Here is a 115343-nt window from a genome sequence, read left to right as displayed (position 1 = left end):
CTGGGCCAGTGGCAGGCCGACACGCAGCGCACCCTCTACCTGTTCGATGTGCGTACGACCGAGGAATACAGCGCCGGTCATCTGCCGGGCAGCCGCCCGGTGCCCGGCGGGCAACTGGTTCAAGAGACCGACCACGTCGCCAGTGTGCGCGGGGCGCGCATCGCGCTGGTGGACGACGATGGCGTGCGCGCCAACATGAGCGCCTCGTGGCTGGCACAGATGGGCTGGCAAGTCGCTGTGGTCGACGGGCTGACTGCAGCGGACTTCAGCGACCGGGGCGAATGGCAACCGCCGCTGCCCGAATTGCCGGAGGCCAGCGAAATAACCGTCGAGCAACTGGCCAGCTGGCTGCAGGAAGACGGCACCGTAGTACTGGACTTCACCGCCAGTGCCAATTACGTCAAGCGCCATATCCCGGGCGCGTACTGGGCGATCCGTGCCCAGCTGGCCGACGCCCTGGAACGGCCGCCCGAGGCCCGCCGTTATGTGTTGACCTGTGGCAGCAGCCTGCTGGCGCGTTTCGCCGCGCGCGACCTGCAGACGCTGACCCGCACGCCGGTTTACGTGCTCGCAGGAGGCACCGCACGCTGGATCGCCGCCGGTCTTCGATTGGAAGGCGGTGAGGCCCGCCTTGCCGTACCGCGCAGCGATCGCTACCGGCGTCCCTATGAAGGCACAGACAACCCACACGAGGCGATGCAGGGCTACCTGGACTGGGAATTTGGCCTGATTGCGCAGCTTGAGCGCGATGGCACTCATGGTTTCAGGGTGCTTTGAACCGTATCCACGGTGGTATCTGAAACGACGCGCTGGATCGAAAGCGGGCCTGGACGGCCGAAAGCTTTCGAACCAGACGCGTTACAACGGTAATAACCGTTGCTGGTCGGCTCTCGTCGATACACAACGCTTGATGAGTGATGATCAACGGAGCCTGTACCAGATACTCAGTGGTGGGTCTGAAACATCACATTAGAAATGCACCTTGATCAATGCACTCAACGCGTTCTGATCGGTCGGAAAGCCGTGGCTGTCTTCGATGCCATATTTGTCGGACCAATAGTCCCATTCGATCCCGGCATAGAAACGCGCCGGCGCTTGCCCCATCGCCTTACCGACGTCGTACTTGATCTGGGGGTTGAAGTGGAAACTCTTGGCTACGTAGTTCGAGGTACCCTTCGTCCCCACATCATTGACGTACCACTCCAGATAACCGTCGAACAAAATGTCTGAGCGGCCGAGCGGTATCGTCATGGCCCAGGTCGGGTTGATCTGCCACTGTCCAGACGCTTTACCGGTTACCCCATCGGGCTTGCGGTAGTAAGTGTTGAGTGAAAAACGATCAAATCCAGGCAGGCTCAGGTCAACAGCGGGCCCAAGCAGGTACTTTCGATTGCGCCCTTCTCCGCGCTCATAGGTGGCAGCGATCAACACATCCTTGACGATGCCATAGCTGAGACGGTGACCACTGATTTTGCCGAGCGACAGTCGCGGTGAAAACTCGCCGTAATAGGTGTAGCCATCGTTGCCGGACAAGCCGTTGGACCACTTGTTATCAACGAACAAGAACATGTCGCCCCACGTCCAGCCACTGGCGTGCTCGAAGGTGATGGTTTGCTGGATATCGTTGCCGGTGCCATCGACTTTATAACCGTGACCGTAGAGGTAGCTGAGGCTGTTGTTGCTCCACATCAGCGGATTCGCCTGGGCACTGCCAGTGGCCAACGCGCAGAGTGGGACGACGCTGTGAAGCAGCCAGGAAAGAGCGTTCGGTTTCATTTGCATCCCTTGGGTCGTGATTGTTGGTTTTCGCCAGCAAGGGGATGCAGCAGCGGACGACCTCTCCTCTGGCCCCGGCTCATGCCGAGGCGCCACCCTTGCCGGGGGAGCGGCGCAAGGCCGCCAGAGCAATGTCCCATGCCATGCCTGGCACTGACCGCTTCTACTCGAGTTAGCGCAAAGCAGGGCGCGTGCCAACTAATCGGATACACGTAAATTGCTTATTGTGAGCAATCCCAAGCATCAATGAACACCATCCCACCAGAACATTGCGCACTTTATTAGTGCTCAATCGGTACGTTCTGCACCTTCTCAACTCACGCGTCAGTGCCGGCCCCCTCGGGTGCGGGTCGCTACACCGCAAAGTCAGCGGTTTCATGAAATTGGCATGCTTCTGGCTTCTTGTATCAGCGAGTAGAAGCGGTCAGTGCCAGGCATGGCATGGGGCATTGCTCTTGCGTCCTTCGGGGCGTACATCCGAGCGGATGTTTGAACGAGGCTATGGCAGCCCCGGGCAAGAGAGCAATGTCAGTCGCCAGTTCACGCCCTTTTGCTTCGCGACGCCATTCTCTTCCCCCGTTCTCTCCGCCCGGCTCCTTCGCTGTCGCGCTATCCGGCGCACGGCGGTTTTTTGAATCGGGGTGAAGAACACATGATGAAAACGCGTTTTGCCTTGGCTCGCCCGTTACGCTCGCTGTTGGCAGCAGCGTTGCTCCCCACCACGCTGACGATTGCTCCGCTGGCGATCGCTGGCGACAAAGTCGTGTTGCTGACCTCCTGGTATGCTCAGGCCGAACAGGGCGGCTTCTACCAGGCACTGGCCGATGGGTTGTACGAAAAGGAAGGCCTGGATGTGTCCATCCGAATGGGTGGACCACAGGTCAATGGCATGCAACTGCTGGTCAGCAAGCAAGCTGATTTCATCGTCAACTATGACCTGCAGATTCTAAAAAGTGTCGAGCAAGGCCTGCCAGTGGTCGCAGTGGCTGCGCCCTTCCAGGGAGACCCGCAAGGGTTGATGACCCACGCGGACGTCAGCGGACTTGATGGGCTTGGCGGCAAGCCTGTGCTGGTGTCCACCTCGGGCCAGCAAACCTGGTGGCCTTGGCTGAAGGGTAAGTATCAATTGGCTGACAACCAGGCGCGGCCTTACACCTTCAACCTGCAACCCTTTCTAGCCGACCCGCAAACCACACAACAGGCGTATGCCAGCTCGGAACTGTTCCAGGCGATAAAGGCAGGCGTGACCCCTAACTTTTTCCTCTTCGCAGATGCCGGTTATCCACCCTACGGATCCACCGTGGTCACCCGTCAAGACATCATCGCTGAGCACCCGGAGCGGGTAGCAGGTTTCGTGCGCGCGTCCATGGAGGGTTGGAAGCGCTATCTGGATGACCCCAGCGCCGGCAATGCACTGATCAAGCGCGACAACCCCAACATGACCGATGAACTGCTGGCCTGGGGCGTCTCGACCCTCAAGCAGTACCGCCTGATCACCGGTGGAGAGGCCGCAACCCAGGGGATCGGCACCATGACTGACAGCCGCTGGCAAGCGACCCGCGACTTCATGGTCGAGGCGGGTCTGCTCGGTCCCGACGCACCTTGGCGCAACGCGTATACCACGCGCTTTGTGCAAGACCTGAAGGTACTCCCTGAGGCCGAGCAGGTCGGCAGCCGCTGAACACCATAACAAGCTCAACGCTGTGAGGAATCCTGATTATGTTGGTTACCAAACAACCTGTATTGCGCCGTTTCTGGTATGCCCTGCTCCCCATGACAGCCCTCGAAGACGGCCCCAAACCATTCACCCTGCTGGGTGAAGCGCTGGTGTTGTGGAAGCGTCCCGATGGTACCCCGGTGGCAATGCGGGACCGCTGCTGCCACCGCACCGCCAAACTGTCCAAAGGCTTCGTCAGTGCTGAAGGCAATATCGCCTGCGGGTATCACGGCTGGGAATACGACTGCACCGGCACGTGCGTGAAGATCCCGCAGAATCCCACCGGCGCTATTCCTCCGGGTGCCGTGGTGAAGGCTTATCACTGCCAGGAAAAGTACGGCTATGCCTGGGTCAGCCTGGACGACCCGCTACAACCGATCCCTGAGTTCCCGGAAGACGGCGCCCCCGGTTACCGACGCATCTTCCAGTTTTACGAAGAGTGGAAGACCAGCCCGCTGCGGGTCATGGAGAACTCCTTCGACAACTCGCACTTTTCCTTCGTGCACAAGGCCAATTTCGGCTTGTTCGACCAGCCGCAACCGGCCAGTTACGAGTTTCGCGAAACCGATTATGGCTTCGAAGCCGAGACCCGTGTGCCGATCCGCAACCCCGAGGCAAGCTTCCGTATCACCGGTACGACCGAGCCGATTACCCAGCGGCACCTGCTCAACCGCTATTACCTGCCCTTCTCCCGGCGCTTCGGCTGCATGTATCCGGACAGCGGTATCCATCACATCATCTACAACTGCGCCACGCCCATCGACGACAACCGACTGATGCTCGTGCAGTGGTTGTATCGCAACGACAGCGAAGAGCAATGCTCGACCCAGGAACTGATCGACTGGGACGCAGCGATCACAGCCGAAGACCGCGACATCCTGGAGGCTACCGATCCTGACGCATGTGTCGACACCAGGCGCAGGGTGGAACTGCACATGCCATCGGACAAGCCTGGGTTGGTTATCCGTCGGCAACTACTGGGTCTGCTTGAAGCCCATGGCGAAAGCGAAGTGTTCCTCAGCCACTGACACTTGCCCAACGCCCCGGTGCGCCGGGGCATACACCACCGCTCATGACCCACGGGGAGAGCGCTATGTTGATGCAGACCCTATCCAAGGCCGACGTCCAGCCGCAGGCCCTGCCGAACACCATCGGTGTGGACACCCCTTTGTTCGCCAATCAGGTGGAAAAAACCTACAGCAATGGCACCCATGCCTTGAGCCGCGTGAAACTGGCGATCGAACGCGGCGAGTTCGTCTCGCTCTTGGGCCCGTCGGGGTGTGGCAAAAGCACCCTGCTGAAAATGTTCGCCGGGCTCGAACAGCCCTCCGCCGGCCATGTGCGCTGGTGGGGCAAGGATGCCCCGGGTACGGACCACCACGCAGGCACACCGGGGCGCAGCCTGGCCATGGTGTTCCAGGAAGCCACCCTGATGCCATGGGCCAAAGTGCACGACAACGTGCGCTTGCCCCTGGACTTGGCCGGCGCCCCCAAGGCCCAGAGCCAGCCCAAGGTGCAAGCCGCCCTGGAACTGGTGGGGCTGGGCAAGTTCGGCGACGTTTACCCGCGGGAGCTCTCCGGCGGTATGCAGATGCGCGCCTCCATTGCCCGGGCATTAGCCACCGAACCCAATCTGCTGCTGATGGACGAACCCTTCGGCGCCCTGGACGAGTTCACCCGCAACAAGCTCGATAGCGACCTGCGCCAGCTCTGGCTCCAGCGCGACCTGACGGTGGTATTCGTGACCCACAGCATCTTCGAGGCGGTGTACCTGTCTTCGCGGGTGATCGTGATGGGCGCGCGTCCCGGTCGAGTGATCGCCGATGTAATCATCGACGGCCCACTGGAGCGCGACGAGGCATACCGCACTTCACCGGCGTTCATCGAGCAATGCGCGCACCTGTCCCGACTCCTGGCCCAGGCCAATGGCGACCCTTCCTGAGAGCATCATCATGAGCCGACCCTCTACTCCCTGGCTACGCCACCCTTCTGTACTCCGCATCGTTTCACCGCTACTGGTTGGCGCCTTGCTGCTCGGCGTCTGGCAACTGGCATGCATCGCCTGGAAAGTCCCGGTGTACCTGGTACCGTCACCAGCCGATATCGGCCGCACCCTGGTCGCCGATGGCCCGATGCTGCTGGGGGCACTGTGGATGACCCTGAAGATCACTTTCCTGTCATTCGCCCTCGCCGTGGTCATCGGCACGCTGGCGGCGTTCGTGTTCGTGCAGAGCCGCGTCGTGGAGGCCAGTCTGTTTCCCTACGCGATCCTGCTGCAGGTAACGCCGGTGGTGGCCATCGCGCCGCTGATCATCATCTGGTGCAGCGACACGACCTTGGCGTTGGTGATCTGCGCCACGCTGGTGGCGATCTTCCCGATCATCGCCAACACCGTCCTGGGCCTGCGCAGCGTCAACCCTGGCCTGCTCAACCTGTTCCACCTGAACCGCGCCAGCCGCTGGCAAGTGCTGTTGCGCCTGCGCATTCCCAGCGCCTTACCGTGCTTTTTCGCTGGCCTGCGCATCGCCAGCGGCTTGGCCTTGATCGGCGCGGTGGTGGCCGAGTTCGTCGCCGGTACGGGTGGCACGGGCGCGGGCCTGGCGTATCAGATCCTGCAAGCGGGATTCCAGCTCAACATTCCCCGCCTATTCGCCGCCCTGGTGTTGATCGCCCTGACCGGCGTGGCGCTGTTCAGCCTGATGGCTTTGCTGGCTCGGTTGAGCCTGCGCCACTGGCACGAAAGCGAACTGGGCTGACTTCCCTGCGAAACGCTGTACTGGCTATGGAGACGAACATGAAACACACCAACAGCTGGCTGATCCGTAACGCCAGCGCCATCCTCACTGGCCTGCGTGGCGGCGCCGCGCGCCATGTGGGGCCGGACATCCGCATCACCCAAGGGCGTATCGCTGCCCTGGGCTCGCTGCAACCGTTACCCGGTGAGCAAGTGCTCGATGCCACCGATTGCGTGGTGTATCCAGGCTGGGTGAACACCCATCATCATCTGTTCCAGTCCTTGCTCAAGGGCATTCCCGCTGGCATCGACCAGAGCCTTGGTGCCTGGTTGGGGGCCGTGCCCTATCGCTATCGCGGGCTGTTCGATGAGCACAGTTTCCGCTTGGCCGCACGGGTCGGGCTGGTGGAGCTGGCCCGCTCCGGCTGCAGCACGGTGGCCGACCATCATTACCTGTACTTGCCAGGCATGGCCTTCGACAGCGCACAGATCCTCTTCGAAGAGGCCAAGCGCCTGGGGCTGCGCTTCGTCCTTTGCCGGGGCGGCGCAACCCAGGTACGTCAGGCTGAAGGCCCCGCGACAGCCGGACCTGAGACCCTCACGCAGTACCTGGACGATGTTCAGCGCTTGGTACAGGTCTACCATGATCCCGCCGACGATGCCTGGCGCCGTGTGGTAATGGCACCGACCAGCCCGCCCTACTCCATGCCGCCCGAGCACCTGCGCGAGACCGCCCGCGCCGCACGCCGCCTGGGCATCCGCCTGCACAGCCATTTGAGCGAAACCGTGGAGTACCAGAACGAAGTCCATGATCGCCACCGCCTCTCGCCCGTGGTGTTCTGCGCGGAGCAGGAATGGCTCGGGCCGGACGTGTGGTTCGCGCACCTGGTCAAGCTGAGCGCCGAAGAAATCCAGCTGCTGGGCGCCACCGGCACCGGCATCGCCCACTGCCCACAAAGCAATGGCCGGCTTGGCAGTGGTATCGCAGATATCGTTGCCATGGAGGCCGCAGGCATGTCGGTCTCGATCGGCGTGGATGGCGCTGCCTCCAACGAAGCCTGCGACATGATCAGCGAAACCCACGCCGCCTGGCTGATGCAAAGGGCCAAGGCTGGCGAACGCGCCATGGCCCGCCATGCTGGCGGCGATCTGGAGGGTGGTGCCCATGTCACCAGCGTGGAGGACGTTGTGCGCTGGGGCACAGCAGGTGGCGCCCAGGTGCTGGGCCTGGACGCCATCGGCACGCTGCAGGTCGGCATGGCGGCGGACCTGGCGATCTACCGCCTCGATCAACCCCGCTACTTCGGTCTGCACGATCTGGGTATCGCGCCAGTGGTAGGCGGTGGCCGTCCGACGCTGCGGGCATTGCTGGTAGGCGGCCGCCTGAGCGTGGAAAACGATGCGATTCCTGGCCTGGACCTCGCCGAATTGGGCAGCCAGGCACGCCAGGCTGTACTTCATCTGCAACAGGCCGCGGGGGTACGCGCATGAGCTGGACACCTCTGCAGGTGCGGGCCCTGCGCCTCGAAGCCGAAGACGTGCTGGGTGTCGAACTGGCCCCGCCGGGTCCAGCTTCCCTGCCCTTCGACTGGGCACCCGGTGCTCATGTGGACCTGCGCCTGGGCAATGGCGTGGTACGCCAATACTCAGTGGTCAGCCTGCCCGAGGACGGTCATGTATACCTGGGCATCAAGCGCGAAAAAGCCTCCCGCGGCGGCTCGCAATGGCTGCACGAGCACCTGCGGCTGGGTGCCCGGGTGGAGGTGGGCCTGCCGCGTAATCTCTTTAGCCTGCAACCTGGCACAGGACAGGTCGTCTTGGTGGCCGCAGGCATAGGAATCACGCCACTGCTCGCCATGTACCGGCAATGCCAAGCGCAAGGTCGGTCGGTGCGCTTGCTGTTTTTCACCCGCGATGCCAAACAGGTGCCTTTTATCCAGTACCTCGATGCGAATACCGAGGTTCATGCAGGCTTGCGCGCCCCGATGATCGCCGGGTACCTGGAGGAACACCTGCCGGCCTGGGACGGCAGCGCAAGCCTCTATTGCTGTGGCCCTGCCGGTTTCATGGCGTGTGTCGAACAGGTCGCGCTGGCAAGCGGCTGGCCAACCACGGCGCTTCACCGCGAACATTTCCAGGCCACAGAGCCCACCTTGCACGTCGAGCGTCACTGCACACTGGTGCTACAGCGCAGTCGTCTCCAGGTCGAGGTGCAACCGGGTGAAAGTTTGGTACAGGCGGCATCGCGGGCGGGCGTGGAGCTACCCGTGTCATGTGGAATGGGTATCTGCGGCGCCTGTGTCAGCCGGGTCATCGAGGGGGCGCCTGATCACCGCGACGAGTACCTCAGCGATGCCCAGCGCAACAGCGGAGAATGGATAACGCCCTGCGTATCGGGCTGCCACAGCGCCCGGTTGGTGCTGGACGTTTGACCATCGCCCGCAGCTGCCCGAGGGCCAACGGCTGACGGCAGCTGCGCACGTGCCCTCCTCGCGGCCCATGGCTTTGTCCCTAATCGAAGATCGCTACCGCCCGGACGAAGCCGGCTGAGGCATGCCGGATCTTGTAAGGGAAGCAACTTACCTGAAACCCATCCGCCGGTAGCTGCTCCAGATTGGCCAGCTTCTCCATCTGCCCATAGCCGATATCACGCCCGGCCTTATGGCCCTCCCAAATGATCGAGGCGTCGCCCGTTTCACTGAAGCGTTCGCGGGTGAACTTGAATGGCGCATCCCAACTCCAGGCATCGGTACCGACCACCCTCACCCCGCGCTCCAGCAGGTACAACGTCGCCTCGCGGCCCATCCCCACTCCTGCTTCGAGATAGCCAGGCTGGCCGAACAAGCTGCCCGCGCGGGTGTTCACAAGCACGATGTCCAGCGGCTGCAGATCATGCCCAATACGCGCAAGCTCGGCCTCTACCTGGGCCGCAGTGACCACGTGGCCATCCGGCAAATGACGAAAATCCAGCTTCACCCCCGGCTGCAGGCACCACTCCAGCGGCAGTTCGTCGATGCCGAAGGCCGGCTTGCCACCGTCGGTGGTGGATGCGTAGTGCCAGGGCGCGTCCATGTGAGTACCGCTGTGAGTGGTGATCTGCAGGCGCTCTGCCGCCCAGGACTCGTCGCCCGGCAGGTCCTCCTTGCGCAGCCCGGGAAACATCGCGGCCATCTCCGGCCAACCCTGCTGATGATCCATATAATCGATCTTCGGCAGCAAAGGTGGCGGATCAGTGTAAGGGTTGTTGTCCAGGGTGACAGACAGGTCCAGCAAGCGACGTGTGTTCAAGCTCATACGAGGATTCCTTTGCGGATGGCCGCGCGACGGGTGTGGCGCGGCGGCAAGTCGAGGGCATTACGCAGCAGACCGGCCACTGAACCGTCGTGGCAGAAGCCCAGTTCGCGGGCGAACGAGGTACGCAACGGTGGGTAGCGGCCAAACAGGCTTTCGAGCTGGGGATCGGGGGCGAAGGCGATGCGCTCACGGTTGGCCTCGCCAACAACAGCCGCCAGCCCGGTCAGCACCTGGGCGATGGTCAAATGCAACACAGGCAGTTGCCAGACCCGCTGGCTGCCCGGCGCTTCCAGCTCGGCGGCGTGCAGCAGGTTGTCCACGCAACAACGGGCCGACATCCACCAGGCGCTCGCTTCGGGTGACACCGGGCAGGTGTAGGCCTCCCCGGCCACATAGGCGTGCAATAGGTCGCTCATGAACGCCGAGCGCAGACCATTCGGCTCGCGCGGGCGAGCAACGATACCGGGCAAACGCAAGGCGCGGCCGTCAACCTCGCCACGCCGGGCAAGGTCTTGCAACGCGATCTCCACCATGCGTTTGTGCGCCGCATAGGACAGTTGCGGCGACGCTGGCTGGCCTTCGTCCATGCGCGTCGGCAACTTGCCGCCGTACACCGCGACGCTGCTGGCGTACACCAGCACCGGTGGACAGAGGGGATTACGCAGTTGGTCGAGCAGCTCCAGGCTTGCTTGCAGGTTTACCTGGTAACCCCGTTCGTACTGCGCCTCGGCAGCGCCGCCAGGTACGCTGACGAGATGGAAGACTACATCGACACCGTCAGCCAGCACCCGACGCAGCAAGGCCGCGTCGGTGACGCTACCGTGATGACGACGCAGGCGCGCGTCTTCGGGCAGGCCATCCAGTGCCTGATCCAGCACCAGCAATGCCTCGATTCGCCGCCCGCGCAGCTCGCCCAGGTCCAGCAGGCGCTGCACCAACTGGCGCCCGACGAAGCCATTGGCGCCGGTGACCATCACTCGCATGGCCAGCCTCCCCGCACCACGCGCTGGTCAATGGCCCCGAACAGCACCTCGCCCTCGGGCCCGCGAGCCTCCATGCGCACCCGGTCGCCAAAGCGCATGAAGGCCGTGCGCGGCGCACCGCAGGCGATGGTTTCGATGGCGCGGCGCTCGGCGATGCACGCCGAGCCCACGCTGCGCTCGTCGTTGGACACGGTGCCGGAGCCCAGTAGCGTGCCCGCACTCAAGCGTCGCGTCAGCGCCGCATGGGCAATCAACTGGTGGAAACCGAAGTGCATGGCGCCGCCATGGGGATGGCCGAACCACTCGCCATTCCAGTGCACGTGCAGCGGCAAGTGCACCCGGCCGTCGCGCCAGGCCTCGCCGAGTTCGTCCGGGGTGACCGCGACGGGCGCGAAACTGCTGGCGGGCTTGGCCTGGAGAAAGCCGAAGCCGGTCTTCATTTCCCGCGGTGCCAAGGCCCGCAGGCTGACATCGTTGAGTTGCAGGATCAGGCGAACATGCTGCAAGGCCTGCTCCGCCGGGCATCCCATGGGTACGTCATCGAGCAACACCGCGAACTCGCCCTCGAAGTCGATGCCGTGGGCCTCGCTGGGCAAGGGTATGTCCGCGAGTGGCCCGAGAAAGTCATCGCTGGCACCCTGGTAAATCAGTGGGGTGTGCTCGACGCCCTCGATCGGGTCCAGGTTGAAGGCCTTCTGCATCAACGCGCCATGGCTGAGGAAGCACGAGCCATCCAGCCACTGGCTGGCACGCGGCAGGGGCGCAGCCAGTCGAGCGAGGTCGAGCGCGAAGGCACCCGCAACCGCATCGTCGTTGAGCTGCTGATACAGCGCCTGCAAGCGGGCTTCGACCTGGGGCCAGTTTTCCAGCGCGACCTGCAAGCTGGTGGCGATGTCGCTGGCATCGACCGCATGCCCGAGGTCACGGGCCACCACCAGCAGGCGACCATCGCGGCTGCCGTCGTCGAACGTGGCGAGCTTCATGGCAGCAGCTCCTTGAGCGTCTCGGCATAACGCCCATCGAGCAGGATGAAGACCATCCGGGCCATCTGTTCGCTGCGGTTGCTCCAGGCATGGTTGGTACCGCGCTGGACCACGATGTCGCCCCGTTTGAGGTGGACTTCGCCATCGTCCAGCACCAGCCAGACCTCGCCCTCGGTAACGATGCCGTAGTCCAGGGTTTCGGTGCGGTGCATCAGCTTGTGCTTCGAATCGGCTTTGCCCGTGCCGGCACTCGCCTCGCCGATCTCGGCGAAGGCAGCGGCTGCATCTTCGGCACTGACCTGGTTCTGCACGCTGTCGGGCGGTATGTCCACCACGCGAATCACGCTGCCCAGCGGGCCAGGGCTCAATTGCAGCGGCTGCGCTGTCGGATCATCGCCGTTGTCCAGTGTCGCCGGGCTGCCGACACTGTTCCAGACTTCGTAGAACAGGGTGCCAGGCACCGCCTTGAGTGGGAAGTTGTTCGGTGTCGGGCCGCAACTGGCGACGACCGCCTGGCCCTCGGCATCGTGGCCGGTGACTACACGTTTGAATGCAGGAAGCGATTGCATGCTGTCTCCTTTCAATTGCCGTCGCCGATGGTCGAGCCACCGTCGACAATAAGATTCTGTTCGCTGATGAACGCTGCGCCTTCAGCCATGGCCGGTAGGCGCGTGCTGGTCAGCCACATGGCGCTGCGCAGAGAGCGACTGGCACCGGCTCGCCCGCCAAGGAAAATTTCGTTCATCGTGCACCTGCCACCGTCACCGCACGCCGGTGGCGCATCAAGGACAGGCACACAGGCGCCAGCAGCAGTTGTCCGATGGCGACCAGCAGCAGTGCATGCGGCAGTTGCGTAGCCACACCAGCGGTCAATGCCAGGACGATCAATGGACTGACGAACTCACCCGCGAAAATCGCCGAAGTGAACCCACCCGTGGCACGGCCGCGCTGATCGAAGCCAACCTGCTGCATCACCAGGGTGATCAGCGTCGGCAGCAACAGCCCAACACCCAGGCCGTTGATCAGCACCGCCAGCACCACTGGCGCATGGCTGCTGGCCAGCGCCATCAGGCCGCCACCGAGCCCCGCCGTGGCAAAGCCCAAGGCCAGCAACCGCCCAGCCGGCAAGCGCGCCAGTAAGCGAAAAGCCAGTGCGCCGGCCAACACGCCGAGCTGGTTGGCGCCCATGGCCAGGCCGACCTGACGGGGCGCATCTATGTGCAGTAACTGCAGCACGTAACCGGCCTGTACCGGGACGATGAACAGGCTGACGCCAGCCAGCACGGTGAGCAGGTATAACGGCGTCAGGGCCGCCCATGGAAAACGTGAATCGACGGTGGCTTCGCTGGCGGCCTGGCAGGCACGCGGCTCCCACAACAGCAGGGCCATCAAGGGCAGGCACAGCGCACCCACCGCATAGAGGGTGAACGGTGTCCGCCAGTCGCTTTCCCCCAGCGCACCGCCCACGCCCATGAACAACGCTGCCGCCAATGAGGTGACCACCATCTGCAAAGCGAACAACCGCGCCCGGCGCTGGCCGTCGAAGTAGTCACCCATCAGCGTGGTGCAACAGGTCATGATGCCGGCTTCGGCCAAGCCGATGCCGGCGCGGCTGGCGACAATCAGCACCAGCGAGTCCAGCCACAACGGCAACAAACCGCACAGGCTGTAGAGCAACATGCTCGCCAGCAGCAGTGCTCGCCGCCCCACTCGGTCTGCCAACACCCCGGCCAGCGGCGCCAACAAGGCTATGACCAGTGCCGGCAACGTCAGGGCCACCGGCACCAGCACGGCCACGCCCGGCGTCTCGGCAAAATGCGCGTGCATGCGGGGTAGCACCGGTGCGATGAGCACCGCCCCCAGGACGGGCAGGCAACTGCCGAACAGCAACAAGGCAGCCTGGGCGCTTCCGGCGGTGCGTTCAGCGGCCATGGCTCACCTCCTCCAGCGGGCGAAAACTGGCGCCCTGCTCCAGCATCCCGCTACTGCGCTCGCGCCTTGTGTGCTCATGCGCCGGCAATGCCAGCTGCTCGGTACAGGCCTTGCGGTGCGGCAACAGGAAGTAGGCCAACGCCGGCAGCAGGATCAATGCACCGACCATGTTCCAGACGAACATGAATGCCAGCAGCACGCCCATGTCGGCCTGGAACTTGATCGGCGAGAAGATCCAGGTACCAACGCCGATGGCCAGGGTGATACCGGTGAGCATGACCACCTTGCCGGTGAACAGCAGCGCGCGGTAATACGCCTGGGACAGGCTCGCGCCTTGGCGCAGCTGGGCCAGCACTATGCTCATCACATACAGCGCGTAGTCCACGCCGATGCCGACCCCAAGGGCGATCACCGGCAGGGTCGCCACCTTCACGCCAATACCCAGCGCCACCATCAGCGCTTCGCAGAGGATCGAGGTGAGTACCAGCGGCAGCACCGCGCAGAGCACCGCGCGCCAGGAGCGGAAGGTCACCAGGCAGAGCACGATCACCGCGCCGTAGACACACCAGAGCATGTCGCGGTTGGCCTGCTTGACCACCTGGTTGGTGGCAGCCTCGATGCCTGCACTGCCGGCAGCCATGAGGAAGCTGGCCTGCTCGCTGTCGTTGGCCTGGGCAAACGCCTGGACGCTGTCGACCACCCGCGCCAGGGTGTCGGCCTTGTGATCGGTCAGGTAGGCATAGAGCGTCAGCAGGCTGCAGTCGTCGTTGTACAGCCCGCGCGGGGCACCGGCGGTGACCATGTTCAGGGTCGCCTGGTTGTTGACCAGGTCATACCACTTCGGGCTGCCTTCGGAGAGGCCGACCAGCACCCGGCGGTTGAGCAGCGCCAACGAGTTTGTCGAGTCCACGCCCTGCAGGCCACGCAGTTGCCAGTCCAGGTCATCCACGTGTTTCAAGGTGCCGTAGGCCGAACAGCCACCGGGGGCGGTGCGCACCATCACCGCGAACACATCGCTGCTGGCGCCGTAGTGCCGGGTGACGAAGGCATTGTCGCGGTTGTAGCGCGAATCGGCGCGCAGCTCGGGAGCGCCGGCGTCGAGGTCGCCTACCTTCAGGTGCAGGCTCACGGCGTAGCCCCCGGCAGCCATCAGCGCAGCGACGGCGATGCACGCCGCCGCCCAGCGTCGGCGGGTGAACAGATCGAGGAAGCGCCACACCGCATGCTTGCCCGCCCCGCTGGCCTCGGCCTCTTCGGCGCGCAGGCTGCGCCGTGCCGCACGGGCACTGACGCCCACGTAGGAGAGCAGCACCGGCAGCAGAATCAGGTTGGTGAAGATCAGCACCGCCACGCCCAGGCTGGCGATGACGGCCAGGTCCTGGATCACCTGTATCTGAATGATCATGAGCACGGCAAAACCGACCGCATCGCAGAGCAGCGCGGTGAGCCCGGCCAGAAATAACCGGCGGAAGGTGAACCGCGCTGCCACAAGGCGATGCATACCGCGGCCGATGTCCTGCATGATGCCGTTCATTTTCTGGGCGCCATGGCTCATGCCAATGGCGAACACCAGGAACGGTACCAGCACCGAATACGGGTCGAGCTCGTAACCCATCAGCGGCAGCAGGCCGAGCTGCCAGATCACTGCCACCAGCGAACACACCACCACCAGCGCGGTGCTGCGCACACAGCGGGTGTACCAGTACAGCACGGCGGCGGTGATGGCAATGGCGGCGGCAAAGAACAGCAGGATCTGCCGCAGGCCGTCCATGAGGTCGCCGACGACCTTGGCGAAACCGGTGATGTGGATCTCCACCCCCTGCGCCTGGAAGCGCTCGCGCAGGGTTTCCAGCTCATGGGCGAAGGCCGTGTAGTCGAGGGCCTGGCCGTCCGGGGTCTTCTCCAGCAGCGGCACGTAGACAATGCTCGAACGCTGGTCGAAGGCCACAAGTTGACCAATCTCGTTGGAGCGTTCCACGTTGCGCTTGAGCGCTTCCAGGCTAGCGGCAGCGCCATCGTAGCCGTCGGGCACCACCGGGCCACCTTCCAGGCCCTCCTCGGTGACTCCGGTCCAGCGGGTGGACGGCGTCCACAGCGACTTCATCGCCGCACGGTCGACGCCAGGCAGCAGGTATACCGCATCGTTGAGCTGCTGCAGGCTGTGCAGGTAGTCCTTGTCGTAGATGCTACCGCGCGGATTGGCCACGGCGATGCGCACCGCGTTGCCCAGGCCGGCGAGTTCCTGACGGTGCTCCAGGTAGTTGTGGATGAACGGATGATCGCGCGGGATCATCTTCTCGAAGCTGGCATTGAGGGTCAGGCGCGAGGCCTGCCAGCCGAGCAGCAAGGTCGCCGCCAGGCACAGCAGCAACACCAGCACACGGTGGTTGAAGAGCGCACGTTCCAGCAGCGAGCCGGACGCGCTGTCGAAGTCGTCGAGATGGCCGCTGGAAGGCGCAGATGAATTCATGACGTGCATGGTTCAGTCCGTCGTGGTGGAAAGAGAGGAAGGTTCCAGGCGGCGCGCACCGGCCATGCCGACGGCGACGATGGAGCCATCGGCGGCGGCAGTAGCGGCGGTCAGTGGCAGGCCATCGGAGACCGCCACGGGCTGGGCGGCAAAGGCGCCGAGGCCGCTGCGCAGGAGCATCCCTGCCTGGTTGGCGAGCAACAACTGGCCATCGGCGACACGCAGGCCGTTGATCGATGCCGGAATCGGGTTGGCTAGCGCCTGGAAACTGTCGCCACCGTCGTCAGAGGCGAACAGCGAACCGCGCAGGCCGCCGAGCAGCAGACGGCCATCGGGCAACACGGTGGCGGCGAAGTAGCTGCCATCGTAGGGCCCGTGCAGCGCCTCGTAATGCTCACCGCCATCACGCGAGCGAAGCAGCAGGCCCTGCTCGCCGGCGACATACACCTGGTTGCCTTGGCGCGCCAGGGCATACAGGTGCAGTCCACGCCCGTTCGGCAGTCGGCCGATCTCCGACTGCCAGCTGCGCCCGCCGTCGGCGGTGCGCATGGCCACCCCGTAGGCACCCACGACCAGGCCGTTGCGGGCATCGGTGAAATTCAGGGCCAACAACGGCTTGTCCGCGCCGTCAGCCAGCAGCCGTTGCGCCGCCGCCAGGCGACGCTCGTCTGCGGCAGCCTCGGCTGCCTGCACCTCCAGGGCGGCGGCGCGCTTGCCGTCGAGCTGCACGCTCCAGTGCTCACCACCGTCCTGGCTGTGCAAGACCACGCCGGCATGGCCGACCGCCCAGCCGTTGCGGGCGTCGATGAACTGCACGGCGGTCAGGCTGACACTCACCGGCACGGCAGTGGCCTGGCGCCAGGTGGCACCATTGTCATCGGACAGCAGTACCACGCCACGTTCACCCACCGCGACCAGGCGTGCATCGGCCCGGGCCACATCCTGCAATACCGCACGCAGGGCCTGGGGGCCGTGCAGCGCGGGCTGCGCGAGCACATCCACGCTGTCACCGGCGAACGCCGGCGGCAGCCCGCAACAGGCTGCCAGCAGCCAGCCGTAGAGCATCTTGTTCATCGCACGCAACCTTTTGTTCTTAGAGTCGGTACAGCACCTGCGCAGCGCGCCTGCTCAGCGCACGCCCTCGCCGGCCATGGCGTCGGCGGTGAACACCGAGTCCTTGTAGGGCGGCACGATGCGGTACTGTTCGTTCTTGCCTGCGAACAGGTCACCGGCGAACCAGGCACCGGAGAGCAGGTCGTAGAAGCCGTTGGTCAAGGTCACCACGCCCGGCAGGTCAGGCAGCACCACCGGCGAGGTCCAGACCACCTTGGCCAACTGGTTGCGGGCGTCATAGCGCTCGCCCAGCACGGCAGCCCAGGTGTCTTCGTCGAGGTAGTAGGTGCTACGCGGCATCACATGGCGCTGGCCATTCTTCAGCGTCGCCTCCACCACCCACACACGGTGCAGCTCCCAGCGGATGGAGTCGGGGTTCAGGTGATGGGGGGCCAGCAGCGCCTCGGCGTTGCTGGCGGTGAACACCTTGTTGGCGTTGTAGGGGATGTACATCTCCTTCTTGCCCACCAGCTTCCAGTCGAAGCGGTCGAGACGACCGTTGAACACGTACAGCTCATCGAAGCTCATGACGCCGGCGGTGGCCGGGGTCGGCGTGTCGCAGCAGGCGTTGGGCAGGCGACGCACACGGCGCTGACCAGGCAGGTAGGTCCAGACCGCAGCTTTGTCGGCGTTGAGGTTCTCCAGGCCGGTAATGGCCTCCCCGGCACGCAGGGGCGGGCCGTCGTTGGTCATGCGGATGGACCAGAACACACCCTTGTCGCCACTACCACCGGGCAGGTACCAGGGCATCTGCAAATCGGCCCGCGAGTCATTGGTGAGCACGTGCTTGCCGTCGGCGGTGGTCAGGTACTGATTGAAGCTGGCGTGCCAGGACGCACCCCGCCAACGCAGCAGGTGGTTCCACATGGCTTCCACGCCATTGGCCGGGATCGGGAACGGGATGCCGCCGGATGCGCCTTCGGGCATGGGGCCGGCGGGGCCGTCCACCAGCTTGCCGCTGGTGGCGTTGGCGAGGGTAGCGTCGTACACCGACTGCGGAGCGGCAGCGCTGCGGCGCGTCGGGTAGACGTCGAGACGATAGCTGTCCGGGTACTTCTTCAGCATCGCCTGGATGCCCGGCGTCAGCTTGTCGGCATACTGCGCCATGTTCTGCGCGGTGATGCTCAACAGCCGCTTGTCGCTGGCGAACGGATCGCCACGCTTGCCGCCTTCCTTGTAGGCCGGGTCGGCCTGGATGTAGCCACCGGTCCAGGCAGGAATGCTGCCATCCGCGTTGCCGGCCCGCTCGCCACCGAGCGGGGTCAGGCTGGTCTTGAGCATGGCCGCCTGCTCGGCGGGCACTGCGGCAACGGCGCCGTGGGCCAATAGCAGCGAGGCACTCAGGGCAGTGAGCAGGGAAACGACTTTATTATTGTGTTTCATCGGGTGGTCCTCGGTCAGAAGGTGCGGCTGACAGTGAAGGCGATGAAGTCGCGGTCTTTGAGCGACTGTTCGAAGGTGTAGTGGTTATCGGCGTCGAGGAAGGTGTTCTCCGGGCCGTAGTAGTGCGTGTAGGTCAGGCCCAAACTCCAGGTGTTGAGGTAGTTGCCTTTCAGGCCGATGTTCAGGTCACCGCCATGATCGGTGCCAAAACCGGTGCCCAGCGCCATCGACGCGCCGTTGGTGTAGCTCGCGCCGATCGGCACCGACAGGTCGAGCCCCGGTAAGATCTGCCGGTACATCGGTTCGAACACCAGGCGCAGGCTGGTGGCGTCACGGTCGGCGTTAGGGTCAACGGCATCGGCGTTCTTGCTCACGCTCATCACCCGGTTCCAGGCGATTTCGCCGAGGAAGCTCGACTCGGCAGCGATGAAGTTCGGCTCCAGGCTGGCAAGCCAGGAGACGTTGGCGTGCAGCGTGCGGCCGGTGGCGTAAACCGGGTTATCGTCATTGTCGATCGCCTCGCCCACGGCCAACGCATGCTGGTTGGTCGAGGCCAACGGCTGGTTCCAGCGGGTTGACAACTCACCGGCGAGGTTGAAGTTGCCAACGGTGGTGGAGAAGCTCGCACCGAACGCCTCGATACCCTCGGGATACACCCAGTAGAACTCGCCGGCCTTGCCGCTGACCGGGTCGAGGTTGGCGAAGTTCGGGCGTACGTTGAGTTGCGGCGACTTGTCGTGGAAGCGGATGGCGTACAGGCCCCAGTCGACCGTCTCGGTGCGCCAGCGCACCTGCATGCCGCCCTGCCCTGAGTCCTTGGCTTGCTTGTCGTTGCCGTGGAAGAACGCCAGAGGTTGGCCACCGGGGAACACCGGCGCGCCGACGAACATGCGCTCGGCGCCATCGCCGAAGAAGTCGTCTGTGGAGAAATAGCTACCCGCTGCCGGCAGGCGGTTGGCCTCCCACTCGAACTGGTAGTAGGCCCCCACCGACACATCCGGCGTCAGTTGGAGTTGTCCGGAAATCTGCTGTACCGGACGGATCAGTTCCTTGAACTGCGTGTTTGGTACCGACAGCCCCTTGACCACGTCCACCGGAGCCATGCCGCCAGCAATGCCGTTCATGCCAAAGAACAGGCTCTCGCCCCACTGCATGGCGTATTGACCCAAACGGCCGGACAGCGGCATGTCGCCGATCTCGGTCTTGCCGAAGATAAAGGCGTCGAGCAGCTCGCCCTTGCGTCCATGCAGCTTGCGCGTGTCGTCGGTGAACGCGTCGTAGTCGACCGAATAACTGTTGGCACGGCCAGGGTCGTTGTTGTCAGTCCCTTGGTTGTAGACATCGTCGTACCAGGCCGCGCCGCTGACCCGTGCGCCGACGTTGTTGTAGGTAATGTCCAGTTCCGACAGCAGGTCGAGGCGGTTGGAGATCAGGCCTTTGTCGAAGTTGCGGTCACCATCGTCCAGGTTCAGCGCGGTCTGCCCTTCGGTGAGCTTGCTGCTCGCGTCCTGTGTACGCCAGGCGGCGCTGTATTTCAGCGTATTGTCCCAGCGCACCCGCAGGTCGGGGTTGCCGGTATCGAATTCGAAGGCCTGCGCCTGGCTTGCGGCCAGCGCGACAAGCGCCAGGCTGAGGGGCTTGAGCGCCGGTAACGGCCGTGTGAATGCACCTTTGCGAGTCAACATCGGGGTTTCCTCTTTCTTTTTATTGTGCGTCGGTGTTGGCATAGGGCCGGCGCGCCGACAAGGCAGGGCGTACCGGGTACGGGGAGTCAGATCGGCTGCGCGGTGACCTCCAGCATGCGCTTGACCAGGCCGATGCGGTCGAAGGAGGGATCGCGCTGGATCTCCTTCACACCTGCCAGCAGGGACATTTCGCTGATGAACTTGCAGCGCTCGAAACGTCGGCCCATGAACCGCTGCAATTGCGCGTCGAGGCTGCCACCCGCGGTGAGCTCCTCGGCGAGCACCACGGCGTCCTCAATGGCCATGCCTGCCCCCTGCCCCAGGTGTGGCGTGGTGGCATGGGCGGCATCGCCGATCAGCAGCACTCGACCGCAGTACCAGGGTTCGTCGACAAACACCGCTTCAAGCGGCTTGTAAACGACCCCGGCGTTGTCGACGATCTGCTCGCGCAATTCGCCGATCAGCCCGCCGAAACCGGCCAGGCGCTGGCGAAGGCCATCAGCCAAAGCAGCCGGTTCCATCCAGGGGTTACCCGGCTCGTGGGAGGTGGTGAAGAGGTACATCAGGTCATCGGCCAGCGGAACCAGCCCCGCGTTGCCAGAGGGCCCTTGGTAGTTGGCAAGGTGGTCGATACCTGCCGCACGCGGGAAGTTGTAGCGCCACACCGACTGCCCGGTGAAACGCGGCTGATAACGATCACCGAACAGCACGCTGCGGACTTTCGAGAACAACCCGTCGGCGCCGACCATGAGACCGTAGCGCCCCTGGCTGCCATCGGTGAACAACACGTCCACTGCGCTGTCGTCTTGCTCGAAGCTTTCCACCGAGGTGCCCAGGCGCACCTGGGTGCCCAGTTCGATGGCAGTTTCGCTCAACACCTTGTGCAGGGCGCGGCGCGAGATACCCACATTGGCCGGATACTGCGGACCGGCCAGGCGCTGGCCTGGGATGCGCGCCAGTTGCTGCCCTTCGGTGGTATAGATGGCCACGTCCTCGAAGGCGTAGGCGGCATCAAGGTAGGCTTCGAGCAGGCCCAGCCGGTGCATCTCGCGCACCACATTGCTCTGTTGAATGATGCCGACACCGTAGACGGTCCACTCGGTTTTCAGCTCGACCAGATCGACGGCGATGCCCTTGCGGCGCAAGGCGATGGCGGCACACAGCCCGCCAATTCCGCCGCCCACGATCAACACGTTGTTCACAGTATTCATGGCATGTCTCACGTTTTGTTCTTGTTGTGCGCCCCGTCATGCGGGGCGGCCGTTTCCTGTGCCTATGCACAGCTTCCCGCCTGCGCCGGTCCATGACCAATCGCGTCGCGGGATGCGACCTATCGCGCGGCGCGATAGGTCAGCGATCGAGCTGCTCCAGCGGCAATAGCAGCCAGCCGTCCGCTTCCTTGTGATCGAGTGCCTCCAAGGCTTCGCCTCGGCAGGGGCCGTGAACGCAAGTGCCGTCTTCGGGCGTGAAGCGCGCACCGTGGGCGTAGCAGACGATCCACTGGCCATCGGCGCTCAAAAAGCGGTTCTTGCGGTACTCCATGGGCACCATCAAATGCGGGCACAGGTTGCGGTAGACGCGTACCTGGCCCAGGTACCGAAGGGCGAACAGGCTGTCCGCGCCCCTGCCCTGTGGGTCGAAACCGCGCGCTTGACCCTCGCCCAGCTCATCGAGCCGGCACAGCTCCACCCACGCCATGTTTCAACCCTGCTTCGCAGGTGGGCCGCTGGGTGCCCATTTCTCCCGCGAGGCGAACAGGAACAGCTGCGAGTTGTCGGCCGACATCGGCGCCTGACGCGCCGCCCATGCGTCATCGTGCTTGTCCATGTCGGCGTCGTACTCGATGTGGCAGCCCAGCGGGCTGTTGAAGTACCAGAACCAGTTGGAACCCAGCAGGTGTCGGCCCGGGCCCCAGAAGCTGGTCCAGCCCTGCTGCTGGAAACGCGTACCGGCCAGCAGGACCTCGGTGCCGCTGCCCATATGGAAGGTGAAGTGCTCGCAACCCTGCATGTGCGGTGGGGTCTGGATCATGAACAGGCAGTGGTGATCGTCCATGGCGGCGGTGCGCATGAACGGGCCGACGCCGATGAAGCTGTCGGTGGTGACGAAGCCCAGGCGATCGCGGTAGAACGCTTCGCCCTTGGCCGCATCGGGTACGAAGTACACCACGTGGGACAAAGTGCGCGGCAACGCCGGCATGTCCGGGGCAATGCCCAGCTGGTTGATCGGGCGCTGCGGTGCGCTACCGGGGGCGTTGGTAAGGTCGGCCGGCGCGTCGAAGGGGCGACGGCAGGTCACCTGGAAGGCAATGGCAAAGCCCAGGTCGTCGAAGGTGTGCAACGCGCCGCTGGCATCGCGCCGCACTTCGCGATCACGGCCCAGCTCGTCGGCGATGGCCGCCAGATCGGTGCTCGAAGCGACGCCGTAAACGGTCTCGCGCAGCGATGGAGTCGGCCCCAGCGCTGGCGGCAGGCCAGGGTCGTCGCCGCGGCGGATAATGATCGAGGTGCCGTCCAGCGCCTCGAAACGGCCACCGTCGCCGTCCAGTTGAACGGCATCGAGGCCATAGTCACGCAGGCAATCGGCACAGGCCTGGATATCGTCGACGCCAAACACCAGCGCGTCGAGACCAAGAATATTCATGGCTACCACTCCATTGAAATTGTTATTCGGCGAGGCAGGTCACCGGTAGTGGGTCGCGGCGGCACATCGGCCGTACGACTGGCGTGCAGGTTGCTCGGTGGCGGGGTGGCGTGACCAATCGCGAGTCAGAATGCGAGGCATCGGCAATCGCGATACCTGGGCCAAAGCCCATGTGCTGTGGCGTTGGCTCGGTATCGTGGCTTGAAGGTCTTGACGTATCGGCAATGCAGCGGGAAGGTATCGCGAAAATAACTACAAGAACCGAGAGCTATCACCATGCGCTTTCACCACCTGGACTTGAACCTGCTGGTTGCCCTGGACATCCTGCTCGAGGAGCAAAACATCACACGCGCCGCCGAGCGCCTGCACATGACTCAATCGGCCACCAGTGGCGTGCTGGGGCGTTTGCGAACGTTTTTCGAGGATGAGTTGCTGGTGCAGGTCGGCCGCAAGATGCAGCCCACCCCCTATGCTCTGGAACTGGCCAAGCCGGTACGCGAGGTGCTGCTGACCATTCGCGCCTCGATAACGGCCAAGCCGGTGTTCGATCCGGCCGCCAGCAAGCGACACTTCCGCCTGGTGGCCTCGGACTACCTGATCAGTGTGGTATTCGCTCAGGTCATCCAGAAAATCCATCAGGAGGCGCCGCACATTACCTTCGAGATGATCGGCCCAGGCGACAGTAGTGCCGAATTGCTGATGCGAGGCGAGGTCGACATGATGATCGTGCCCGAGCGCTACCTCATCGAGGGCCATCCAGCGCAGCTGCTGTTCGAGGAAGATCATGTCTGCGTGGTGTGGCGCGACAACCCCGAGGTGGGCGAGCATCTGACACTTGAGCAGTACATGCAGATGGGCCACATCTCGGTGGGCTTTGGCCGCAACCGCCACTTGAGCATCGAGGACTGGTTCATGAACCAGTACGGCTTCAATCGGCGGCTGGAAGTCATCACCAACGACTTCAACACCCTGCCCCAGTTGTTGGTGGGCACCGTGCGGGTCGCCACCATGCACCGCCGACTGGCCGAACTCTATGCCGGCTACCTGCCGCTGCGCCTGTTGCCACCGCCAGTGAAGATCCCGGTTATGCGTGAATTCATGCTGTGGCACCGCAGCATGGACGGCGACCCCATGCACAGATGGCTTCGCGAGCGCATCAGCGATGTCATTCAGTGCGCCAGCACGCAGCCAGATGCTCTGCGCGCCACCGCCTGAGCGGCGGTCATCGCCCCAGACACCGCGACGGTGCTGGGGCATCGCGTTTCGCGATACCTCGCATCCCTGATCACGATTGGCCCCACCCTGCCCTGCCTGCGTACCTTGCCTTCAAACCGCGCCCTGCCTGCCTGTCGCTCAAGTGGGCGCCGGACTCCACGACCGCAGAAGGACAACAAGAATGTTCCGTTACTTCCCCACCAATTACGTCTGGAACCTCTCGGTGGACCTGGCCATTGAAATGGGTGCCCGCATGGGTGAAATCGAGGAAATGTGCGCACCGCTGCAGGAAGCCGCCAAACAGCCCGACGCCGCCGGCACCCAGGCCTTCCGGGAAATATGGTCGACCATGGCCGACAAGCTGTGCGGCTTGGCCGAAGAGGACGAAACCGCCGGCCGACGCTTGTCCGCCGGCGAAAAATACAACCGCGCGGCCACCTATTACCTCACCTGCGAACGCTTGCAGGCCCACGGCGCGCCGGGTCGTGCGGCCTTGTATCAGCGCTTCCTCGACACCTTCGCCCGTGGCATCGATTTGGCCAAGGAGAACTGTGAGCGCGTAGAGATCCCGTATGAAGGCAAGCACCTCTCGGGATTGCTGGTGCGCGCAGAAGGCGTGAGTGGCCCGGCACCGCTGCTGGTGCAAGTCAACGGGCTGGATTCGACCAAGGAAATGAAATACCGCGTAGGCCTGCCTGCCTGGCTGGCCAGGCGAGGTGTGTCGTCGCTGATTGTCGACCAGCCTGGCACCGGCGAAGCGCTTCGCCTCCACGGCATGACGGCACGCCATGACAGCGAACACTGGGCCAGCCGCATAGTGGACTGGCTGGAAACCCGCGCTGATGTCGATGCCAGGCGCATCGGCCTGGAAGGCGTTTCCCTGGGCGGCTACTACTGTCCGCGCGCAGTGGCGTTCGAACCGCGCTTTGCTTGCGGCGTGGTGTGGGGCGCCAACCACGACTGGCGCGACGTGCAGAAGCGTCGCCTGGAGAAGGAAGGCAACTTCCCGGTGCCACACTACTGGGCGCATGTGCAATGGGTCTGGGGGGCGAAGGACCTGGACGACTTCATGCGCATCGCCGAAAACGTACACCTCGACGGTGTACTCGACCGCATCCACGTACCTTTCCTGGTTACCCACGGCGAGAAAGACTCGCAGATCCCGCTCAAATGGGCACACCGCACCTACGAGCAACTGGTCAACAGCCCGAAACGCGAACTGAAGATTTTCACTGACCGTGAAGGCGGCGTGCAGCACTCGAGCTTCGACAACAGCATCAATGCCGGGCACTACATCGCCGACTGGATCGCCGAAACCCTTGGCGGCCACACGGCCTGATCGGCGCTGCCGGCCCTGGCTTGGGCGGCGCCGATTGGCGCCGTTCTCGTTTCTGCGCCAGAGAGCGCCAGGTATCGATGCCATCGATACCTGGCCATCAATAGCATCTGTTGGTGCCGGGCAGTCACCACGGCCTAGCCTTGCACCACCCTCACGATGAGAGAGCTCACCAATGAGTGCCCTGCACCTGCACTGCTCTACCCTGTTCGACGGTACTGGCCTGCACACCCGCCAACGACAGACATTGATCATCGAAGGCGGCGTGATCCGCCATGTCGGGCCATCCGCCGAGGCACCCCGTCCGCAACCCGGCGACCGTGAAGCCCACGGCCAGTTCGTCATGCCCGGGCTGGTGGACGTGCACACCCACCTGGCGTTTGGCAATGCCCAGAGCGAGGAAGACATCGACATCTGGACCAGCGACGAGTTTCGCGCCCTGCGGGGGCTGTTCTTCGCTCAGCACGTTCTGGCTGCCGGCGTGACGTCCATGGTCTGCCCTGGCGACAGTGGCCAACTCAGCATTGCCGTGCGCAATACGGTCAACGCCGGACTGTTCGAAGGCCCCCGTATCGCTGCAAGCAGCCGAGTGATCACCAATCGACAGAGCCTGAACGACTGGTTCCCCACCCGCGTCGGCGCCCCGGAGTACTTCACCGCCGCGCTGGTCACCAGCCGTGACGATGCCATTGCCCAGATCCGCAAGCAGGCCAAGGACGGCGTGGACCTGATCAAGATTGCCATGGACGGCACCCACCGTCGCCCCAACGGCGAAATCATCGCCGCTTTCACCGCCGACGAGACCCGTGAGATGGTCTACGAAGCTCATCGCCTCGGCTGCCGGGTGGCTACCCACGCCTATGGCCGAGAAGCGGTGATGTACGCGGCCAAGGCTGGCGTCGACCTGGTGTTCCACGCCTTCTACATGGATGACGCCTGCATCGAAGCGCTGCTTGAGGCTGGCAGCGTGCTCGCTCCGACCATGACCTTCCCGCAGAACACCGTGGACTTCTGCCAGCCCCATGACCCCGCGATCAGCACCGGCTATGCCGCCTACTGCGCCCGGACCCTCGAGCTCGGCGCGCCGGTACTCAAGCGCGCCAAGGCCGCCGGCGTACCCTTCGCCTGCGGCAGCGACAGCGGCTTTGCTGTGACACCCTATGGCGAATGGCATGCTCGCGAACTGGAGCTGCTGGTACGGCACCTGGACTTCACCCCGGCCGAAGCATTATTCGCCGCAACCCATGTCGGCGCACGCTTGATGCCGCGCGGCGAGACGCTCGGCACCCTGGAACCGGGCAAACAGGCCGATCTGCTGGTGCTCGACGGTTCGCCCCTGGACGACATCCGCATCCTTCAAGACCGCGCTCGGCTGCAGGCGGTGTACAAGGCCGGCGAGCCGGTACGGCTGCAACGCACCGCCTACAACCCCAAGCAGGTGTCGGACTTCAATTCGCTGAAATGGACCGACCTCTACACCCGCGACCGCGTGTCAGAACTCGGCAAATGGAGGCTGTGAACATGACAACGCTCAACTTCGAACTGGCAGTGCAACTGGCCGTCGCGACCCTGCACCAGGCACGCGCTTTGAACCTCAAGCCTATGGCCGCAGCGGTGCTCGACAGCGCCGGCCACCCGTTGGCGGTGCTGCGCGATGAGCAGGCCAGCTTCCTGCGCCCGCAGATCGCCACCGGCAAGGCCCGCGGCTGCCTGGGCCTGGGCTTCGGCGGCCGCGAACTGGCGCGCCGCGCCCAGACCATGCCGGCGTTCTTCGATGCCATCAACAGCCTCACCGGTGGCGAGGTGATTCCGGTCGCCGGCGGCGTTCTTCTGCGCGATGCAGAAGGCCGCCTGCTGGGCGCCATCGGCGTCAGTGGCGATACCTCGGACAACGATGAGCGGTGCGCGCTGCTGGCCATCGAAGCGCTAGGGCTGATCGGCGACAGCGGCGATCTTCAGCCCTGAGCCAACGCCTTGGCCTGTTCCACCAGCAATTGGCGGAGCCAGGCCAAGGCGAGGTCGCTCCGCTGCTGCGGATGCCTCTGGAGGACCTGGGATGCTGCTGACGCAGTAATGGCCGAGGCGAACGGCTCGCAACCAGGCCTTGATCCCGACCCGGTAAAGATCCGTCTTGTGCCCAGTATTCTCCAGGGCCACCATAGGCATTCTTCAACAGACCATTGGCTAATGCATGACACTGGAAAATTACCAGGCAATCGCTGAAAGCATTGCCTTGCTGCTGTACCCCCACGCGGAAGTCGTCATTCATGAGATACGCAGCCAGACAATCGTTCATATCGCCAATAATTTCTCACATCGCAAGCTCGGCGATGATTCGGCACTCGGTCCAGAACTGGGGGACCTTTTGAAGGGTACCAACCTTGGTCCCTACGAGAAGCTCAACTGGAACGGTCAGAAGGTCCGCTCGATCAGTGCTGTGCTGCACAATCCGCAAGGCGAAGCCGAGTATCTGATGTGCATCAATCTGAACGTGTCGGTGCTGGAACAGGCGCGTGTGGCATTGGATGCGTTCTTCCAGATGAGTCGGCTGGAGCCGCAACCGGATGCGTTGTTCCGCAACGATTGGCAGGAGCGCATCAACACCTTCCTGCAAGCGTGGCTGCAAGCGCATAACCTGTCGCTGCAGACCTTGAAGATGAAAGACAAACGCAACCTTGTCCTGGCCTTGCATGCCGAGGGTGCATTCGAGGGGCGCAGCGGCGCCGATTACGTTGCCAACGTCCTCAGCATGGGGCGGGCCACCGTGTACAAATACCTGAAGGAAGTCAGGGCCTAGGCGGTATTGCCTGGCTGTAGGCACACGCTCTTGCTATTGGTGGAATATAATTCTATTGTGGACAAATTATCCACATGCCTGCAAGGACCCGTCATGCCAGCCACCCCGTCCGTTGATGCCCAGTTCCTTGATACATTGCACCAAAACATTCAGGACGCCCATGCGGCGCTCCGCCCGGCCGTCAGCATTACCCCGCTCTTGCACAGCCCTCGTTTGTCGGCACTGACCGGCTGTGAAGTGCTGCTCAAATGCGAACACCTGCAGCACACCGGTTCGTTCAAGTTTCGCGGTGCCAGCAACAAGATGCGCCTGCTGCCGGCCGAGGCGCGCAAGCATGGGGTGATAGCTGCCTCTTCCGGTAACCATGGGCAGGCCCTGGCTCTGGCCGGCAAGATGGCTGGCGTGCCAGTGAAGGTCTACACCACCACGGGCGCATCGGCATACAAAACAGAGGCAATGCGCGCGCTGGGCGCCGAAGTGGTCTGCCTGCCCACCGACCCGCTGAGTGCAGAGCTGGAAGCAGCCAGGCAAGCCAAGGCCCAGGGCGTACCTTTCGTGTCACCTTACAACGACCTGCAAGTCATTGCTGGCCAGGGCACCATAGGCATGGAGTTGTTCGAGCAGGCGCCAGACCTGGACGCGGTGTTCGTCGCCGTGGGCGGTGGCGGGATGATTTCCGGTATCGGCGCCGCCCTGCGCGTACTCAAGCCGGGCACTGAGATCATCGGCTGCTGGCCGGCAAATGACCCAACCCTGCAACAATCACTCAAGGCCGGTGAAATCATCGAATTGGATGCCTGCGAAACGCTGTCGGATGGCACGGCTGGCGGCGTCGAGCCAGGCTCCATCACCTTCCCGCTTTGCCAGGCGCTGCTCACCGATACCGTGCTGGTCAGCGAGGACGAAATCCGCTGCGCCATGCGCGACATCGCCAGCAGTGAGCGCTGGATCATCGAAGGCGCTGCTGCGGTTGCGGTCGCCGGCATGCAGAAGCTCGCCCAACGCTATCAGGGCAAGCGTGTCGCGGTGATCCTGTGTGGTCGTAACATCCTGCTGGAAAAGTTCCTCGAGGCCGTTCAATGAGGGTCTTCAGCAAGGCGCAGATCATCGCCCGCTTCAACCCGGAGCTCGCGGTCAGCCAACTGGAGGAAGGCTTCATCGCCTACTCCGAAGGCAAGGTGCAGGTGCCGCCCGTGCAGGGCTTCGCATTCAAGGGCGCGAACGGTGACTGTTGCGTGAAGTCGGCCTACATCGAAGGCAGCCCGACCTTCACCGTCAAGCTTTCGACAGGCTTCTACGACAACCCGTCCAAGGGCCTGCCTAGCAATGATGGCTTGATGCTTGTGTTGTCTGCACACACCGGTCAGCCGTTGGCACTGCTGCAGGACCAAGGCTGGCTGACTGCCATGCGCACCGCGTTGGCCGGGCGTATCGCCGCCCGGCTGCTGGTGCCATCCCAGGTTAAGGCCATTGGCATCCTCGGCACCGGCATGCAGGCGCAGATGCAGCTTGAGCAGCTTCGCGCGGTGACCGATTGTCGCCAGGTGATTGTCTGGGGCCGGCATGAACGCGGGCTTGCGGCCTATACCGCATTTGCCCGCGAACTGGGCTTCGGGGTGCACAGCACGCAGGATGCGGCCGAGGTTGCGGGCGCGGCAAACCTGATCGTCTGCACCACGCCTTCTCGCCAGGCGCTGTTGTACAGCGATTGGGTCCAGCCGGGTACGCATATCACCGCCGTCGGTGCCGATGCGCCCGGCAAGCAGGAACTGGACCCGGCACTGGTGGCAAGGGCGGACCGCATCATCGTCGACTCCATCGCCCAGTGCAGCCAGTACGGCGAAGTGGCCCATGCCCTCGGCAGTGGCCGCATCGACGCTAACCAGCTGATCGAGCTGGGTACGCTGCTGGCTGGCCGTGCCAAGGGGCGTGAGCACGACAGCCAGATTACCTTGGCGGACCTGACCGGTGTGGCAGTGCAGGATGCACAAGTCGCAAGCCACGCCTTGGCCGCCCTGTGCACCTGAGGCGACAACAGCGTCAGCGCAAACGTTGCACCTGCGCTGGCCTGCGCTGCATCAGCACCTTGCCATTGCGTACCGACACCAACGCGTGTCCCTGGCTGCGCACCATCTCGTAATCATCTGGCGCCGACAGCAGCAACAGGTTCGCCGGCCGCCCCACCTCGATGCCATAGCGCTCGCCCAGGTTAAGGGTGCGGGCGCTGTTGTCGGTAATCAGGTCCAGGCAGCGCTGCAGGTCTTCATACCCAAGCATGTGACAGATGTGCAGGCCGGCTTCGAGAATGCGCAGGATATTGCCATTGCCCAGTGGGTACCACGGGTCGACGATGGAGTCCTGGCCGAAGCACACGTTCATGCCGGCGCGGTCGATCTCGGCCACGCGGGTCACGCCACGACGTTTCGGGTAGTTGTCGAAGCGCCCTTGCAGGTGAATGCTCTCGGTCGGGCATGACACGAAGTTGATGCCCGACAGCTTGAGCAGGCGGAACAGCTTGTAGCAATACGCATTGTCATACGAGCCCATGGCCACGGTGTGGCTGGCCGTGACCCGGGGCCCCATGCCGCGTACCCGTGCTTCTTCGGCCAACACTTCGAGGAAGCGTGATTGGGGGTCGTCGGTCTCGTCGCAGTGCACATCCACCAGGCAGCCGGTACGCTCGGCCAGGTCCATCAGGAACTTCACCGACGATACCCCCTGGTCGCGGGTATTTTCGAAATGCGGAATGCCGCCGACGACGTCTGCGCCAATCGCCACGGCCTCAGTCATCAGCGCCCGGCCGTTGGCGTACGACTCGATGCCCTCCTGCGGGAAGGCGACAATCTGCAGGTCGATCAGCTCACGCACTTCGTCGCGTACCTCGACCATGGCCTTGAGCGCGGTGAGTTTCGGGTCGGTCACATCGACATGGGTGCGCACATGCTGGATACCGTGGTCCACCAGCATGTCGATGGTTTTTTTCGCACGGGTCTTGATGTCGTCGTGAGTGGTGATTTCCTTGCGCTCCGACCAGCGCTCAATGCCTTCGAACAACGTGCCGCTCATGTTCCACTTCGGCTCACCCGCGGTCAGCGTGGCATCAAGATGAATGTGCGGCTCGACAAAGGGCGCGACCACCAGGTTTTGCCCGGCGTCCAGGTCATTGGCCGTAGCAGGCGCCACGACGTCGGTCTGGGGCACGATGGCGGCAATGCGCTCGCCGTTCAGTTCGACGCGGAACAGGCCAGGCTTGCCGCGCAGGCGTGCGTTGATGATGTTCATGCAGTTACTCCTTGCCGTGGGCTTCGCTCATGCGCCATACCAGCATGGCGACCGAAGCATTCATGCGAAAAAGCGGGTCGTCCAGCGACTGCCCGCTCAGTTGTTCGATGCGCTGGATGCGCTGATTGATCGTGTTGCGGTGCAGCCCCAGACGCTGTGCGGCCTTGAGCCCGTTGCCATTTTCCATGAGCAAGGCGTCGAGGGTATGCACCAAAGCATGGGCGTGTTTGCGCCCAGGGGCGATCAGCGGGCCGAGGGTGCGGCTGACGAAATCATCGACCAGCGAGCGGTCGACAATACCTTGCAGCAGGCGCAATACGCCGAGCTCGCTGAAGTTGCAATAGCCGTTGGCCGGGCGCAGATGCTGCGCCACATCCAGCGCCTGGCGTGCTTCGTTGAGGGCCTGGCGATAGTGCGCGCAATCGTCAGCGAGGCTCGACAGGCCCATGTAAAGGCCCAGGTCACCTGTCGCGGCTTGCAACTGCCGGTACAGCGCACCCAACGTCTCGGGTAAGTCGTGTGTATCGGCCAGCAGCACCACGAACAGGTCGCCCGGTAACTGCGCCGTCACACTGCCTGGCCGCTGGCGGCACCAGGCTTCGAGCTGGTCTTCCAGGGCCTGGCGGGTGGCTTGCCAGGTACGCTCGCCGTGCGCCAGGCCGTGGCGCTCGAACAAGCCGTCCACGCCCGTCAGGCGCAAAGCCAGCAGGCGCCGCGGTTTATCCAGCGCCAGTTGCAGGTGTGCTGCCCGCTGCCGGGCAATTGCCAGGCTCGGGTAGTCGCCTGTGAGCAGTTGGCCAAGGATGTCGTTGCGCGAGCGGCGTACCTGGCTCATCTGCACCAGTGCAGTGCCGATCAGGTGGGTGACCACCACCATCTTCAGCGCGTAGGGCTGTTCGATCAATGGCAAGCCCAGTTGCTCGGCGCGCGCGACAACGGGCGCCGGGATGCTCTGGATGAAACTGCCGCCGGTGAGAATCACCATGCCGGCAATGCCCACGGCGTCGCCATCCTCCACCAGGCTCAGCAGGTTGGCTTCGCCGCGCGGGTGGTTGATGCCGGTGACGAATACCAGTTCACCGCCCATCACCCATTCGGCGATACCCTCGTTCTCCGCCACGTAAGGCCAGCGTACCCGCCGCTGCAGGTTGCGCGCTCCGGCCCGCACCTGCATTTCGTGCAGACCGGGCAAATGCAGGATCTCGTCCAGCGCCAGGCTCACGGCTCGACGCCCGCCTGGCCCGGCGCGCGGCGGCGTGCGCCCAGCTCCAGAATGACGATGTAGCACACTGCCGAGGCAGCGATGCCCACCAGCGGCGCGACCCACGGTGAGGCATAGGCCAGTACAGCGCCCACGGCATAGGCAAACAGCCCGGTGAGGTTGTAGCGAGGCAGGTTTGCCGTACCCAGTGCCGGGTATTTGCCGCGGTGGCGGTACCAGAAATCAGCCATGATCACCCCACCCACCGGCGGAATGATCGACCCCAGCAGCACCAGGAACGGGATCAGCATTTCGTACATGCCACCCATCGCCAGCACAATGCCAACCCCGGCCGCCACCAGCGTTGCCGTGCGCCGGCGCTCGCTGCGCAACAAGTGGCAGGCGGCGGCCGACACGTTGTAGATGGTCGGACCCTGAATGGTCCACAGGTTCAGGCACAGCATCACCACGGCCGCGAACGACAGGCCCTGCAGCATCATCACGTCGACGATATCGGCCTGCTGATAAACCATCGCGCACCACGCCCCGGCCACCACCATCAGGCCGTTGCCAAGGAGGAATGCCACCACGCTGGCGATCACCGCTACCCGGCCACTGCGTGCCAGCCGTGTCCAGTTGGTGGCTTGGGTGGCGCCACTGGCGAAGGTGCCGAAGACCATGGTCACTGCCGCCGAAAAGGTCATGGTTTCATGCGGTACTACTGCAGCCAGGCCGGCAAAGCCACCGGCATCGCGGGTGGCGATGTACATGGACACCAACAGCAGCACGAACATCAATGGCACCGACACCCGCGACAACACGTCCAGCCCTTTGAAACCGATAATGGCCGTAATGCTGAAACCCAGCCCGAACAGCACCATCAACGGCATGCCGAAGCCATCCGCCAGCCCCAGCAGCTTGACCAGCACGATGGCCACCGTGGCCGTACCCCAGGCATACCAGCCCAGTTCGGCAAAACCCAGCAGAAAGTCCGAGAGCCGGCTCCCCGCTTCACCGAAACAGAAGCGTCCCATCAACACGGTATTCAGCCCGCTGCGCGAGGCAATGAAGGCCAACACTGCGGCATACAAGGCAAGCAAACTGTTGCCGAGGGTAGCCACCCACAGCATGTCGACAAAACTGAATGCCATGCCCAGCTTGCCGCCGGCGAACATCGTGCCGGTAAAGAAGGTGAAGCTGAACAAGACCATCGCGATCGGCAGCAGGCCCTTGCGGGCGGACTGGGGGGCTTCGCTGAGGGGAAATTCGCTGGGTGAGCTCATTGCACGGGGGCTCCGGGTGTGTAGTTGGGAGCAGAAAGAGCAATATGCGGGCCGCTTTTCCCTGCGCCGCCACCCGGAAGAAATCGGGCTGCTCGCCCAGAAATCCATATGCACTGTGCACATTAAAGCTGCGATCTGACGATCTGAAGTGTGCGGGACGACTTATTTTGAGGCGCCCATGCACCAAAGCGGGCCTGGGCTGGGTAGTAATCACCCAGCCCACGGCGGTTTACACGGTCCCGTCCAACCCCATTTGCCAGAAATCAGCCTCCAGGCTAGAGGCCTGTCCAAAAATCCCTGCCAGTTCGGCGAACCGCTGCTCGGTCATGCTGCGCGCTGCCAGTTCGTCCAGGTGCTTGCGCGCTGCTGCGGCCACCCCTTGGTAGCCCTCCCCGGCATACTCGCCAATCCACTCGCGGTAGGGGTGATTGCTCAAGTCGCCAATGCGCCCGGCCAGGGTCCGGCCGATTTCGGCATAGCCGATCACGCAAGGTGCCAGTGCCACATGCAGCTCCAGCAGGTCGCCGGCTGCGCCGCAGTCCAGCACATAACGGGTGTATGCCACCGTGGCCTGATGCTCTGGCGCGGCCTCGATGTCTGCCTGGGTCAAGCCCCAGCGCGCGCACAGGCGCAAGTGCAGCTCGGTTTCATCCAGGATCGCCGACAGCCCGGCCTGCGCTGCACGAATGTCGGCCGGGCGGCGGCTTTTGTAGGCGGCCAGCGCCCAGGCGCGGGCGAACTGGATCAGGAACAGGTAATCCTGCACAAGGTAGGTCCGGAACGCTTCCTCGCTCAGCGTGCCCTCGCCCATCTGCCGCACGAAATCATGGTCTACGTAGCGGTTCCATTGTGGTGTGGCAGCAGCCTTGAGGCGCTCGAAGATATCCATGCTCATTTGCCCTCCGGATAAACTGCATCGAAGAAAGCCAGCTCCAGCGCCACCGTGCGCTGGTAGAAGTCACTTGCCAATGCGGCCTCCTGCGGGCCGACGCGGTCCAGCTCGGCCTGCAGGAAAGCGACGAATGCCTGGAATGCCGGGTTGTCATGCAGGGTAATCCACTCGGCATGGACGAAGTTGTCCGGCATCGGTTTCGGCGCCTTGAGCGCCCAGTCCAGGTACAGGCCTTCGGCAACGTTCAGCACCGCCAGTGCCGCTGCATAGGAACGGGTGGCTGCCGCTTCGCGCATGATCGCCTTGAAACCTGCGGTAGGCGCGGTATCGGCCGGTTCACTGCGTTGCGCCGGGCTGACACCCAAGGCCTCGAAGGCACGCAGGAAGTATGTGTTCTCGTCACTGCAGATCATCCCGGCAAAGCGGCCGAAACGCAGGCGGGCTTCAAACGTGTCAGCGGTGGCGATGGCCGCGCCTAGCAGGGTCACGAAGCTGTCGAGGAAACGGTGGTCCTGAACCAGGTAGTCGACCATGATCGGGTCAGGCAGGCTGCCGTCGCACAATCGGGTCACGAAACGGTGGCCAACGGCCGCCGACCAGGTCGGCTCGCTCTGGCGGCGCAGGGACTGGCTGAAACGTTCGGTCATGTTGCTGTCCTTGATGAGGGTGACAGCGAGACCTTGGCAATTGACATGGACTGGCCTCGCAGTGAGGCCGGCAAAAAGGCAGGTTACAAGCCCCATCCCTTCGCCGGCATGATCCGGATCAGGTTCGAAGGGTCACCGCGCTGTGGCGTTCAGCGGTTTCTCAGCCCATTGCCGGGCTCCCCTTGGTAGCGCTCAGGTATACCCGAGGGCGCCGCGCATGTCACTCCCCAAACTGTGGGCAATGCTGACCCGCTAATGGGTATCTGTCCCCATTCTTGACGCTCCATTTTTTAGTGCACGCCAGACACTGCAAGGTTTTGTATGTCAAAGCATTACTGAAATATCTGTTGGCATAGCTGTTGCTGATGGCCATTTAACGGGCAAAACGCCATTGATGGCTTAAGGCCCTACGGCCGCAAAAGAGGCTTAAGCCAATGAAAACACCTGCTGCGAGTCACGCGTCCAGACGCGCGTTCCATCTATCCTCCGTCACTGCGCTGATGATCAGCCTCGGGTTGATCACGGCCATGGCAGCCCCCCTCGACGACAACAGCATGCCACCGCCGACCGACCCGTCGGCCTACACCGACCAGCCGGACGACCCGACCGCTGCCTTGCTTGAGCTGAACACCATGCCGGAGGCCAACGAAGGCTCGCTGGAGCTGACCGATGGCGTGTATGGCGACCGCAACACGGTACGCACCGACAACGTGCTGCCGCCTGCCCTGCAAACGTCGGACAAGTACCCTACCAACGGCAAACCCAGCCCGTTGTTCGGTGCGCAACCTTTCACCCAGCAACTGTTGCTGTTCGAAGAATTCGGACCAGAGAAGCTCGACCCGACCACGCCGGTGCCCGATCTGAGCTTCCCGGTACCGACCCTCGGCGCGGCCCCCGCCCAAGACCCCAACGTGGTGGCACGCAGCGGCCCCAGTGGCAACGCACTGGAAGCGTTTCTCAAGCAACCCGGGCTGTACCCGTTCCCGACCCAGTACGCCAACGTGCTGGACCGCAACCCATGGAAGGCGCAGATCGAGATGTTCCTCAACCGCCAGCCGGTCGGCTCGCCCGCTGAAGGCCGGCCACCAGGAAAAGGCTGGTCGCACCAGCGCTGGAACGAGTTCTACCCGCAGGCAGCGTTCAAGACCGCCCAGGCCGGTGCGCGCATCAACCTCGGCCTGCGCGACCGCAAGCAACTGCACAACTATGCCGTCGGTGAATTCGCCCCGGGAGGCCTGTACTACCAGACCTCCGACATTCCGACCACGCTGGGCACCACCAAGGGCATCGACACACGCTTCCATCCGAACATGCCGCTGCAAAACCACAAATCGCTGTGGACCTTCGACGGCACTTTCCCGCCCAAGCTGCTGATGGTGCGCTACGGCCAGCCGATCCTGATGCGCCATTACAACGCCCTGCCAATTGACCCCTCGGCCAACGGTGGCTTTGGCCTGCATACCATCTCGACCCACGAGCACAACGGCCACTCCCCGGCCGAAAGCGACGGCTTTGCCAACGCGTACTTCTTCCCTGGCCAGTATTACGACTACCGGTGGCCGGTGCAGCTGGCCGGCTACGACACCATCAACACCCGTGCCCAGGACCCGCGTGCCGCTTTCCCCTGCTCGCCGGGTGAAACCTTGTTCGTCAACGATGGTTCACCGGGCCTGAAAACCTGCGAGAACGGCAGCATCAAGATTCGTGGCGACTGGCGCGAAACCATGAGTACCCACTGGTTCCACGACCACATGATGGATTTCACGGCGCAGAACGTCTACAAGGGCAACGCCGTGATGATGAACTACTACAGCGCCCTGGACCGCGGCAACGAGGCCCTGCAGGACGGCGTCAACCTGCGCTTCCCAAGCGGTTCAGCCATGCCTTGGGGGAACCGTGACTATGACGTCAACCTGGTGATTGCCGACAAAGCCTGGGATGCCAATGGCCAGCTGTGGTTCAACCCGTTCAACACGGACGGCTTCCTCGCTGACCAGATTCTGGTCAACTGGCAGTACAAGCCCAGGCTCAAGGTGCGTGCGCGCAGTTACCGTTTCCGTCTCCTCAACGGCTCGGTGTCACGCTACTTCAAGTTCGCCGTGGTGCGGGAGATTGCCGGTACCAGTGGTGAGTTCAAAGGCCCGTCCGGCTCCAACCTGTCGTATGCGCGGGTGCCGTTCCACATGATCGCCAACGACGGCAACATCATGGAACACGCGGTGCCATTCGACGGCACGATGGACCTCAATGGTGACGGCAACCTGCAGGACAACAACGGCGTCTTGCCGGTGCAGGCCATTGCCGAGCGCTACGACATCATCATCAACTTCGCCAAGAACGGCATCAAGGCAGGCGACAAGCTGTACTTCGTCAACCTGATGGAGCACGACTCCGGCAAAGGTCCGAAGCAAGCTATCCCGTTGGCCGACGTGCTGTCGGAAAAATACAAGGCGGTGATCAAGCAGACCAGCAAAGGCCCGCAGTGGGACAACGGCGATCCGGCAGTCGGCAAGTTTCTGCAACTGTGGGTGCAGCCGTACACCGGCCAGGACCTGAGCATGGACCCGGTAGCCTATGAGCCGGCCAAGCCAGGCAAGGCTGCAGGCCTGAAAATGCTGCCCCTGCCAATTGACCGCGACGCCGCAGCCGACCAGGCCAAACTCAAGGATGCCCGCCACCGCGAGTTCATCTTTGGCCGCTCTGACGGCACGGACACCACCCCGTGGACCATCAAGACCGACGGCGGCTTTGGCTACAGCATGGACCCACGCCGTATCAGTGCCGCACCGCAACTGGCCAACCAGTCCACCGACGGTGGTTTCAGCGGCGACGGCACCCTGGAAGTGTGGAAGATCGTCAACGGCGGCAATGGCTGGAGCCACCCGGTACACGTGCACTTCGAGGAAGGCGTGATTCTTAGCCGCGACGGCAAGGCCCCGCCAGAATGGGAAAAATGGGCGCGCAAGGATGTGTACCGTATCGGGTCGGAACCTGATTCGTCCGAAGAGGTGGAAATGGCCATCCGCTTCCGCGAGTTCGCCGGCACCTACATGGAGCACTGCCACAACACCCAGCACGAGGACTCTTCGATGCTGCTGCGCTGGGACCTTGAGCACCCGGGGCAGTTCCAGGTAATGCCCACCCCGCTGCCAGGATGGGATGGCGTGCGTTACATGGCCTCGGTAGGCCTGCCAACGTTCCGCACCAAAACCCATGACGACGATGACGACCCGGCCAACAAACCACCTGTCGTGGCCAACGACAGTGCCGCAACGACTGCAGGCAAGCCGATCACCCTGAACGTGCTGGCCAACGACAGCGACCCGGACGGCAACGTACCGCTCACGGTCACCGGCCTCAGCCAGCCCGACTCCGGCCAGGGAACCGTGAGCACGGACGGCAGCACAGTGACGTACACCCCACCCGCTACGGTCGCCACGCCGTTCACGGCCAGCTTCAATTACACGGCGCGTGATACCAAGGGGGCCGAGTCGGTGACCCCGGCCACGGTCAGCATCGCCGTCACCCCAGCAGCGGCGGCCGACGAGCTCAAGGTCACCAGTGCCACGGTGCAACTGCGTAGCGGCAACCGTTTCACCTGGGATGTGCAGGGGACAACCACGGTGGCCACGGGCAACAGCATCAGCGTGACTGCAGCAACCACCGGTGGTCCGGTAAGCCTGGGGAACGCGACGCTGACTGCCACGGCTACGGGGGCCCGTTGGCGAGTATCGGTGACCACCACCGGCTTTGGCCCGGCCACGCCAGCGACGGTCACGGTGAAATCGACGCTGGGCCAGACGGTGACAGCGCCAGTCACATACAAGTGAGTGCAAAGCGGGGCCGCCATGCGGCCCCCATCAGCCAACCCACGAGGACCCCATCATGCCCGGCTCATGGCGATTCCTGCTGGTACTCGCGTTGTTCGCCGCCAGCATGCCGTTCTGGCCGCTGCAACCCCAACGAACGGTGGCCGAAGCAGCGGCCTCTCCCTGGGGGGCCAGCTATTTCCCCAACATCCCCCTGCTCACCCAGGATGGCGAAAAAGTGCATTTCTTCGACGACCTGATCAAGGACAAGGTGGTCGCCATCAACTTCATCTTTACCGGCTGCTCCGATTCCTGCCCAGTGGAAACCGCGCGCCTGCGCCAGGTACAGAAAATCCTCGGTGACCGGGTCGGCAAAGACATCTTCCTCTACTCCATCAGCATCGACTCTTATAACGACACCCCCGCCACCCTCAAGCGCTATGCCGAAAAGTTCGGCATCGGCCCAGGCTGGACCTTGCTGACCGGCGAACCCGACGACATCGAGCAACTACGCCGCAGCCTGGGGCTGTGGATCGATGGCCTGGAAAACGGCCGCTCCAAAGACCACAACCTGAGCCTCATCATCGGCAACCAGGCCACCGGCCGCTGGATGAAAGCCTCGCCTTTCGAAAGCCCGTACATCCTCGCAGACCGCCTGGGCAACAGCCTGCACAACTGGAAGCAGGCCAGCGCCATGAGCAATGACTACGCTGAGGCTCCGCAAATCCGCTCACCCAGCAGCGGCGAGCAGATATTCCGTACCCGTTGCTCGTCCTGCCATACCGTGGGCAACACCGAGCCAGGCCAGCCAGGCATCGGCCCCGACCTGCTGGGCGTGACCCGTCAGCGTGACGCCAACTGGCTGGTCCGCTGGCTGAAGGTGCCCGACCAGATGCTGGCCGAAAAAGACCCCTTGGCCATGCTGCTGTTCGAACAATACAACCGCCTGGCCATGCCCAACATGCGCTTGGGCGATGCCGAAGTTAGCGCATTGATGAGCTACCTCGAAGAGGAAACGGCTCGCCTGCAAACACCCATGGCTAATAGGGAAATCCCCTAAAGGCTATTAGCCACCAGTCATCAGACTGTCATCTTATTGTCGTATTTTCCGAGCATCACCCAGGGTCGGGAACTATCAGCAGTGATTCGCCGTTCGCTTTCCTCCACCAGCCTTCTGCGACTGCTGATCCTGATGCTCTGTGCAGCGACCCTGGCGTTTCTCTGGGGGCTGCACGTCACCCAGAAAGCCACCGCCCGACAGAATGCACTGTCGGCCAAGGCCATCGAGCACCTGAACCTGGCCAGCATCGTGGGCGAAAACCTGCGACAGCTTGTCGACCGCGCCCAGGCGGTGGGTCGTGTGACCCAGGACGACATGAAAGCGCGGCGCCAAGGCAACCTCAGCCTGGCAGCAGACCCAGTGTTCAAGCGCTTGAGCCTGTACGACCGACAAGGCCGGCTGCTAGCGGCCAGCCATACCGATGAGGCCGCCGAGTTGCCGGCAGACTGGTTGCGCCAACTGCAGCGGCACATTGACCGCTACGGTTTCAAACCTTTCCTGCCGAGCATTCAGCCTGTCAGCCAAACCGCTGCCCTGCCCACTTGGCGCCTGCCCTTCCTGCTGCCGTTGACCAATTCGACCGGCCGGGAAATCGACAACATTTTGCTGGTGCACTTGGACGTCGGCTACCTGGCGGTGCTGTTCCAGCCTATCGACCTGGGCAACAGTGGCCTGGTGCGTCTGCTGCAGGATGACGGCCTGGAGCGGCTGCGCATCGACAACAGCGGCGTGGTGACTGCCGGCGACCTATTGCAGCCCCCGCTGCCGGCGCTAGACACCGAAGCGGGCATGCTGACCCAGTACGTAGCGGGTGATGCCTACCAAAGCGTGTACCGCCGTGTACCTGAGCAAGGCTTCAGCGTGGTGGTCAGCCAGCGCCAGGCAGAAATCCTCGCACCCTCGACGCTGGCCTATTCCCGGCAGTTCTGGTTGAACCTGAGCATGACCCTGATGATCCTGGCCAGCCTGCTATGGACCTTGCGCCTGCTGCGCAAACGCCAGGAGGCGTTCGACGCGCTGGAACATGCCCAGCAAGTCAATCAGCAGCTGATCGTGCGCCTGGAGGACGAACACCGGCGCAGCAGCCACGCCGCCGCCACCGACCACCTCAGTGGCCTGCACAACCGCCGCCAGTTCGTCGAAGTGGCCAGTCAGGTGCTGACTCGGCAACGTGGCAAGCGCAGACTGATGGCGATCCTGTTCATCGACATGGACCGCTTCAAGTCGATCAACGACTCGCTCGGCCACAAGATTGGTGACCTGCTGCTACAGGCTGTGGCCGGGCGTATCCAGCGCCTGCTGGAGCCCGGCGACGAAGCTTCGCGGTTTGGCGGCGACGAATTCGTGGTGTTGCTGGCCGGTGAGCGCAGCGAGGAGCAGATCAACGCCTGGGTCCACGAACTGGTGCAGAAACTGTCGGCCACCTACGCCCTGGATGGCCAAGAGGTCAACACCAGCCCCAGTGTAGGGGTGAGCATCTGTCCGCGTGATGGCCAGGACATCGACAGCCTGATACGCAGTGCCGATGCGGCCATGTACTCGGCCAAGCAGGCAGGGCGCGCGCAGTATCGCTTTTTCGACCCCTCGCTGAACCTGGCCGATATCCAGGCGTTCACCCTTGAACAGGCCTTCGGCAGTGCCTTGGCCGAGCGCCAGTTCGTGCTGCACTACCAGCCGCAGATGCGCCTCGACACCCACCAGGTGCAGGGCTACGAGGCGCTGGTGCGTTGGGATCACCCCGAGTTCGGCCTGCTGTACCCGGACCGCTTCATCGACCTGGCCGAGCGCAGTGGCTTTATAGTCGAGCTGGGTTGGGAAGTACTGCAGCTGGCCTGTGAAGCCTTGTCGAGCTGGGATGCCCAAGGCCGCAAGACACGGCTGGCCGTCAATGTCTCCGCCCTGCAACTGCGTCAAGCCGACTTTGCTGACCGGCTGCTGAGCAAGTTGCAGCATCATGGCATCGCGCCTCAGCAGCTGGAGCTGGAAATTACCGAAACCACCATCCTCGACCCCGAAGGCACGGCGGTGGCGCACCTGCATACGTTGCGCGGCGCAGGTCTGGGTATCAGTCTGGACGATTTTGGCCGTGGTTACGCCGGCTTTGCCCACCTGCATTCACTGCCCCTGAGCAAGCTGAAGATCGATCGTTCGCTGATCGCGGCGCTGTCCAACAGCCATGACGACAGCCCAATCGTGTCCTCCACCATCATCCTGGCCAAGCGCCTGGGCCTGGAAGTGGTGGCCGAGGGGGTGGAAACCCGTGAACAGGTGGTGTACCTGAAGCTTGCCGGCTGCGATATCGCCCAGGGCTACCACTTCAGCCGGCCACTGTCGCTGCCGCAGCTGTGGGCTTACCCGCCCTTCAACGGTATCGAGGACAAGGCATGCGTGTACTGAGCGCAACGGCAGGCTTGCCGAGGGCGTTGGGCAAGGACAGGCAACGCATTTCGGTTTATCGTGTACCGATCACACACCGACACCCGCACCATGACCGATATCGAGCGCTACCTTCGCGCCGCCACCCGTGACAACACCCGGCGCAGCTACCAGGCCGCCATCGAGCACTTCGAGAGCCATTGGGGCGGCTTTCTCCCGGCCACCGCCGAGAGTATCGCCCGCTACCTGGCCGATCACGCCGACCAGCATGCAGTCAGTACCCTGCGCCAACGCCTGGCCGCGCTCAGCCAATGGCACGTCGCCCAAGGCTTCCCCGATCCGACCAAGGCGCCATTGGTGCGTCAGGTGCTACGCGGCATCCGCACCCTGCACCCGACGCCACCCAAACAGGCCGCCCCGCTGTTGCTGCAACACCTGCAAACCGCTGTGACGTGTTTCGAAGAAGAAGCCCGACAAGCCCGCGAGCATCATGATTTGGCAGCCCTGCGCCGGGCTCGCCGTGACAGCGCCTTGCTGTTGCTGGGTTTCTGGCGTGGTTTTCGCGGCGATGAGCTGGCACGCCTGCGCATCGAACACATCCAGGCACAAGCCGGTGTCGGCATCACGCTTTTCCTGCCGCGCAGCAAGGGCGACCGCGAAGCCTTGGGCGTACAGCACCGCACCCCTGCCCTCAAGGCCTTGTGCCCTGTCACTGCCTACCTGCAATGGCTTGAAGTCGCCGGTATTGCCCATGGGCCGGTGTTCCGCAAACTCGACCGCTGGGGCAACCTTGGCGACAGCGCGCTCAACAGCAACAGCCTGGTCGGCCTGCTGCGGCGCATGCTGGAACGCGCCGGGGTGCCGGCGGCGCTGTATACCGGCCACTCGCTACGGCGTGGCTTCGCCACCTGGGCCACGGCCAATGGTTGGGAACTGAAGTCGCTGATGAGCTATGTGGGCTGGAAAGACGCCAAGTCGGCGCTGCGCTACATCGACTCGGCGCAGCGTTTTGGCGAACTGGCCGTGCTACCGGCCAGTCAGGTGCAACCGCTTATTCCTTGAAGCTGTGCCTGGCGACGCCGCCCGTTTCCGGGCGGATGGCATACAGGTCGCCAGCGTCCGGATAATGGTGCAGGTCTTCTGGCGTCATGTCGTAACGCGCGGTGCTGATGTACAAGGTGTTCATCCCGGGCCCGCCAAAGCAGCAACTGGTGGGGCACGGTACTGGCATCAACACCTGGTCGGTCAGGTACCCGTGGCGGTCGTAGCGCAGCAGGCAGCTGCCATGGTACTGGCACACCCACAGCCCGCCTTCGCGGTCCAGCGCCAGGCCATCCGGCCGCCCCAGTTCGGCGGGGGTTTCGGCAAACAGCGTGACAGCGCCCAGCCGGCCTTCGATGAGGTACTCGGCGCGGTAGATCGCACGCGCCGCCGAATCGACGAAGTACACCGTATGGCCGTCTTGCGACCAGGCAAGGCCGGTGGGCAAGCCCATGTCATCGTGGATCACCTGGTCGCTCAATTGCCAGTCAAAGCGAAAAAGCGCCCCGGTATTGCCACTGAGGGCCTCGTCCATCAGGCCAGTGACGAAGCGTCCCTGTGGGTCGCAGGCGCCATCGTTGAAGCGGTAAGTCGAGCGCGGATGGACCGATGCCGAATGCTGGCTCACCTTGCGCGTTGGCACATCGAAGAGGGCCACGCTGGCATCCTCGGTGAAAATCAGGTTGCCCCGGTCGGTCAGCGCCAGGGCGCCAATGCGCGCGGCAGACTCGTAAAGGCACTCGACTTCGCCATCGGGTGTCAGGCCGTTGATGCGCCCGCCAGAGATATCGACAAAGTACAGCACGCCGCTGCGTTCATCCCAGACCAGGCTTTCACCAAGGTCCGCGCGCGTGTTGGCCACTTTGACCGGCACGTAACTGCATTCCTTGATGCGGCTCCAGCGCTCGGCCACCTGCACACGGCCAAGGTCCCGAGGGTGGCTGACACTGCTGTGTTCGTTGAAGCGCGTGGCGATGTGCTGGCTATTGCTGGCGCGCAAGGTGCAATCAGTGGGATGGCACAGCGCACCGGCCAGGTGAGTAACGGGCATTTCTGGCTACCTTCAATTCTCCTTTCTTACGATATCAACAAAAAAATCAATGACTTAATATTAAAAGCATGCAACTTTGATATCCCATGGATATCACCGCCGAGTCGCCACGCTGCAGGAATGCTGGATGATCGAAACACGCTTGCTCAGGCAGTTCATCGCCGTGGCCGAAGAGCTGCACTTTCACAAGGCCGCCCAGCGCCTGCACATGGCGCAACCACCGCTGAGCCAGGCGATCAACCGGCTCGAGGAAAAGCTCGGTTTCGGCCTGCTTCTGCGCAACAAGCGCGGGGTGCGCCTGACCGCAGCGGGTGCAGCGTTTCTCGATACCGCCTACCGCACGCTTGCTGAACTGGAACAAGGGATCGAGTACGCGCGCAACGTTTCTGCGGGGGGCAGCGGCAAACTGACCATCACGGCCATTTCCATCGCTTATTACGATTCGCTGCTCAACCGCTTGCGCCGCTTTCGGGAGACTTATCCAAACGTACAGCTGACCATCCGCGAGATGCCATCTGCCTCTCAGGCCAAGGCCTTGCTGGCCGGTGAGGCGGACATCGGCTTCATGCGCAGGCTACCGCTGCCGGCCGGCACCCTGGAGGCTCGCTTGCTGCTTGATGAGCAGATCGTCATGGCGCTGCCCGCCAGCCATCCCAAGGCGCGGCACGAGGCCGTCGACTTGCGCGAGTTTGCCGATGAGGACTTCGTGTTCACCCCGCAAGCGCTGGGCGGGGGCTACCACGCACAGTTGGTTGCGCTGTGCGAGTCGGCCGGGTTCTACCCCAAGGTCGTGCAGGAGGCGGCGCAGATCCACACCCTGCTGGGTCTGGTGGCCTGCGGCTTTGGCGTGGCCCTGGTGCCGGAGTCGTTCGTCCGCTCGACCCCACGCGAACGCGTGCGGTTTTGCCCGATCCGCCCTATCGATGACCAGCCCGCCCCAGGGCTTGGGCTGTACATGAAATGGAGCGCCCAGAATGCTTCGCCAGCGCTGGCCAACTTCATTGCCATGTTCGAGACGCAGCAATAAGGCCATTTCTACAGGGTGTTCAGCCTCGCTTCGCGCAGCGCCACAGCCGACCGATATCACAGGCCCTGGCCTGCAACAGCTCGGCAGCATTTGCACACGCCTGCTCCAGGCTCATCGGTCCGCTGGCCAGGGCAAATGCAGCGTCGACCCCATGGGCATACAACTGCTGATACCCCTCCCCCAAGTTCCCGGCCAGTACCACCACCGGCACGCCATGGCGCTTGGCAACCCGTGCCACCCCCATCGGCGTCTTGCCGCGCAGTGTCTGGGCATCGAAACGCCCCTCGCCCGTCACCACCAGATCTGCCCCCTGCGCCAGGGCGTCAAGGCCAGCCAGCTCAGCCACGACTTCCACCCCGGGGCGGAACTGCGCGTCCATGAATGCCCGGGCAGCGAAGCCCATGCCACCGGCCGCGCCACAACCAGGGTAATCGCGCACATCCTCGCCCAACAGCAGCGCACAATGGTCGGCAAAATGATTCAGCGCGTGGTCCAGCGCCTCCACTTGCTGCGGGTTGGCACCTTTTTGCGGGCCGAAGATGGCCGATGCGCCGTTGGCGCCACACAAGGGGTTGTCGACATCCGCCGCGACTTCAAACTGCACCCCGGCCAGGCGCGGGTCGAGGCCGCTGGCGTCGATACGGGCCAGCTTGGCCAAGGCCAGGCCGCCCTCTTCCAGCGCTTGCCCGTCAGCATCCAGCAGGCGCAGGCCAAGTGCTCGCAACATGCCACTGCCGGCATCGTTGGTGGCGCTGCCGCCGATGGCCAGCACCACACGCCGGGCGCCGGCGTCGAGGGCTGCGGCAATCAGTTCACCGGTACCCCAGGTGCTGCTGCGGCAAGCATCGCGCTGGCCGGTTGGCACCCGTTGCAGGCCACTGGCCTGGGCCATTTCGATGATTGCGGTGCGACTTTGCGGCAACCAGCCCCAGCCAGCCTCGACATGCTGCCCCAATGGCCCGCGCACGGTCTGGCGGCGCAATTCACCGCGGCTGGCGGCCAGGATCACCTCCACGGTGCCTTCGCCACCGTCGGCCATTGGGCACTCGACCAGTTCAGCCTCCGGCCACGCTTCGCTCAGGCCCGCAGCGATGGCGCGGGCGACACCGGCAGCGTCGAGGCTGTCCTTGAACGAGTCGGGGGCAATGACGATCTTCATGGGGTTTCTCCTGTCCTGATGAGCGGCATGCTGACAGGTGGCAGCCAAGGTGACCTCGGTCAAATGCACAAAACGCCGGCCGGGTTGTTTGGGCAGATGCCTTTTTGCCTGTTCTGGCGCAATCGCCGGCAAGTGAACACTTCAGTCAGCTGGCAACAGCTGCAACCCCAGATACAAGCTGAGCATCCCTTCCAGGCGCAGCGGGTCGACCTCACCCAGCTCGGCTATGCGCTCCAGTCGATAGCGCAGGCTGTTGCGGTGGATGCCCAGGGCATCGGCACAGGACTGGCTCTGGCCGTCATGGGCACACCAGGCGCGCAGGGTGGCGAGTAACTGGCCACTGCTGTCCTTGGCGCGGATGCGCTGCAACGGCTCCAGCAGCTCGTCCAGCGCGTCGTCGTTACGGTGGCGCCACAGCAGCGCCGGCAGCCGGTAGCGCTGCAGGCTGAGCAATCGTTCGCTGGGCAATACCTCGCGGCCGTAGGCCAGCAAGTCACGCACCCGGCGGTAACCACGGCGTAACTGCTCCAGGCTCTGCGCTGCACTACCCAGCGCCATTCGCTCAATGTCCCAGCCGTGGCGTTGCAGGCGTTCCAGCAGGCGCAGTTCATCCAGGGCCACGCCTGCCGGGCGGCACCACAGCAACGACTGGCGAGCCGGGCTGACGCACCAGCTATCCGGATAACGGCTCATCAACCATGCGGCCAGCGCCTCGGCAGGTGGCCCGGAAGTAATCTCGAACAGGCACGGTATCCGCGGTAGCTGAGGTTTCAGGCCCAACTGACGGGCTTCGTCCAGCAAGCGCGGGGAGTTACCGCTGCCGCCGAGCAGTAGCGCCAGCAGGTCGTCACAGCGCTGCCTTCGCCATTGCTGGTCAGCCTGTAAATTGCGTTGGGCCAGCAGCATTTCGGCGGTCATGCGCACCAGCTCGCCATAGGTGCGCACCTGCTGCGGGTCGCCAGTCAGGCCCAGCACGCCCATCAGCCGCCCATCGAGCATCAATGGCAGGTTCACGCCGGGCTGCACGCCCTTCAGGCACTTGGCCGCGTCGCTATCCAGTTCGACGATCCGGCCATTGGCCAAGACCAGCTGCGCGCCCTCGTGACGGGTGTTGATGCGCTCCGGCTCACCGCTGCCCAGGATCAACCCCTGGCTGTCCATGACATTGACGTTGCAAGGCAAGATGGCCATTGCCCGGTCAACGATATCCTGCGCCAGGTCATGGTCGAGTTCGAACATTGCGTGTTCCTTTAGGTGTTTGGCTTTTGGGCTCGGGCACAGCAGCCTGGGCCAAGCGCTGTGCAAAAGCACAAAGACAGGCTGGCCGCAGTCCCCGAGACTCGTCAGGGCGAGCGCCGGAACAGGCGACGCGGCGAAAACCATAACAACAGAGAACCCGATCATGGCACACAGCCCCGCCCCTGACCAAGGCACGGACACCACCCGCAACGCGCTGTACCGGCGTATCACCTTGCGGCTGATTCCGTTCATTTTCATCTGCTACCTGTTCAACTACCTGGACCGCGTCAACGTCGGCTTTGCCAAGCTGCAGATGCTCGACGCCCTGAAATTCAGCGAAACGGTGTACGGCCTTGGCGCCGGCATCTTCTTCATCGGCTACGTACTGTGTGGCCTGCCAAGCAACCTGGCCCTCAACCGCTTCGGCCCACGGCGCTGGATCGCGCTGATGATGATCGCCTGGGGCAGCCTGTCCACCTGCCTGCTGTTCGTCACTACCCCTGCCGAGTTCTACACCCTGCGCCTGCTCACCGGCGCTGCCGAAGCCGGCTTCTTCCCGGGTGTGGTGCTGTACCTCTCGCGCTGGTTCCCGGCGGCCCGGCGCGGCCGCATCATGGCCCTTTTCATGTCGGCGATCCCGGTATCGGGCCTGCTTGGCGGGCCGTTCTCCGGCTGGATCCTCGAACATTTCGCCGCCGGCCAGCACGGCCTGGCCGGCTGGCAGTGGATGTTCCTGATCCAGGGCCTGCCGACCGTGGCCTTGGGCGTACTAGCGGTGTTCCTGCTCAGTGACGGCTACCAGAAAGCTGCCTGGCTGAGCCCGGCTGAACGTCAGCTGATCGCGGCCGACCTGCAGGCCGATGCCGCAAGCAAACCGCACACCACCAGCGACAGCGTGCTGGCCGTGTTGACCAACCCGCTGATCTGGACCTTCGGCTTCGTCTACTTCTGCATCCAGAGCGGCGTGTACGCGATCAACTTCTGGCTACCCTCGATCATCAAGAGCATGGGCTTCGACAACCCGCTGCTGATCGGCTGGCTCAGCGCCATCCCGTACCTGCTGGCGGGTGTGTTCATGATCCTTTGCGGGCGCTCGGCCGACCTGCGCAACGAGCGCCGCTGGCACCTGGTGGTGCCAATGCTGATGGGCGCCGTCGGCCTGCTGATTGCGGTGAACTTCGCCGGCAACCCGACTATTGCCATTCTTGGCTTGTCGATCGCCACGATGGGCGCGCTTACCGGTTTGCCGATGTTCTGGCCAATGCCGACTGCGCTGCTCAGTGCCGGAGCCGCCGTGGCAGGTCTGGCGATCATCAACTCGGTAGGCCAGATGGCGGGGTTTCTCAGCCCGTACCTGGTCGGGTTCATCAAGGACCAGACCGGCTCAACCGATGCCGCACTGTATTCGCTCGCGGCGTTGATCGTATTGGGTAGCCTGGTGGCCTTGCGTGTAACACGAGCGGGTTCGCTGAGTACTGCACGGGCGAGTTGAGGCATTGGCCGCTTGCCCACACCCACAGGTTTTCAAGCCTGTGGGCGCGGGCAAGCCTGCAAAGAGACCCACCCAAGCCACACCCAATCGACACCCTCCACCGATCGTCAGCTCAACGCATCCCCTTCTCGCCCCAGGCGTCAAATGGTTCCAAAGGCCCCTTTGGAGAAGCCCCCATGACCCAGTACGCCGTGGCCCGCTTGGCCCAGCTCGACGAACACCGCCCCCTGCGCGTGCAGGCCGGTAGCGAAGAACTCATCCTCGTCCGCCAAGGGGAGCAGGTACACGCTTATCAGGGCAACTGCCCCCATGCCGGGGCCCCACTCGACGAAGGCGTAGTCTGCGGTGGCCTGCTGGTCTGCCCTTGGCACAAAGCTGCGTTCGCCGTTGACGACGGCGTGGTTTGTGAGCCGCCTGCACTCGCCGACCTGCGCCGCTACAAGGCGTGGATCAAGGGCGATGAAGTCTGGGTCGATGACCAGCCCCTGTCGGCAACCGAACCGCCCAGGCACAGCGATGCCCGCTGTTTTGTGGTGGTCGGCGCCGGGGCCGCCGGCAGCGCCGCCGTCGCCACGCTGCTGGCTCATGGCTTCGCGGGCAGGCTGGTATGGATCGACCAGGAGCGCCAGCCGGCCTACGATCGCACAGCACTGAGCAAATTCGTGATTGCCGGGCAGATGCCGCCCGATGAGGTCCCCGCGCTGCTCGAAGCCGACGCCCTGCGCAAGGGCCAGCTGGAGCGCAAGTACGGCAAGGTGCGCACCCTGAACAGCCAGAAGCGCCAGGTCACCCTCGCCGATGGTCAGCAGATCGATTACGACGCCTGCCTGCTGGCAACCGGCGGTAAAGCACTGCGCCCAGACATTACCGGTGCCGACTTGCCCGGGGTGTTCACCCTCCGCTCGCTGGAAGATGCTGCACAGTTGCTCGACGCAGCCGAGCCTGGCCAACCGGTGGTCATCGTCGGTGATGGCTTCATCGGCCTGGAGGCAGCCTCGGCATTGCGCAAGTATGGCTTGCAGGTGCACGTGGTCTCGCGCCACGAAGTCCCTCTGGCCCGACAGTTGGGCGAGCGGATCGGGCGCTGCATTCGCGCGCTGCATGAACGAAAAGGCATCACCTTCCACGGCCCCACCGAGGTCGAGCGGATCGAAGGCCTGGACAAGGTCGAAGCGGTGCAACTGGCCAATGGTGAACGGCTGCAGACCCCCTTGGTGCTGCTCGGCACCGGGGTAAAGCCCGCCACCGCGTTCCTTCAAGGCGTGCCGCTTGGCGAAGACAAATCGGTGAGGGTCGACGCAGAAATGCGCGCAGCCGACGGTTTGTGGGCCGCCGGTGACATCGCCACGTTCCCGCTCACGGGGCGCCCGGTGCGCATCGAGCACTGGCGCCTGGCCCAGCAACACGGGGTTATCGCCGCCGCCAACATGCTTGGCGAACAACGCCGTTATGCCGATGTACCGTTCTTTTGGACCTACCAGCATGGCCGTACCTATGAAGTGTTAGGCCATGCCAGGGACTGGAACCGCATCGAATTCGTCGGTGAGCCGGAAAAAGGCGATTTCGTTGCCCTGCAGTGTGTGGATGAGCGCGTCGAGGCCGTTATCGCCAAGGGTTACTCCGATGCCATGGCAACGCTGTCGCAACGCCTGAAGCGCCCCTTGAGCCTGCAGGAGGCTTTGGCGCTCATTGGCTGAGGGGCGCCTTTCAATGCTTCCCGGTTGTGTGTAAAACAGGTAGGTCAGCCGACTGCATAAGGACCCACGCGCATGATCTACCGCCCCCTCGGCCACAGTGGCCTGCAGGTTTCCGCCCTTACCCTGGGCAGCATGATGTTCGGCGAGCAGACCAGTACCGAGGATGCCCTGCGCATCATCGACAAGGCCTGGGACCAAGGCATCAACTTCATCGACACCGCCGACGTGTACAACGCCGGGCGCTCGGAAGAAATCGTCGGTGAAGCCGTGGCGCGCCATCGCCATGATTGGATCGTCGCCAGCAAGGTCGGTTTCGGCCCGGCCGACGGCCTGCCTAACCGCAGCGGGTTGTCGCGCAAGCACATCTTCAATGCCGTGGATGCCACGCTGACCCGCATGGGCATGGACTACCTGGACATCTACTACCTGCACCGCGAAGACCACAGGGTACCGCTGGAAGAGACCGTGCAGGCCATTGGCGACTTGTTGCGCCAGGGCAAGATCCGCTACTGGGGGGTGTCCAATTTCCGTGGTTGGCGCATTGCCGAGGTCTGCCATGTTGCCGAGCGCCTCGGTGTGCCCAGGCCGGTAGTCAGCCAGCCGCTGTACAACATCGTCAACCGTCAGGCCGAGCCCGAACAGCTCACGGCCGCCGCCGCCCATGGTCTGGGCGTCGTACCCTTCAGCCCGCTGGCCCGGGGCGTGCTCAGTGGCAAGTATGCGCCGGGCGCGGTGCCGGATGCCGGTAGCCGCGCAGGGCGGCAGGACAAACGCATCATGGAAGTGGAGTGGCGCCAGGAGTCGCTGACCATTGCCCGGCAGATTCAGACGTATGCAGAGGCCAAGGGGGTGGGTATTGTCGAATTCGCCATTGCCTGGGTGTTGAATAACCAATGGGTCAGTTCCGCGATTGTCGGGCCGCGGACCGAGGAGCAGTGGGATACCTATGGCGGCGCATTGGCGGTGAAGATTACCGCGGAGGATGAGGCATTCATCGATTCGTTGGTAACGCCAGGGCATGCGTCCACGCCGGGCTTCAATGACGTGGCGCATTATGTGAGTGGGCGGCTGGCACGCAGCTGACGCATTGGGGAGCCCTGAGCCGGGCTCCCGGTCCCCCCTTTCCCCAATCACCCCGGTATCGTGCGCACCATTGGTTTTCCACCTCTGGAGCTGCAATGAAACTCTTGCAACCGCTGCAAATCGGCCCACTCACCCTGCCCAACCGCGTATTCATGGCCCCCCTCACCCGCCTGCGCAGCCTGGAGCCGGGTGATGTACCCACCGCGCTGATGGCCGAGTACTACCGTCAGCGTGCCAGTGCTGGGCTGATCATCACTGAAGCCACGCAAATCTCCTTCCAGGCCAAGGGCTATTCGGGCTCGCCCGGCATTCACAGCGCCGAACAGATCGCTGCCTGGAAGCACATCAACGAAGGCATCCATGCCGATGGCGGCCACAGCGCCGTGCAGGTGTGGCACACCGGGCGTGTGTCGCATACCTCCCTGCAACCTGGCGGCAAGGCACCCGTGGCCCCTTCGGCACTGCCGGCAGATGCACGCACCACCCTGCGTGACGCGCAAGGCAACCTGACGCGCGTGGAAACCTCCGCCCCCCGGGCGCTCAGCGAAGCGGAGATCGCTGGCATCGTCGCAGACTTTGGCCAGGCCGCGCTCAACGCCCGTGAAGCCGGCTTCGACTTCATCGAGTTGCACGCCGCCCACGGTTACCTGCTGCACCAGTTCCTCACCCCCAGTGCCAACCAGCGCGAAGACCGCTACGGCGGCAGCGTTGAAAACCGTGCGCGCATTGTGCTGGAGGCGGTGGACGCGGCCATTGCCAACTGGAGCGCCGACCGAGTCGGTATTCGCGTGTTCCCGTTGGGTGGTTTCAATGGTGTGGACAATGGCGAAGACCAGGAAGCCGCCGGCCTGTACCTGATCCGCGAACTGGCCAAGCGCAACCTCGCCTACCTGCACCTGTCCGAGCCGGACTGGGCCGGTGGCAAGCCACTGCGTGACGAGTTCCGCCAGGCCATTCGCGCCGCCTACCCCGGGGTGATCATCGCGGCCGGTGCCTACACCGCCGAGAAAGGCGAAGACCTCATCGGGCGGGGTTTGATCGATGCCGTGGCGTTCGGGCGCGCCTACATTGCCAACCCCGACCTGGTGGAGCGTCTGCGGCTGCAAGCGCCGCTGAATGAGCACCGGGCGAAGTTCGATTATGCCAATGGGCCTGAAGGGTATACGGATTATCCGTTCCTGAAGCAGGCTTGATGCAAAAACGGGCGCTCTTGCGGGCGCCCGTTTTTTGTCGTGTCAGCCCAGTTCAGCCAGCGCCTGCGCGGCATAGGCGTGTGACCGCTGCCGCGCCAGGGGGTCATGGATGCGGCAGTCGATCATCAGCTCGTCCGCCCCGGTCTGCTCGATCAGCGAGCGCAGCCCTTCCCTCACCCGTTCGGGCCCTCCGGCTACGGTGCAGGCCATCACCTGATCGAGCACGGCGCGCTCGTGGTCCGGCAAGCGTTCGATGTAACCCTCTTGCGGCTTGGGCAGCAAGCCAAAGCGCCCGACATGCAGGTCCAGCATCCACTTGCGGTGGGAGCTGGCCAGGTAGTGCGCCTCAGCATCGCTGGCAGCGGCGAACAGGTTCATGCCAACCATCACATAGGGTTTGGCCAGTTGCGCGGAAGGCTGGAAGTTGGCGCGGTAATGGGCAATGGCTTGCAGCAGGTAACGCGGGGCAAAGTGCGAGGCGAAGGCATAAGGCAGGCCCAGCTTCGCCGCCAGGTCAGCACCGAACAGGCTGGAACCGAGGATCCACACTGGCACATCGTGCGCACCCGGTACGCCGCGCACCCGGCGTTTGCCGTTATCCGCCAGGTAATCACGCAGCTCGGCGATGTCCTGGCTGAAATCACGCTCTGGCGCGGCGCCGCGCAATGCCCGCACGGTCGGCCCGGACGTGCCTGGCGCACGGCCCAGGCCCAGGTCGATACGGCCTGGGTGCAATGTATCGAGGGTGCCAAACTGTTCGGCCACCACCAACGGCGCATGGTTGGGCAGCATGATGCCGCCAGCACCCACACGAATGTGTCGGGTGGCGTTGGCGATTTCGTTGATCACCAGCGACGTGGCAGCCGAGCCAATGCCCGGCATGTCATGGTGCTCGGCGATCCAGTAGCGGCTGTAGTGCTGTTGCTCGACATGCCGCGCCAGCTGGCGGGATTCTTCGATCGCGTCGGCGAAGGTCTTGCCTTCGCCGATCATGACCAGATCCAGTACGGACAGTGCAGTCATGGGGTCTCCAGAGGGATTATCAGTGGCTGCCAGTTTCCATGCTGCGCCGCCAGCGATAAACCCAGTTTCAGGCCCGGCATAGGGGCCTGGCATTCCCCAATCAGTATTCCCAAGGCACGCCTGGCTCCCAGCTGGCCACCAACAAGTCGATGAAGCCGCGTACCCGAGGGGACAGGTGGCGCTTGCTTGGGTAGACGATGCGAATGGGGTCTGCCGGGGGGCGGTAGGCGTGCAGTACTTCCACCAGATTGCCAGCGCGCAGGTCGTCACCGGTGATATAGGTAGGCAGGTGAATCAGGCCGAAACCGGCCCGGGCGCCGTCAAGCATGGCTTCGGAACTGTCGATGTTCAGCCGCCCGGGATCTTCGCACAGGTGCAGCCCCGCTTCTGTGTGAAAGCGCCAGGGCATGGCCTTCTCGCCCGCCAGGAAGGCGATCTTGTCATGGCCATAGAGGTCGCCGGGCATCTGCGGTACACCGCGCTTCTCCAGATACGCAGGCGAAGCACAGGTCACGAACTGCTGCCAGGCGACGGTGCGCGTCAGCAATTGCGAATCTTCCTTGGGTGCACCGATGCGCACGGCGACGTCCACACCCTCTTCGACCAGATCAACGAAACGGTCGGTGAAGCGGATATCCGCCCGCAGTTCGGGCCATTGCTTGAGGTACTGGTCGAGGACCGGCAGGACATGGCGCTGCCCGAGCGACAACGGCGCGGTCAGACGCAGGGTGCCAGTGGGCTTGCCCCGGCGCAGGGCCATGGTGCTTTCGACCTCGTCCAGGTCATCCAGAATCTGCCGCCAGCGCTCGAACGCCACCAGGCCTTCATCGGTCAGGCTCAGCTTGCGCGTAGTGCGGTTGAGCAGACGCACCGCCATGCGGGCCTCCAGGCGGGCGATACTCTTGCCCACCGCCGAACGGGTCAGGCCCAGGCTGGCAGCAGCGGCGGTGAAGCTGCCGGCCTTCGCGGCGCTGACGAAGGCGGCGATGTCGCCGAAGCGATTGGGTTCCATGGTGTTTTCCTGACGCTGATCGAACCGCCATAGATGGGTGCAATTTCAGGCAATGCAAGGTTCCTGATCTATTGGGGCTGCCTTGCAGCTTCGGTTTGCCAGAGGTAGCGATCTGTCCAGTTAGCCAGCGGCAGCGGCGGCTGCTGGTCGACAATGCGTCGCCAGATAAGCATCAGCTCTTGAGCGTTGAACAGCGAGCCAGGCCCGCTGCCTCGCCACGCCGAAGGCACACCGACCATCCACTGCCCTTGATGATCGCGCTGAGCCATGTTGAAGCGAAAGGTGTAATTCCCCGGGATTCCCATGCGCAGGTCGGTGACCACCAGTGCGTCGCCAATCTGGTCATAACGCAGCCAGTCATTGGTGAACCAGCGCAAGCGCTGGTGCAACGGGTCATCGTTCAGTGCTTGCGCCAGTTCCAGGTTGCGCGACAAGCGTTGCATTTCGGGTGGTTGCTGGTCGAGCACGCTGCTGATGCCTTCGTAGTAATCGCCATCCGGGGTCTTGGCCAGCACCCGCCAGACCAGGCTGTTGAATGCCATCGGCACGGCACGCACCTCGCTCACGACGATACCTTGCTGGTCCAGTGCCGACTGGAAGCGCTGTTCGGCAGCCATGCGCCCCGCCAGGCCGAAACCCAGGTAGCAGGTACTGAACACCAGGGCCATGGTCAGCAGGCGGGTAGCGCTGCGGGTCACGCCCTTCATGAGGGTGAAGACCACCGCAGCCAGCAGCGGCACGGTGTAGACCGGGTCGATAATGAACACCGCCGCCCAGCTTTCCGGGGTGGTGTGCAAAGGCCAGAACAACTGCGTGCCGTAAACCGTAAAGGCGTCGAGCACCGGATGGGTTACCAATACCAGCCAGAACGCCAAAAAAAGCCTGGGCAAGGTATACCCCTTGCCGGGCCAGCGCCTGTTGACCAGCCAGGCCAACAGCAAGGCCAGGCCGGTGAGCACGAACAACGAGTGGGAGAAGCCGCGATGATAAGTCATCTGCGACACCGGGTCGGCATAGCGAATGATCACATCCAGGTCCGGCAGCGTGCCCAGTGCTGCACCATACAGCAGCGAGCGTCGGCCCTGGATGCGCCCGAGCACGGTCCCTTGCAGCGCCGCGCCAAGTACGGCTTGGGTGATGGAGTCCAAGGTGGGGATTCCTGAAAGAGTCGTTTCCGCACGCTACCCCCATACACCCCTGATGCGCAATTCTTCTGGATGGCTCAGAACAGCTGCCAGGTGTACACCAGCGTCAGGCGGTTCTCGTCGATATCACTGCGGTAGTTGGAGCGCGCCATGGCGTTCCTCACCCGTATCCCCAACCCTTTCAGTGCCCCGCTCTGCACCGCATAGCCGATATCCAGATCACGCTCGCGATCACGCCCTTCGTAACCCAGCCCGGTATCGACATTGTTACCGGTTATGTAGCGCACGGTCGCTGTCAGGCCCGGCACGCCCATGGCGGCGAAGTTGTAGTCGTAACGCACCTGGTACGAGCGTTCGTCGGTGTAGGCAAACTCATAGGTCGGCACCTCGTTGCCCAACGGCGAGATGTTGGCGAATACCCGTGGGAACGGGCTATCGCCATAAATGCCCTGGTAGCCGGCATGGAAGCTGTGCCCGCCATGCCGGGCAGTGAACAGCGAGAAGAACGCCTGGTTGTCGATGTTGCCCAGCAGCGCATCGCCTTGCTCACGCGCGGTGAAATAACCCAGGTTGGCGCTGAGTACCCAGTCGCCGACGGGTTTGCTGTGCTTCAGGCCAACAAAGCCTTGTTGGTAGATGTCCTCCAGCTGACCGTACCAAAGGCTGACGCTGCTCTGGTTGGCATTGAACGCATAATCCCCACCCACGTAGTTGAACGCGTCGCTTTCGGCCTGTCGCATCGGCACATGGCCGAGCATCGCGTTCATCTTGCCGTCGCCACCTTCGTTGCGCAGGTGGGTGCTTTTCAAGTGCCCGGCCTGCATAGTCAGCCCGTCGATTTCCGACGAACTCAAACTCACGCCCTGATAGGTGGGTGGCAACAGGCGAATATCACTGAAGGTCAGCACCGGCAGGTTCGGTTGCAGTTCACCTGCACGCAGTTCGGTTTTTGATATCCGGGCCTTGAAGGTCGGCGCCAGGCGGCTGTACTCGTCGGCAGCGCGGCCGTCGCCATGCACCGGCAACAGGCCGGTGTTGGTGCGGTCTGGACTGCTGTCCAGCTTGATGCCCAGCAAGCCCAGGGCGTCCACGCCAAAACCGACGGGGCCCGGGGTGTAGCCACTTTTGAAGTCGAGGATGAAACCCTGGGCCCACTCCTCGGCCTTGGACTGTTTGTTGGCCCCGACAATGTCGGAAAAATCGCGGCTGAAGTAGTAGTTACGGGCACTCAGGGTGGCCTTCGAGTCCTCGAAGAAGCCGCCTTCGGCAGCCAGCAGTGGCTGGCTGAGCAATGTCAGGCCCAGGGCAACGCAAGGGGTGTGGTTCATTCCGAAGCTCTCTTGATCTTGTTTTTATGGGTAAAGCGTTGGAAACACGGCAGTTCATGGGGTACGGCGCAGCACCTCCCGGGCACGTGGCTGGCGCAGCCTCAGCAGCGCGTGCGCCAGCAGGCCGAACAGCAGCCCCCAGAACGCTGCCGACAGGCCCAGAAAAGCCACCCCCGAAGCGGTGACCAGGAAGGTGAACAGCCCGGCGTCGCGCTCGGCCGGTTCTGCCAGGCTGCGGACCAAGGCTTCGCTGATGGCGCCATACAGGGCCAAACCGGCCAGGGCAGCGATCAGTACGGCGGGAAAGGCGGCGAACAGCGACATCAAGGTGGCCCCGGCAATGCCCAGTAGCAGGTACAACGCACTGCCAGCCACCGCCGCCACATAACGCCGTTGCGGGTTTTCATGGGCCTCATGGCCGGTGCACAGGCTGGCGGTAACCGCCGCCAGGTTCAGCCCGTGGCAACCGAACGGCGCCAGTAGCGCTCCGATCAGGGCACTGGCGCTGATCAGCGGGCTGGCCGGCGTGGGGTAGCCAGCGTTGCGCAGTACCGCCATACCCGGCATGAATTGCCCGGTCAGCGCCACCAGCACCATCGGCAGCGCCAGGCTGAATACCGCCGCCAGGCTGAACTGGGGGGTGATCCACTGAGGTGAGGCCAGTTCCAGCACAAGTGCCTCGCTGCGCAACGTACCGCTGGCCACGGTCACCAGCATGCCCACGCCCAGCACCGCAGCCACTGCATAGCGCGGCTGCACCCGACGCATCAGCACGTAGGTGACGAACATCGCCAGTACCAGCAGCGGTTGCACCGGCAAGGCGCGGAACACTTCGATGCCAAAGCTGAACAGGATCCCGGCCTGCATACCGGCAGCGATAGAGCCCGGCAGGCGCGCGATGATGCGGTCGAAGGCCCCGCTGATGCCGATCAGCAGCAGGACCAGGTTGGCCACCAGGTAGGCACCCACGGCCTGCTCCAGGCCCAGTTGCGGCAAGGCGGTGACCAACAGGGCCGACCCCGGGATCGACCAGGCAATCACTACCGGCACGCGGTAGCGCAGGCTGAGCAGCGCACCGAGCACCGCACTGCCCATGGACACGGCCCAGACCCAGGATGACAACTGCTGGTGCGACAGGCCGGCCGCTTCGGCGGCGTGGAAAATGATCACCAACGGGCCGGCGTAGGAGATCGTCGTGGCAATGCTGCCAGCGACGATGGCCGACACAGAGCAGTCCTTGATCAGCGTATTCATGAAGCTTCTCGCAAGCCAGCGGCCGGCCTTTGTGGCGGGCTCTTGTTTGGGTGTTGGCTGTTTCGCGGGCATGCCCGCTCCAACAACGACTGCACAGGCTTCACCTGTGGGAGCGGGCATGCCCGCGAAACAGCCCACGCGGTGGATCAGGCCTCCTGCAAAGCCCGCGGCCGCCCGCTGCGCTGCTCATCGGCACCGCCCTGGGCCTGCTGCAACTGGAAGTCGAACTTCAGCTCGGCATGCCGACCCTCCGGCCCTTCGACGAACACCACCTCCCCGACCAGCCCATCCCGTGTGGCATAGGCAAAGTCATCCCACAGGTACTTGTCCCCCGACAGGTTTATCTGCGTGGTCAGGTGCCGGTACCCTGACGCCGAGATAAAGAAGTGCACATGCGCCGGGCGCTGGCCATGACGGCCCAGCAGGTCCAGGCATTCCTGGGTTGGCCCCTGCGGGTCGCAGCCATAGCCCGATGGCACGATGGAGCGCGCACGGTAGCGCCCCTGGGCATCTGTAACGATGCGCCGACGCAGGTTGTACGCCGACTGGCTTTGGTCGAAGAACGAGTAGGTACCACGGGTATTGGCATGCCACAGGTCGACCGTGGCACCCGGCAGCGGGTGTCCGTGCGGGTCCAGCACCTGGCCTTCCAGGAACATCACCGTGGCCACGCCCTCCTCGCTGCCATCGTCCATGCGCACTTCACCTTGGGCAATCGGTGCGCCAGCCACGTACAACGGGCCTTCGATGGTGCGTGGAGTACCGCCAACGCGCCCTGCCTCCTGGTCCTTGGCATCCTGCAGCAGGTCGAGGAAGTGTTCGATGCCCAGCCCCGCCACCAGCAGCCCGGCTTCGCCGCGACCGCCCAGGCGGTTGAGGAAGTCGACGGCGTGCCAGAACTCGTCTTCGCTGATGTCCAGGTCTTCGATCAGCCGCGCGGTATCCTGCAGCAGGCGCTGCACGATGCGTTTGAGGCGTGGGTTGCCGGCCGCATTACCAAAGCCTGCGGCCTGCTCGAAGAACTGCTGTACCTCGGCAGTATGGGAAATGTTCACGGTCATGGGGGTTACCTCGTCTTGTTCTGTTCGGTTCAGGCCTGCGCCGCCAGGGTCTGGGCGTGGCGCCGACCACTGGCCAGGTGCACGGCCATGGCCAGCGCGGCGATGGCGCCAGGGATGGCGAAGGCGATGAAATTGAGTTGCAGTGGCAGGTTGATGCCCATCAGCGCACCGCCCAGCAGCGGGCCGACGATGGCGCCATTACGGCCAATGCCCGAGGCCCAGCCCAGGCCGGTAGAGCGCACCGACAGGCCGTACATCTGCGCAGCGCCGGCGTACAGCAGAATCTGCGTACCAATGGTGGTGGCGCCGGCAATGAAGATCAGCAGGTACAGCACCGGCATCGGGCTGTTCACCCCCAGCAGGCTGATCGACAGTGCGGCGGCAATGAAGAACGCCACCTTCACCTTGACCAGGTTGTAGCGGTCACCCAGCCAGCCGCCGAGGATCGCCCCGGCCATGCCGCCAAAGTTCAGTGCCAGCAGGAATGACAGGCTTGAGCCCAGGCTGTAGCCGGCGTTGGCCATCAGTTTTGGCAGCCAGGAACTCAGTGCGTAGACCATCAGCAGGCAGCAGAAGAACGCAACCCACAGGGCCAGGGTGCGAATCGCCAGGCCATTGCGGAACAGTTCCAGCACCGAAGCGCCGCTGCCTTTGCGGTCGGCCGCCTGAAGCACATCATCGGCCTGGACATCGCAGTCCGGGTCCAGCCGTTTGAGCAGTGTGCGTGCTTCCTCGATACGGCCTTGGCGCACCAGGAAGCCGATGGATTCAGGCAGGTAGTAAAGAATCACCGGTAACAGCAGCAGAGGCACCGCTGCGGCGAAGAACATCGACTCCCAGCCAAAACGCGGCAGCATGAAGATGCCGACACCTGCCGACAGCATGCCGCCCAGCGAATAGCCACTGAACATGATCGCCACCAGCGTGCTGCGCAGGCGCTTGGGCGCGTATTCGTTCATCAGTGCCACGGCGTTGGGCATCAGGCCGCCACAGCCCAGGCCGGCGATGAAGCGGTAGATGCCAAACTCGCTCGGGCTGCTGGCAAAGCCGTTGAGGATGGTCGCCCCCGAGAACAAGGCGAAACAGATGGCAATGCCCTTCTTGCGCCCGATGCGGTCGGCCAGGCTGCCGAAGGCCAGGGCGCCGAACATCATGCCGAACAGCGCATAGCTGCCCAATGCACCAGCCTGCAGCGGGGTCAGGCCCCACTCTTTCATGATGACCGGCAGTACCACACCGTAGATGAACAGGTCATAGCCGTCGAAAATCAGCAGCAGGCCGCACCAGGCCATGACCATCCAGTGAAACGGGGTAAAGCGCGCATTGTCGATGATCGGGTGTACATCAAGGGTTCGCATGGCATCTGTCGCTCTTGTTTTTGTTGTGGAAGAAAGCTTTTGCCTTGAGGTTGCGGTTCAGCCCAGGTCGCCGCCTCCTACCGGCAGGGTCACGCCGGTGATGTACGAGGCTTCGTCGGACGCGAGGAACAGAATGGCCCCCACCTGCTCGTCGATGCTGCCGTAGCGGTGCATCAGGCTGCTGTCGAGGGTCTGGTCGACGATCTGCTGGTACCAGCGCTTTTCCTGCTCGGTCTGCTCTGCACTGTTGCGCGGTACCCGCCGGGGCGGTGCTTCGGTGCCGCCGGGCGCAGTGGCGTTGACGCGGATGCCCCGGCCGGCGGTTTCGAAGGCCAGGCAGGCAGTGAGCGCGTTGACGCCACCCTTGGCTGCGCCGTAAGGCACACGGTTGACGCCGCGGGTAGCGATGGACGAGACATTGACGATGGCGCCACTGCCACGTTCGAGCATGTACGGCAGCGCGGCGTGGCAGCACCACAGGGTGGGGAACAGCGAGCGGCGCACCTCGGCCTCGATCTGCTCGACTTCATAGTGTTCGAAGGGCTTGGCCCAGATGGTGCCGCCCACGTTGTTGACCAGGATGTCCAGGCGGCCATGGGTTTCCACCGCACTGGCCATGACCCGGGCGCAATCGGCGTGTTGTTCCAGGTCGGCGGTGAGGGTGAGCATGCCCTCGCCAGCCAGTTCGTGGACCAGCTCGGAACGGTCTACCGCCACCACTTGCGCGCCTTCAGCCTTCAGCCGCCAGCACACGCCACGGCCGATGCCTTGGGCGGCACCGGTGACCAGGGCAACCTTGCCTTGGAATCTGTTGTTCATATGTAAATCTCCAGTTCGCGAGAGACCCTGTGGCAGCAATTGTCTTGCTCAAAGTCGGAAAGGCTGCGCGATCACTGTGGGAGCGGGCTTGCCCGCGAACACGGGCGAAGCCCGTGCCATCCACCGCGCAGCCTGCTTCGCGGGCTCGTCCGCTCCCACAGGGTCGGCGTATTGCTTTGAAGCAGAGGGGCTGTCAGGCCGCCGCCGCAAACTTCTCGTAGTAGAAGTTGGCCGGGGTAATGCCCTGATCACGCACGTACTGGCTGACCGCTTCCACCATGGGTGGCGGGCCGCACAGGTACACATCCACATCGCCGTCATTGAGGTGGCGTGGCTCGATGTGCTGGGTGACATAGCCCTTCTGCGGGTACTGGCTGTCCGGGTTGGCGACGCAGGCGCTGTAGGTGAAGTTGGGGATACGTGCCGCCAGCGCTTGCAGGCGGTCGAGTTCGACCAGGTCAAAGTCGTTGGTCACGCCGTAGATCAGGTGCAGCGGGTGCTCGCTGCCCTGCTCGGCGATCTTCTCCAGCATCGCGGTGAACGGTGCCAGCCCGGTACCACCGGCCAGCAGCAACAGCGGGCGCTGGATCGGCCGCAGGTAGAAGCTGCCCAGCGGCCCGGACAGGCTCAGGCTGTCGCCGGCTTTGGCAAGGTTGGTCAGGAAGCTGCTCATCAGCCCACCCGGTACGTTGCGGATCAGGAAGCTGACTTCGCCGTCCTTCTGCAGCGAGCTGAACGAGTAGGCCCGGCTCTGCTCGCTGCCCGGCACCTTGAGGTTGACGTACTGCCCCGGGAGGAAGGCCAGACGGCTCAGGGCCTCACCCTTAATCGACAGGGCAATGGTGCTGACCGATAGTTGGCGCACATCGCTGATGGCGGCCTCGAAAGTGGCCTGCTCGGTCTTGCACAGCTGCGACGAAGCCGGGATGCGGATGACGCAGTCGCTTTCGGCACGCATCTGGCACGTCAGCACGTAGCCTTCGGCGATTTCGTCTTCGCTCAAGGCGTCTTCGATGAAGTTGTCGCCAAGGTCATAACGACCGGACTCAGCCTTGCACTTGCAGGTCCCGCAAGCGCCGTCGCGGCAGTCCAGCGGAATGTTCATGCCTTGGCGGTAAGCGGCGTCGGCCACGGTTTCCTGACCGGTGGCCTCAATGAAACGGGTAACCCCGTCTTCGAAATTCAGTGCGATCTGGTAGCTCATGTTGCACCTCGCGGGCGAGCCGGGCCACGGCGCGTCACAATACGCACCGGGCAATGCTCGAAAAACCCAGTATCAGATGTGGTAGATGTCGATGACCTGGCGGACGTAATCGTTCTTCAGCACCACCTTCTTGGCTTTGATCAGCGGCTGCTCGCCGCGCAGGTCGAGGGTGTAGAAGCTGGTGCCGAAGTAACTGTCGGTGGTCTTGTAGCGGAAGCTCAGGGTGTGCCAGTTGAAGCGCACCTGGCAGCTGCCCTCGCCCTGCTCGACGATCTCGATGTTGCTGATGTTGTGCGAGGTGCGGGTGTCGGGCACGGTGGCACTGGAGCGCTCGGTCTTGATGCGGAACACACGGTCTTCCAGGCCGCCACGGTTGCCGTACCAGATCAGCGAGATTTCGCTTTGTGGGTCTTCGGTGAGGGTGTCGTCATCGTCCCAGCTCGGCATCCAGAAGCTGGCATCGCTGGCGTACAGTTCCAGCCACTGGTCCCACTGGGCATCGTCCAGGTAGCGCGCTTCGCGGTACAGGAAGTCGCGCACGGTTTCATACAGGCTCATTGCACGGCCTCCACGGGGATCAGCTGCTGTTCGTCCTTGAGGGCCTGGATCATGGTGTCCTGCCAGTACTTGTGCTGCAGCACGAACAGGCCTTCGTCCTCGGTGCGCACGCCCGACAGCAGGGGTTCGAGTTCAATCTCCCTGGCCGCCTCATCGGCGCCTTCTACCCAGTGTTTGGCGCCACGGGACATGTCGTTCCAGCCAGTGCCGCCACCATAGCCGGTCTGGCACGAGCGGAATTCTTCCAGGTCGTCCGGGGTGGCCATGCCGCTGACGTTGAAGAAGTCTTCGTACTGGCGGATACGCTTGGCGCGGGCATCGGCGCTCTCGCCTTTCGGCGCGATGCAGTAGATGGTGATTTCGGTCTTGTTCACCGAAATCGGCCGGGCGACGCGGATCTGCGAGCTGAACTGGTCCATCAGGTACACGTTGGGGTACAGGCACAGGTTGCGCGAGTTTTCGATCATCCAGTCGGCACGGGCCTGGCCGAAGTCAGCGGCCAGTTGGTCGCGGCGCTCATAGGCCGGGCGGTCTTCCGGGTTGGCCCAACGGGTCCACAGCAGCAGGTGGCCGTGGTCGAAGGAGTAGAAACCGCCGCCCTGCTTGGCCCAGGCGCCAGCACTCATGGTCTTGATCTCGTCACCCGCCTCGCGCTGCTTTCGCTGGTTCTGGGTGGCGGCGTAGTTCCAGTGCACGGAGCTCACGTGGTAGCCGTCAGCGCCGTTTTCGGCGGTGAGCTTCCAGTTGCCTTCGTAGATGTACGAGCTGGCACCGCGCAGCACTTCCAGGCCTTCAGGCGACTGATCGACGATCATGTCGATGATCTTCGCCGACTCGCCCAGGTGCTCGACCAGCGGTTTCACGTCGGCGTTCAGGCTGCCGAACAAAAAGCCCCGGTACGACTCGAAGCGTGCCACCTTGGTCAGGTCGTGGGAGCCGTCGCAGTTGAAGCTGTCGGGGTAGCCGGCGTTGCTGGGGTCTTTCACCTTCAGCAGTTTGCCGCTGTTGTTGAAGGTCCAGCCGTGGAACGGGCAGGTATAGCTGGAACGGTTGCCGCGCTTGTGCCGGCACAGCATGGCACCGCGGTGGCTGCAGGCGTTGAGGAAGGCATTGAGCTCACCGTCCTTGTTGCGCGCGATGAAAATCGGCTGGCGCCCCATGGTCAGGGTTAGGAAGTCATTCTTCTCGGGGATCTGGCTTTCGTGGGCCAGGTAGATCCAGTTGCCCTCGAAGATGTGTTTCATCTCCAGGTCGAACAGCCGTGGGTCGGTGAACATCTCCCGCTTGCAGCGGTAGATGCCCTTTTCACGGTCGTCCTCGAGCATGGCATTGAGGTAGTCGAATCCCAGGGACATGGCCAGGGTCTCCCTTGTTATTGTTTAGACCTGGTCAGGTTAGGGAGACGGCTGGCGGGGGACTATCCGGATTGTGCAGAACGTTATCCAGATTTACGGATGTTCGGTACTTTTTCGGTCGCTTGAGAAAATGGCAATGCTTCAAACAACTCGCGCTTTTCTAAAAATCCTTTTGCAGCTATCAGGTGTCGATCAACCCATTGTTTGATACTTAACACCTCCTGCAATGTCTCCCGGGCTGCTTGGGTATCCACCGGGAGACGTTCCTTTTCAAAGTGCTTTACTGCCAGATCAAAACGATTTGCTCTGCTTTGGAGCCAGCCAGCAGCTCGCTTTAGTCGCTGTACGTCATTTGGGTGCCACGATTGGTTTCTTTTGGCGTGTTTTATCCTGGCTGGGAGGGTACTGTCGAATTCATCCACTGCCTTCTGCACACCGAGGGTTTTCAAGGCCGGAGCTTTTTGACCCCACTGATATGATGCAGCCGAGCGAAGTCCCCATCGCTTGGTAAATAAACCGCCCGCAATGAAGCTACTGGGCGGATAGACAACGGGACCACTTGGAACGTGACCACTTGGATCCACTATGTTCACTGGATCACCCTTGCAATAACAATACGCATTGCCCCCCCCATCACCGAACGGGCTCAAGCTGTCTGGCGCATTGAACCGCATCAGCACCGGGCTGAATGCGCGATATCCATCGCCCAGCAAATAGTGCCCCGTGAGAGTGTCTTTCCGCTGGCCGGTGAATCGCAAAAACGCTGATGCATCAGTATTTTGGCTGTCCCAGCCATACGCCGTGTAGTGCATCCGGTTCGTTGCATTTCGCCCAATGCATCCCTGAACCGAGCCTTGTAGATCCGCTGCGTAAAGCGCTGCCTGGACATCATCACGCTGCGCCAGCGTCCGGCCTGCTGCTCGCACCAAAGCCGAAGCTTCTGCGCCAACATATTTGACCAGCGAAAGTCCTTCGGGAGCGTAGAAATAAATTTGTTTCTGCGACTGCTGCATGGCTGTCACCATTCGTCCGGCATAGAACTAATGGTGGTTTAAGAGCAAAGCGCTCGCAACTGGCAGAAATGCCAGGTCTACAAGCCAAACGCCGTCACGCGCGCCGCTTGAATGTCTGTGAAGGCAACTCGCCAAACTGCTGCCGATAAACCTCGGAAAACCGCCCCAGATGAAGGAAACCGTAATCCAGGGCCAGTTCCGTCACACTGCGCACGCCACAAGTAGGGTCGCTCAGGCAGGCATGCACCCGGTCCAGTTTCCGCTGGCGCACGTAATGCTTGGGCGTGGTGCCCAACTGCTGATCAAATAAGGCATATAACGAGCGCAAACTCATGCAAGCCTGCTCCGCCAGCACTTCAGCCGACAATTCCAGTTTCAGGTTGCGTTCGATGTAATCAAGAATGCGCTCTAGCCCGGCCTGCGGGGCACTCAGGCTCTCGCGGCGGATATTGGTGCTCATCAGGGTCAGCAGCTTGCTGGCGACAATCTGGCTGTAATGGCCCTGCACCCTGGGCAGCGAATCGCTCACTTCCGCCTCATGACAAACCATGGCCAGCAGGTTCACGAAGCCATCCAGCTCATCCAGCCGGTAATGATTGCGCAAGAACCGCACGCCCCCATCAGGCCGCTGCCAGCGCTGTTCATCGCAGATCGAGTCCAGCAGCCGGGTCGGCACCTTGAGGATGAACTTCTCGCAGTCTTCCGAGTACGTGAGGTCAACCGGGTCGTCCGGGTTGATCAGCAGCAGCTCGCCCGGCACCAGGTGCTGCTCGCGCTTGTGCCCGCGCCACAGGCAGTTGCCATTGAGCAAGACTTGCAGGTGGTAGATGGTTTCCAGCGCGGGCGACGTCACGCGAACACTGCCGCCGTAGCTGATACGGCACAGGTCGAGCTCGGCGAACTTGCGATGGCTGAGGCTGGCCTGGGGGTGGGTGGTGCGGGACAGACCGATGCAATGCTGGCCTACATGCTGGTTCACATAATCGGACACAGCGTAAGGATCGGCGTGGTGAAACACGCTACTGCGCTCGCTCAGCAGGCGGCTTTCCATAGGCAAGGCACTCGGTATCGTTATTGTTCTGGTCGCCGCGCCCTACCGCCTTGTGGGCTGTGGTTGCGGTCATCACGGTCATTCTATCGGGCTGGCAGCGCGTCGCAGGGGCAGGCGACAGCCGGCGGACAGGGACACTACAGCAAAAAGGCGGGGGTTGGGCAATGCAACGATGGGATTGGCTGGGCGGATAGCGGACAGGTCCGGCGTCATGCGTGTTCGTTTATCGAACAGTATCTTCCGGTACTCGCGTGGCCTGCACGTGACGGCGGACCAGGCGCTCCTGCAACGACCGTCATTCACTGCACCGGCAGGAAGTTCATCAGCAACAGGCTTTGCGCGTAATTCAAGCCTATGCGCCGATAACGCTCATCCAGCAACTCGGCCAGCAAGTCCAGCCGCGCGACGATCTTGCCGAACTCAACGGCAAAACTCAGGTTGCTGCCCTCCTCCGAGATTTCGTTCGAGAACAGCAGCAACACCCCATTGGCATCTTGCCGCTGGCTGAGCATCCATGTTGCCTTCTCGATATTGCGCGCGGCATTGTTTACGAACAGGGGATCGATGGTATCGGTCATGTAGAACTCGGTACGCCCACCATGCGCGGTGATCAGCATGCTACCGATGGCGTAGATGAAGGCGCCGACCCGGTCCCCGCGAAACTCCGGGCTCAGGGCGTAGCTCAATGCCGCCAGGTCACGGCGGTTGCCCAGTTGCGGCAGCGGCCGGCGCTGTTCGATGGCGATGCGGATCTGTCGCTCGGCGGTGGCGGCGTCAAGGTAGCCAGACATCTTCCACTGGCTGGGGTTGCGCAGGTACAGCTTGTTCATCAGCAGGTACAGGCTTTGCAGGTTGTCGCGCATCGACAGCGTGGCCAGGCGGTCGACGCTTGTCTGGAACAGCTCGCTGGGTTTGCCGTTGCCGAGCTGGTTGACCATGTCACGGCCCTGCTGCTGCGTACAGGCGCACAGGCATGCCAGGGCACCTGTCAGTAGCAGGCGGGGGAGGAAATTCGCGTAGCTTGCAACCATCGGCACCGGGTCGATATTCGGCGGCTGCGCCGGGAGTCAGCGCGGCCTGGCCAAGCATAGAGCCCGAAAATGGGAAAAAGTGCGGTGGCTGGAGAGAATGCAAACCTGTGGCGGCCTCTTCGCGGGTGAACCCGCTCCCACAATAAGGGACTCGCCCGCGAAGAGCCTAGGAGCGACGAACCCGGATCACATGGCGTGGCGCAACATCTCCACCACCTGCGCATGCAGCGCAGGATCACCACAGGCCACCACGCACCCGCCATCCTGCGCCGAACTGCCATCCCACGCCGTGATCACGCCACCCGCCCCTTCGATGATCGGCATCAGTGCCTGTACGTCATACGGCTGAAGGCTCGCTTCGACAATCACGTCGACAAAGCCCGACGCCAGCATGCAGTAGGCATAGCAATCACCGCCATAACGCATCAACCGCGCCTTGCCGGCGACCGCTTCGAATGCCGCCTTGCGCTCGGCGGTGTCGAACATGTCCGGCGTGGTGCACATCAGTGTGGCGGCAGACAGGTCGGCGCAGGCACGCGTCTTCAGGGGCGTGCCACTGCGCCAGGCGCCTGCCGGGGTACCCACGAAACGTTCGCCGGTGAACGGCTGGTTCATCACCCCCAGCACGGGGCGGGTACCGTCATTCAGGGCAATCAAGGTGCCCCACAGCGGCAAGCCGGTAATGAAGGCGCGGGTGCCATCGATCGGGTCCAGCACCCAGGTCAACGGGCTGCTGCCCACCGCAACGCCGGCCTCTTCGCCAAGAATGCCGTGTTCGGGGTAACGCGCCTGGATCAACTCACGCATGGCGTCTTCAGCGGCCTTGTCGGCCACGGTCACCGGGTCGTACAGACGCCCGCCCTTGTCCTCGACATCCAGGCTGGCGCGGAAGTACGGCGCGATCGCTGCAGCGGCAGCATCGGCCAATTGCTCGGCAAAGGCGCGATACTCAACGATCTGTTCAGCACTCAGGGACATGGGACAGGCCTCGTGACAATGATGGGGCACGCATCATACCCGACACATCGCCCCGGTGTACGCTGCGGCAGTCTAGACTGAACATGATCAGGTCACCGGGGGGCTGCCACACGTGGAGGTGTGCGATGAGCCAGTTCAAACGTCTGTTCGTCATGCTCGGCCCGCAAATGCGTCATACGCCTGCGCTGCAACGGGCGGCGGCGTTGGCAGAGTCCAGCGGTGCCCTGCTGGATATCAATGTGTTCGTCGACGACGTCGACACCTTTGGCTTGATGAGCGATGGTCGTGAGCGTGAGCGGCTGCTCAGCGACAACCGCCAATGGCTGGCGGATGAGGCCGAACAGCTGAGCGATGCCGGAGTGGACGTGTCCACCGAGCTGTTGTTGACCCGCGACCCGCTGGGCAGCGTACTGGAACGGGTCGAACGGCTGGGCTGCGATCTGTTGGTCAAGGACGTACAGCACGAGCCCGTACTCAAACGCCTGCTGGTCACGCCGCTGGACTGGCAGTTGCTCAAGGACAGCCCGGTCGCCGTGCATCTGGTCAGCGACATTCGCCTGCCCCTGCCACGGCAGATCGCCGCCGCGGTGGACCTGAACAGCCATGGCGCTGGCGAGCACCTGGACGAGCAGGTCATCCACTGCGCCCATGACCTGGCCCTGCAGTGCAACGCCGAACTGCACCTGCTGCATGTGTGCGACGCAGCCAAGACCCACATCGCCGACTTCGGCGCCGGTACGGTCACCATGCCCGGCTTCGACAGCAGTGTGCGAACCGCGCAGCGGGCGGCGTTCAACCGCCTGGGCGACCATCACCAGATCCCGCTGGAGCGCCGGCACTTCCTCGAAGGGGCCGCGATCAGGGCCATTGCCCAGTTCGTCGGCCACAACCGGGTGGACGTGATCGTCATGGGCAGCCATAGGCATGACGCCATGCAGACATTCCTGGGCGGGACAACGGCGCATGTGCTGGAACACCCGCTGTGCAATGTGCTGGCGATCAAGGCTGTTCGCTGAGCTTCAGCAGCCTGCCCAGGGGCCAGGCAGGAATAACCTTGTACTGCGAAGAGGCACTTGCACCCACAGAGCAGCTTCTAACCTGTGGGCCCCTTCGCAGTGCCCAGCAGGCACTGTTGTCACTGACGCTTTATCTTCGCTGGTATCTGGTACACCAGTGCCACTCAAAATTAATGCATTTGATAATGATTCGTAGTATGTTCGCGGCGTTTCCCGACCCAGCCCCTCAGCGCCCTATTCAAGGACCGTACTGTCGATGCGCCGCACGTTCGTCTCGCTTTGTGTGCTTCATGCTGTCTCCCCGCTGGCCTTTGCCGAGCCTGAACCGCTCAGCGACCCTAACCAGATCGAACTCCAGGCCCTGAGCATCACCAGTACTGCCGACGGTGAACGCGCCGACGGCCCGGTCGATGGCTACAAGGCCACCCGCTCGGCCAGTGCCACCCGCACCGACACGGCGCTGCACGAAACCCCGCAATCGGTCAGCGTGGTGCCCAAGGATGTGCTGGTAGACACGGGCGCCACGCGCCTGCAGGACGGCCTGGACTACGCCGGTGGTGTCGGCCGCGCCAACAACTTCGGCGGCCAGGGCCTCACAACCTTCACCGTGCGTGGCTTCACGACCGGCGAGTTCTATCGCAACGGCTTTCCGATCAACCGCGGCTACCCCAATGCTCCGGATGCCAACACCGTCGAGCGCCTGGAGGTCATCCGTGGCCCAGCCAGCAGCCTGTACGGCCGTGGCGACCCCGGCGGTACGTTCAACGTGGTCAGCAAGCAGCCGTTGCCCGAGTCCAAGGTCACCCTTGGCAGCCAGTTCGACGACCAGGGCATGCACCGTGCCACCCTTGATGCCACCGGGCCGCTGAGCCAGGACGGCTCGCTGGCCTACCGCCTGAACGTACTGGGTGAAGGCGGCGACAGCTTCCGCGACGATGTCGAAAGCGAACGCTACGATGTCGCTCCGGTCATCAGCTGGCAGGTCAATGACGCCACGAAGATCACCTTCGAAGGCGATTTCATGCGCAACAACCACCCCCTCGATCGCGGCCTGACCCGCTACCCCACCCAGACCGGCAGCGCCTCGCGCGATACCTATATCTGGGAAAAAGGCAGCGACAACCTGCTGCACAATGACAACAACATGGCCCAAGTGCGTTTCGAGCACCTGCTCAATGACAACTGGTCGCTGGCTGGCGGGTTCCAGTTCCTCGATGGCTCGCTCAAGGGCAACGCTGTCGAAGCCGACGGCGCACCGGCAGACGGACGCACGCTGCAGCGCAACTTCAACTACCGCAAGCTGGAGTGGACCGACCGCGACTGGCAGCTGAACCTGACCGGGCATTTTGACACCGGCAATTTCAGCCATACCTTGTTGACCGGGGTCGAATACGAGAACTACGACTACAACTCGATCATCCAGCGTTCCTCGGCAGCCTACCCAATCGACATCTACAACCCGGTACTGGGCCAGCCGCGTCCGGCCCTGAACCGCACCACCACCTGGGACAAGGAAAACCTGCAGACGTGGGCGTTCTTCATTCAGGACCAAGTGGCCCTGACCGAGCGTTTGAAGGCATTGGCAGGCGTGCGCTTCGAGCGTTTCGAGCATGACTATGACAACAAGCTGAACAATGCCGGCGATTTCAGCAAGGGCGAAAACGGCGTCACACCCCGCCTTGGCTTGATCTATGACCTGACCGATACCCTGGCGGTCTACGCCAACACCGCACGTTCGTTCAAACCCAATACGGGCACGCCGGCCAGTGGCGGTGGTTTCGACCCGGAGAAGGGCAAATCCTACGAGCTGGGTGTGAAATGGGAGTCACTCGACCGCCAGTTGAGTGTCGACGCGGCGATCTACCATATCGTCAAGGAAAACGTACTGACGCGCGACCCTGTGAATACCAACTACAGCTTGGCCGCCGGGGAAGTGCGCAGCCGCGGGCTGGATATCAACATCGCCGGCAATATCACGCCTGAGTGGCGGGTAATCGGTGGCTACGCCTATGTCGATGCCGAAGTTACCAAGGACAACCGCCTGCCGACGGGTACGCGACTGGCCAACATCCCGCGCAACAGCTTCAGCCTGCTCAACACTTATGAGTTCCAGGACGGTTTTGCCAAAGGTGTTGGGTTAGGACTTGGGGTGAAGTATGTGGATGACCGGAATGGTCAGACCGAGGCGGTCACCTACAACATGGACCAGTACACCGTGGTTGACCTGCTGACGTTCTACAAGGTAAACGAACACGTGCGGTTGAACCTGGACGTGAAGAACGTGTTCAACAAGGGGTATGACGAGGGCGCGTTCAACAGCTACGTATACCCCGGCGCACCGCGCACGGTGCAGGCCGGCGTTTCCTATACCTTCTGAATTGCCGGGGCCGCGCAGTGGCCCCGAAATTTCAGAACGCTGTGCTGTAGAACAGCGAGTACGACTCTATGCCGTCGTTTGGCTGCTTTATCCCGGCGTTGGAGTAGTGCATGGCACGGATGCCTACCTTCTGTTCTCCCGGCAACTTCAGGCCAAAGCCGATACGGTCTTCAAAGTTGACCGCCGACCCCAGTCGCTGGTCGCCCACGTCGGTCTTTGAAAACGCTGCCAGGCCAATCCCTGCCTCGATGTAAGGCGTGTAGGTAAAGCCGCTGAACTCATACGTGAACACCGGGCTGAACGACAGCGAATGCGCACCACTGGCATCGCCACCTTCCCAATAGGTGTAGGCCGCATCCCAGTAACCGCTCACATGGCCGGTGCTGCTTTCCAGCCATGTCTTGTCCCAGTCGAACGACATGCCAATACGGTACGTCATGTCACCTTGGCCGGTGGCGCCCACGGCGCCTGATATCTGCGCAGCCTGGACCAGATCGGCCCCGGCAAAGGCCAGCACTGCTACGGCCAGCGAAGCTGCTAGACGGGTTTTCATCAACGACTCTCCTGATGGTCTACACGGCAAGCGGGGGCTTGAGCCCCTCGATGTTTTGCGCTGACCGGTGCATCCAGACCGGTCATACGAAGTAATACTTTTCTGATTATTGTCCAGATAATCAGAAAGTTGGAAGTGTATTGCCACTATTGGCTAAATCACTTGGTAAAGATGTGCCTGCCGGGCACAGGAATTCGCGAGGCGTAACCTGACCCCAGGCAGGAGTACAGGCGTACTCCTGCCCGACTTTTCATCAACGCCAGTTAAGGTTAACGGTCGTGGGCGCCTTGCCCGTGACGGTCGCCCACTGCTGCACTGCCTGGCCTTGGGCATTGCCAATGACCTTGTATTTGCCGGGAGGCAATTGCACATACAGCAGCGGCCCGGCATCGCTGACACTGAGTACGGGCTGGCCCTGGGCATTCTGGATATCGACGGTGGCCCCGCTCTGGAACTTGCCTTCCGGGCCGGTCGAAAGCTCTACGTGCAGGTCATAACCCGTGGTCTTGCGCAGGGCATTGGCCTCGTCCTGGCCGATACCGCCCTGCAGGTAGCGCACGCCATTCTGCTCCTGCGGTTGCAACTGCACGGCCTGCATGTCGATGGGGGCATTGAGGTCGGCAGCGGCGGCCAGGGTCCATGGCAGGGCCAGGGTGATCAGCAAGGCAGCGCCGAGCGCATAGTGATGGTTACGCATGGTACGACCCTCCTTTCGAGGATGGCTTACCTATTATCTGATCCTCCCAGCGAATGGGTGTTCGTGCTGATGCCTGGTCATGTCGGTGAAATGCACTTCAGATAATCAGGTTATCGAGTGAAAACATCAGCTTGCGCGGCCTTCTTCAAGCAACTTCACGAACATGCTCAAACTGCGCGAGACCGTACCCCGTCGCCATACCAGCCAGGTTTTCAGATAGCGGAAGTCCTCCGACATTGGCCAGGCGCTGACGGTGCTGCACCCGGGCATATTGTCGAGCATGCTGCGCGGCAGCATGGCCAGGCCGGCACCTGCACTGACGCAGGCCAACATGCCGTGGTACGACTCCATTTCGTGAATCTTGCCCGGTACCGCCTGGTCCTGCACGAACCAGTTTTCGAAGTGATGGCGGTATGAACAGTTGGCGCGGAAGGCGTAGATGCTTTCACCGTTCACGTCCTGCGCGCGGGTCACCGGTGTATGGTTGAGCGGCGCAATGACCATCATCTCTTCCTCGAACACCGGTATGCCCTCCAGCGTCGGGTGCAGCACCGGGCCGTCGACGAACGCCGCCACCAGGCGGCCAGACAGCACGCCTTCGAGCATGGTCCCGGAGGGCCCGGTGGACAGGTCAAGGTCAACCTTGGGGTAGCGTTGGTTGTAGGCGGCCAGCAACGCCGGGATGCGCACCGCCGCCGTGCTTTCCAGCGATCCGAGGGCAAAGGTGCCCTGCGGGTCTTCACCCGCCACGGTCAGCCGCGCCTCATGGACCAGGTCGAGGATGCGCCGGGTGTATTCGAGGAAGTTCCAACCCGCAGGCGACAGGCGCAGGCGGCTCTTCTCCCGAATGAACAGCTCTACACCCAGGTCCTCCTCCAGTTGCTTGATGCGCGTGGTCAGGTTCGACGGCACCCGATGGATGTGCTGCGCGGCGGCGCTGATGCTGCCCTGCTCTGCCACAGCCTTGAAGATCTCCAGTTGCACCAGGTCCACAGCCATTCTCCAAACGTGAATGTTTCGCTCATTATTATTCAGTTTTCATTAAAGCCATAGCCCACTAGTCTGGCCTCACTGATTAACAACATCGAGAGTGTCCCGCCATGAGCGCGATCAGCAGCCTGACCCACGCCATCTCCCTCGACCCGTACAGCGGCGAGCAGATCGGCGCCTACCCGTTCGACACCGACGCCGCACTGGAAGCGGCGCTGCAACGCGCCAAGGTTGGCTACCGCCAGTGGCGCCAGGTGTCGCTGGGTCAGCGCAGCGAGTACCTGCTGGCCCTGGCCGGCACCCTCGAAGCCAAGGCTGAAGCTTTCGCGCACATGATCAGCCGCGAAATTGGCAAGCCGATCGCCCAGGCTCGCGGTGAAGTCAGCAAGTGTGTGGGCCTCTGCCGCTGGTACGCCGAGCACGGCCCGGCGATGCTCGCCGCCGAGCCGACGCAGGTCGAAAAAGCCCGTATCGAATACCGCCCGCTTGGCCCGATCCTGGCCGTGATGCCGTGGAACTTCCCGGTCTGGCAGGTGCTGCGCGGCGCCGTGCCGGCAATTCTGGCGGGTAACACCTACGTGCTCAAGCATGCACCGAACGTGATGGGCAGCGCCTACCTGATGGCTGAGCTGTTCAAGGATGCCGGCCTGCCGGAAGGCGTGTTCGAAGTGCTGAACGTGACCCCGGATGGCGTCACCCGCGCCATCAACGATCCGCGCATCGCCGCCGTGACCCTGACCGGCAGCGTGCGTGCCGGCATGGCGATTGGTGCACAGGCCGGCGCCGCGCTGAAGAAGTGCGTGTTGGAGCTGGGAGGCTCCGATCCCTTCATCGTGCTGGCCGATGCCGACCTGGATGCCGCCGTCCAGGCCGCGGTGATAGGCCGCTACCAGAACACCGGCCAGGTGTGCGCCGCCGCCAAGCGCCTGATCGTGGAAGCAAGCATCGTCGACGCGTTCACCCACAAGTTCGTTGAAGCCACTCGCCAGCTGAAAGTCGGCAACCCGCTGGAGGACGACACCTATATCGGCCCGATGGCCCGCTATGACCTGCGCGACGAGTTGGATGGCCAGGTTCAGGCGACGTTGGCCGAAGGCGCCACGTTGCTGCTGGGCGGCAACAAGGTCGAAGGCGTGGCCAACTTCTACGCGCCGACCGTGTTCGCCAATGTCACCCCGGACATGACCGCGTTCAAGCAGGAGCTGTTCGGCCCGGTAGCGGCGATCATCACTGCACGCGATGCCGACCATGCCGTGGAACTGGCCAACGACAGCGAGTTTGGCCTGGCCTCGACCATCTACACAGCCGACTATGCGCTGGCCGAACGCATGACCGCTGCACTGGATACCGGTGGCGTGTTCATCAACGGCTACTGCGCTTCGGACCCCCGCGTGGCGTTTGGTGGTGTGAAGAAGAGCGGTTTCGGCCGAGAGCTGTCGCACTTTGGTGTGCGCGAGTTCACCAATGCCCAGACCGTATGGCTGGACCGTAACTGATTCATGACCCTGGGGCTGCTTTGCAGCCCCAGATGTGTCAATCCCGCACCTGGTCCTTGACCCAGTCCAGCATCCCCCCCGGCACGATCAGTTCATGCCGCGCCCGCGAACAGGCGGTATACAACCCCGCCAGCATACGCGCCCGTTCATTGCGGTTACCCGCCACCTGTGGCGCCACCATCAGCTCCGGCGACACCATCACCCGGGCAAACTCCATGTTCTTCACATCCCGTACTCGCCCCAGGAACAGCTTCGGCGCCTTGTCCCAGCGGTAACGGCTCTTGGCCTTGGCAAAGTGCTCCGGCGTGTAGCCTTTGCGCAGCATGTTGGCCACGGCGACGAACGCTTTGTCATCGCCCTTGTCCTGTTCCAGCGCCTGCCAGCTGGCATAGCGGAACAGCATCGGGTGGCGCGGCCGGGTGCCGTAGCGGTACAGCTCGATGCAGTCCTCGACGAACAGCTCAAAGTCCTTGCGGGCGCTTTTCAGCAACAGGAACGGCACCCCCTGATGCGTCAGGCGCTGGAACCAGCCAAACAGGCCCCATTCATCATCGACGATAAGCGCCGTGGGCTGTTCCGGCACCATCACCGTATCGAAGAAGCTGACCCGGGTGTAGTGCTCGGCGCTGCCACTGAAGGCCGCCTGGATCGTGGCCGGGTGCGCCTGGATCAACGGGTTGAGCACATTGTCCATTGCCGGCCCGGCGCGCAGTGAATGGTCGATGCAGCGTTGCCGGATGAAGCTGCCATGGTGCGGGCTGAGGCCGTTGAGGTTTTGCAGTTCGTCACCCAGGGTAATGATCGACTGCGGACTGCGATCGAGTACCGCCAGCATCGGTGCCGACAGCTCGTGGGCTTCGTCGACGATGACATGGGTGTAACGGCTGTCGATGACATGCTCGGTCAGCGACAGCAGCTTGACCCGGTGGTAGTCACGCACCGGCAGCTGAATGTCCCGCGCCGACGGGCGAATCAGCTCTTGCCAGTACAGGCGTGCCTTTTCCAGCAGCACCTCCTGATCCAGCGGCGAGGTGCCAGGCCCGGCCCAGGGCAAGTGGTGCAGCTGAAGCTGGGTATCGGCACTGTGGCAGAACGTGCGCACGGCGCGGATGCACAAGGCAACCACATCACGCGCTGCGAGCGGGCCGATATCTGGGATGGACAGCCAGCGCACCACTTGCGCTTCCTGGGGGCGCCAGGACAGCTTGGTGCGGTACGGATCGCGCAATCGCCAGCCGTTGCTGGTGAGGTCACGGTTGAGCAGCTCGTCAGCCAGTTGGCCGAAGGTCAGCGCGGTATAGGCGGCAGCGTCCTTGACCCGCGCCTGCAGCGCGCGCAACTGGCCTTCAGTCAAGGCCAGCAGCAAGGTGCGCTGTGGCTCCAGCAGCCGGGCGAACTGGTGAATCAGGAAGGTCTTGCCGGTGCCGGCGAAACCTTGCACAGCCACAGACTCGTCGATGCCACTGAGGAATTCGCGCAGCAGGCGGTTCTGCTGGTCGCTGAGCATCAAGTCACTGGCCAGCGACGGCAGGTACACCGGGTGCAGCGGCGTGGCCCGTTGGCGGTAGCGGTCGGCGAACTGGAAGTTCCACTGGCCTTCGTCATCCAGCCATTCGTCCGCCTGGTACTGCACTTCGGCCGACAGCAGTGCAATGCCGTTTTCGCCCAGCATGCCCAGGCCCATGGCGAACGCTTCGCGATCGAATTGCTGCGCTACCTGGGCCTGGAAGCGCCCGGGGGCGACACCTTCTACTTCGTTGGCGATGCGCACGATTTCGGCGAAACGACGCTCCTGCGCGTCGGCCGAGGCGGTGGCAGGCTGGCGTGGCAGGTTTTGCACGAACAGCACGGTAGCGGCATCGACAACACTGGCGGTGGTGAAGAACTCGGTAACGGCCGCGCTGGCGAGGCGGTCGGCCTGGTCGCTGGGCAAAGGCAGGTAGAACATCGGCACCTCGGGTGAAATCAGGGCGGCACGATAGCAACTTTTGGCGTGGAATGCTGGGTTCAGTGTTGCCTGGGCTGGCCGCTTCGCGGACTTGCCCGCGCCCCAGGCAACGTGCGATTCACGAAACCATGCTGGTGCTGTGGGAGCGGGCGAGCCCGCGAAGAGGCCGGCAGCCCCGCCTCCACCTCAAACCCTGCAGCGCTTCAATGTTTCACTGGGAAACTCCTTGAACAACTGCCGGTAACTCTCTGAAAACCTTCCTAAATGCCAGAACGACCAGCGCATCGCCACCTCGGCCACGGTCACGCCGCCACCGCGCAACAGATCACGCCGCGCACCGTTGAGCCGACGCAGGCGCAGCCAGTGCGCCGGCGGCATGCCGGTAAAGGCCTTGAACGCCTGTTGCAACTGGCGCAGGGAAACCCCAGCCACGTCTGCCAGCTCAAGCAGGTTCAGCGTCTCTTCCGGGCAATCGGCCGCCCATTCGCTGACCCGGTGCATGATCGCCCTCTCCTCGTCCCGCCGCCCCAGGGCCACGCCCTGTAACCGCTGGCTGGCATTGTCGAGAATGAACAGGCAGTCCTCCAGCAGCTGCTCAGCCAGGGCCTGCCCTTGCAACGGGCAACCCTCCTCGCCCAACCGGGTCAAGGTGGCGCTGAGCCAGCTGCCGAACAGCGCATTCTGGCCGCTGCCCAGTGGCACCATGAACAACCCTTCCAGGCGCTGCGGGTCCAGGCCATGGCGGGCCAGGAAGGCCTGGTCGAACACGACCGCCACCTCCTGGTAGTTCTCCGGCGTGATCCAGATATTGCGGCTTTGCTCGTTCAGCAGGTACAGGCTGTTCTCGCTGCGGTCGAAGCAAAACGCCAGCGAGCCGCTTGGCGCGCGGAAAAACTGCTCCACCCGGGTGTTCAGGCGCTCTTCGTACACCTCCACACCATCCAGCCCCAGACACCGCAGCTCACCGCTGAAGTACCCGGGCGACATCTGCCGGTACTGCTGCTGCCAGCCAGGGGTGGCGCGCACTTGCTCGGTGACGTCAGTGGTGTGGAAAGCCTGGACCTTCAACGCATTGGCGGTTGTCACACATCGTCCTGTATGCACTCTTTTGGTGCATTCGATACTGAAGAAAGTGGATAGATCGCCCCGGGGGGCTGCGCCCAAGATAGTCTCCAGCGCGTCACCTGGGAAGCGTAACGCCTTCGCAACTGTTCAACGATTTTCGCAAGCGCCCACGCTCCCCCACTAAAACCCAACCAAGAGGTCTGTATGAACGCCCCCTTCGATCAGCTGTCCACCTGGCTGAAAGAACACCGGATCACCGAAGTCGAATGCGTGATCAGCGACTTGACCGGCATCGCCCGCGGCAAGATTGCGCCTACCGCCAAGTTCCTCCATGAGCGAGGCATGCGCCTGCCAGAAAGCGTGCTGCTGCAGACGGTCACCGGCGACTACGTCGACGATGACATCTATTACAACCTGCTCGACGCCGCCGACATCGACATGGTCTGCCGCCCCGATCCCACCGCCGTTTACCAGATCCCGTGGGCGATCGAGCCAACCGCGATCGTGATCCACGACACCTTCGACAAGCAAGGCAACCCTATCGAGCTTTCGCCACGCAACGTCCTGAAGAAGGTGCTCAAGCTGTACGCCGACAAGGGCTGGCAGCCGATCGTCGCACCCGAGATGGAGTTCTACCTGACCAAGCGCTGCGAAGACCCGGATTTGCCACTGCAGGTACCACTGGGGCGTTCCGGCCGTGCTGAAAGTGGCCGTCAGTCGTTCTCGATCGACGCCGCCAACGAATTCGACCCGCTGTTCGAAGACGTCTACGACTGGTGCGAGATCCAGGGCCTGGACCTGGATACGCTGATCCACGAAGACGGCCCGGCGCAGATGGAGATCAACTTCCGCCACGGCGACGCGCTGGACCTGGCCGACCAGATCACCGTGTTCAAGCGCACCATGCGCGAGGCCGCGCTCAAGCACAACGTGGCCGCCACGTTCATGGCCAAGCCGATCACCGATGAACCCGGCAGTGCCATGCACCTGCACCAGAGCGTGGTCGACATCGCCACTGGCAAACCGATCTTCGCCAACGAAGACGGCAGCATGAGCCAGCTGTTTTTGCATCACATCGGCGGCTTGCAGAAGTACATCCCCAAGCTGCTGCCGATGTTCGCGCCCAACGTCAACTCGTTCCGCCGCTTCCTGCCGGATACCTCGGCACCGGTCAACGTCGAGTGGGGCGAAGAAAACCGCACGGCCGGTCTGCGCGTGCCCACCTCCAGCCCTGAGGCGATGCGGGTGGAAAACCGCCTGCCGGGCGCCGATGCCAACCCGTACCTGGCCATCGCTGCCAGCCTGCTGTGCGGCTACCTGGGCATGGTCGAGCAGATCGACCCTAGCGCACCGGTGCAGGGCCGCGCCTATGAACGCCGCAACCTGCGCCTGCCGATCACCATCGAGGATGCGCTGCAGCACATGGAAGACTGCGAAACCGTGCAGCAGTACCTGGGCAAGCAGTTCGTCCAGGGCTACGTGGCGGTCAAGCGCGCCGAGCACGAGAACTACAAGCGCGTCATCAGCTCGTGGGAGCGTGAATTCCTGATGCTGAGTGTCTGATCCACCGCGGGGGTGCTCTGCACCCCATGCACAGGCAAGCCTGCTCCGAACTCGAAGAACAAGACCAACGAGGTGTTCCCATGCGTCATCTGCAAGCCCTGATCCCCGCTGCATTCACCCTGCTGTTCGCCACCACCACCCAGGCCGCGCCCACGGTCAGTGTGTACAACTGGACCGACTACATCGGTGACACCACCCTGGCCGACTTCCAGGCCAGCAGCGGAATCAAGGTGGTCTATGACGTGTTCGACTCCAACGAAACCCTTGAAGGCAAGCTGTTGGCCGGGCGTACGGGTTATGACGTGGTGGTACCGTCCAACCACTTCCTCGCACGCCAGGCCCAGGCCGGCGCCTTCCTGCCGCTGGACCGCAGCAAGCTGCCGAACTGGCAGCACCTGGACCCCAAACTGCTCAAGCAACTTGAACAGAACGACCCCGGCAACCAGTACGCCGTGCCTTACCTGTGGGGCACCAATGGCATCGGCTACAACGTCGACAAGGTCAAAGCGGCACTGGGTGTGGACCATATCGACTCGTGGGCGGTGCTGTTCGAGCCCGAAAACCTGAAAAAGCTCAAGCAGTGCGGCGTGGCATTCATGGACTCGCCCGACGAGCTGTTCCCGGCCGTGCTCAACTACCTGGGCATGGACCCGCGCAGCGAAAAACCGGGCGACTACGCCAAGGCCGAGGCCCGCCTGCTCGAACTGCGCCCCTACATCACCTACTTCCACTCCTCCAAGTACGTCTCTGACCTGGCGAACGGTGATGTCTGCATCGCGTTCGGCTACTCCGGCGACGTGTTCCAGGCTGCCAACCGCGCCGTAGAGGCGAAAAACGGCGTGAAGGTCGCCTACAGCATTCCCAAGGAAGGCAGTAACCTGTGGTTCGACCTGCTGGCCATCCCCAAGGACGCCAACAACCCCGAGCAGGCCCTGGCGTTCATCAACTACCTGCTCGACCCCAAAGTGATCGCCAAGGTCAGCGCCACGGTCGGCTATGCCAACGCCAACCCGGACGCCAAGGCCTATATGGATGCATCGCTGGTGAACAACCCGGAGATCTACCCACCCCAGGAGGTGCTGGACAAGCTGTACATCTCCAGCACCCCGAGCCCGAAAATCATGCGCGTCATGACCCGCTCCTGGAGCAAGATCAAGTCCAACCGCTGAGTCGAGAACGCTCATGTCTTTCAATACCCAACACACTGCCTCGTACTACGCCGCCACAGCGCGCGACGCGGCCCCCTACCCCAGCCTGGACAGTGAACTGACGGCCGACGTATGCGTGATCGGCGGCGGCCTGACTGGGGTCAATACAGCCCTGGAGCTGGCCGAGCGTGGCCTCTCGGTGGTACTGCTGGAAGCCCGACGCATCGGCTGGGGCGCCAGTGGGCGCAATGGCGGCCAGCTGATTCGCGGTATCGGCCATGATGTCAGCGGCTTTGCCCGGCATGTCGGCCAGGACGGTGTGCGCTACCTGAAGCAGGCCGGCATCGACTCAGTGGAACTGGTGGCCGAGCGCATCGCCCGCTACGGCATTGCCTGCGATCTGCGCTGGGGCTTCTGCGAACTGGCCAACACCGCGGCGCAGTTCGCCGCCTTCAAGGAGGAACAGGACGACCTGGTCGCTCTGGGCTATCGCCATGAAACACGCCTGGTCAGCGCCGGGCAGCTGAACGAGATCGTCGCCAGCGACCAGTACGCTGGCGGCCTGGTCGACATGGGCTCGGGACACCTGCACCCACTTGATCTGGTCCAGGGCGAAGCCCGCGCGGCCCACGGCCTGGGCGTGCGCATTTTCGAGCAAAGCCCGGTGCTGCGCATTGAGCACGGGCCCAGGTTGACGCTGCACACGGCGCGCGGCAAGGTGCGCGCAAGCAGCCTGGTGCTGGGCTGCAACGCTCACCTGGATGAACTGGAACCGCGCCTGAGTGGCAAGGTGCTCCCGGCCGGCAGCTATGTAGTGGCCACCGAACCCTTGCCCGAAGCACTGGCCAGCAGCCTGATCCCGCAAAACATGGCGCTGTGCGACCAGAAGGTCGGCCTGGACTACTACCGCCTCACCGCAGACCGCCGCCTGCTGTTCGGCGGCGCCTGCCACTATTCTGGTCGAGACCCCAAGGACATCGCTGCCTATATGCGGCCCAAGGTGCTGAAAGTATTCCCGCAACTGGCCAACGTGCGCATCGACTACCAGTGGGGTGGCATGATCGGCATCACCGCCAACCGTTTCCCCCAGGTCGGGCGCCTGAACCAGCACCCTAACGTGTATTACGCCCAGGGCTATTCCGGCCACGGGCTGAACGTGACGCACTGGACGGCGAAATTGCTGGCCGAAAGCATCGCCCTCGGCCACAGCCACGGCCTGGATGTGTTCAGCGCCGTGCCGCACCTGACCTTCCCCGGCGGCAAGGCCCTGCGCTCCCCCCTGCTGGCACTGGGCATGTTGTGGTACCGCTTGCGTGAGGCCCTGGGTTGAGTGGGCCGCAACGTTTGCAGCGTCGCTCCAGGCGAGCCCGTCCCGGCCACGCACTGTGTTCTTTTCAAAGAGGATTGCCCCGTCCACTGGCCAACTGCCTCGCACCTGCTAGCGTTGTTGTGGCCGACCTCTCATGGATGCCTTTTCATCATGAAATCATTGCCTCGCATTACCCTTTTGTGCGCCGCGCTGCTTGCCGTGGCCGCCTGCTCCAGCAACCGCGTGGACCCCAAGGATTACTCCGGCTTCCTCAAAGACTACAGCCGGCTGCAAGAAGCCAAGAGCCCGTCGGGTGACCCGGTGATGCGCTGGATCGACCCCAAGGTCAATATCAACCAGTACAGCCAGGTGTTCGTCGAGCCAAGCCAGTTCTACCCCAAGCCGCAGCCCACAGCCGTTATCTCGCAGCAGACGCTGCAGGAAATCACCCGCTACTTCAACGAGGCCCTGCGCCGCGAAATGGGCAGCGTGATGCCGTTGGCCAAGGGGCCTGGCCCGGGCGTGATCGTGGTACGCCCGGCGATCACGGCAGTGTCCACTAGTAACGAGGGCCTCAGGCCTTACGAGGTGATCCCTATCGCGCTTATCGCGGCGGGAGTGAATACCGCCATGGGTGGCCGTGACCAGGACGTGGATGTCGGTGTGGAGGCAGCGTTCCTGGACGGCGCCAGCCAGAAGGTACTGGCCCAGGTGGTCCGCAAGGGCGCGGGCCAGGAACTGGAGAACGATACCCAGAAGCTGACCTTGAATGACGTCAAGCCGGTGCTCGATGGCTGGGCCAAGGACATGCGTGCGAGCTTCCTGGCAGCGAAGCAGAAAGGCCGCTGAGTCAGCGCTGACCCAACAGATCAACGCAACCTGGTGAAGGAGCGGCCCATCGAGACCCAAGGCCGCTCCAGTTGACCGCGTTAAACATCAGCACTCGACAAAAGCGACCGCCAAACCGCCGCGCGAGGTTTCCTTGTAATTGGCATGCATGTCCGCGCCAGTATCACGCATGGTGCGGATCACCCGATCGAGCGAGATGAAGTGCTCGCCATCCCCCCGCAGCGCCATTTGCACAGCGTTGATCGCCTTGACCGCAGCAATCGCATTGCGCTCGATGCACGGCACCTGCACCAGGCCGCCCACCGGGTCGCAGGTCAGCCCAAGGTTGTGCTCCAGGGCAATTTCGGCGGCGTTTTCAAGCTGGGGCGGCGTAGCACCCAGTACCTGCGCCAGGCCGGCAGCAGCCATCGAACAGGCCGAGCCCACCTCCCCCTGACAACCCACCTCGGCACCGGAAATCGAGGCGTTCTTTTTGCACAGGATGCCAACCGCCGCTGCGCCAAGCAGGAAGTCCACCACATCAGCATCGCAGGCATTGGGGTTGAACTTCATGTAGTAGTGCAACACCGCCGGGATAATGCCGGCTGCCCCGTTGGTGGGCGCGGTAACCATACGCCCACCGGCAGCATTTTCTTCATTGACCGCCAAGGCGAACAGGTTGACCCACTCCATGGCACCAAGGGTCGAGCCGATCACGTTGGGCTTGCCCAGCTCCTGCAGGCTGCGATGCAACCGCGCGGCGCGGCGCTTGACGTGCAAGCCGCCCGGCAGGATGCCCTCGTTGCGCAGGCCGTTCGCCACGCACTCACGCATGGCCGCCCAGATGCGCAACAAGCCTTCGCGCACCTCGGCCTCCGGGCGCCAGGCGCATTCGTTGGCCATCATCAGTTGCGCCACGCTCAGGTTGTGGGCCTTGCACAACGCCAGCAGTTGGGCACCACTGTCGAACTCATAAGGCAGCATCACGGCATTCGTTTCGCTTGCCGGCGCATCGATCTCGGCTTGCTCGACGATGAAGCCGCCGCCCACCGAAAAATAGGTCTGGCTCAACAGGCTGCGCTGCCCGTCCATGGCTTCCAGGCTCATGGCATTGGGGTGATAAGGCAGGCTCTCGTCGAGCAGCAGCATGTCACGGCCGTAGTCGAAGGCCAGCGGATGGCTACCGTCGAGCATCAGGCAGTGCTCTTGCAGGACCTGGCCGATGCGCGACTCGATCGTGGACGGGTCGATACGGTCCGGCCACTGGCCCATCAAGCCTAGCAGGCACGCGCGGTCGGTGGCATGGCCAACCCCGGTGGCCGACAGCGAGCCATACAGCCGCACTTGCACGCGCGTTACCTGGGCCAGCAGCCCCTGCTCACGCAAGGCCTGGGCAAAGGTGGCCGCCGCGCGCATCGGGCCGACGGTATGGGAACTGGACGGCCCGATGCCAATTTTGAAAAGGTCGAAAACACTGATAGCCATGCTAATGCCTGACCCTGCCCTGATATGCATCCAGGGTAGGGTTGTCTGAAGAAATTGAGCGTTATTGCGATTTTGCGCGATACTGCCGCGCTGGCTCACGGATGACCAACGAAACTTCCTAAGCAAGCCTTTAGTGGTACTAAACGATGCGACGACAACTCAATGGTCAGATGTTCGTCTGGCTGCATGTATTTGCCTGCGCAGCCCGGCACTTGTCCTTCACCCGCTGTGCCGAAGAGCTGCACATCACCCCGGGCGCGGTCAGCCAGCAGATGCGCCAACTGGAAGAGCGCCTGGGCTACCGGCTGTTCCTGCGCCGGGCGCGCGGCGTGGAGCTGAGCGCCGAGGGGCAACGCCTGGCCCAGACGGTGGCCGAGGCCTACGGCAGTATCGAAGCCGAGCTGCTGCGGCTGGACGCGGGGGAAATCCGCGGCACCTTGCGTGTGCGTTCGATCCCCTCGTTCCTGGCCAAATGGCTCACGCCGCGCTTGCCGCGTTTTCAACAGCGCTACCCGGATATCGAACTGCGCCTGGTCGCCGAAGACAGTGCCCAGGCGCTGACCCCGGGTGATTTCGACTTGGCCATCGACCTGAACGATGGTAGCTACCCAGGCATGCTTTCGACGCCACTGCTGGACGAGCAGATCTTCCCGGTGTGCTCACCTGCCCTGCTGCGCGGGCGCCCGCCGCTGCATGGCCCCGCTGACCTGGCGCACTACCCGCTGCTGCATGACATCACCGCCTGGCGTGGCAGTTCGGAATATGCCGAGTGGGAGTTCTACCTGGAAGGCATCGGCGCCGCCGGCCTGGATGTGCGGCGCGGGCACACCTTCAACCGCAACCACCTGACCATCGAGGCGGCTATTGCCGGTATCGGCGTGGCGATTGCCCGCCGCACGCTGCTCAATGATGAACTGGAACGCGGGGCACTGATCGTGCCGTTTGGTGTACCGATCGCCAACCACAAGCGTTACGTAGTGCATTACCCGCCAGGCGGCTTGAACCAGCCAGGTGCGCGGGCGGTGCATGACTGGCTGGTGGAAGAAGCGCGGGGGTTCAGGGCGTTGCATCCGTTGAACAAGGAATAGCCACTTGGGTGCGCTTGAGCAGGAGCGCTGCGCTCAATAAGCCTGCTTACCGGTGAAGGCATTAAGCGTGCGCACCAGGATCACGAAGTCCAGCCACAACGACCAGTTGTTGATGTACTCGATGTCCGAGTCGACCCGCTGGATCATTTGCTCGATATCCTTGGTCTCCCCCCTGAAGCCGCGCACCTGCGCCAAACCTGTCATGCCTGGCTTGATATTGTGGCGGGCAAAGTAGTCAACGATATCCTGCGAATACAAGGTGTCATGTTGCAGGGCATGCGGCCGCGGCCCTACCAGGGACATTTCCCCGGTCAGCACATTGAACAGTTGTGGCAGTTCATCAAGGCTTGTACGCCGGATAAAGGCGCCGACCCGGGTCAACCGTGGGTCGTTCTTCTGCGCCTGCTGGACCACACCTGCTTCCGGTTGGTGAACATGCATGCTGCGAAACTTCCAGATGCGGAACGATTCTCCTGTCCAGCCGGTACGTTCCTGGCGGAAGAACACCGGCCCGCGGCTGTCGATCTTGATGGCCAGCGCAACAGCCAGCAATACGGGGGATGCAAACAGCAAAATCAACGCGGCCAGCACCCGGTCTTCAAGGTTTTTCAAGAACAGGCTCATGCCCGTCAAGGGTGTCTCCGACAAGGTCAGCACCGGAATGCCGGCAATTTCCCGCACGCTGTGGTTGATCAGGCGCAACGAGAAGATATCCGGCACCCAGTTCACCGCAATGCACTTGTCGAGCAACTTGAAATACACGTCGTTGATGACCTCGGAGCCACCCAGTGGCGTCACTAGATACACCGTACGAATGCCGTGTTGGGCCACCAGCTCGTCGAGGTCGCCAATATGCCCCAGCACCGGCAGGCGCTGCTTGCCCTCGGCACTCTCCAGCCCCTGCCCATCGCCTTTGTCGAGCAGCACGCAACCCAGCACCCGCTCGCCAAACCACGGGTTGTTGCTGATTTTCTGATACAGGAAGTTGGCCAGGTCACCGTTGCCGATGATCAGGGCATTGTCCAGGCGCGCATGCGCGCTAAAGCGCTTTTGCAGTTCGCGCACGGCAAAATGCAAGAATAACTGGGCGACATAACCAATGACGAACAGTTGCACCACCAATAGCCGTGAATAGGTTTCGCTCTGTTTGGTCAGGAACGCCATGACGACCAGGAAGCAAAACGTTGCCGACCAGGCCTTGAACAGGCGGAACGCCTTGATCGAAAGCCCGACGTTGGTGCGGTAGATCGCGTAATGATCATAAATGACTGCCAGTGCGCCAATCAGCAGCAGCAGCATGATCACGTAATCGGATGTGATATAGCCGAACTGGTCGTAGATCAGGTACCAGGCAATACCGGTGACGGCAATACCATCGAGGCCGGCCTGGATGGCGTTACTGACACTGCTTCTTCTCTGGAGTAAGGAACGACTGCTTCTGGGTTCGAAAACCATTTCAGACCTCATCAAGATGAGCGTAGCAAGTGCCTTCCATCAAACAGCAAGCCTTGAAAACAGACTTAAGCAAAAACCGTGCAGCAGGCGCGTGGCGCCCTCAAGCGATTGATATCACTGTAGCAGCCACCCGGCGCTGGCGTACCCGGGATCACCGCTTTTGCGATTTTTGGCCGATTCATAGGGCCCGCCTGGCCGAAACCGCCGCCCGCCGGTACAACAGGGTGCGCAACAGGAATAGCGGATTGCCCACCACATAACGCATGAACAGGCGCTTGGGCTCGCGCAGCAGGCGGTACAGCCACTCGCCCCCCAAACGCCGCAGCCATTCGGGGGCACGGCTGACCTTGCCGCCGAGAAAGTCCAGGATCGCCCCACCGCACACGATCAGGCATGGCCCGCCAGTGGCTGCCAACGCCGCTGCCACCGCTTCCTGCTTGGGCATGCCCATGCCCAGCACGATCAGCTCGGGTTGCTGGACGCGGGCCAACTGCAGATAGGTTTGCAGGCTGGCGAAGCCATCGTGAACCGACACTGGCACGATGCCGAATTCGGCTTTACAGCGCTGCACAGCCTGGTCCAGGTAGGGTTGCCGGGTGCCCCAGAAGGCGACCTTGCGCCCTCGGTAAGCAGCCATGAGCCTGGGAATGAAGTCTGTGCCGTTCATGTTGAGCCCGGGTTCCAGGCCCAGGCAGCGATACAGGATCGCCATGCCGGCACCATCGCGCAGCAGTACATCTGCGGCCGACAGCGCCTGGCTGTAGCCACCATCGCGCACCACCAGGTTCATCGCATGGGCGTTGACGAAGCCCAGCACGGTGGCCGTATCCGGTGTGGCCAGGCGATCGAGCAGGTGCTGCACGGCGGCGTCATCAGCGATCACTGCCAGCTGGTCGATCACACGCTTCCAGCGATTCTGCCACTGAGCCATCAGTCGTCATCCCGTTTTGAACGCACCCATTCAACCTGGCGCTTGATCAGGAAACTCAGGTACAAGGGAATTTTCCTGGCCGCGTAAAACGGCGCGTACAGCAACACCGAGAACGGTATCACTTCACGGCAGAAGCGCGCCCAGGCCAACACCACGGCAAAGGCCAGCAAGGCCAAACCGGCAAAGGCGAGCCACGCGGGCGCCGCCAGGCCGAACAGCAGGTACGCCAGCCAGGTCACCAGGTTAAGCCCGAGCAAGGTCAGTACCAGCAACGCCAGGGGCGGCACCAGCAAGTCCAGGGTCAAGGCCGCCAGGCTAGCGTTACGCTGGGTGATGGCAGCCATCGCCCGCTTGGGGGCGTCGGCAAGCATCAAGCCCAGATGGCCATGCTCCCAGCGGGTGCGTTGGCTGTTGAGACCCTGCTGGCTGAGCGGGAACTGGCTAGTGACCAGTGCCTCGGGGCAGAAAGCAGGCGGTTTGCCCTGCTGGCAAAGGTCCAGGCCCAGCTTCACATCCTCGACCAGATGACCATTGGCCAGGTTGATCAGGCTCAGATCGTGCCAGCCGAACGCCATGCCCGCGCCCATCAGTTGGCATGGCAGGCCCAGACGCGCCCAGCCGCGTGGCCGCACCAGGTTCTTGACCCGCCAGGCAAACTCGGCAACCTGCACTCTCAACCCGGCACCTGCCGGTGCACGCATCAGGTACAGCGACTGTACCGGGCGGGCAAGTGCGTGACAGCGGCGCGCCAGGCAATCGATCGCCCCCTCGCCCACCTGGCAGTCGGCATCCACCACGATGACCACCTCGGGCGGCCGCTGAGCCAGGTGGCGCACGCCGAAATCCAATGCGTAACCTTTGCCGCGCAAGCGCGTATCGTGGCGCTCTACCACTTCGGCACCGGACGCGCGTGCCAACCGGGCCGTGTCATCCGAACAGTTGTCTGCCACGACCAGCAAGCGGTCGCCGTCCAGCAGTTGCGGCGTAACGCTGGCCAGCATCGCACGAATGACCAGCGCCTCATCGTGGGCGGGCACCAACACCGCCACTCGCGGGCGCTCGCCAATGCCCTTGGGCCTGGACCGCGCCGGCAGGCAAGCCAGCAACACTTGCAGCAACAGCACCGACACCGGTACCAGGACGATGATCGCCAACAGGCCCAGTAACCAACCCAATACACTTATCATGCGTATGCCTTGAAATAGTCGGCCAGCCTGGCCGCCTCGGTATCGATGTCATGCCGTTGCACGACACGCTGGTAGGCCACCTCGCCCATGCGCTGCAGTACCTCGGCCGGTTGCGCCAGGCAGTCGGCCATGGCTGTTGCCAGCTCGTCCACGGCACCGGCTGGGAACAGCCAGCCGTTTTCGCCAGGCCGCACCAGCTCGGGGATACCCGCTACATAGGTGGTGAGCACGGGCCGGCGCAAGGCCATGGCCTCCATGATGACCACGGGCAAGCCCTCGGCGAAGCTGGGTAGCACCAGCGCACGGGCGGCCAGGATTTCCTCGCGTACCTGCGCACTGCTGATCCAACCGGTGATACGCACTTGCTGCTGCAAGCCGTGCCGGGCAATCAAGGCCTCGATCTGCTCGCGCATTTCACCGTCACCCGCCAGCACCAGCTCGAAGGCGATCGACTGGGCAGCGAGACAGCGCGCCGCTTCCAGCAACAGCAGCTGGCCCTTCTGTTCGCACAGTCGCCCGACACACACCAGCCTTGGTGCCGGCGGCACATTGACCGGCGCCACCTCATGAAACCCACGCTCCAGGCCGCAATGCACCACCTTCACCTTGCCCCAGTGCTCGTGCGCCACCCAACGGTACAGCTGGCTGCGCCCATACGAGCTCACCGCCGCGACAAAGGCGGCGCGGCGCACCTTTTCCCCCATGTGCAAGAACTGTGGCTTGTCGAATTCTTCCGGCCCGTGCACGGTAAAGCTGTATGCCGGCCCGCCCAGGACGTTGGCCAGCATGACCACTTCCGTAGAGTTGGTGCCGAAATGCGCGTGCACATGTGTCGCCTCCCCTGCCTGCAACCACTGCAGCACCTGGCAGGCCTCGGCCAGGTAGACCAGGTGGTAGGGCCAGGCACGGTCGGCCCGCAAGCCGAGGCGCATGGCCAGCCACAGCGCCTGGAAAAACCGCCGCGGCTGCGTACGCAGTACCTGCCACGTCGGTGCCAACAACCCCTTGAGCCCACCTTGCAATACGTAGCGGGTCTTGCCCCGTTCGCTTGCGTCCTCGGCATCCTGCACTTCGGCGTCCCACCCACGCAGGGCTATACGTTGCACCTCAACCCCCTGGCGCTCCAGCGCCAGAATTTCGCGACGGATGAAACTGTGGCTGACTTTCGGGTACTGATTGATGAAGTAAGCAATGCGCATACGAATCCAGATCCAAACCCGCTTGATGACCAACCTTCCCTGGCAACCTTCACTTCAGGCTGTCGACTACGGGCGGTCCGTCTACTGCCGATGCACTCACAGCAAATGCATCCCCCTGTTTTCCTTGTAGTCCAAGGTTGTGATTGCTGCTTGGCAATGCTGCCTGCAAACGGGTGAAAACATCGTCGAGCAATGCCTGGCGGCGGCGGTACATCGCCCGTTTCTTGGCCGGGATGTCAGTTTCCGCCCGTTGCGCCGGCGCTAATGGCAGGCTGAAAAAATCCTCACGGTCAGACGCTGTGGCACCGTGTTCTTGCCAGATCACGTCGTAGTTGGCCGCCAGGTCCTGGTCCTTGTCGCTGCCAAAATAGGGATGGCGATGGTGCCGGCAGGCGTCGCTGACGGCATACAGCTGTGTCACACCCAAGGTTCTGCCCAGGCATTTCAACGCTTCGAGCAACAGGCTGCGTGGCCGCAGCCCTTCGAAGTCCTTGGTCAGGTCACGGTAGATGGCCAGCGAGGTTTCGCTGTCGATACCTTTGTGGATGCCCTGCACCGCACCGATGAACAGGCAGGTTTCACCCTGGCTGCGGCCCAGGGTGAAGGCCAGGGATGCCACACGCAGGTCGGCCTGGAACAGGTTCAGCACCAGCTCGCCTTCGCGCTTGAACCAGATTGGCCGGTCCAGTACCAGGCAACAGCCCGGCGAGTGGCTGGACAGGTCACACAGCCTCAGGTTTTCGTCGCGCCCCAGCAACAGCAACGCCGGGAACTGCCCAGCCACCCGTTCAAAGTGCGTAGCCACCACCTCCAGACGCTGTGGCGCCTCCCAGCATCGGCTGATGTAAGGCCATTGCACGACACCGATACAATCCACACCCAGCCGCTGCAGACCATGCGGCCCCAGCGCCGCCGTCATGCGCTGCATGAACCCGTTCAGCTCAGGCCACTGCCTGGCGATCTGCCGTGCCAACTTGTACTTGTTGTGCATCGCCCGCAACGAGTAACCCGGTTGCAAGGTAAACACGCTTTTCACGAGGGTGCCGAGCATCATGGGTTTCTCTCACTTGTACTCGATCAAAGCCGATTTGCCAGCCGCAAGGCGGTGGCGCAGGAACTTCAGTTGGCCGAGCATTTCCGGGAACTTGCCCAACACCAGGAACACGGCCTGCAGCCAGTTCTCGCGCGTCCACTTGCCGCCGCGGCGCGCCAGGCGCACCGCCTGCAGTGGGTAGATCAACAGCAACAGCAGGCCCCAGCCGCCCAGCAGCAGGCAGGCCAGCGCGATCACCAAAGGTATGCCCAGGCCCCACAACCAGGCCCGACGTGACTCACGCAGCCAATGCCGCTCGGGTGACTGGCCATGCAGGTAGGCGCCCTCGGCATAGGCATGCCCAGCGCGCAGGCTACGCCGCCACCATTGGCTGAAACGCGTCATGCCGGCATCGTGCAGGGTCATCTCGGCAGCCAGTCGCCAGATTTTCCAGCCGTTGGCCCGCAAACGCACACACAGTTCAGGCTCTTCTCCGGCGATCAGGTCAGGACGGAAGCCACCCACGGCAGCAAAGGCGTCTGCCCGCATCAGCGCATCGCCGCCACAGGCCTTGGCCTCACCGACCGGGGTATCCCACTCCAGGTCGCACAGCAAGTTGTACACCGAGCGCTGCGGGAAGCGCTCACGCCGTCGACCACACACCACTGCCACGGCGGGGTGCTGCTCAAGAAAAGCCTGCGCCGTGGCCAGCCAGGTGGCATTCACCTCGCAGTCGCCATCGACGAACTGTACCAGTTGCATCGATGGCAACAGGCGCTGCAAGGCGGCAAAGCCTTCATTGCGGGCGCGTGCGGCGGTGAACGGGATACTCATGTCCAGCGCCAGCACGTCCACGCCAAGGTTGGCGGCCAACTGCAGCGAACCATCGGTGGAACCCGAGTCGACGTACATGACCTTGTCCGCCCCCTGCGCCAGCGAAACAAGGCAGCGCTCGAGACGCAGGCCTTCATTGCGGCCGATCACCACCACGCCGATCACCGTTGCCATAGGCCTCACTCGACCGATGCCGTGGCGGCCGGTTGCCGGGCCTTGATGATGGCCGGCACCCCCACTGCCAGTGAATTGTCAGGCACATCTACCAGCACGACGGCATTGGCGCCGATGATCACGTTGTTGCCGATGCGAATACTGCCCAGCACCTTGGCCCCGGTGCCAATGTCGACGTTGTTGCCGAACACCGGGGCAATCGGCTCGTCGACATTCTTCAGGCCCACCACCACGCCGTTGCGGATACGGCAGTCATCGCCGAAGCGGGCATAGCCGCTGACAACGATGCCGCCAAAATGATCGATGACGAAGTTGCGCCCGATCACCACCTCGCACGGCAGTTCGATACCGGTGATGATCTGGACGAATTTGAACAGCACCTTGTAGATGAGCGAGCACAGTTTGCGCAGCAGTGCCGGGCGCAGCGTATAACGCCAGCGGCCAAAGCGGTACACCAGCAATACCCAGAAGCCCTGGGCGCCCCAGTCCCCGCCATGGGCCCGCAGGTCGGCGCGAATATTATCGAACATGGCTCCACCTACCTTGTCGGTTGGCTGGCGTACCGGGTCTTGAACAGCAAAGACCAGGTTGCCCGGCAATGACGCCAGCAGGCCTGAATGGCGCCCCAGCCGCGTCGTTTCAACAGCGCCTTGAGTGCCAGCACCAGGTCGCCCAGCGTGACCAGCAGCATGTGCAGGGCAAGCCCCGCCACCCCATGATGCTTGCGGAAGTACAGCAACTCGCTTTCGATCTGATAGGACGAGATCTGCCGGCTGGCGGCCTCCAGCTCCGCCACCGACTTGGAGCTTTCGCCACCGATGTGCACCACCGTGGTATGCGGGTAGAACACCACTTTCCAGCCCGCTTCCTTCACCCGCTTGCAGTGGTCCACCTCTTCGTAATAAAGGAAGTAGCGCGGGTCGAACAAACCCACCTTGTCGAGTACTTCGCGGCGCACCAGGTAGAAGCAGCCGGGCAACCAGTCACACTCGCGCACCGAAGCGTGGTCCCAGTTCATGTCGTCGACCATCTTCAGCCCTGGGAAGAACCGCCCCAACCCGGTGCGCCCGACGAACACATTGAGCGGCGTGGGGAAGTAGCGACAACTGGGCTGCAGGTCGCCATCGCGACCCTCCAGGCGCACCCCCAGTACGCCGCACTCCGGGTGGGCGTCCATGTAGTCGAGCGTTTTTTGCAGCGAGTCGGCGGCAACGAAGGCATCGGTATTGAGCAGCAAGGCGTACTTGCCCTTGAGGTGCGCCAACAACTGGTTGTTGGCCCGGCCGAAACCCACGTTCTGCTTGTTGCTCAGCAGCAGTGCCTCGGGGCACACCTGGGCTATGCGCTGCACCGAGTCATCGCGCGAGGCATTGTCGACCACCAGGTAACTGGCCAGGCGCTCGCTGTCGGCCCGGCGCAGCGCATCGAACATCGGCTGCAACAGTCCAGCGGTATTGAAGTTGACCACCATGACATCCACAGGTTTGCTAGCCATTTCAGCTGTCCCCGAAGAAATACTGACGTCTTTGCGCCATCAGTAACGGTTCCACTTCCGGGTCGTAGGCACCGTTGCGCTGCTTCACCAGATCGATCCATGGGTAGGCTTCGCAACGTGCCTCGACCCGCTTGATCAACTGTTCGGTGGTACAAATGAACTCGGCAGGGTTGCCACCATAGACGGTGCCTGGCGGCACGTCCTTGGTCACCACCGCCCCTGCCGCCACGATGGATTCGGGCCCGATGGTCACGCGCGGCATCACGATCGCACCATGGCCGATGAAGCAGTTGTCCTTGATGTCGATGAAACCGACCGAATCCAGGTGCTTGCCAAAGCGATGCTCGATCAGCAATACCACCCCGTCATGACCGATCAACGTGCAGTCGGACAAGCCCACGCTGTTACCGATACGTACCAGCGACGGGTCGAGAAACTTGCAGCCTGTATTGACGTAGAAATTGCTGCCGACCGAATGAAAGTTGCCCCATCGGGCCAGATAGGCCCCCCATTCAAGACCAGATGGGTTGCAGAACCTCCTGTAGAATTTGCCACCTCGCCCGGTTGCATGGGCGTAGCGCGCCACTGCCTTGCGTATCCATCCTTTCATACTGCCTGGCCTCGCGATCTGAACAATCTGGAGTCTCCTGAGGCGTTCCGGTCTCGTTCTTCTAGGTGCTGACCGCATCGCACTCACCCGTGTACAACCTTCATCACGCCGCGGCGCCGCTGGCCGCTTTCATCTTGTTATCGAGGTGGTCGGCCAGCCGCAAGGCAAATTGCAACAGCGGCATGGTCGGGTTGGAGGCGCCGCCCTTGGCAAAAATGCTGCTGCCGGCGACATACAGGTTTTCGGTACCGAACACCTTGCAATTGGCATCGACCACACCGAACTGCGGCGAGGCGGCCATGCGCGTGGTGCCCATGTGATGGGCATGGGGTGCCATTCTCAGCGGTATCGAGGTGTCGTAAACGAAATCGTTGAGCTTGACGAACCCCAGGTCCATGTCGGCGAACTGCTTGGCCAGTTCGCTGCCAATGCACTTGATGGTGTGCCGGTCTTCGGCGCTAAGCACCCAATTGACATTGACCTTGGCCACGCCCAGCGCATCCTTCTTGTCCAGCAGCGAAATGCGGCTGTGCAGGTTGGGAAACTGCTCGATCATGGTGCCGATCACGCCGTCACCAGGGCAGCTGAACTTGGCGACGAAGGCGACCTTGCTGGCAAACCCCATGTCGCAGGCCAGGCTCTCGAGAAAATACTTCACCTCGGCAGTGCGGCCATAAGTTTGCACATCGGCCAGCAAGGAGGCGGTGACATTGCCTTTACCGGCCTTGTACTCGTCGACGAAAGCATCGGTGGTGTAGTACTGGCGCGGCTCTGGGTCCTGCCCGGACTTGAGGATGAAAGTGCCCATTTCGATATTCAGGTGTTCCATGAAACACCCGCCGACCAGCCCTTCCTTGCTCACCACGCCTGCGGCCACCAGGGTCTCGCTGTTCAGCAACTGCCGGGCATTCTCGATGGCCCCTGTGGCCAGAATGAAATTTCCAGCCACCAGGCGTTGACGATTGCACTCATAGTCAGACAAAACCACCGCAGCCAGGTGGCCGGAAGCCTTGTCGAACTCCAGGTCAACGCAATTACAGTTGATGAACACATCCAGGCCTGGGGTCTGCTCCAGTGCTGTAGCGTACTTCTGCGCAAAACGTGTCGGCGTGCTGAGCAGAAAACGGTCCGCCTCGAAGTCACCGCCATTGAGACCGGCATTCATCGCACGAAAATCCGAGCCAGGCGCCAGATCGACGATCTCCATGGCTGCCGGCAGAAAGCCTTCGATCTCCGAGTAGGGAATTGGCCAGCCCGGCAAGACGCCTGGCGGGGCGACGGCAAAATCCGAAGGGGTGAATGGTCGGCACCGGCCAGCCCAGTGATTGGAAGTGCCACCCAGGTAGCGCAGGCGGGTTTCCCCGGCATACAGCTCCAGGCCGGTGGATGAGCACGCGTACAAGTCTTGCGAGTGCGGCGCATACTCGCGCCCCCCGCCTTCGGCGATCATTACGCTCCAGCCGGCGGCTGCCAGGCGCAAGCCCAGGGTTATACCCGCCGGGCCGGCCCCGATGATGCAGAAATCATAGTGATCGCGCAGCGCCTTCTGCTGCTCAAAGTCCTTGATCATGCTGACGCGTTCCGGAAGTAACGGGACGGCAATACCCAACCGTTGATTACCACGAACCCGGGCTTTTCGACCGTCTTGCCCGCAACGGCCGCCGAGGCGCCGAACACCGCGCCCCCCGCGCCGAGCAAGACACAGCTCTGGAGAAAGCCTCTACGACCCAATTGCGCAGTACAAAAAGTGAGCTTCCCCATGTTCCCGTGACCTGTAGCCATGAAAGTTACACCCGGCAAACTGCGCTACAGCCAGTTGAAAAAGGCCGTCAACAGTGCCCCGCACAGCGCCCCGACCAGCAACATCGGCAGTACCACCAGTTCACGTTTGAGGCTGAAGATATCCAGTTTGCAGTTCACATACACAACCAGCACCAGCGTTGGCACAGCATGCAGGGCAACCCCCCAGATAGCCCACTCCACCCCGCCAATCGCCAGTAACAGCGGCAACAGCCCCCATAACGAGACCAGGCGGATGATGTTGTCCATGGCCTGGTACTTGGTCAGGCCCAAGGCAATCCACACCTGATGAGCCAAGGTATAGCGCAATACGATGAACGATAGCGAGAGAATCGCCAGCATCGGCCCTGCCTCGCGGTAGCGATCGTCATACATCCAGCCGATCAGCAGCGGGCTGGCGGTCAGGAAACCGCCACAAATGAACAGCACCAGCAGGTCGACCAGCAGCCGAAAGCGGAAATACAGCGCTTTCAGGCGCGGCTTATCGTCGGCCCGGGCCGCTTCGCTGAAAGCAGGCAGCGCCACCGCGCCGACAATTTTCATGAGCGCGGTCTGCACCGCACCCAGGATCAGCACGGCGATCGAATACACACCCAGTTGCGCCGCCGACATGCTGGCACCAAACCACATGCGGTCGCCGTACATGGCCAGCACGCCGACCATCGACGACAACAGGATCCAGCGGCCAAACACGATCAGCTCGGTCAGCGCCGAACGGTCCCAGCGCAGGTGGTTGTTGGGCCCCTCCAGGGCGGTATGCCCCAGCACGGTCCAGACGACCGCCGAAACCAGGCCTGATAACACCAGCGCCCAGATCGAATGGGTCAGCAAGCCCAGCACCAGCATCACCACCAGGCCGGCCACCTGCGAGGCAAGGTCGACCAGTACCACGCGCTTTTGTTGGAAAGTGCGTACCGCCACATCTATCTTGGTGGACTGGAAACCCCAGATGGCCGCCGACAGGCCGGTGACCGCCAGCACCATCGGCAGGACGGGCGCGGCATAGGTCGAGTCGGCCGGCCACAGCTCAGCCAGTTGGGCCAACCAAGCCCCCAGGGCCAGCAGCAGGGTAAGGGCAAACAGCAGGAAACCGCGGATGATCTGCACGGTCCAGGCGGTATTGAGAAAGTCCGGGTCGTCTCCGCGGTGGCTCTGAATGATGTTCTGGCGCAGGCCGACATCGGAAAGCAAATGCAGCAGTATCGAAACAGTGGTGGCAATGACCATCACCCCGAACATTTCCGGCAGCAGCAAGCGGGCCATGATCAGATTGCCGCCCAGGCGCATCACCTGTGAAGCCACCTGCGAGACCAGGTTCCAAGACCCGGCCCTCAGGGCCCGCTTGCGCAGGCTCGCGGTGGCTGACACATCAATCGACGGCATGACTTCAATCTCTGACTGATTGGCTAAAAGTCACTATAGTTTCAATTAGCCACGATGCTAGCCGTTGCCCACCAAGGGAAAGGTGTACATAGCCGATGCCTGAACATTTTCGTGCGTTGATCGTCATCCTGTTTCTGGCGAGCGTGGTCTTCCTGATGGCCCGGCGGCCTGCCACCGACCTGATTCCGCTCAGCGACTACAAGCGCCGGCGCAATCTGTGGTTCCTGCTGACCCTGCTGGCTTTTTTCTCCCACAGCTTCTGGCTGTACCTGGGGGTGGGCGCGGTCGTCCTGTTGCTGGCCGGGCGCCGCGAGCACAACCCCATGGCGCTGTTCTACATGCTGCTGTTCCTGATCCCGCCAGCGTCGGTGCAGGTGCCCGGGTTTGGCGTGGTCAATTACCTGGTCGACCTGAACCATATTCGCCTGCTGACCCTGTGCGTGCTGCTGCCGGCCGCGCTGCACCTGCGCCGCCAAGGTGACACCTTGCGCTTTGGCCGCACCTGGGCCGATAAACTGCTGGCGGCAGGCCTGCTGCTGATGAGCGTGCTCTATTTGCGCGAAACCACCCTTACCGACACGCTGCGCCAGGCGCTGTACCTGTATGTCGACGTTCTCCTGCCGTATTACGTGGCCAGCCGTGGCCTGCGCCAGATCAGCGACTTCAAGGACACCCTGCTGGCCTTCGTGCTCGCCTCCTTCGTCATGGCGCTGATCGCTGTGGCCGAGTATGTGCGCCACTGGCTGTTGTACAGCGCCCTGGTCGACGCCATGGGCGTGCCATGGAGCATGTCCGGCTACCTGAGCCGGGGCGGTGCACTGCGGGCAAGCGTCACCACCGGCCAGGCGATTGCACTGGGTTACGTGATGAGCGTGGCCATCGGCCTGTTCCTGTTCGTGCAGGGCTATGTGCAACGCCCGCTGCACAGGGCCATGGGCGCCCTGCTGCTGGCCGCCGGGCTGTTCGCGCCATTGTCGCGTGGCCCATGGATCGGCGCGGTGGTCATCGTGGTGGTATTCATCGCCCTGGGCAAAGGCGCCGTCAAGCGCCTGGCGCTGCTGGGTGCGGCTGGCATGCTGGCGTTGCCCTTGCTGACCGTCGTGCCTGGGGGCGAAAAGGTGCTGGACCTGCTGCCGTTCATCGGTAACCTCGAGAAAGAGAACATCACCTACCGCGAGCGGCTGATGGACAACTCGTGGATCGTCATCCAGCGCAACCCGTTGTTCGGCTCCTTCGACTTCCGCAACACACCCGAAATGCAGGCGATGATCCAGGGCGACGGCATCATCGACATCGTCAACACCTACATCAACCTGGCGTTGCGGGTCGGCCTGGTCGGGCTAGGCCTGTTCCTGGCGTTCTTTGCCGTCGTGCTGCGGGGTATCCGCAAGGCCATGCTCAGCTTTGCCGACAAGGACGACGAGCGACGACAGCTCGGCCGGGTGTTGCTGGCAACGCTGATCGGCATTCTGGTCATCATCTTCACGGTCAGCAGCATCACCTTCATCCCGGTGGTGTACTGGTCTATCGCTGGCCTGGGCGTGGCCTACATCCAGATGGTTCGCCGGCTGCACAACAGCCCGGCCGTGGAACTGGCAGAACCCGACCTACAACCCAGGTAATGTTCATGAATAGGCTGTCCCTGCGTCATTACGTGCGCCTTTCGGCCATTGCCGGCCTGGCCCTGCTGCCGCTGGCCAGCTGGGCTTCAGACTGGCAGGTCAGTGTCGATGAGCAAAATGGCTTGCCTACCGTGACACACGGCGGTGGACCGGTCATGAAGGCCAAATTCGATTTCTGGGCTGCCAACTGGAGCTGGACCGGTTTCTATACCGACTTCAAGGTCAATGGCCCTTATCACTACACGCTGCGGGGGAAGAACAAGGAACTGGACTTCGACCTGCAGGCTGACATCCGTAAGGAACAGGCGCAAACCCTGAGCTGGGCCTTCGACCTCGACGCCCACAGCCGCCAGAGCGGTGTCATGGGTGGCGGCCTGGTGTTCCAGTTCGACCCGGCGCAAATCGCCGGCGACATGGGGGCCCCGCAATTGTTGCCCGACAACCGCGGCTGGACGTGGGGCAAGGCTGACCAGGGGCGACGCATCGAAATGCGCTTCGACCCGCCACTGGCCAAGGTCTATTTCGAGCGTGGCAACCCGTCCGAGCTGCGCGCATTCCTCTACAAGGACCCGATCAGCGCCGGCCGCCAGCAGCTCAAGGCCGTGCTCAACGTGACCGGCGACATCGAACTCGGCCCGACACCCAGCGAGCGCTTCGGCCTGGCAGACCCCGCCACCTGGCCTGATGACCAGCTGGACTGGCGCACCTCGCCGGTGGACCTGTCTTTCCTCAACGCAGCGGAAAAACCCGCCGGCAAGCGTGGCTTCGTCAAGGCGGTCGGCGACCAGTTGATGTTCGCCGACAACACCCCGGTACGCTTCTGGGGCACCAACCTGTCGGCCTACTCGCTGTTCAAGAGCCCCGACGACGAAATCCGCCAACAAGCCAAACGCCTTTCGGCACTGGGTTTCAACCTGGTGCGCCTGCATCACCACGACTCGCCCTGGGTCAGCCCCAACGTCTTTGGCGACGGCACCTTGGTGCGCGATACCCAGCAGCTCAGCACCGAATCGCTGCGCAAGCTCGACCTGTGGATCAAGTCACTCAAGGACGAAGGCATCTACATCTGGCTGGACATGCATGTGCAGCGTGCGTTTACCGCCAACGACCACATCGAAGACTTCAAGGAGCTGCCCGAGCAGGACGGTCGCGTCGACCTGAAAGGTTACGCCTACGTGAATGACAGTATCCGGCAAGCGATGAAACGCTTCGCCGAGCAGTACCTGACCCATGTGAACGAGTACACGGGCCTGGCCTACAAGGACGACCCGGCCATCGCCGCCGTGCTGATCACCAACGAGAATGACCTGACCCAGCATTACGGCAACGCCCTGATGCCGAACAAGGATGTACCCCGCCACAGTGCGCGCTACATGACGGCGGCCAAGGCCTTTGCCAAACAGTTTGACCTACCCGCCGACCTGACCTGGCGTGCCTGGGAGCATGGGCCGTCGAAGCTGTTGCTCAACGAGCTGGAACAACGCTTCAATGCCGACATGATCGCCCACTTGCGCAGCGTGGGCGTGAAAGTCCCCATTGCTACCACCAGCACCTGGGGCGGCAATGGGCTTAGCGCACTGCCGGCACTGAGCGTTGGTGATGTCATCGACGCCCACAGCTACGGCGACACAGGCCAACTGGAGAAGAACCCGCTGACCAGCGACGGCATGATCGACTGGATTGCTGCCGCCCAGGTCGTCGGCAAACCGCTGACCGTCACCGAGTGGAACGCCGAGCCCTTCCCGCTGCCTGACCGCCACTCGCTGCCGATTTACATCGCTGGCACCGCCAGCCACCAAGGCTGGGACGCCATGCTGCAATACGCCTACAGCCAACAGGCGTTCAACCCCGGTTGGCGCACGGCGGACAACTGGCACGCGTACAACGACCCGGCGATGATCGCCACCCTGCCCGCCGCTGCCCTGCTCTATCGCCGTGCGGACGTGAAACCCGCCACCACTCGCTACGTGTTCGCACCGACACCTGCCACCCTGTACAACCAGGAAATCACCCCGCGTAACTCACCGCTGCTGCGCACAGCCATGGAAAAGGGCCAGTTGCAGATCGCCCTGCCACACACGCCGGAATTGCCTTGGCTCAAACCCGCGCCCATCCCGGCAGACGCGCAGGTGCTGCACGACCCGGGGCAAGCGCTGCTGGCCGCCGATGCCACCGAGTCGGTGACCGACACAGGCGAACTCAGGCGCAACTGGCAACAAGGCATCTACACCATCGACACGCCACTGACGCAAGCCGCCAGCGGTTGGCTGGGCGGCCGCCCGATCAACCTGGGTGCCATTCAGATACAAACGAAAACGCCTTACGCCAGCGTCGTGGTCCAGAGCCTGGACGGCAAGCCACTGGGCCAGTCGCACGAGCTTCTGCTGTCTCTGGGCACCCGTGCCATGCCCAAGGCCGATGACAAGACGCCGTTCAATGTCGAGCCCCTTGAAGGCCGCCTGGACATCAAGGCGCCCGCCGGCCTGAAACTGTTCGCCCGCGATGCACGGGAGCAGCTGAAACCGCTGCCGGTGGCCTACAAGGATGGGCAATACACCATTACCTTCGACGGTACCTACATGTCCAACTGGCTATTCTTGAAATAGAGCATATGGCCATCTACGCTCAGGTCACCTGTAGCTGATCATCCCACCTGCACGTGTCAGGGAGTGTTCACTGCGTCTGTAAACAGCAGATTCCAGGAGGTAGGGATGAAATATCTGGTTGTGGGTGGTGCGGGCTACATTGGTTCGCACATGGTCAAGCACCTGCTCGACGCCGGCCATGAAGTGCTGGTGGCGGACCTGGTCTCACCTGGCCCCGGTATCCAGTGGGCCAAGCTCGACATCGCCGACGAAGCCGCACTGGATGTGCTGTTTGGCGTGTGCCGCTTCGATGCGGTGTTCCACTTCGCCTCGTTCATTCAAGTGGGCGAGTCGGTCAGTGCCCCAGGCAAGTACTACCAGAACAATGTTGCAGCCACCCTTTCCCTGCTGCAGGCCATGGTCAATGCCGGCATCCGGCACCTGGTGTTTTCTTCGAGTGCCGCCGTATACGGCAACCCGCAGTACGTGCCGATCGATGAAGCGCACACCAAGGGGCCGATCAACCCGTATGGGTTGAGCAAATGGATGGTCGAGCAGATTCTTGAGGACTTCGACCGGGCCTATGGTTTGAAGTCGGTAAGCCTGCGCTATTTCAATGCAGCGGGCGCTGACCCGGAAGGCCAGCTAGGCGAGCGTCACGAGCCGGAAACCCATCTGATCCCGTTGATCCTGCAGGCTGCATCTGGCCGGCGCGAGGCGGTGACAGTGTTTGGTCGCGACTACGACACGCCGGATGGCACCTGCATACGCGACTACGTGCATGTGGCAGACCTGGCGGCGGCCCATGCACTGGCTGTGGATTATCTACTGGACGGTGGCGAGCGTGCCGCGTTCAACCTGGGCAATGGCCTGGGCTTTTCGGTGCAGCAGGTGATCGATACGGCCCGGGCCGTGACCGGGCGACAGATCACTGCCCTTGACGCACCGCGCCGCGCCGGCGACCCGCCACGGCTGGTGGCGGATGCGAGCAAAGCCATGCAGGTGCTGGGCTGGCGCCCGGCATTCGCCTCGCTGGAGCAGATTGTGCGGCATGCGTGGCAGTGGGAGTTGCAGTATCCCTGGAAGCGCTGAGTTGCCCGCGTTGCCTTCAGGCGCAGCACAAGGCTGCGCCTGAAAGCGTATTGCCAGAAGGCTCAGTAATAGGTGCGTGGCTGTTCGTCAGCCTTGTTCAACACTGTCCCGATCAGGTTCACCGTGCCCAGGTGATGCAGGCAATCCTCGATTTCCTTCTTGTTGTTCATTCCGTTGGCCACCACCAGCAACACGCAGTCGAACTTGGGCAACACGGTGATCGCATCGTCCGAGCTGAGCAGCGGTGGCAAATCGAAAATGCAGATGCGCGATTCGTAGCGGTTGCGCAAATCGCCAATCAGGTTGTTCACCTTGGGCGAGGACAGCATCTCGGTCGACAGGGGCACGGGTACCCGCGTTGGCAGCACCACGAAGCGCGGCAAGGTGGGGTTGACCAGGCAGTCCTGCAACTCGGCCTTGTCCGTCAGAAACTCGTTCAGTGCCTGCTCCATGGGCAGGCCCAGGTAACTGCCGACCTTGGGCCGGCGCAGGTCGAAGTCCACCAGTAACGCAGTCTTGGTGGTGTGGTGGGCAATACTCATGGCCAGGTTGATCGCCAGCATGGTCTTGCCCGCTTCCGGCGTTGGCGAGGTGATGGCCAAGGTACGCCAGCCGTTCTCGTCCATGGCCCTGAGCACCTGCGTACGCAACAGGTCGATCGGCCCGTTCATGTTGGAGTTCTTGTTGTACGCCACGATGCGGTTACGCTCCAGGTGGTCTGCACGCAGCGGTACCACCTTGGTGTTCACGTAATCGAACTGACCCGGCACTTCGGCCAGCGCCGTACCGGGGGCGGGAGACAGTGCCTGGGGAGTACCTGGGGTAACCTGATGAATATTGTTGCCAACAGCCGGCTTGATCCTGTCCATCACTGCTTTCCCTATACAAACCGAGACATGACTTTGTACAACAGCACATCCAGTGGCATGTAGAACACGTGCACCAGCCCTATCATGATAGCTGCCAGCGCCAGTGCCGCCAGGATCAGTCGATTGCGCCAGCGCTTGCGTCGGGCCACGTCGGCCCGGGTATCGATATAGGGCAGTGCCACCAGCACCCGTTTGCCCAGCAGGCTTTCCAGGGCGCCAACGCCACGCACGCGCTGATTGAGCATTTCCAGCAGCATCACCAGCGCACCGCCACCGGCCGGTGCCAGCACCAGGCCCAGCGCAGCGATTTTCTTGCGGTTAGGCTTGATCGGCTTCTCAGGCAACAGGGGAGGCTCCAGCAGCACAAAGCGTTCAGCCTTGTTCTCCTGCTCCAGGCTTTCGGTAATCTTTGCGCCCATTTCCTTGGCACGAATCTCTTCGTATTTCTTGCGCGCGTTGTCGTGGTCACGCATCAAGGTCACCAGGCCACGCTCGACCTGCGGCGCCTCGAGGATCTCGGCTTCGTAGCCTTCCATTTTCCGGGTCAGCTCACGCTTTTGTTCAGCCAGCGAGGCAATACGCACCTGGGCGGCGCTCATCTTGGCGCGGACACGGGCCGCGTCGAGGCTGACCGTGGACACTGCCGCAGTGCGACCACCACTGGCTTCGAGCGCCTGGATCTTGCGCTTGACCGCCACGACATCCGGGTGGGCGTCCTTGTAGCGGGTCAGCAGTTGCGCGTATTCGGCTTTCAGGCTTGGCAGGTCTTCGGGCAGGTCGGCACGGGTTGGCCGGGTGCCCTCGGCAACCTTGGTGGCAAGGCCGGCATTGGCCGCAGACAGCTCCAGTTCCAGGTAGCGCAGCTCTTCCTGGGCAGCCTTGTAGTCACGGTCGACCTCACGGAATTCCAGCTCCGCCCGCGACAGCATGTTCATGCGCAGGGTCTGGTGCTCGGGCAAGGCATTGGCGTGGGCCTGCTTGAAATCGGCCAGCTGGTTTTCCAGGCTGGCCAGCTCGGCACCCAGCTTGTTGGCTTCCTGGGTGAGGAATTCGGTGGTTTCGTTGGCCCGCTCGGTGCGCTGCTTGAGGTTTTCGTTGAGGAACAGCGTCACCAGTTCATCGGCGACTTCCTTGGCCACTTGTGCCTGCTTGTGCTCGAACGAAACATTGAACGCCACGGTCGCTTCACCACGACCGCGCACGTAGGTGGTCAGGGTTTCGACCACGATCGCGTTGCGCATCTGGTCGATCTTGTCGCTTTCGCTGAAGCGCTTGTCGGCGAAGAGGTCGTACTTGCCGATGATGCGCAGCAGGTTGTCACGGGTCATCACCCGTTGGCGGATCACTTCGATGCGCTCATCGGCAAAGCTGGTGTTGTTGGTCGACACCAGCTCAGGCGAAATCTGCTGCGACTCTACCAGAATGGTGCCGGTCGACTGGTAGATCGGCGGCACCATCAACGCGACGGCCACGGTCGCGGCGAGAATGACTGCGGCACTCACCCCTAACACCAGGGCCCTGTCCTTGATAATGGCGATGTAATCTCTGAGGGAGAGCTCGTAGTCAGACTTCATAGGGCCACCTGCCTGAAGTTCAGATGTCGGGGTACCTGTACGTCAACGTCAAACCAACGATCGTAGCGGTCGCATCCGGTACATGGTCCTGCTGCCGTTCCTTGTACATCAGCGACAGGCGCAGGTCCCAGTAAGGCGAAAACTGGCGGCTGGCCCATACGCTGTAAGTCTGCAGCGTGTTGGGCGACTGCCCTTTGCTGTCTTGCCACGCGGCGTCGGCGCCCACCCGGGACAACTCGGTCAGCGCATAGCTCCACACACCACGCACCTGGTCCAGTTCGGCGAAGCCGCCTTCGGCGCTCGCCACCGTGCTGCGCTCGGCGGTAAGGCTGGCATCGGCACGCGTGCCGGTGTACAGCAACGCAACCCCACCCTCCCCGCGCCGGCCGCCGTCGTCGCCTGACACTTGGTTGACGCCAACATGGGCATCGGCGCTCAAGCCTTCGGCAAGCTGGTATTTGATGCCGACTGCCGGGCTGTAGCTGTTGGAAGCGGTCGCGGTAAGGTCCTCTTCGGGCTCATAGCGCCGGGCACCAAAACGGGTATACAGGTCAGCCCGCTCACTCCAGGCGTAAGTCCAGGTAAAGACGTTCGCCAGTTCGTCGTAGCCCGTCAGCGTGCTGATGTCGTAACGGGCACGGCTGTAGGTGGTTTCGTTGCTCAAGGTACTGCGCTCGGTCACCGCCTGGCTCCAGTTGCCAGTCAAGGTGTAAAGCTTCTGCGTACCGTCGGTGGTAATCACCCCGGTATCCAGTACTGTGCCCGACAGCGTCGAGCTTTCGTTGTAGCGCCCCACCAGGCCGAACCGCCCCCGCTCGGTGGTGCGCTGCCAACCCAGGCTGATATCAGGGTCTTCACGGTCATCGACGATATCCGTATCGGACGAGCGCAGCACATGCATGCCAAGCCCCAACCTCAATTCGTCACGGTCAAAAGTGCCGATCAGGGTGTAATCCGGCGCGATGATCGTGCGCGTTATGCCCTTTTCCCCCGAGGTCAGCAGCAATGGGTTGCTGTCGTATTCGACGGATGTCGGTACCACCACCGTAGACTGCCAATTTGCCGCCAGTACCGCGTCCGTGAACGGCAAGACCAAGATTGCCGTTGCAATGCGAGTTGTTCTAAGAAGAGGCATTAAATGTTCTTATTAAAGGCAAGATCAAGGAACGACCAGCGTATCGCCAGCCTGAAGTTGGATGTTGGTGGACATGTCCCGCCCAGACACCAGGTCCTTATATCGCACGGGCAGGATCTTTTGGGAAGCACCGGTGCCGCGGACCACCTTGATTTCGCTTTCATCTGCAAACTTGTCCAGGCCGCCCGACATGCTCAGCGCCTGCAATACCGCCGTGGGGCCTGCCATTTGCACGGGCCCGGGTTTGATCACTTTGCCTTGGACATAGACCATGTTGCCGGCAATGCTTTTGACGACAACGCTGACGTTAGGGTCGGGGAGGTATTTTTCGAGTTTGGCAGCGACCTGCTTTTCGACTGCCGTCACGTCCAGCCCGGCGACATCAATGCGCCCGGCCAGGGGGAAGGTGATACTGCCATCGGGAAGTACGGTGGCTTCTTGACGCAGGCTGTCTTCCTGCCACACCGATACCATCACCACATCGCCGGGGCTGAGCAGGTAGGCAGCACTGCTCTGGTCGGCGTTACCGGCGCCAGACCACACCGTCAGCATGCAGAAAGCGGCAAACATTGAACGCACCATGAGGGTCCCTCCGGCCAAATGGCCCGACAAAGAGCACTGAATGAGAACAACACACCAACTCTCGCTCCGCTTCACGGCGCACTGCTGCCGCGATGGCCTCGACCTTCCTGGAGGCCCTTGCCTTGACGCTGCAGACGTGGCTGCAACGCCTTGTAAATGTTGGTCCTACGGGCTACTGGGAATATAGCAACGGTTGGAGAATTCACAAGCCATGCCTGTGGCTTCGCGGCAAGGAGCAGTCACTTCAGGTACAAGGCAGCCGGTTCAGATCTTTCTGCGGTTGGCAACGGCAACAAAACCGACTACAGCAAAGGCAAAGAACCAGCCAGCAGTTGAAACAGGAATGATACTGTTCTGATTTATATACGAATCTGCCGCACGGGCGGCACCACTTAGCATCACCAGCAAGAACATCGATTTGATTATCAGAGTCGTGCGCATACTCCCCTCCTAAAAACAGGAAAATCAATGAGTTATTAATGCGGTGCTGCGGGGGTTGTTTCGTATTTGATTTGAGCTTATGGGCACAATGACACTACGTCAATGATCCGACACCATAATAAAATTCAATGGGCAATGGGCGTATTCGTCAAAAAAACGACATGCAGATTATGCAAGGGAGGGCGGTTGCGATGAACCTGGCGTTTCACGCCTGAGAACGTGTGGGGGGCATAGTTGCCCCCCTTGCGCTTTCATTCGTCTGCGTGGTGAACAACAACCAGTAACTGCGCCGGTGTCACACCTACCGAGCGCAGCCGGTGCGGCGTCTGGGCGTTGAAATGCAGGGCGTCGCCCTGCTCCAGCAACACCCGCTCACTCATGAAATCCACTTCCACCTGGCCTGCGTGAACAAACAGGAACTCTTCGCCCTGGTGTTCCTTGAACGTAGGGTCGCTGAACTCGGACGGCGGCTGAATCAGAAACGGCAGCAGGCTGCGCTGGCCAACCTGACTGGTGAGGGCCGCGTACCCCGGCCCTTGCCCATCGCCAACCAGGGCCTGGCGCTCGGTACGGCGCACCAGGCTGTAGCGGCTCTGCCCGGCCTGCTCTTCGGCGAACAGCTCTTCGACATTGACGTTCAGCGCCCTCGCCAGTTTCAGTGCCGCAGCGATCGAGGGCGTGTTGAGGCCGCGCTCGACCTTGGACAGGTAGCTTTTGGTCATGCCAGTCTTGTCGGCCAGCATTTCCAGGGTCATCCCCAGTTTCTTACGCAGCAGTTTCAATCGGATAGACATGTGACGCGGGTTTCCCAGGCTGAGGCAGCCATGATACGCGTCTGAAAGCTGACGCCAAGCCTCCAGGGGCCTTGAATCAAGGCATCACTGGCGGCACGTACTGCAGCGTTGTACCCAGCGCCCACAGCAACACCAGCACCAACGGCACATGCACCAGCAATTGCACGAACGAGAAACCGATCAGGTCGCGCGCCTTGAGCCCCAGCACGCCCAGCAACGGCAGCATGTAGAACGGGTTGATCAGGTTCGGCAAGGCTTCGGCCGCGTTGTAGATCTGCACGGCCCACCCCAGGTGGTACTGCAGGTCGTTGGCCACCAGCATCACGTAAGGGGCCTCGATGATCCACTTGCCGCCGCCCGAAGGGATGAAGAAGCCCAGCACCGCCGAATACACGCCCATCAGCACGGCATACGTGTCGTGGGTCGCAATCTGGGTGAAGAACAGTGAAATATGGTGGGCCAGCGTCTGTTCATCGACGCCCTTCACCTGGGTGAGGATGGCGGCGATCGAACCATACAGCGGGAACTGGATGAGCACACCGGTGGTGGTCGGTACCGCGCGTGCCACCGCGTCAAGGAAGCTGCGTGGGCGCCAGTGCAGCAAAGCACCGAGCATGATGAACAACAGGTTGTAGGTGTTGAGCCCCGAGATGGCGGTAATCGCAGGTTTTGTCGCAAACTCCTGATACAGCCAGCCAGCAGCCAAGGCCACCAACAGCAGGATCAGGATCGGGCTGTGTTCCAGCCACTCCCCCGGGCGCGTGCGTTGCGGCGCGGGTGGCGCTGTGAAGCTGGGGTCGACACCGCAGTCTTCTGCGCTACGGGCGCTGTTAGGGCCCGGAGCGGTGGCGTAGGCGATCACCAGCGAGACCACCACCAGCGCCGCCAGCATCACACCGGACTGCCAGAGAAAGATGGTTTCGGTAAACGGGATCACCCCGGTTATCGACAGGATTGAAGGTGGCAGGCTGGCTGGGTTGGCCTGCAGCTGCGCCGCCGAGGATGACAGGCCCAACGCCCACACCGCACCCAGGCCCAGGTAAGCCGCCGCACCCGCAGCGCGGTAATCCATCTTCAGGTCGGTGCGCCTTGCCAGGGCGCGCACCAACAAACCTCCAAACACCAGCGACAGCCCCCAGTTGAGCAAGGAGGCCAGCATCGAGATCAGTGCTACCCAGCACACTGCCGAGCGCCCATTGCCGGGAATGAGCGCCAGGCGATCGATCAGCCTCGCGGCGGGCGGCGAACTGGCCACCACATAACCGCCGATGACCACGAAGGCCATCTGCATGGTGAACGGTATCAGGCTCCAGAAACCGTCGCCAAAAGCCTTGGCGGTGTCGGTCGGTTTGGCGCCCATGGCCAGTGCGCCGATACACACCAGCAGCACCGCCAGCGCGGCGAACACCCAGGAGTCGGGGAACCAGCGTTCAGCCCAGTTGGAGCAGCGCAAGGCAAAGCGCGCGGAGCGGCTGTCTTGGATTTCAGCGGCCACGGTTGAATTCCTTTTATTGGTTTTATGGGATGAAGCGGTATTGCCAGGCAACGCAAAAAACCTGTAGGAACAGGCTTACCCGCGAATGCGGCGGTCAATGTACCGACGCATTCGCGGGTAAACCCGCGCCTACAGGTGAGATCACGTCATGCCTTAGAAGGTCATTTCCTTCACATCATCCGGCACGATCAGTTTGCCGGCGGTTTTCTCGATGATTTCCTCGACACTGACCCCTGGTGCGGTCTCGCGCAGAATGAAGGCGCCGTCTTCGATTTCCAGGTAGGCCAGGTCGGTCAGCACCTTGCGGATGCAGCCCGCACCGGTCAGCGGCAGGCTGCACTGTGGCAGCAACTTGGACTCGCCGTCCTTGGAGGCGTGGGTCATGGTGACGATGATGTTGTCGGCGCCGGCCACCAGGTCCATGGCCCCGCCCATGCCCTTGACCAGCTTGCCCGGAATCATCCACGAGGCGATGTTGCCCTGCACGTCCACCTCGAAAGCACCCAGTACGGTCAGGTCGACGTGGCCGCCACGGATCATGGCGAACGATTGTGCCGAATCGAAAATCGAGGCGCCGCGGCGGGCGGTGACAGTTTGCTTGCCGGCGTTGATCATGTCGGCATCGAGGGTGCTTTCGGTGGGGAATTCGCCCATGCCGAGCAAGCCGTTTTCCGATTGCAGCATCACATCCATGTCGGCGGGTACATAGTTGGCCACCAAGGTGGGGATGCCGATGCCCAGATTGACGTAGTAGCCGTCCTTCAGTTCACGGGCAACGCGTTGCGCCATCTGTTCGCGGGTCAGTGCCATGGTCAGGATCTCTTTATTGTTCGGGTGGATGGCGCTCAGGCCTTGACGGTGCGCTTTTCGATACGCTTTTCGAAGGTGCCGACGATGACACGGTCCACGTAGATGCCCGGGGTGTGGATTTCGCTTGGCAGCAGCACGCCGGGTTCGACGATTTCTTCCACTTCGACCACGGTTATCTTGCCGGCGGTGGCCGCCAGCGGGTTGAAGTTTTGCGCAGTGTTGCGGTACACCACGTTGCCGTAGTGGTCGGCCTTCCAGCCCTTGACGATGGCGAAGTCACCGGTGATGGATTCTTCCAGGATGTACTTGCGGCCCTTGAACTCGCGGACTTCCTTGCCATCGGCAACCGGGGTGCCATAGCCGGTGGCGGTGTAGAACGCCGGAATGCCGGCACCACCTGCGCGCATTTTCTCGGCGAGGGTGCCCTGTGGGGTCAGCTCCACTTCCAGCTCGCCACTGAGCAACTGGCGTTCGAACTCGGCGTTTTCGCCCACGTAGGAGGCGATCATCTTGCGAATCTGCCGGTCTTCCAGCAGCACGCCCAGACCAAAACCGTCCACGCCGCAGTTGTTGGAGACCACGGTCAGGCCCTTGACGCCGCGCCGCTTGATTTCGCTTATAAGGTTTTCCGGGATGCCGCACAGGCCGAAACCACCGGCCAGTACCGTCATGTTGTCGCTCAGGCCTTCGAGGGCCTGTTCATAGGTTGCAACGCGCTTGTCCAGTCCGGCCATGCTGATCCGCCTTTTGTAGTTGTTTAACCGACGAGGCTGTCGGTGAGCGTGTGCAGACATCTTCACCGCAAGCGACTGATTTGTTAATTTTGTTTTCGTCATCGATTGATAATTTTTACAAAACAAACGATAGGCCCGACATGAACGTCAAACAACTGCGCGCCTTTGTCGCCGTGGCCAAGTACCAGAGCTTCGCCCAGGCCGGTGAACACCTGCACGTTTCACAACCGGCACTGAGCCTGACCATCAAGGCGCTGGAAGAAAACCTCGGCGGCGCCCTGCTCAGCCGCACCACGCGCAGCGTCAGCCTGACTGCCGAAGGCGAAGTGCTGCTGCCACTGGCACGCCGCCTGCTGGCCGACTGGGACGACACCGAAGAGATGCTGCGCCAGCGCTTTACCCTGCAATTGGGCCGTGTGTCGGTGGCGGCCATGCCGGCTTTTGCCGGCAACCTGTTGCCCCACTCGCTCAAGGTGTTTCGCCAGCGCTACCCCAAGGTCAACGTCACGGTGCACGACGTGATCAACGAACAGGTACAGGAACTGGTACGCCATCGCCGCGTCGAACTGGGCATCGGCTTCGAGCCGGATAACATCGATGGGCTGGACTTCCACCCGTTGTACATGGACCGCTTCGTTGCCGTAGTGGCCGCCGACTCGCCCTTGGCGCTGCTGCCCCAGGTCAGCTGGGCACAGCTGATGGCCGAAGATTTCGTGGCCCTGCAACGCCCTTCGGCGGTGCGCCTGTTGATGGAGCAGAATGTGGCGGCCCGCCACGGCAAGCTGGCAGTCGCGTTCGAAAGCCACCAGCTGACGACCATCGGCCGCATGGTGGCCAGCGGCCTGGGGGTCAGTGCCGTGCCGGCGCTGTGCATCAACCAGATGCAGGAGCTGGGTGCCCGCTGCGTAACCTTGGTCGAACCCACTGTCGAGCGGCGCATCGGCGTGATTGCCCTCAGCGAGCACAAGCTTTCCACTGCAGCGCAAGCACTGCTTGAGGTGCTTCTTTCCAATACCCGGATCCCGGAGGTGACATGCGTTACGTAAATCTGGCAGGCACTAGCGTTCCAGCCATCGGCCAAGGCACCTGGTACATGGGCGAAGACCCAGGTCGCAAGGCTGCCGAAGTCGCGGCGCTGCAACAGGGCATCGAGATGGGCCTGAACCTGATCGACACCGCCGAGATGTATGCCGAAGGGGGGGCAGAAGAGGTCGTTGGCCAAGCCATTGCCGGGCGCCGCGACCGGGTATTTCTGGTCAGCAAGGTCTACCCGCACAATGCCAGCCTGCGCGGCATGGCGGCTGCCTGCGAGCGCAGCCTCACCCGGCTGGGCACCGATTGCATCGACCTGTACCTGCTGCACTGGCGTGGTCAGCACCCGCTGGAGGAAACCGTCGAAGGCTTCGAGCGCTTGCGCGAGCAAGGCAAGATCAAGCGTTGGGGCGTGTCCAACTTCGACGTCGACGACCTGCGCGAACTGCACAACCCTGATTGTGCCACCAACCAGGTGTTGTATAACCCGGCCCAGCGTGGCATCGAATTCGACTTGCTACCGTGGTGCGAAAAACGTGGCTTGCCGACCATGGCCTACTGCCCGCTGGCTCAGGCCGGGCGCTTGTTGCAGCACCCGGTACTGGCGGAAATCGCCGAGCGCCATGGCGCCACACCGGCCCAGGTCTGCCTGGCCTGGGTGACCCGCGATGACGGCGTGATCGCCATCCCCAAGGCGGTGGCGCCCGAGCACGTGCGGCTCAATGCAGCGGCGGGAGCGCTGACCTTGACCGGTGAAGACCTGCGGGCGATCGACCGGGCGTTCCCTGCACCGACGCGCAAGCAGCGGTTGGCGATGGTGTAGGCGAGCACAAGCTGGACCAGTAGACGACCTCTGTGGGAGCCTGCATGCCCGCGAACACCGGCAAGGCCGGTGCCCTGCAACGCGGTGGCTGCTTCGCGGGCTCGCCCGCTCCCACAGGAGACCGCGCAAGTACCGAGCGTTGAGCAAGCCTTGAGCAACTGCGCCACCACCACCGCCCGCCGCTGCCGTTCGCCAAGCGCAATCTGGCCCAGGACGCGACCTTTGGACTGCCCCCAAGAAGTTGGACACCAATCCAACCTTTGTGGGAGCAACTGTCTTGCTCAATTTCTAAAAGCTGGCGCGATCCC

99 protein-coding genes and 1 riboswitch (1 of these 100 running past the window's edge) are annotated in these 115343 nt (G+C 62.8%); of the genes, 36 read left to right on the top strand and 63 right to left on the bottom strand.

Annotation, left to right across the window (positions count from 1 at the left end; all coding sequences use genetic code 11):
- A protein-coding gene (locus V7787_RS00495) for a rhodanese-related sulfurtransferase (RefSeq protein ID WP_104887633.1) crosses the window boundary here: on the top strand, positions 1–777 show its final stretch. It extends 807 nt beyond the left edge of the window; only the last 777 of its 1584 coding nucleotides appear in the window; the start codon falls outside the window, past its left edge; it ends in the stop codon at positions 775–777.
- 192 nt (positions 778–969) lie between these two features.
- Here the strand turns inward: V7787_RS00495 and V7787_RS00490 are convergent, their stop codons facing one another.
- Positions 970–1776, bottom strand: coding sequence for a hypothetical protein (locus V7787_RS00490; protein ID WP_336084746.1), 807 nt, complete (start codon positions 1774–1776; stop codon positions 970–972).
- 655 nt (positions 1777–2431) lie between these two features.
- Here V7787_RS00490 and V7787_RS00485 point away from each other — a divergent pair.
- From V7787_RS00485 to V7787_RS00460, 6 genes are all read left to right on the top strand, one after another.
- The gene (locus tag V7787_RS00485) at positions 2432–3457 is read left to right on the top strand and encodes an ABC transporter substrate-binding protein (RefSeq protein ID WP_121161660.1); all 1026 of its coding nucleotides are present in this window, start codon (positions 2432–2434) and stop codon (positions 3455–3457) included.
- A gap of 38 nt (positions 3458–3495) precedes the next feature.
- The gene (locus tag V7787_RS00480) at positions 3496–4521 is read left to right on the top strand and encodes an aromatic ring-hydroxylating dioxygenase subunit alpha (RefSeq protein ID WP_198746934.1); all 1026 of its coding nucleotides are present in this window, start codon (positions 3496–3498) and stop codon (positions 4519–4521) included.
- A gap of 65 nt (positions 4522–4586) precedes the next feature.
- Entirely contained in the window at positions 4587–5435 is an 849-nt protein-coding gene (locus V7787_RS00475) for an ABC transporter ATP-binding protein (protein ID WP_104961692.1), read from the top strand.
- An 85-nt stretch (positions 5436–5520) separates the two neighbouring features.
- On the top strand, positions 5521–6249 hold the full coding sequence (locus V7787_RS00470) for an ABC transporter permease (protein ID WP_014862030.1): 729 nt from the start codon (positions 5521–5523) through the stop codon (positions 6247–6249).
- Between the two features lie 38 nt (positions 6250–6287).
- Entirely contained in the window at positions 6288–7718 is a 1431-nt protein-coding gene (locus V7787_RS00465; RefSeq protein ID WP_064492004.1) for an amidohydrolase family protein, read from the top strand.
- A complete protein-coding gene (locus V7787_RS00460) occupies positions 7715–8659 on the top strand; it encodes a PDR/VanB family oxidoreductase (RefSeq protein WP_064492003.1) in 945 nt (314 codons plus the stop codon). The genes V7787_RS00465 and V7787_RS00460 overlap by 4 nt, the downstream gene beginning before the upstream one ends.
- Before the next feature lie 79 nt (positions 8660–8738).
- Here the strand turns inward: V7787_RS00460 and V7787_RS00455 are convergent, their stop codons facing one another.
- The 13 genes from V7787_RS00455 to V7787_RS00395 form a co-directional block, all read right to left on the bottom strand.
- Positions 8739–9521 (bottom strand): cyclase family protein, encoded by a 783-nt coding sequence (locus V7787_RS00455; protein ID WP_064492002.1) that lies wholly within the window; start codon positions 9519–9521, stop codon positions 8739–8741.
- Positions 9518–10504 carry an NAD-dependent epimerase/dehydratase family protein gene (locus V7787_RS00450; protein ID WP_064492001.1) on the bottom strand — a complete coding sequence of 329 codons (987 nt, stop codon included), beginning with the start codon at positions 10502–10504 and terminating at the stop codon, positions 9518–9520. The genes V7787_RS00455 and V7787_RS00450 overlap by 4 nt, the downstream gene beginning before the upstream one ends.
- Complete coding sequence (locus tag V7787_RS00445) at positions 10495–11487, bottom strand: fumarylacetoacetate hydrolase family protein (RefSeq protein ID WP_104887626.1); 993 nt, start codon at positions 11485–11487, stop codon at positions 10495–10497. Before V7787_RS00445 ends, V7787_RS00450 begins: the two co-directional genes overlap by 10 nt.
- A complete protein-coding gene (locus tag V7787_RS00440) occupies positions 11484–12056 on the bottom strand; it encodes a cupin domain-containing protein (RefSeq protein WP_104887625.1) in 573 nt (190 codons plus the stop codon). Before V7787_RS00440 ends, V7787_RS00445 begins: the two co-directional genes overlap by 4 nt.
- An 11-nt stretch (positions 12057–12067) precedes the next feature.
- Complete coding sequence (locus tag V7787_RS00435) at positions 12068–12232, bottom strand: hypothetical protein (RefSeq protein ID WP_019438618.1); 165 nt, start codon at positions 12230–12232, stop codon at positions 12068–12070.
- On the bottom strand, positions 12229–13419 hold the full coding sequence (locus V7787_RS00430) for an MFS transporter (protein ID WP_336084729.1): 1191 nt from the start codon (positions 13417–13419) through the stop codon (positions 12229–12231). The genes V7787_RS00435 and V7787_RS00430 overlap by 4 nt, the downstream gene beginning before the upstream one ends.
- Positions 13409–15898, bottom strand: a complete 2490-nt coding sequence (locus V7787_RS00425; protein ID WP_336084727.1) for an efflux RND transporter permease subunit — start codon at positions 15896–15898, stop codon at positions 13409–13411. Before V7787_RS00425 ends, V7787_RS00430 begins: the two co-directional genes overlap by 11 nt.
- Before the next feature lie 3 nt (positions 15899–15901).
- The gene (locus tag V7787_RS00420; RefSeq protein ID WP_064491996.1) at positions 15902–16963 is read right to left on the bottom strand and encodes a WD40/YVTN/BNR-like repeat-containing protein; all 1062 of its coding nucleotides are present in this window, start codon (positions 16961–16963) and stop codon (positions 15902–15904) included.
- A 54-nt stretch (positions 16964–17017) separates the two neighbouring features.
- Positions 17018–18385: a DUF1329 domain-containing protein gene (locus tag V7787_RS00415; RefSeq protein ID WP_020191682.1), complete on the bottom strand. Its 1368-nt coding sequence runs from the start codon at positions 18383–18385 to the stop codon at positions 17018–17020.
- A gap of 14 nt (positions 18386–18399) precedes the next feature.
- On the bottom strand, positions 18400–20070 hold the full coding sequence (locus V7787_RS00410) for a DUF1302 domain-containing protein (RefSeq protein ID WP_064491994.1): 1671 nt from the start codon (positions 20068–20070) through the stop codon (positions 18400–18402).
- Positions 20071–20156: 86 nt separating this feature from the next.
- Positions 20157–21281, bottom strand: coding sequence for an FAD-dependent oxidoreductase (locus V7787_RS00405; protein ID WP_010954084.1), 1125 nt, complete (start codon positions 21279–21281; stop codon positions 20157–20159).
- A gap of 139 nt (positions 21282–21420) precedes the next feature.
- Complete coding sequence (locus V7787_RS00400; protein WP_019438624.1) at positions 21421–21768, bottom strand: Rieske (2Fe-2S) protein; 348 nt, start codon at positions 21766–21768, stop codon at positions 21421–21423.
- A gap of 3 nt (positions 21769–21771) precedes the next feature.
- Complete coding sequence (locus tag V7787_RS00395) at positions 21772–22713, bottom strand: VOC family protein (RefSeq protein WP_010954082.1); 942 nt, start codon at positions 22711–22713, stop codon at positions 21772–21774.
- Between the two features lie 276 nt (positions 22714–22989).
- Here V7787_RS00395 and V7787_RS00390 point away from each other — a divergent pair, with 276 nt between their 5' ends.
- The 7 genes from V7787_RS00390 (at position 22990) to V7787_RS00360 (ending at position 30088) form a co-directional block, all read left to right on the top strand.
- Positions 22990–23928 (top strand): LysR family transcriptional regulator, encoded by a 939-nt coding sequence (locus tag V7787_RS00390; RefSeq protein WP_019438626.1) that lies wholly within the window; start codon positions 22990–22992, stop codon positions 23926–23928.
- 181 nt (positions 23929–24109) lie between these two features.
- Positions 24110–25267 carry an alpha/beta hydrolase family protein gene (locus V7787_RS00385; RefSeq protein WP_020191688.1) on the top strand — a complete coding sequence of 386 codons (1158 nt, stop codon included), beginning with the start codon at positions 24110–24112 and terminating at the stop codon, positions 25265–25267.
- Between the two features lie 172 nt (positions 25268–25439).
- Positions 25440–26783: an amidohydrolase family protein gene (locus V7787_RS00380; RefSeq protein ID WP_198746930.1), complete on the top strand. Its 1344-nt coding sequence runs from the start codon at positions 25440–25442 to the stop codon at positions 26781–26783.
- A 2-nt stretch (positions 26784–26785) separates the two neighbouring features.
- On the top strand, positions 26786–27229 hold the full coding sequence (locus V7787_RS00375) for a GlcG/HbpS family heme-binding protein (protein ID WP_049587911.1): 444 nt from the start codon (positions 26786–26788) through the stop codon (positions 27227–27229).
- Positions 27230–27455: 226 nt separating this feature from the next.
- The gene (locus V7787_RS00370; protein ID WP_010954077.1) at positions 27456–28061 is read left to right on the top strand and encodes a helix-turn-helix transcriptional regulator; all 606 of its coding nucleotides are present in this window, start codon (positions 27456–27458) and stop codon (positions 28059–28061) included.
- A 93-nt stretch (positions 28062–28154) separates the two neighbouring features.
- A complete protein-coding gene (locus V7787_RS00365) occupies positions 28155–29144 on the top strand; it encodes a threonine/serine dehydratase (protein WP_198746928.1) in 990 nt (329 codons plus the stop codon).
- Complete coding sequence (locus V7787_RS00360; RefSeq protein WP_198746927.1) at positions 29141–30088, top strand: ornithine cyclodeaminase family protein; 948 nt, start codon at positions 29141–29143, stop codon at positions 30086–30088. The genes V7787_RS00365 and V7787_RS00360 overlap by 4 nt, the downstream gene beginning before the upstream one ends.
- A gap of 13 nt (positions 30089–30101) precedes the next feature.
- Here V7787_RS00360 and codA read toward each other — a convergent pair whose 3' ends face one another.
- The 5 genes from codA to V7787_RS00335 form a co-directional block, all read right to left on the bottom strand.
- The gene (gene codA / locus V7787_RS00355) at positions 30102–31343 is read right to left on the bottom strand and encodes a cytosine deaminase (RefSeq protein WP_198746926.1); all 1242 of its coding nucleotides are present in this window, start codon (positions 31341–31343) and stop codon (positions 30102–30104) included.
- Between the two features lie 4 nt (positions 31344–31347).
- Positions 31348–32565, bottom strand: a complete 1218-nt coding sequence (locus V7787_RS00350; RefSeq protein ID WP_198746925.1) for a PucR family transcriptional regulator — start codon at positions 32563–32565, stop codon at positions 31348–31350.
- A complete protein-coding gene (codB, locus tag V7787_RS00345; RefSeq protein ID WP_064491986.1) occupies positions 32562–33827 on the bottom strand; it encodes a cytosine permease in 1266 nt (421 codons plus the stop codon). The genes V7787_RS00350 and codB overlap by 4 nt, the downstream gene beginning before the upstream one ends.
- A gap of 229 nt (positions 33828–34056) precedes the next feature.
- Positions 34057–34722: a thiaminase II gene (gene tenA, locus V7787_RS00340; RefSeq protein WP_336084705.1), complete on the bottom strand. Its 666-nt coding sequence runs from the start codon at positions 34720–34722 to the stop codon at positions 34057–34059.
- Positions 34719–35366, bottom strand: a complete 648-nt coding sequence (locus V7787_RS00335; RefSeq protein ID WP_004374380.1) for a TenA family protein — start codon at positions 35364–35366, stop codon at positions 34719–34721. The genes tenA and V7787_RS00335 overlap by 4 nt, the downstream gene beginning before the upstream one ends.
- A 78-nt stretch (positions 35367–35444) precedes the next feature.
- Positions 35445–35559, bottom strand: a riboswitch (TPP riboswitch).
- A 241-nt stretch (positions 35560–35800) separates the two neighbouring features.
- Between V7787_RS00335 and V7787_RS00330 the strand changes: the two genes are divergently transcribed.
- From V7787_RS00330 to V7787_RS00315, 4 genes are all read left to right on the top strand, one after another.
- The gene (locus V7787_RS00330; protein WP_198746922.1) at positions 35801–39196 is read left to right on the top strand and encodes an Ig-like domain-containing protein; all 3396 of its coding nucleotides are present in this window, start codon (positions 35801–35803) and stop codon (positions 39194–39196) included.
- Between the two features lie 55 nt (positions 39197–39251).
- Positions 39252–40235, top strand: a complete 984-nt coding sequence (locus V7787_RS00325) for an SCO family protein (RefSeq protein WP_336084699.1) — start codon at positions 39252–39254, stop codon at positions 40233–40235.
- A gap of 81 nt (positions 40236–40316) precedes the next feature.
- Complete coding sequence (locus V7787_RS00320; protein ID WP_064491981.1) at positions 40317–42632, top strand: putative bifunctional diguanylate cyclase/phosphodiesterase; 2316 nt, start codon at positions 40317–40319, stop codon at positions 42630–42632.
- A 90-nt stretch (positions 42633–42722) separates the two neighbouring features.
- On the top strand, positions 42723–43673 hold the full coding sequence (locus V7787_RS00315; protein WP_064492095.1) for a site-specific integrase: 951 nt from the start codon (positions 42723–42725) through the stop codon (positions 43671–43673).
- On the opposite strand, the gene V7787_RS00310 is transcribed toward V7787_RS00315, so the two are convergent.
- Positions 43663–44703 carry an SMP-30/gluconolactonase/LRE family protein gene (locus V7787_RS00310; protein ID WP_064491980.1) on the bottom strand — a complete coding sequence of 347 codons (1041 nt, stop codon included), beginning with the start codon at positions 44701–44703 and terminating at the stop codon, positions 43663–43665. The two genes, V7787_RS00315 and V7787_RS00310, sit on opposite strands and share 11 nt — an antisense overlap.
- Positions 44704–44830: 127 nt before the next feature.
- Between V7787_RS00310 and V7787_RS00305 the strand changes: the two genes are divergently transcribed.
- On the top strand, positions 44831–45730 hold the full coding sequence (locus tag V7787_RS00305) for a LysR substrate-binding domain-containing protein (protein WP_336084695.1): 900 nt from the start codon (positions 44831–44833) through the stop codon (positions 45728–45730).
- A gap of 19 nt (positions 45731–45749) precedes the next feature.
- Here the strand turns inward: V7787_RS00305 and V7787_RS00300 are convergent, their stop codons facing one another.
- Positions 45750–46889 carry a glycerate kinase gene (locus V7787_RS00300; protein ID WP_336084693.1) on the bottom strand — a complete coding sequence of 380 codons (1140 nt, stop codon included), beginning with the start codon at positions 46887–46889 and terminating at the stop codon, positions 45750–45752.
- Positions 46890–47030: 141 nt separating this feature from the next.
- Entirely contained in the window at positions 47031–48128 is a 1098-nt protein-coding gene (locus V7787_RS00295; RefSeq protein ID WP_336084691.1) for a sugar diacid recognition domain-containing protein, read from the bottom strand.
- Between the two features lie 163 nt (positions 48129–48291).
- Between V7787_RS00295 and V7787_RS00290 the strand changes: the two genes are divergently transcribed.
- The 4 genes from V7787_RS00290 (at position 48292) to V7787_RS00275 (ending at position 53593) form a co-directional block, all read left to right on the top strand.
- Positions 48292–49620 carry an MFS transporter gene (locus tag V7787_RS00290; RefSeq protein ID WP_134697726.1) on the top strand — a complete coding sequence of 443 codons (1329 nt, stop codon included), beginning with the start codon at positions 48292–48294 and terminating at the stop codon, positions 49618–49620.
- Positions 49621–49796: 176 nt separating this feature from the next.
- The gene (locus tag V7787_RS00285) at positions 49797–51317 is read left to right on the top strand and encodes an FAD-dependent oxidoreductase (protein WP_064491975.1); all 1521 of its coding nucleotides are present in this window, start codon (positions 49797–49799) and stop codon (positions 51315–51317) included.
- A gap of 72 nt (positions 51318–51389) precedes the next feature.
- Positions 51390–52400: an aldo/keto reductase gene (locus V7787_RS00280; RefSeq protein WP_064491974.1), complete on the top strand. Its 1011-nt coding sequence runs from the start codon at positions 51390–51392 to the stop codon at positions 52398–52400.
- A 95-nt stretch (positions 52401–52495) separates the two neighbouring features.
- Positions 52496–53593: an alkene reductase gene (locus V7787_RS00275; protein WP_064491973.1), complete on the top strand. Its 1098-nt coding sequence runs from the start codon at positions 52496–52498 to the stop codon at positions 53591–53593.
- A gap of 42 nt (positions 53594–53635) precedes the next feature.
- On the opposite strand, the gene V7787_RS00270 is transcribed toward V7787_RS00275, so the two are convergent.
- From V7787_RS00270 to hisN, 15 genes are all read right to left on the bottom strand, one after another.
- Positions 53636–54616: an LLM class flavin-dependent oxidoreductase gene (locus V7787_RS00270; protein WP_064491972.1), complete on the bottom strand. Its 981-nt coding sequence runs from the start codon at positions 54614–54616 to the stop codon at positions 53636–53638.
- Positions 54617–54716: 100 nt separating this feature from the next.
- Positions 54717–55628: a LysR family transcriptional regulator gene (locus V7787_RS00265; protein ID WP_064491971.1), complete on the bottom strand. Its 912-nt coding sequence runs from the start codon at positions 55626–55628 to the stop codon at positions 54717–54719.
- A gap of 68 nt (positions 55629–55696) precedes the next feature.
- The gene (locus V7787_RS00260; protein ID WP_336084681.1) at positions 55697–56776 is read right to left on the bottom strand and encodes a metal-dependent hydrolase; all 1080 of its coding nucleotides are present in this window, start codon (positions 56774–56776) and stop codon (positions 55697–55699) included.
- 74 nt (positions 56777–56850) lie between these two features.
- Positions 56851–58101 (bottom strand): OprD family porin, encoded by a 1251-nt coding sequence (locus V7787_RS00255; protein ID WP_047602859.1) that lies wholly within the window; start codon positions 58099–58101, stop codon positions 56851–56853.
- A gap of 54 nt (positions 58102–58155) precedes the next feature.
- Entirely contained in the window at positions 58156–59355 is a 1200-nt protein-coding gene (locus V7787_RS00250; RefSeq protein WP_336084678.1) for a benzoate/H(+) symporter BenE family transporter, read from the bottom strand.
- Between the two features lie 146 nt (positions 59356–59501).
- Positions 59502–60416: a catechol 1,2-dioxygenase gene (catA, locus tag V7787_RS00245; protein ID WP_336084676.1), complete on the bottom strand. Its 915-nt coding sequence runs from the start codon at positions 60414–60416 to the stop codon at positions 59502–59504.
- Positions 60417–60445: 29 nt separating this feature from the next.
- A complete protein-coding gene (locus tag V7787_RS00240) occupies positions 60446–61774 on the bottom strand; it encodes an MFS transporter (RefSeq protein WP_064491966.1) in 1329 nt (442 codons plus the stop codon).
- 57 nt (positions 61775–61831) lie between these two features.
- The gene (locus V7787_RS00235; RefSeq protein WP_010954051.1) at positions 61832–62593 is read right to left on the bottom strand and encodes a 1,6-dihydroxycyclohexa-2,4-diene-1-carboxylate dehydrogenase; all 762 of its coding nucleotides are present in this window, start codon (positions 62591–62593) and stop codon (positions 61832–61834) included.
- 193 nt (positions 62594–62786) lie between these two features.
- Positions 62787–63797 carry a benzoate 1,2-dioxygenase electron transfer component BenC gene (gene benC, locus V7787_RS00230; protein ID WP_336084671.1) on the bottom strand — a complete coding sequence of 337 codons (1011 nt, stop codon included), beginning with the start codon at positions 63795–63797 and terminating at the stop codon, positions 62787–62789.
- 72 nt (positions 63798–63869) lie between these two features.
- Positions 63870–64355, bottom strand: coding sequence for a benzoate 1,2-dioxygenase small subunit (gene benB, locus V7787_RS00225; RefSeq protein WP_004374327.1), 486 nt, complete (start codon positions 64353–64355; stop codon positions 63870–63872).
- Positions 64352–65710 (bottom strand): benzoate 1,2-dioxygenase large subunit, encoded by a 1359-nt coding sequence (gene benA / locus V7787_RS00220; protein WP_064491965.1) that lies wholly within the window; start codon positions 65708–65710, stop codon positions 64352–64354. The genes benB and benA overlap by 4 nt, the downstream gene beginning before the upstream one ends.
- An 83-nt stretch (positions 65711–65793) precedes the next feature.
- A complete protein-coding gene (locus V7787_RS00215; RefSeq protein WP_336084660.1) occupies positions 65794–66723 on the bottom strand; it encodes an RHS repeat-associated core domain-containing protein in 930 nt (309 codons plus the stop codon).
- Positions 66724–66817: 94 nt separating this feature from the next.
- Positions 66818–67774 carry a benABC operon transcriptional activator BenR gene (gene benR, locus V7787_RS00210; protein ID WP_274139687.1) on the bottom strand — a complete coding sequence of 319 codons (957 nt, stop codon included), beginning with the start codon at positions 67772–67774 and terminating at the stop codon, positions 66818–66820.
- 299 nt (positions 67775–68073) lie between these two features.
- Positions 68074–68805: a hypothetical protein gene (locus tag V7787_RS00205; protein WP_019751653.1), complete on the bottom strand. Its 732-nt coding sequence runs from the start codon at positions 68803–68805 to the stop codon at positions 68074–68076.
- A 186-nt stretch (positions 68806–68991) separates the two neighbouring features.
- Positions 68992–69783, bottom strand: coding sequence for a histidinol-phosphatase (gene hisN / locus V7787_RS00200; protein WP_336084655.1), 792 nt, complete (start codon positions 69781–69783; stop codon positions 68992–68994).
- A gap of 125 nt (positions 69784–69908) precedes the next feature.
- On the opposite strand from hisN, the gene V7787_RS00195 reads away from it, so the two are divergent.
- Together V7787_RS00195 and V7787_RS00190 are read left to right on the top strand one after the other, a co-directional pair.
- On the top strand, positions 69909–70799 hold the full coding sequence (locus V7787_RS00195) for a universal stress protein (protein WP_014756665.1): 891 nt from the start codon (positions 69909–69911) through the stop codon (positions 70797–70799).
- Between the two features lie 256 nt (positions 70800–71055).
- A complete protein-coding gene (locus V7787_RS00190; protein WP_064492794.1) occupies positions 71056–73176 on the top strand; it encodes a TonB-dependent siderophore receptor in 2121 nt (706 codons plus the stop codon).
- A 31-nt stretch (positions 73177–73207) separates the two neighbouring features.
- On the opposite strand, the gene V7787_RS00185 is transcribed toward V7787_RS00190, so the two are convergent.
- The 3 genes from V7787_RS00185 to ptrR form a co-directional block, all read right to left on the bottom strand.
- The gene (locus V7787_RS00185; RefSeq protein WP_336084649.1) at positions 73208–73729 is read right to left on the bottom strand and encodes an acyloxyacyl hydrolase; all 522 of its coding nucleotides are present in this window, start codon (positions 73727–73729) and stop codon (positions 73208–73210) included.
- A gap of 253 nt (positions 73730–73982) precedes the next feature.
- Entirely contained in the window at positions 73983–74426 is a 444-nt protein-coding gene (locus V7787_RS00180; RefSeq protein WP_010954041.1) for a hypothetical protein, read from the bottom strand.
- 126 nt (positions 74427–74552) lie between these two features.
- Positions 74553–75419 (bottom strand): putrescine utilization regulator PtrR, encoded by an 867-nt coding sequence (gene ptrR, locus V7787_RS00175; protein ID WP_004374302.1) that lies wholly within the window; start codon positions 75417–75419, stop codon positions 74553–74555.
- Positions 75420–75526: 107 nt separating this feature from the next.
- Here ptrR and V7787_RS00170 point away from each other — a divergent pair, with 107 nt between their 5' ends.
- On the top strand, positions 75527–76912 hold the full coding sequence (locus V7787_RS00170; protein ID WP_014591019.1) for an aldehyde dehydrogenase family protein: 1386 nt from the start codon (positions 75527–75529) through the stop codon (positions 76910–76912).
- A 37-nt stretch (positions 76913–76949) separates the two neighbouring features.
- Here V7787_RS00170 and V7787_RS00165 read toward each other — a convergent pair whose 3' ends face one another.
- Together V7787_RS00165 and V7787_RS00160 are read right to left on the bottom strand one after the other, a co-directional pair.
- Positions 76950–78860: an AAA family ATPase gene (locus tag V7787_RS00165; protein WP_049587821.1), complete on the bottom strand. Its 1911-nt coding sequence runs from the start codon at positions 78858–78860 to the stop codon at positions 76950–76952.
- A 186-nt stretch (positions 78861–79046) separates the two neighbouring features.
- A complete protein-coding gene (locus V7787_RS00160; RefSeq protein WP_049587807.1) occupies positions 79047–79946 on the bottom strand; it encodes a helix-turn-helix domain-containing protein in 900 nt (299 codons plus the stop codon).
- Positions 79947–80129: 183 nt separating this feature from the next.
- On the opposite strand from V7787_RS00160, the gene V7787_RS00155 reads away from it, so the two are divergent.
- The 4 genes from V7787_RS00155 (at position 80130) to V7787_RS00140 (ending at position 84794) form a co-directional block, all read left to right on the top strand.
- Positions 80130–81488, top strand: coding sequence for a glutamine synthetase family protein (locus V7787_RS00155; RefSeq protein ID WP_010954037.1), 1359 nt, complete (start codon positions 80130–80132; stop codon positions 81486–81488).
- A gap of 80 nt (positions 81489–81568) precedes the next feature.
- Entirely contained in the window at positions 81569–82657 is a 1089-nt protein-coding gene (locus tag V7787_RS00150) for a polyamine ABC transporter substrate-binding protein (RefSeq protein WP_010954036.1), read from the top strand.
- Positions 82658–82670: 13 nt separating this feature from the next.
- Positions 82671–83966, top strand: a complete 1296-nt coding sequence (locus V7787_RS00145; RefSeq protein ID WP_198748205.1) for an NAD(P)/FAD-dependent oxidoreductase — start codon at positions 82671–82673, stop codon at positions 83964–83966.
- A 150-nt stretch (positions 83967–84116) separates the two neighbouring features.
- Positions 84117–84794 (top strand): DUF3313 domain-containing protein, encoded by a 678-nt coding sequence (locus V7787_RS00140; RefSeq protein WP_064492796.1) that lies wholly within the window; start codon positions 84117–84119, stop codon positions 84792–84794.
- Between the two features lie 87 nt (positions 84795–84881).
- Here V7787_RS00140 and V7787_RS00135 read toward each other — a convergent pair whose 3' ends face one another.
- A complete protein-coding gene (locus tag V7787_RS00135; RefSeq protein ID WP_064492797.1) occupies positions 84882–86258 on the bottom strand; it encodes an L-serine ammonia-lyase in 1377 nt (458 codons plus the stop codon).
- Positions 86259–86404: 146 nt separating this feature from the next.
- Between V7787_RS00135 and V7787_RS00130 the strand changes: the two genes are divergently transcribed.
- Entirely contained in the window at positions 86405–87346 is a 942-nt protein-coding gene (locus V7787_RS00130; protein WP_012052371.1) for a LysR substrate-binding domain-containing protein, read from the top strand.
- Between the two features lie 33 nt (positions 87347–87379).
- On the opposite strand, the gene V7787_RS00125 is transcribed toward V7787_RS00130, so the two are convergent.
- The 11 genes from V7787_RS00125 to V7787_RS00075 all read right to left on the bottom strand — a co-directional run bounded on the left by V7787_RS00125 (position 87380) and on the right by V7787_RS00075 (position 99447).
- A complete protein-coding gene (locus V7787_RS00125; RefSeq protein WP_104887594.1) occupies positions 87380–88801 on the bottom strand; it encodes an undecaprenyl-phosphate glucose phosphotransferase in 1422 nt (473 codons plus the stop codon).
- A 178-nt stretch (positions 88802–88979) separates the two neighbouring features.
- A complete protein-coding gene (locus V7787_RS00120) occupies positions 88980–89732 on the bottom strand; it encodes a WecB/TagA/CpsF family glycosyltransferase (protein WP_010954030.1) in 753 nt (250 codons plus the stop codon).
- The gene (locus tag V7787_RS00115; RefSeq protein WP_010954029.1) at positions 89732–90919 is read right to left on the bottom strand and encodes a glycosyltransferase family 2 protein; all 1188 of its coding nucleotides are present in this window, start codon (positions 90917–90919) and stop codon (positions 89732–89734) included. Before V7787_RS00115 ends, V7787_RS00120 begins: the two co-directional genes overlap by 1 nt.
- A complete protein-coding gene (locus tag V7787_RS00110) occupies positions 90916–92118 on the bottom strand; it encodes a glycosyltransferase (protein ID WP_336084634.1) in 1203 nt (400 codons plus the stop codon). Before V7787_RS00110 ends, V7787_RS00115 begins: the two co-directional genes overlap by 4 nt.
- 49 nt (positions 92119–92167) lie before the next feature.
- Positions 92168–93172: a VirK/YbjX family protein gene (locus tag V7787_RS00105; RefSeq protein WP_336084633.1), complete on the bottom strand. Its 1005-nt coding sequence runs from the start codon at positions 93170–93172 to the stop codon at positions 92168–92170.
- 9 nt (positions 93173–93181) lie between these two features.
- Complete coding sequence (locus tag V7787_RS00100) at positions 93182–94159, bottom strand: glycosyltransferase family 2 protein (RefSeq protein WP_336084631.1); 978 nt, start codon at positions 94157–94159, stop codon at positions 93182–93184.
- 5 nt (positions 94160–94164) lie between these two features.
- A complete protein-coding gene (locus tag V7787_RS00095) occupies positions 94165–94689 on the bottom strand; it encodes a serine O-acetyltransferase (RefSeq protein WP_064492801.1) in 525 nt (174 codons plus the stop codon).
- An 8-nt stretch (positions 94690–94697) separates the two neighbouring features.
- The gene (locus V7787_RS00090) at positions 94698–95654 is read right to left on the bottom strand and encodes a glycosyltransferase family 2 protein (protein ID WP_336084629.1); all 957 of its coding nucleotides are present in this window, start codon (positions 95652–95654) and stop codon (positions 94698–94700) included.
- A gap of 1 nt (position 95655) precedes the next feature.
- Positions 95656–96264 (bottom strand): acyltransferase, encoded by a 609-nt coding sequence (locus tag V7787_RS00085; protein WP_029615442.1) that lies wholly within the window; start codon positions 96262–96264, stop codon positions 95656–95658.
- Positions 96265–96367: 103 nt separating this feature from the next.
- Positions 96368–97834: a GMC oxidoreductase gene (locus tag V7787_RS00080; RefSeq protein WP_198748209.1), complete on the bottom strand. Its 1467-nt coding sequence runs from the start codon at positions 97832–97834 to the stop codon at positions 96368–96370.
- A gap of 236 nt (positions 97835–98070) precedes the next feature.
- Positions 98071–99447, bottom strand: coding sequence for an oligosaccharide flippase family protein (locus V7787_RS00075; RefSeq protein ID WP_104887589.1), 1377 nt, complete (start codon positions 99445–99447; stop codon positions 98071–98073).
- A gap of 95 nt (positions 99448–99542) precedes the next feature.
- Between V7787_RS00075 and V7787_RS00070 the strand changes: the two genes are divergently transcribed.
- The 3 genes from V7787_RS00070 (at position 99543) to galE (ending at position 104746) form a co-directional block, all read left to right on the top strand.
- Positions 99543–101069, top strand: a complete 1527-nt coding sequence (locus V7787_RS00070; protein WP_064492803.1) for an O-antigen ligase family protein — start codon at positions 99543–99545, stop codon at positions 101067–101069.
- Positions 101070–101074: 5 nt separating this feature from the next.
- Positions 101075–103675: a glycosyl hydrolase family 5 gene (locus V7787_RS00065; RefSeq protein WP_336084623.1), complete on the top strand. Its 2601-nt coding sequence runs from the start codon at positions 101075–101077 to the stop codon at positions 103673–103675.
- A 105-nt stretch (positions 103676–103780) separates the two neighbouring features.
- Positions 103781–104746 carry a UDP-glucose 4-epimerase GalE gene (galE, locus tag V7787_RS00060; RefSeq protein ID WP_064492804.1) on the top strand — a complete coding sequence of 322 codons (966 nt, stop codon included), beginning with the start codon at positions 103781–103783 and terminating at the stop codon, positions 104744–104746.
- Positions 104747–104808: 62 nt separating this feature from the next.
- Here galE and V7787_RS00055 read toward each other — a convergent pair whose 3' ends face one another.
- The 9 genes from V7787_RS00055 to V7787_RS00015 form a co-directional block, all read right to left on the bottom strand.
- Positions 104809–105615, bottom strand: coding sequence for a CpsD/CapB family tyrosine-protein kinase (locus V7787_RS00055; protein WP_004576287.1), 807 nt, complete (start codon positions 105613–105615; stop codon positions 104809–104811).
- An 11-nt stretch (positions 105616–105626) separates the two neighbouring features.
- Entirely contained in the window at positions 105627–107189 is a 1563-nt protein-coding gene (locus V7787_RS00050; protein WP_064492805.1) for a GumC family protein, read from the bottom strand.
- 19 nt (positions 107190–107208) lie between these two features.
- Complete coding sequence (locus V7787_RS00045) at positions 107209–108324, bottom strand: hypothetical protein (RefSeq protein ID WP_064492806.1); 1116 nt, start codon at positions 108322–108324, stop codon at positions 107209–107211.
- Between the two features lie 24 nt (positions 108325–108348).
- Entirely contained in the window at positions 108349–108906 is a 558-nt protein-coding gene (locus V7787_RS00040) for a polysaccharide biosynthesis/export family protein (protein WP_014591044.1), read from the bottom strand.
- A gap of 264 nt (positions 108907–109170) precedes the next feature.
- Positions 109171–109347, bottom strand: coding sequence for an EPS-associated small membrane protein EppA (gene eppA / locus V7787_RS00035; protein ID WP_004374238.1), 177 nt, complete (start codon positions 109345–109347; stop codon positions 109171–109173).
- 251 nt (positions 109348–109598) lie between these two features.
- Positions 109599–110141: a helix-turn-helix domain-containing protein gene (locus V7787_RS00030; RefSeq protein ID WP_064492807.1), complete on the bottom strand. Its 543-nt coding sequence runs from the start codon at positions 110139–110141 to the stop codon at positions 109599–109601.
- A 76-nt stretch (positions 110142–110217) separates the two neighbouring features.
- Positions 110218–111636: a short-chain fatty acid transporter gene (locus V7787_RS00025; RefSeq protein ID WP_064492808.1), complete on the bottom strand. Its 1419-nt coding sequence runs from the start codon at positions 111634–111636 to the stop codon at positions 110218–110220.
- A 153-nt stretch (positions 111637–111789) separates the two neighbouring features.
- The gene (locus tag V7787_RS00020; RefSeq protein WP_004576290.1) at positions 111790–112446 is read right to left on the bottom strand and encodes a CoA transferase subunit B; all 657 of its coding nucleotides are present in this window, start codon (positions 112444–112446) and stop codon (positions 111790–111792) included.
- Positions 112447–112481: 35 nt separating this feature from the next.
- Positions 112482–113180, bottom strand: a complete 699-nt coding sequence (locus V7787_RS00015; RefSeq protein WP_020192902.1) for a CoA transferase subunit A — start codon at positions 113178–113180, stop codon at positions 112482–112484.
- A gap of 140 nt (positions 113181–113320) precedes the next feature.
- On the opposite strand from V7787_RS00015, the gene V7787_RS00010 reads away from it, so the two are divergent.
- Together V7787_RS00010 and V7787_RS00005 are read left to right on the top strand one after the other, a co-directional pair.
- Positions 113321–114226, top strand: a complete 906-nt coding sequence (locus V7787_RS00010) for a LysR family transcriptional regulator (protein ID WP_010954013.1) — start codon at positions 113321–113323, stop codon at positions 114224–114226.
- Positions 114214–115035: an aldo/keto reductase gene (locus V7787_RS00005; RefSeq protein WP_104887586.1), complete on the top strand. Its 822-nt coding sequence runs from the start codon at positions 114214–114216 to the stop codon at positions 115033–115035. The genes V7787_RS00010 and V7787_RS00005 overlap by 13 nt, the downstream gene beginning before the upstream one ends.
- Positions 115036–115343 lie beyond the last annotated feature (308 nt).

The organism is Pseudomonas sp. CGJS7 (assembly GCF_036961695.1).
Note: the sequence above shows the minus strand (reverse complement) of the source record. Positions and strands in the feature narration are given on the sequence as shown.

What these genes read in the sequence shown, in the direction of transcription:
- V7787_RS00105 (WP_336084633.1), bottom strand. Translation starts at nt 93,172, where the DNA reads ATGATGCTCGGCACCCTCGTGAAAAGCGTGTTTACCTTGCAACCGGGT.
- V7787_RS00290 (WP_134697726.1), top strand. Translation starts at nt 48,292, where the DNA reads ATGGCACACAGCCCCGCCCCTGACCAAGGCACGGACACCACCCGCAAC.
- V7787_RS00360 (WP_198746927.1), top strand. Translation starts at nt 29,141, where the DNA reads ATGAGGGTCTTCAGCAAGGCGCAGATCATCGCCCGCTTCAACCCGGAG.
- eppA (WP_004374238.1), bottom strand. Translation starts at nt 109,347, where the DNA reads ATGCGCACGACTCTGATAATCAAATCGATGTTCTTGCTGGTGATGCTA.
- V7787_RS00130 (WP_012052371.1), top strand. Translation starts at nt 86,405, where the DNA reads ATGCGACGACAACTCAATGGTCAGATGTTCGTCTGGCTGCATGTATTT.
- V7787_RS00205 (WP_019751653.1), bottom strand. Translation starts at nt 68,805, where the DNA reads ATGGTTGCAAGCTACGCGAATTTCCTCCCCCGCCTGCTACTGACAGGT.
- V7787_RS00475 (WP_104961692.1), top strand. Translation starts at nt 4,587, where the DNA reads ATGTTGATGCAGACCCTATCCAAGGCCGACGTCCAGCCGCAGGCCCTG.
- V7787_RS00070 (WP_064492803.1), top strand. Translation starts at nt 99,543, where the DNA reads ATGCCTGAACATTTTCGTGCGTTGATCGTCATCCTGTTTCTGGCGAGC.
- hisN (WP_336084655.1), bottom strand. Translation starts at nt 69,783, where the DNA reads ATGTCCCTGAGTGCTGAACAGATCGTTGAGTATCGCGCCTTTGCCGAG.
- V7787_RS00330 (WP_198746922.1), top strand. Translation starts at nt 35,801, where the DNA reads ATGAAAACACCTGCTGCGAGTCACGCGTCCAGACGCGCGTTCCATCTA.
- V7787_RS00180 (WP_010954041.1), bottom strand. Translation starts at nt 74,426, where the DNA reads ATGCGTAACCATCACTATGCGCTCGGCGCTGCCTTGCTGATCACCCTG.
- V7787_RS00285 (WP_064491975.1), top strand. Translation starts at nt 49,797, where the DNA reads ATGACCCAGTACGCCGTGGCCCGCTTGGCCCAGCTCGACGAACACCGC.
- V7787_RS00440 (WP_104887625.1), bottom strand. Translation starts at nt 12,056, where the DNA reads ATGCAATCGCTTCCTGCATTCAAACGTGTAGTCACCGGCCACGATGCC.
- codA (WP_198746926.1), bottom strand. Translation starts at nt 31,343, where the DNA reads ATGAACATCATCAACGCACGCCTGCGCGGCAAGCCTGGCCTGTTCCGC.
- V7787_RS00085 (WP_029615442.1), bottom strand. Translation starts at nt 96,264, where the DNA reads ATGAAAGGATGGATACGCAAGGCAGTGGCGCGCTACGCCCATGCAACC.
- V7787_RS00005 (WP_104887586.1), top strand. Translation starts at nt 114,214, where the DNA reads ATGCGTTACGTAAATCTGGCAGGCACTAGCGTTCCAGCCATCGGCCAA.
- V7787_RS00490 (WP_336084746.1), bottom strand. Translation starts at nt 1,776, where the DNA reads ATGAAACCGAACGCTCTTTCCTGGCTGCTTCACAGCGTCGTCCCACTC.
- V7787_RS00280 (WP_064491974.1), top strand. Translation starts at nt 51,390, where the DNA reads ATGATCTACCGCCCCCTCGGCCACAGTGGCCTGCAGGTTTCCGCCCTT.
- V7787_RS00100 (WP_336084631.1), bottom strand. Translation starts at nt 94,159, where the DNA reads ATGGCAACGGTGATCGGCGTGGTGGTGATCGGCCGCAATGAAGGCCTG.
- V7787_RS00120 (WP_010954030.1), bottom strand. Translation starts at nt 89,732, where the DNA reads ATGGCTCAGTGGCAGAATCGCTGGAAGCGTGTGATCGACCAGCTGGCA.
- V7787_RS00135 (WP_064492797.1), bottom strand. Translation starts at nt 86,258, where the DNA reads ATGGCTATCAGTGTTTTCGACCTTTTCAAAATTGGCATCGGGCCGTCC.
- V7787_RS00270 (WP_064491972.1), bottom strand. Translation starts at nt 54,616, where the DNA reads ATGACTGCACTGTCCGTACTGGATCTGGTCATGATCGGCGAAGGCAAG.
- V7787_RS00425 (WP_336084727.1), bottom strand. Translation starts at nt 15,898, where the DNA reads ATGCACGTCATGAATTCATCTGCGCCTTCCAGCGGCCATCTCGACGAC.
- V7787_RS00090 (WP_336084629.1), bottom strand. Translation starts at nt 95,654, where the DNA reads ATGGCTAGCAAACCTGTGGATGTCATGGTGGTCAACTTCAATACCGCT.
- V7787_RS00375 (WP_049587911.1), top strand. Translation starts at nt 26,786, where the DNA reads ATGACAACGCTCAACTTCGAACTGGCAGTGCAACTGGCCGTCGCGACC.
- V7787_RS00150 (WP_010954036.1), top strand. Translation starts at nt 81,569, where the DNA reads ATGCGTCATCTGCAAGCCCTGATCCCCGCTGCATTCACCCTGCTGTTC.
- tenA (WP_336084705.1), bottom strand. Translation starts at nt 34,722, where the DNA reads ATGAGCATGGATATCTTCGAGCGCCTCAAGGCTGCTGCCACACCACAA.
- V7787_RS00325 (WP_336084699.1), top strand. Translation starts at nt 39,252, where the DNA reads ATGCCCGGCTCATGGCGATTCCTGCTGGTACTCGCGTTGTTCGCCGCC.
- V7787_RS00165 (WP_049587821.1), bottom strand. Translation starts at nt 78,860, where the DNA reads ATGTTCTACCTGCCTTTGCCCAGCGACCAGGCCGACCGCCTCGCCAGC.
- V7787_RS00370 (WP_010954077.1), top strand. Translation starts at nt 27,456, where the DNA reads ATGACACTGGAAAATTACCAGGCAATCGCTGAAAGCATTGCCTTGCTG.
- V7787_RS00110 (WP_336084634.1), bottom strand. Translation starts at nt 92,118, where the DNA reads ATGCGCATTGCTTACTTCATCAATCAGTACCCGAAAGTCAGCCACAGT.
- V7787_RS00315 (WP_064492095.1), top strand. Translation starts at nt 42,723, where the DNA reads ATGACCGATATCGAGCGCTACCTTCGCGCCGCCACCCGTGACAACACC.
- V7787_RS00395 (WP_010954082.1), bottom strand. Translation starts at nt 22,713, where the DNA reads ATGAATATTCTTGGTCTCGACGCGCTGGTGTTTGGCGTCGACGATATC.
- V7787_RS00420 (WP_064491996.1), bottom strand. Translation starts at nt 16,963, where the DNA reads ATGAACAAGATGCTCTACGGCTGGCTGCTGGCAGCCTGTTGCGGGCTG.
- V7787_RS00075 (WP_104887589.1), bottom strand. Translation starts at nt 99,447, where the DNA reads ATGCCGTCGATTGATGTGTCAGCCACCGCGAGCCTGCGCAAGCGGGCC.
- V7787_RS00465 (WP_064492004.1), top strand. Translation starts at nt 6,288, where the DNA reads ATGAAACACACCAACAGCTGGCTGATCCGTAACGCCAGCGCCATCCTC.
- codB (WP_064491986.1), bottom strand. Translation starts at nt 33,827, where the DNA reads ATGAGCTCACCCAGCGAATTTCCCCTCAGCGAAGCCCCCCAGTCCGCC.
- V7787_RS00300 (WP_336084693.1), bottom strand. Translation starts at nt 46,889, where the DNA reads ATGAAGATCGTCATTGCCCCCGACTCGTTCAAGGACAGCCTCGACGCT.
- V7787_RS00400 (WP_019438624.1), bottom strand. Translation starts at nt 21,768, where the DNA reads ATGGCGTGGGTGGAGCTGTGCCGGCTCGATGAGCTGGGCGAGGGTCAA.
- V7787_RS00485 (WP_121161660.1), top strand. Translation starts at nt 2,432, where the DNA reads ATGAAAACGCGTTTTGCCTTGGCTCGCCCGTTACGCTCGCTGTTGGCA.
- V7787_RS00040 (WP_014591044.1), bottom strand. Translation starts at nt 108,906, where the DNA reads ATGGTGCGTTCAATGTTTGCCGCTTTCTGCATGCTGACGGTGTGGTCT.
- V7787_RS00195 (WP_014756665.1), top strand. Translation starts at nt 69,909, where the DNA reads ATGAGCCAGTTCAAACGTCTGTTCGTCATGCTCGGCCCGCAAATGCGT.
- benA (WP_064491965.1), bottom strand. Translation starts at nt 65,710, where the DNA reads ATGTCCCTGGGATTCGACTACCTCAATGCCATGCTCGAGGACGACCGT.
- V7787_RS00045 (WP_064492806.1), bottom strand. Translation starts at nt 108,324, where the DNA reads ATGCCTCTTCTTAGAACAACTCGCATTGCAACGGCAATCTTGGTCTTG.
- V7787_RS00335 (WP_004374380.1), bottom strand. Translation starts at nt 35,366, where the DNA reads ATGACCGAACGTTTCAGCCAGTCCCTGCGCCGCCAGAGCGAGCCGACC.
- V7787_RS00020 (WP_004576290.1), bottom strand. Translation starts at nt 112,446, where the DNA reads ATGGCACTGACCCGCGAACAGATGGCGCAACGCGTTGCCCGTGAACTG.
- V7787_RS00450 (WP_064492001.1), bottom strand. Translation starts at nt 10,504, where the DNA reads ATGCGAGTGATGGTCACCGGCGCCAATGGCTTCGTCGGGCGCCAGTTG.
- V7787_RS00095 (WP_064492801.1), bottom strand. Translation starts at nt 94,689, where the DNA reads ATGTTCGATAATATTCGCGCCGACCTGCGGGCCCATGGCGGGGACTGG.
- V7787_RS00010 (WP_010954013.1), top strand. Translation starts at nt 113,321, where the DNA reads ATGAACGTCAAACAACTGCGCGCCTTTGTCGCCGTGGCCAAGTACCAG.
- V7787_RS00015 (WP_020192902.1), bottom strand. Translation starts at nt 113,180, where the DNA reads ATGGCCGGACTGGACAAGCGCGTTGCAACCTATGAACAGGCCCTCGAA.
- V7787_RS00310 (WP_064491980.1), bottom strand. Translation starts at nt 44,703, where the DNA reads ATGCCCGTTACTCACCTGGCCGGTGCGCTGTGCCATCCCACTGATTGC.
- V7787_RS00295 (WP_336084691.1), bottom strand. Translation starts at nt 48,128, where the DNA reads ATGTTCGAACTCGACCATGACCTGGCGCAGGATATCGTTGACCGGGCA.
- V7787_RS00435 (WP_019438618.1), bottom strand. Translation starts at nt 12,232, where the DNA reads ATGAACGAAATTTTCCTTGGCGGGCGAGCCGGTGCCAGTCGCTCTCTG.
- benR (WP_274139687.1), bottom strand. Translation starts at nt 67,774, where the DNA reads ATGGAAAGCCGCCTGCTGAGCGAGCGCAGTAGCGTGTTTCACCACGCC.
- catA (WP_336084676.1), bottom strand. Translation starts at nt 60,416, where the DNA reads ATGACCGTGAACATTTCCCATACTGCCGAGGTACAGCAGTTCTTCGAG.
- V7787_RS00170 (WP_014591019.1), top strand. Translation starts at nt 75,527, where the DNA reads ATGAGCGCGATCAGCAGCCTGACCCACGCCATCTCCCTCGACCCGTAC.
- V7787_RS00410 (WP_064491994.1), bottom strand. Translation starts at nt 20,070, where the DNA reads ATGTTGACTCGCAAAGGTGCATTCACACGGCCGTTACCGGCGCTCAAG.
- V7787_RS00385 (WP_020191688.1), top strand. Translation starts at nt 24,110, where the DNA reads ATGTTCCGTTACTTCCCCACCAATTACGTCTGGAACCTCTCGGTGGAC.
- V7787_RS00460 (WP_064492003.1), top strand. Translation starts at nt 7,715, where the DNA reads ATGAGCTGGACACCTCTGCAGGTGCGGGCCCTGCGCCTCGAAGCCGAA.
- benB (WP_004374327.1), bottom strand. Translation starts at nt 64,355, where the DNA reads ATGAGCCTGTATGAAACCGTGCGCGACTTCCTGTACCGCGAAGCGCGC.
- V7787_RS00275 (WP_064491973.1), top strand. Translation starts at nt 52,496, where the DNA reads ATGAAACTCTTGCAACCGCTGCAAATCGGCCCACTCACCCTGCCCAAC.
- V7787_RS00235 (WP_010954051.1), bottom strand. Translation starts at nt 62,593, where the DNA reads ATGAACAACAGATTCCAAGGCAAGGTTGCCCTGGTCACCGGTGCCGCC.
- V7787_RS00065 (WP_336084623.1), top strand. Translation starts at nt 101,075, where the DNA reads ATGAATAGGCTGTCCCTGCGTCATTACGTGCGCCTTTCGGCCATTGCC.
- V7787_RS00380 (WP_198746930.1), top strand. Translation starts at nt 25,440, where the DNA reads ATGAGTGCCCTGCACCTGCACTGCTCTACCCTGTTCGACGGTACTGGC.
- V7787_RS00240 (WP_064491966.1), bottom strand. Translation starts at nt 61,774, where the DNA reads ATGCGAACCCTTGATGTACACCCGATCATCGACAATGCGCGCTTTACC.
- V7787_RS00190 (WP_064492794.1), top strand. Translation starts at nt 71,056, where the DNA reads ATGCGCCGCACGTTCGTCTCGCTTTGTGTGCTTCATGCTGTCTCCCCG.
- V7787_RS00255 (WP_047602859.1), bottom strand. Translation starts at nt 58,101, where the DNA reads ATGAACCACACCCCTTGCGTTGCCCTGGGCCTGACATTGCTCAGCCAG.
- V7787_RS00455 (WP_064492002.1), bottom strand. Translation starts at nt 9,521, where the DNA reads ATGAGCTTGAACACACGTCGCTTGCTGGACCTGTCTGTCACCCTGGAC.
- benC (WP_336084671.1), bottom strand. Translation starts at nt 63,797, where the DNA reads ATGAGCTACCAGATCGCACTGAATTTCGAAGACGGGGTTACCCGTTTC.
- V7787_RS00415 (WP_020191682.1), bottom strand. Translation starts at nt 18,385, where the DNA reads ATGAAACACAATAATAAAGTCGTTTCCCTGCTCACTGCCCTGAGTGCC.
- V7787_RS00365 (WP_198746928.1), top strand. Translation starts at nt 28,155, where the DNA reads ATGCCAGCCACCCCGTCCGTTGATGCCCAGTTCCTTGATACATTGCAC.
- V7787_RS00390 (WP_019438626.1), top strand. Translation starts at nt 22,990, where the DNA reads ATGCGCTTTCACCACCTGGACTTGAACCTGCTGGTTGCCCTGGACATC.
- galE (WP_064492804.1), top strand. Translation starts at nt 103,781, where the DNA reads ATGAAATATCTGGTTGTGGGTGGTGCGGGCTACATTGGTTCGCACATG.
- V7787_RS00250 (WP_336084678.1), bottom strand. Translation starts at nt 59,355, where the DNA reads ATGAATACGCTGATCAAGGACTGCTCTGTGTCGGCCATCGTCGCTGGC.
- V7787_RS00215 (WP_336084660.1), bottom strand. Translation starts at nt 66,723, where the DNA reads ATGCAGCAGTCGCAGAAACAAATTTATTTCTACGCTCCCGAAGGACTT.
- V7787_RS00125 (WP_104887594.1), bottom strand. Translation starts at nt 88,801, where the DNA reads ATGGTTTTCGAACCCAGAAGCAGTCGTTCCTTACTCCAGAGAAGAAGC.
- V7787_RS00155 (WP_010954037.1), top strand. Translation starts at nt 80,130, where the DNA reads ATGAACGCCCCCTTCGATCAGCTGTCCACCTGGCTGAAAGAACACCGG.
- V7787_RS00305 (WP_336084695.1), top strand. Translation starts at nt 44,831, where the DNA reads ATGATCGAAACACGCTTGCTCAGGCAGTTCATCGCCGTGGCCGAAGAG.
- V7787_RS00445 (WP_104887626.1), bottom strand. Translation starts at nt 11,487, where the DNA reads ATGAAGCTCGCCACGTTCGACGACGGCAGCCGCGATGGTCGCCTGCTG.
- V7787_RS00265 (WP_064491971.1), bottom strand. Translation starts at nt 55,628, where the DNA reads ATGGAACCCAATCGCTTCGGCGACATCGCCGCCTTCGTCAGCGCCGCG.
- V7787_RS00050 (WP_064492805.1), bottom strand. Translation starts at nt 107,189, where the DNA reads ATGAAGTCTGACTACGAGCTCTCCCTCAGAGATTACATCGCCATTATC.
- V7787_RS00115 (WP_010954029.1), bottom strand. Translation starts at nt 90,919, where the DNA reads ATGATAAGTGTATTGGGTTGGTTACTGGGCCTGTTGGCGATCATCGTC.
- V7787_RS00430 (WP_336084729.1), bottom strand. Translation starts at nt 13,419, where the DNA reads ATGGCCGCTGAACGCACCGCCGGAAGCGCCCAGGCTGCCTTGTTGCTG.
- V7787_RS00185 (WP_336084649.1), bottom strand. Translation starts at nt 73,729, where the DNA reads ATGAAAACCCGTCTAGCAGCTTCGCTGGCCGTAGCAGTGCTGGCCTTT.
- V7787_RS00080 (WP_198748209.1), bottom strand. Translation starts at nt 97,834, where the DNA reads ATGATCAAGGACTTTGAGCAGCAGAAGGCGCTGCGCGATCACTATGAT.
- V7787_RS00055 (WP_004576287.1), bottom strand. Translation starts at nt 105,615, where the DNA reads ATGGACAGGATCAAGCCGGCTGTTGGCAACAATATTCATCAGGTTACC.
- V7787_RS00145 (WP_198748205.1), top strand. Translation starts at nt 82,671, where the DNA reads ATGTCTTTCAATACCCAACACACTGCCTCGTACTACGCCGCCACAGCG.
- V7787_RS00030 (WP_064492807.1), bottom strand. Translation starts at nt 110,141, where the DNA reads ATGTCTATCCGATTGAAACTGCTGCGTAAGAAACTGGGGATGACCCTG.
- V7787_RS00405 (WP_010954084.1), bottom strand. Translation starts at nt 21,281, where the DNA reads ATGAATACTGTGAACAACGTGTTGATCGTGGGCGGCGGAATTGGCGGG.
- V7787_RS00140 (WP_064492796.1), top strand. Translation starts at nt 84,117, where the DNA reads ATGAAATCATTGCCTCGCATTACCCTTTTGTGCGCCGCGCTGCTTGCC.
- V7787_RS00480 (WP_198746934.1), top strand. Translation starts at nt 3,496, where the DNA reads ATGTTGGTTACCAAACAACCTGTATTGCGCCGTTTCTGGTATGCCCTG.